105 protein-coding genes, 1 tRNA gene and 1 other RNA gene (1 of these 107 running past the window's edge) are annotated in these 115,343 nt (G+C 36.4%); 62 read left to right on the forward strand and 45 right to left on the reverse strand.

Features of this window, described 5'->3' with window-relative positions:
* Nucleotides 1-236: 236 nt before the first annotated feature.
* The 9 genes from B0I22_RS11995 to B0I22_RS12035 all read left to right on the forward strand — a co-directional run bounded on the left by B0I22_RS11995 (nucleotide 237) and on the right by B0I22_RS12035 (nucleotide 14,963).
* The gene (locus B0I22_RS11995; RefSeq protein WP_133945202.1) at nucleotides 237-1,730 is read left to right on the forward strand and encodes a tetratricopeptide repeat protein; all 1,494 of its coding nucleotides are present in this window, start codon (nucleotides 237-239) and stop codon (nucleotides 1,728-1,730) included.
* Nucleotides 1,731-2,269: 539 nt separating this feature from the next.
* The gene (locus tag B0I22_RS12000) at nucleotides 2,270-4,093 is read left to right on the forward strand and encodes a T9SS type A sorting domain-containing protein (protein ID WP_133945204.1); all 1,824 of its coding nucleotides are present in this window, start codon (nucleotides 2,270-2,272) and stop codon (nucleotides 4,091-4,093) included.
* Nucleotides 4,094-4,206: 113 nt separating this feature from the next.
* Entirely contained in the window at nucleotides 4,207-5,754 is a 1,548-nt protein-coding gene (locus B0I22_RS12005) for a T9SS type A sorting domain-containing protein (RefSeq protein WP_133945206.1), read from the forward strand.
* 195 nt (nucleotides 5,755-5,949) lie between these two features.
* Nucleotides 5,950-6,687 carry a DNA-binding domain-containing protein gene (locus tag B0I22_RS12010; protein WP_133945208.1) on the forward strand — a complete coding sequence of 246 codons (738 nt, stop codon included), beginning with the start codon at nucleotides 5,950-5,952 and terminating at the stop codon, nucleotides 6,685-6,687.
* Nucleotides 6,688-8,747: 2,060 nt separating this feature from the next.
* Nucleotides 8,748-12,560 (forward strand): thrombospondin type 3 repeat-containing protein, encoded by a 3,813-nt coding sequence (locus B0I22_RS12015; protein ID WP_166668232.1) that lies wholly within the window; start codon nucleotides 8,748-8,750, stop codon nucleotides 12,558-12,560.
* 43 nt (nucleotides 12,561-12,603) lie between these two features.
* The gene (locus B0I22_RS12020) at nucleotides 12,604-13,179 is read left to right on the forward strand and encodes a hypothetical protein (RefSeq protein WP_133945212.1); all 576 of its coding nucleotides are present in this window, start codon (nucleotides 12,604-12,606) and stop codon (nucleotides 13,177-13,179) included.
* 722 nt (nucleotides 13,180-13,901) lie between these two features.
* Nucleotides 13,902-14,324: a transposase gene (locus B0I22_RS12025; protein WP_133945214.1), complete on the forward strand. Its 423-nt coding sequence runs from the start codon at nucleotides 13,902-13,904 to the stop codon at nucleotides 14,322-14,324.
* Entirely contained in the window at nucleotides 14,300-14,653 is a 354-nt protein-coding gene (locus B0I22_RS12030; protein ID WP_133945216.1) for a hypothetical protein, read from the forward strand. Before B0I22_RS12025 ends, B0I22_RS12030 begins: the two co-directional genes overlap by 25 nt.
* Nucleotides 14,601-14,963 (forward strand): helix-turn-helix domain-containing protein, encoded by a 363-nt coding sequence (locus B0I22_RS12035; RefSeq protein ID WP_133945218.1) that lies wholly within the window; start codon nucleotides 14,601-14,603, stop codon nucleotides 14,961-14,963. The genes B0I22_RS12030 and B0I22_RS12035 overlap by 53 nt, the downstream gene beginning before the upstream one ends.
* Nucleotides 14,964-14,978: 15 nt before the next feature.
* On the opposite strand, the gene rnpB is transcribed toward B0I22_RS12035, so the two are convergent.
* Nucleotides 14,979-15,273: RNase P RNA component class A (rnpB, locus tag B0I22_RS12040), an RNA gene on the reverse strand.
* A gap of 228 nt (nucleotides 15,274-15,501) precedes the next feature.
* Between rnpB and B0I22_RS12045 the strand changes: the two genes are divergently transcribed.
* The 5 genes from B0I22_RS12045 to yajC all read left to right on the forward strand — a co-directional run bounded on the left by B0I22_RS12045 (nucleotide 15,502) and on the right by yajC (nucleotide 18,542).
* On the forward strand, nucleotides 15,502-15,996 hold the full coding sequence (locus tag B0I22_RS12045; protein WP_133945220.1) for an RNA polymerase sigma factor: 495 nt from the start codon (nucleotides 15,502-15,504) through the stop codon (nucleotides 15,994-15,996).
* Nucleotides 15,989-16,687 carry a beta-carotene 15,15'-monooxygenase gene (locus B0I22_RS12050; protein ID WP_133945222.1) on the forward strand — a complete coding sequence of 233 codons (699 nt, stop codon included), beginning with the start codon at nucleotides 15,989-15,991 and terminating at the stop codon, nucleotides 16,685-16,687. Before B0I22_RS12045 ends, B0I22_RS12050 begins: the two co-directional genes overlap by 8 nt.
* Nucleotides 16,688-16,762: 75 nt before the next feature.
* Nucleotides 16,763-17,668 (forward strand): transcription antitermination factor NusB, encoded by a 906-nt coding sequence (nusB, locus tag B0I22_RS12055; protein WP_133945224.1) that lies wholly within the window; start codon nucleotides 16,763-16,765, stop codon nucleotides 17,666-17,668.
* A gap of 21 nt (nucleotides 17,669-17,689) precedes the next feature.
* Nucleotides 17,690-18,199 carry a DUF1573 domain-containing protein gene (locus B0I22_RS12060; protein ID WP_133945226.1) on the forward strand — a complete coding sequence of 170 codons (510 nt, stop codon included), beginning with the start codon at nucleotides 17,690-17,692 and terminating at the stop codon, nucleotides 18,197-18,199.
* Between the two features lie 10 nt (nucleotides 18,200-18,209).
* Nucleotides 18,210-18,542: a preprotein translocase subunit YajC gene (yajC, locus tag B0I22_RS12065; protein WP_133945228.1), complete on the forward strand. Its 333-nt coding sequence runs from the start codon at nucleotides 18,210-18,212 to the stop codon at nucleotides 18,540-18,542.
* 108 nt (nucleotides 18,543-18,650) lie between these two features.
* Here yajC and B0I22_RS12070 read toward each other — a convergent pair whose 3' ends face one another.
* The 3 genes from B0I22_RS12070 to aroC form a co-directional block, all read right to left on the reverse strand.
* Complete coding sequence (locus B0I22_RS12070; protein WP_342772857.1) at nucleotides 18,651-19,208, reverse strand: TlpA family protein disulfide reductase; 558 nt, start codon at nucleotides 19,206-19,208, stop codon at nucleotides 18,651-18,653.
* A gap of 155 nt (nucleotides 19,209-19,363) precedes the next feature.
* Nucleotides 19,364-19,930: a thioredoxin family protein gene (locus tag B0I22_RS12075; RefSeq protein WP_133945230.1), complete on the reverse strand. Its 567-nt coding sequence runs from the start codon at nucleotides 19,928-19,930 to the stop codon at nucleotides 19,364-19,366.
* A complete protein-coding gene (aroC, locus tag B0I22_RS12080; RefSeq protein ID WP_133945231.1) occupies nucleotides 19,930-20,991 on the reverse strand; it encodes a chorismate synthase in 1,062 nt (353 codons plus the stop codon). The genes B0I22_RS12075 and aroC overlap by 1 nt, the downstream gene beginning before the upstream one ends.
* A gap of 148 nt (nucleotides 20,992-21,139) precedes the next feature.
* Here aroC and B0I22_RS12085 point away from each other — a divergent pair, with 148 nt between their 5' ends.
* Complete coding sequence (locus tag B0I22_RS12085) at nucleotides 21,140-21,868, forward strand: SDR family NAD(P)-dependent oxidoreductase (RefSeq protein ID WP_133945233.1); 729 nt, start codon at nucleotides 21,140-21,142, stop codon at nucleotides 21,866-21,868.
* A 50-nt stretch (nucleotides 21,869-21,918) separates the two neighbouring features.
* Here the strand turns inward: B0I22_RS12085 and B0I22_RS12090 are convergent, their stop codons facing one another.
* From B0I22_RS12090 to B0I22_RS12105, 4 genes are all read right to left on the reverse strand, one after another.
* Nucleotides 21,919-23,229 (reverse strand): T9SS-dependent choice-of-anchor J family protein, encoded by a 1,311-nt coding sequence (locus B0I22_RS12090; RefSeq protein WP_133945235.1) that lies wholly within the window; start codon nucleotides 23,227-23,229, stop codon nucleotides 21,919-21,921.
* A 161-nt stretch (nucleotides 23,230-23,390) separates the two neighbouring features.
* Nucleotides 23,391-25,565 carry a DNA helicase RecQ gene (recQ, locus tag B0I22_RS12095; RefSeq protein ID WP_133945237.1) on the reverse strand — a complete coding sequence of 725 codons (2,175 nt, stop codon included), beginning with the start codon at nucleotides 25,563-25,565 and terminating at the stop codon, nucleotides 23,391-23,393.
* Between the two features lie 179 nt (nucleotides 25,566-25,744).
* Nucleotides 25,745-26,038, reverse strand: a complete 294-nt coding sequence (locus B0I22_RS12100; RefSeq protein WP_133945239.1) for a type II toxin-antitoxin system RelE/ParE family toxin — start codon at nucleotides 26,036-26,038, stop codon at nucleotides 25,745-25,747.
* The gene (locus B0I22_RS12105; RefSeq protein ID WP_133945241.1) at nucleotides 26,038-26,286 is read right to left on the reverse strand and encodes a type II toxin-antitoxin system ParD family antitoxin; all 249 of its coding nucleotides are present in this window, start codon (nucleotides 26,284-26,286) and stop codon (nucleotides 26,038-26,040) included. The genes B0I22_RS12100 and B0I22_RS12105 overlap by 1 nt, the downstream gene beginning before the upstream one ends.
* 170 nt (nucleotides 26,287-26,456) lie before the next feature.
* Here B0I22_RS12105 and B0I22_RS16355 point away from each other — a divergent pair, with 170 nt between their 5' ends.
* The 4 genes from B0I22_RS16355 to B0I22_RS12120 all read left to right on the forward strand — a co-directional run bounded on the left by B0I22_RS16355 (nucleotide 26,457) and on the right by B0I22_RS12120 (nucleotide 29,117).
* Nucleotides 26,457-26,651: a hypothetical protein gene (locus B0I22_RS16355; RefSeq protein WP_246022228.1), complete on the forward strand. Its 195-nt coding sequence runs from the start codon at nucleotides 26,457-26,459 to the stop codon at nucleotides 26,649-26,651.
* Between the two features lie 133 nt (nucleotides 26,652-26,784).
* Nucleotides 26,785-27,189: a CPBP family glutamic-type intramembrane protease gene (locus B0I22_RS16360; protein ID WP_246022229.1), complete on the forward strand. Its 405-nt coding sequence runs from the start codon at nucleotides 26,785-26,787 to the stop codon at nucleotides 27,187-27,189.
* A gap of 144 nt (nucleotides 27,190-27,333) precedes the next feature.
* Nucleotides 27,334-28,413, forward strand: coding sequence for a sensor histidine kinase (locus B0I22_RS12115; RefSeq protein WP_246022230.1), 1,080 nt, complete (start codon nucleotides 27,334-27,336; stop codon nucleotides 28,411-28,413).
* Complete coding sequence (locus B0I22_RS12120; RefSeq protein WP_133945243.1) at nucleotides 28,413-29,117, forward strand: LytR/AlgR family response regulator transcription factor; 705 nt, start codon at nucleotides 28,413-28,415, stop codon at nucleotides 29,115-29,117. Before B0I22_RS12115 ends, B0I22_RS12120 begins: the two co-directional genes overlap by 1 nt.
* Nucleotides 29,118-29,160: 43 nt before the next feature.
* Here B0I22_RS12120 and aspS read toward each other — a convergent pair whose 3' ends face one another.
* Nucleotides 29,161-30,915, reverse strand: coding sequence for an aspartate--tRNA ligase (gene aspS / locus B0I22_RS12125; protein WP_133945245.1), 1,755 nt, complete (start codon nucleotides 30,913-30,915; stop codon nucleotides 29,161-29,163).
* Nucleotides 30,916-31,125: 210 nt separating this feature from the next.
* On the opposite strand from aspS, the gene B0I22_RS16445 reads away from it, so the two are divergent.
* Complete coding sequence (locus tag B0I22_RS16445; RefSeq protein WP_342772858.1) at nucleotides 31,126-31,452, forward strand: 30S ribosomal protein THX; 327 nt, start codon at nucleotides 31,126-31,128, stop codon at nucleotides 31,450-31,452.
* 50 nt (nucleotides 31,453-31,502) lie between these two features.
* Here B0I22_RS16445 and B0I22_RS12135 read toward each other — a convergent pair whose 3' ends face one another.
* The 3 genes from B0I22_RS12135 to B0I22_RS12145 form a co-directional block, all read right to left on the reverse strand.
* A complete protein-coding gene (locus tag B0I22_RS12135) occupies nucleotides 31,503-32,156 on the reverse strand; it encodes a DUF937 domain-containing protein (RefSeq protein WP_133945246.1) in 654 nt (217 codons plus the stop codon).
* Nucleotides 32,157-32,232: 76 nt separating this feature from the next.
* Nucleotides 32,233-33,492 carry a protein O-mannosyl-transferase family gene (locus B0I22_RS12140; protein WP_166668233.1) on the reverse strand — a complete coding sequence of 420 codons (1,260 nt, stop codon included), beginning with the start codon at nucleotides 33,490-33,492 and terminating at the stop codon, nucleotides 32,233-32,235.
* 7 nt (nucleotides 33,493-33,499) lie between these two features.
* Nucleotides 33,500-34,009 (reverse strand): DUF2480 family protein, encoded by a 510-nt coding sequence (locus B0I22_RS12145; RefSeq protein WP_133945250.1) that lies wholly within the window; start codon nucleotides 34,007-34,009, stop codon nucleotides 33,500-33,502.
* Nucleotides 34,010-34,273: 264 nt separating this feature from the next.
* Between B0I22_RS12145 and lpxB the strand changes: the two genes are divergently transcribed.
* The 5 genes from lpxB to B0I22_RS12170 all read left to right on the forward strand — a co-directional run bounded on the left by lpxB (nucleotide 34,274) and on the right by B0I22_RS12170 (nucleotide 39,925).
* A complete protein-coding gene (gene lpxB, locus B0I22_RS12150; RefSeq protein ID WP_133945252.1) occupies nucleotides 34,274-35,380 on the forward strand; it encodes a lipid-A-disaccharide synthase in 1,107 nt (368 codons plus the stop codon).
* Nucleotides 35,380-35,835, forward strand: a complete 456-nt coding sequence (locus B0I22_RS12155; RefSeq protein WP_133945254.1) for a DUF1569 domain-containing protein — start codon at nucleotides 35,380-35,382, stop codon at nucleotides 35,833-35,835. Before lpxB ends, B0I22_RS12155 begins: the two co-directional genes overlap by 1 nt.
* A gap of 165 nt (nucleotides 35,836-36,000) precedes the next feature.
* Nucleotides 36,001-37,722 (forward strand): ComEC/Rec2 family competence protein, encoded by a 1,722-nt coding sequence (locus B0I22_RS12160; RefSeq protein ID WP_166668234.1) that lies wholly within the window; start codon nucleotides 36,001-36,003, stop codon nucleotides 37,720-37,722.
* 70 nt (nucleotides 37,723-37,792) lie between these two features.
* Nucleotides 37,793-38,359 (forward strand): NfeD family protein, encoded by a 567-nt coding sequence (locus tag B0I22_RS12165; protein WP_133945258.1) that lies wholly within the window; start codon nucleotides 37,793-37,795, stop codon nucleotides 38,357-38,359.
* A gap of 15 nt (nucleotides 38,360-38,374) precedes the next feature.
* Nucleotides 38,375-39,925, forward strand: coding sequence for a flotillin family protein (locus B0I22_RS12170; protein WP_425459602.1), 1,551 nt, complete (start codon nucleotides 38,375-38,377; stop codon nucleotides 39,923-39,925).
* Between the two features lie 232 nt (nucleotides 39,926-40,157).
* Here the strand turns inward: B0I22_RS12170 and B0I22_RS12175 are convergent, their stop codons facing one another.
* The 3 genes from B0I22_RS12175 to ppk1 all read right to left on the reverse strand — a co-directional run bounded on the left by B0I22_RS12175 (nucleotide 40,158) and on the right by ppk1 (nucleotide 44,264).
* Nucleotides 40,158-41,177, reverse strand: a complete 1,020-nt coding sequence (locus B0I22_RS12175; protein WP_133945262.1) for an LLM class flavin-dependent oxidoreductase — start codon at nucleotides 41,175-41,177, stop codon at nucleotides 40,158-40,160.
* Nucleotides 41,178-41,275: 98 nt separating this feature from the next.
* Nucleotides 41,276-42,154 carry a Ppx/GppA phosphatase family protein gene (locus B0I22_RS12180; RefSeq protein ID WP_133945264.1) on the reverse strand — a complete coding sequence of 293 codons (879 nt, stop codon included), beginning with the start codon at nucleotides 42,152-42,154 and terminating at the stop codon, nucleotides 41,276-41,278.
* A gap of 40 nt (nucleotides 42,155-42,194) precedes the next feature.
* Nucleotides 42,195-44,264, reverse strand: coding sequence for a polyphosphate kinase 1 (gene ppk1, locus B0I22_RS12185; RefSeq protein ID WP_133945266.1), 2,070 nt, complete (start codon nucleotides 44,262-44,264; stop codon nucleotides 42,195-42,197).
* Nucleotides 44,265-44,499: 235 nt separating this feature from the next.
* On the opposite strand from ppk1, the gene B0I22_RS12190 reads away from it, so the two are divergent.
* The 5 genes from B0I22_RS12190 to B0I22_RS12210 all read left to right on the forward strand — a co-directional run bounded on the left by B0I22_RS12190 (nucleotide 44,500) and on the right by B0I22_RS12210 (nucleotide 51,064).
* Nucleotides 44,500-45,762 carry a zinc-dependent metalloprotease gene (locus B0I22_RS12190; RefSeq protein WP_133945268.1) on the forward strand — a complete coding sequence of 421 codons (1,263 nt, stop codon included), beginning with the start codon at nucleotides 44,500-44,502 and terminating at the stop codon, nucleotides 45,760-45,762.
* A 150-nt stretch (nucleotides 45,763-45,912) separates the two neighbouring features.
* Entirely contained in the window at nucleotides 45,913-47,802 is a 1,890-nt protein-coding gene (gene dnaK / locus B0I22_RS12195; RefSeq protein ID WP_133945269.1) for a molecular chaperone DnaK, read from the forward strand.
* A 587-nt stretch (nucleotides 47,803-48,389) separates the two neighbouring features.
* Entirely contained in the window at nucleotides 48,390-49,736 is a 1,347-nt protein-coding gene (locus B0I22_RS12200; protein ID WP_425459603.1) for an RCC1 domain-containing protein, read from the forward strand.
* A gap of 239 nt (nucleotides 49,737-49,975) precedes the next feature.
* Nucleotides 49,976-50,479, forward strand: coding sequence for an SgcJ/EcaC family oxidoreductase (locus tag B0I22_RS12205; RefSeq protein WP_133945273.1), 504 nt, complete (start codon nucleotides 49,976-49,978; stop codon nucleotides 50,477-50,479).
* 105 nt (nucleotides 50,480-50,584) lie between these two features.
* Nucleotides 50,585-51,064 (forward strand): cupin domain-containing protein, encoded by a 480-nt coding sequence (locus B0I22_RS12210; RefSeq protein WP_221411235.1) that lies wholly within the window; start codon nucleotides 50,585-50,587, stop codon nucleotides 51,062-51,064.
* Between the two features lie 66 nt (nucleotides 51,065-51,130).
* On the opposite strand, the gene B0I22_RS12215 is transcribed toward B0I22_RS12210, so the two are convergent.
* Nucleotides 51,131-52,432, reverse strand: a complete 1,302-nt coding sequence (locus B0I22_RS12215; protein WP_133945275.1) for a T9SS type A sorting domain-containing protein — start codon at nucleotides 52,430-52,432, stop codon at nucleotides 51,131-51,133.
* A 141-nt stretch (nucleotides 52,433-52,573) separates the two neighbouring features.
* Between B0I22_RS12215 and B0I22_RS12220 the strand changes: the two genes are divergently transcribed.
* The 6 genes from B0I22_RS12220 to B0I22_RS12245 all read left to right on the forward strand — a co-directional run bounded on the left by B0I22_RS12220 (nucleotide 52,574) and on the right by B0I22_RS12245 (nucleotide 59,543).
* Nucleotides 52,574-53,242 carry a response regulator transcription factor gene (locus B0I22_RS12220; protein ID WP_133945277.1) on the forward strand — a complete coding sequence of 223 codons (669 nt, stop codon included), beginning with the start codon at nucleotides 52,574-52,576 and terminating at the stop codon, nucleotides 53,240-53,242.
* Nucleotides 53,243-53,296: 54 nt separating this feature from the next.
* Entirely contained in the window at nucleotides 53,297-54,325 is a 1,029-nt protein-coding gene (locus tag B0I22_RS12225; RefSeq protein WP_133945279.1) for a nucleoid-associated protein, read from the forward strand.
* Between the two features lie 51 nt (nucleotides 54,326-54,376).
* Nucleotides 54,377-54,736: a hypothetical protein gene (locus B0I22_RS12230; protein WP_133945281.1), complete on the forward strand. Its 360-nt coding sequence runs from the start codon at nucleotides 54,377-54,379 to the stop codon at nucleotides 54,734-54,736.
* Nucleotides 54,737-55,079: 343 nt separating this feature from the next.
* The gene (locus B0I22_RS12235) at nucleotides 55,080-57,461 is read left to right on the forward strand and encodes a TonB-dependent receptor (RefSeq protein WP_185145346.1); all 2,382 of its coding nucleotides are present in this window, start codon (nucleotides 55,080-55,082) and stop codon (nucleotides 57,459-57,461) included.
* Between the two features lie 27 nt (nucleotides 57,462-57,488).
* On the forward strand, nucleotides 57,489-58,049 hold the full coding sequence (locus tag B0I22_RS12240; RefSeq protein WP_133945283.1) for a hypothetical protein: 561 nt from the start codon (nucleotides 57,489-57,491) through the stop codon (nucleotides 58,047-58,049).
* Nucleotides 58,050-58,208: 159 nt separating this feature from the next.
* Nucleotides 58,209-59,543, forward strand: coding sequence for a trigger factor (locus tag B0I22_RS12245; RefSeq protein ID WP_133945285.1), 1,335 nt, complete (start codon nucleotides 58,209-58,211; stop codon nucleotides 59,541-59,543).
* A 53-nt stretch (nucleotides 59,544-59,596) separates the two neighbouring features.
* On the opposite strand, the gene B0I22_RS12250 is transcribed toward B0I22_RS12245, so the two are convergent.
* Nucleotides 59,597-60,112, reverse strand: a complete 516-nt coding sequence (locus B0I22_RS12250) for a DUF4269 domain-containing protein (RefSeq protein ID WP_133945286.1) — start codon at nucleotides 60,110-60,112, stop codon at nucleotides 59,597-59,599.
* 83 nt (nucleotides 60,113-60,195) lie between these two features.
* Nucleotides 60,196-61,083 carry a M23 family metallopeptidase gene (locus B0I22_RS12255; RefSeq protein WP_133945287.1) on the reverse strand — a complete coding sequence of 296 codons (888 nt, stop codon included), beginning with the start codon at nucleotides 61,081-61,083 and terminating at the stop codon, nucleotides 60,196-60,198.
* A gap of 211 nt (nucleotides 61,084-61,294) precedes the next feature.
* On the opposite strand from B0I22_RS12255, the gene B0I22_RS12260 reads away from it, so the two are divergent.
* Entirely contained in the window at nucleotides 61,295-62,311 is a 1,017-nt protein-coding gene (locus tag B0I22_RS12260) for an NAD(P)H-dependent glycerol-3-phosphate dehydrogenase (protein ID WP_133945289.1), read from the forward strand.
* Between the two features lie 94 nt (nucleotides 62,312-62,405).
* Nucleotides 62,406-62,747, forward strand: a complete 342-nt coding sequence (locus B0I22_RS12265; protein WP_133945291.1) for a YkvA family protein — start codon at nucleotides 62,406-62,408, stop codon at nucleotides 62,745-62,747.
* Nucleotides 62,748-62,784: 37 nt separating this feature from the next.
* On the opposite strand, the gene B0I22_RS12270 is transcribed toward B0I22_RS12265, so the two are convergent.
* The 4 genes from B0I22_RS12270 to B0I22_RS12285 all read right to left on the reverse strand — a co-directional run bounded on the left by B0I22_RS12270 (nucleotide 62,785) and on the right by B0I22_RS12285 (nucleotide 67,511).
* Nucleotides 62,785-63,033, reverse strand: a complete 249-nt coding sequence (locus B0I22_RS12270) for a NifU family protein (RefSeq protein WP_133945293.1) — start codon at nucleotides 63,031-63,033, stop codon at nucleotides 62,785-62,787.
* A 4-nt stretch (nucleotides 63,034-63,037) separates the two neighbouring features.
* Nucleotides 63,038-64,147 (reverse strand): Mrp/NBP35 family ATP-binding protein, encoded by a 1,110-nt coding sequence (locus tag B0I22_RS12275; RefSeq protein ID WP_133945295.1) that lies wholly within the window; start codon nucleotides 64,145-64,147, stop codon nucleotides 63,038-63,040.
* Between the two features lie 538 nt (nucleotides 64,148-64,685).
* Nucleotides 64,686-66,134 carry a serine hydrolase gene (locus B0I22_RS12280; RefSeq protein WP_133945297.1) on the reverse strand — a complete coding sequence of 483 codons (1,449 nt, stop codon included), beginning with the start codon at nucleotides 66,132-66,134 and terminating at the stop codon, nucleotides 64,686-64,688.
* Between the two features lie 141 nt (nucleotides 66,135-66,275).
* Nucleotides 66,276-67,511: a dicarboxylate/amino acid:cation symporter gene (locus B0I22_RS12285; RefSeq protein WP_133945299.1), complete on the reverse strand. Its 1,236-nt coding sequence runs from the start codon at nucleotides 67,509-67,511 to the stop codon at nucleotides 66,276-66,278.
* Between the two features lie 399 nt (nucleotides 67,512-67,910).
* On the opposite strand from B0I22_RS12285, the gene B0I22_RS12290 reads away from it, so the two are divergent.
* Nucleotides 67,911-68,735 (forward strand): UDP-2,3-diacylglucosamine diphosphatase, encoded by an 825-nt coding sequence (locus tag B0I22_RS12290; RefSeq protein WP_133945301.1) that lies wholly within the window; start codon nucleotides 67,911-67,913, stop codon nucleotides 68,733-68,735.
* Between the two features lie 11 nt (nucleotides 68,736-68,746).
* Nucleotides 68,747-69,715: a glycosyltransferase family protein gene (locus tag B0I22_RS12295; RefSeq protein ID WP_133945303.1), complete on the forward strand. Its 969-nt coding sequence runs from the start codon at nucleotides 68,747-68,749 to the stop codon at nucleotides 69,713-69,715.
* On the opposite strand, the gene B0I22_RS12300 is transcribed toward B0I22_RS12295, so the two are convergent.
* From B0I22_RS12300 to pncB, 5 genes are all read right to left on the reverse strand, one after another.
* Complete coding sequence (locus B0I22_RS12300; RefSeq protein WP_133945305.1) at nucleotides 69,712-72,366, reverse strand: outer membrane beta-barrel protein; 2,655 nt, start codon at nucleotides 72,364-72,366, stop codon at nucleotides 69,712-69,714. The genes B0I22_RS12295 and B0I22_RS12300 overlap by 4 nt on opposite strands.
* Before the next feature lie 84 nt (nucleotides 72,367-72,450).
* Nucleotides 72,451-72,867 carry an SH3 domain-containing protein gene (locus B0I22_RS12305; RefSeq protein ID WP_133945307.1) on the reverse strand — a complete coding sequence of 139 codons (417 nt, stop codon included), beginning with the start codon at nucleotides 72,865-72,867 and terminating at the stop codon, nucleotides 72,451-72,453.
* 6 nt (nucleotides 72,868-72,873) lie between these two features.
* A complete protein-coding gene (locus B0I22_RS12310; RefSeq protein ID WP_133945309.1) occupies nucleotides 72,874-73,353 on the reverse strand; it encodes a BON domain-containing protein in 480 nt (159 codons plus the stop codon).
* 329 nt (nucleotides 73,354-73,682) lie between these two features.
* Nucleotides 73,683-74,693: a phosphotransferase gene (locus tag B0I22_RS12315; RefSeq protein WP_133945311.1), complete on the reverse strand. Its 1,011-nt coding sequence runs from the start codon at nucleotides 74,691-74,693 to the stop codon at nucleotides 73,683-73,685.
* A gap of 32 nt (nucleotides 74,694-74,725) precedes the next feature.
* Nucleotides 74,726-75,901, reverse strand: a complete 1,176-nt coding sequence (gene pncB, locus B0I22_RS12320) for a nicotinate phosphoribosyltransferase (protein WP_133945313.1) — start codon at nucleotides 75,899-75,901, stop codon at nucleotides 74,726-74,728.
* A 249-nt stretch (nucleotides 75,902-76,150) separates the two neighbouring features.
* Between pncB and B0I22_RS12325 the strand changes: the two genes are divergently transcribed.
* Nucleotides 76,151-76,483: a hypothetical protein gene (locus tag B0I22_RS12325; RefSeq protein WP_133945315.1), complete on the forward strand. Its 333-nt coding sequence runs from the start codon at nucleotides 76,151-76,153 to the stop codon at nucleotides 76,481-76,483.
* A 98-nt stretch (nucleotides 76,484-76,581) separates the two neighbouring features.
* Here B0I22_RS12325 and B0I22_RS12330 read toward each other — a convergent pair whose 3' ends face one another.
* A complete protein-coding gene (locus B0I22_RS12330; protein ID WP_133945317.1) occupies nucleotides 76,582-77,628 on the reverse strand; it encodes a DUF3667 domain-containing protein in 1,047 nt (348 codons plus the stop codon).
* Between the two features lie 214 nt (nucleotides 77,629-77,842).
* On the opposite strand from B0I22_RS12330, the gene rplM reads away from it, so the two are divergent.
* From rplM to rpsB, 3 genes are all read left to right on the forward strand, one after another.
* Nucleotides 77,843-78,298, forward strand: a complete 456-nt coding sequence (rplM, locus tag B0I22_RS12335) for a 50S ribosomal protein L13 (RefSeq protein WP_133945319.1) — start codon at nucleotides 77,843-77,845, stop codon at nucleotides 78,296-78,298.
* Between the two features lie 5 nt (nucleotides 78,299-78,303).
* On the forward strand, nucleotides 78,304-78,690 hold the full coding sequence (rpsI, locus tag B0I22_RS12340) for a 30S ribosomal protein S9 (protein WP_133945321.1): 387 nt from the start codon (nucleotides 78,304-78,306) through the stop codon (nucleotides 78,688-78,690).
* Between the two features lie 206 nt (nucleotides 78,691-78,896).
* The gene (gene rpsB, locus B0I22_RS12345; protein WP_028121230.1) at nucleotides 78,897-79,658 is read left to right on the forward strand and encodes a 30S ribosomal protein S2; all 762 of its coding nucleotides are present in this window, start codon (nucleotides 78,897-78,899) and stop codon (nucleotides 79,656-79,658) included.
* Nucleotides 79,659-80,045: 387 nt separating this feature from the next.
* On the opposite strand, the gene B0I22_RS12350 is transcribed toward rpsB, so the two are convergent.
* Together B0I22_RS12350 and gltX are read right to left on the reverse strand one after the other, a co-directional pair.
* Entirely contained in the window at nucleotides 80,046-81,002 is a 957-nt protein-coding gene (locus B0I22_RS12350; protein WP_133945323.1) for an acetyl-CoA carboxylase carboxyltransferase subunit alpha, read from the reverse strand.
* Nucleotides 81,003-81,230: 228 nt separating this feature from the next.
* Complete coding sequence (gltX, locus tag B0I22_RS12355; RefSeq protein ID WP_133945325.1) at nucleotides 81,231-82,739, reverse strand: glutamate--tRNA ligase; 1,509 nt, start codon at nucleotides 82,737-82,739, stop codon at nucleotides 81,231-81,233.
* Between the two features lie 181 nt (nucleotides 82,740-82,920).
* Between gltX and B0I22_RS12360 the strand changes: the two genes are divergently transcribed.
* Nucleotides 82,921-83,265 (forward strand): phosphomannose isomerase type II C-terminal cupin domain, encoded by a 345-nt coding sequence (locus B0I22_RS12360; protein WP_133945327.1) that lies wholly within the window; start codon nucleotides 82,921-82,923, stop codon nucleotides 83,263-83,265.
* Between the two features lie 6 nt (nucleotides 83,266-83,271).
* Here B0I22_RS12360 and B0I22_RS12365 read toward each other — a convergent pair whose 3' ends face one another.
* The 3 genes from B0I22_RS12365 to B0I22_RS12375 are packed head-to-tail and all read right to left on the reverse strand — an operon-like array spanning nucleotide 83,272 to nucleotide 86,747.
* The gene (locus tag B0I22_RS12365) at nucleotides 83,272-84,417 is read right to left on the reverse strand and encodes a glycosyltransferase (protein WP_133945329.1); all 1,146 of its coding nucleotides are present in this window, start codon (nucleotides 84,415-84,417) and stop codon (nucleotides 83,272-83,274) included.
* 12 nt (nucleotides 84,418-84,429) lie between these two features.
* Nucleotides 84,430-85,719 carry a glycosyltransferase gene (locus B0I22_RS12370; RefSeq protein ID WP_133945331.1) on the reverse strand — a complete coding sequence of 430 codons (1,290 nt, stop codon included), beginning with the start codon at nucleotides 85,717-85,719 and terminating at the stop codon, nucleotides 84,430-84,432.
* Nucleotides 85,720-85,721: 2 nt separating this feature from the next.
* On the reverse strand, nucleotides 85,722-86,747 hold the full coding sequence (locus B0I22_RS12375; protein ID WP_133945333.1) for a WaaS/CpsH family glycosyltransferase: 1,026 nt from the start codon (nucleotides 86,745-86,747) through the stop codon (nucleotides 85,722-85,724).
* 22 nt (nucleotides 86,748-86,769) lie between these two features.
* Here B0I22_RS12375 and B0I22_RS12380 point away from each other — a divergent pair, with 22 nt between their 5' ends.
* Complete coding sequence (locus tag B0I22_RS12380) at nucleotides 86,770-87,843, forward strand: glycosyltransferase family 4 protein (protein ID WP_133945335.1); 1,074 nt, start codon at nucleotides 86,770-86,772, stop codon at nucleotides 87,841-87,843.
* On the opposite strand, the gene rocD is transcribed toward B0I22_RS12380, so the two are convergent.
* The 6 genes from rocD to pdxA form a co-directional block, all read right to left on the reverse strand.
* Nucleotides 87,840-89,090: an ornithine--oxo-acid transaminase gene (gene rocD, locus B0I22_RS12385; RefSeq protein ID WP_133945336.1), complete on the reverse strand. Its 1,251-nt coding sequence runs from the start codon at nucleotides 89,088-89,090 to the stop codon at nucleotides 87,840-87,842. The genes B0I22_RS12380 and rocD overlap by 4 nt on opposite strands.
* A 103-nt stretch (nucleotides 89,091-89,193) precedes the next feature.
* Nucleotides 89,194-90,552, reverse strand: coding sequence for an acetyl-CoA carboxylase biotin carboxylase subunit (gene accC, locus B0I22_RS12390; RefSeq protein ID WP_133945338.1), 1,359 nt, complete (start codon nucleotides 90,550-90,552; stop codon nucleotides 89,194-89,196).
* 80 nt (nucleotides 90,553-90,632) lie between these two features.
* Nucleotides 90,633-91,106, reverse strand: a complete 474-nt coding sequence (gene accB, locus B0I22_RS12395) for an acetyl-CoA carboxylase biotin carboxyl carrier protein (RefSeq protein WP_133945340.1) — start codon at nucleotides 91,104-91,106, stop codon at nucleotides 90,633-90,635.
* 103 nt (nucleotides 91,107-91,209) lie between these two features.
* Nucleotides 91,210-91,413, reverse strand: a complete 204-nt coding sequence (gene rpmF, locus B0I22_RS12400) for a 50S ribosomal protein L32 (RefSeq protein ID WP_133945342.1) — start codon at nucleotides 91,411-91,413, stop codon at nucleotides 91,210-91,212.
* A gap of 48 nt (nucleotides 91,414-91,461) precedes the next feature.
* The gene (locus B0I22_RS12405) at nucleotides 91,462-91,989 is read right to left on the reverse strand and encodes a YceD family protein (protein WP_133945343.1); all 528 of its coding nucleotides are present in this window, start codon (nucleotides 91,987-91,989) and stop codon (nucleotides 91,462-91,464) included.
* A gap of 122 nt (nucleotides 91,990-92,111) precedes the next feature.
* Nucleotides 92,112-93,197 (reverse strand): 4-hydroxythreonine-4-phosphate dehydrogenase PdxA, encoded by a 1,086-nt coding sequence (pdxA, locus tag B0I22_RS12410; protein WP_133945345.1) that lies wholly within the window; start codon nucleotides 93,195-93,197, stop codon nucleotides 92,112-92,114.
* A gap of 346 nt (nucleotides 93,198-93,543) precedes the next feature.
* Here pdxA and B0I22_RS12415 point away from each other — a divergent pair, with 346 nt between their 5' ends.
* The 3 genes from B0I22_RS12415 to B0I22_RS12425 are packed head-to-tail and all read left to right on the forward strand — an operon-like array spanning nucleotide 93,544 to nucleotide 96,468.
* Nucleotides 93,544-94,158 carry a riboflavin synthase gene (locus tag B0I22_RS12415; protein WP_133945347.1) on the forward strand — a complete coding sequence of 205 codons (615 nt, stop codon included), beginning with the start codon at nucleotides 93,544-93,546 and terminating at the stop codon, nucleotides 94,156-94,158.
* Nucleotides 94,159-94,212: 54 nt separating this feature from the next.
* Nucleotides 94,213-95,667 (forward strand): sensor histidine kinase, encoded by a 1,455-nt coding sequence (locus tag B0I22_RS12420; protein WP_133945349.1) that lies wholly within the window; start codon nucleotides 94,213-94,215, stop codon nucleotides 95,665-95,667.
* 42 nt (nucleotides 95,668-95,709) lie between these two features.
* The gene (locus B0I22_RS12425; RefSeq protein ID WP_281276594.1) at nucleotides 95,710-96,468 is read left to right on the forward strand and encodes a tRNA1(Val) (adenine(37)-N6)-methyltransferase; all 759 of its coding nucleotides are present in this window, start codon (nucleotides 95,710-95,712) and stop codon (nucleotides 96,466-96,468) included.
* A gap of 94 nt (nucleotides 96,469-96,562) precedes the next feature.
* Here B0I22_RS12425 and B0I22_RS12430 read toward each other — a convergent pair whose 3' ends face one another.
* Entirely contained in the window at nucleotides 96,563-97,273 is a 711-nt protein-coding gene (locus B0I22_RS12430; RefSeq protein WP_028121213.1) for a cell division ATP-binding protein FtsE, read from the reverse strand.
* Between the two features lie 165 nt (nucleotides 97,274-97,438).
* Nucleotides 97,439-97,597, reverse strand: coding sequence for a 50S ribosomal protein L34 (gene rpmH, locus B0I22_RS12435; RefSeq protein WP_007843334.1), 159 nt, complete (start codon nucleotides 97,595-97,597; stop codon nucleotides 97,439-97,441).
* A 409-nt stretch (nucleotides 97,598-98,006) separates the two neighbouring features.
* On the opposite strand from rpmH, the gene B0I22_RS12440 reads away from it, so the two are divergent.
* On the forward strand, nucleotides 98,007-99,266 hold the full coding sequence (locus B0I22_RS12440) for a 3-deoxy-D-manno-octulosonic acid transferase (RefSeq protein WP_133945353.1): 1,260 nt from the start codon (nucleotides 98,007-98,009) through the stop codon (nucleotides 99,264-99,266).
* A 105-nt stretch (nucleotides 99,267-99,371) separates the two neighbouring features.
* Here the strand turns inward: B0I22_RS12440 and B0I22_RS12445 are convergent, their stop codons facing one another.
* Complete coding sequence (locus tag B0I22_RS12445) at nucleotides 99,372-99,998, reverse strand: deoxyuridine 5'-triphosphate nucleotidohydrolase (RefSeq protein ID WP_133945355.1); 627 nt, start codon at nucleotides 99,996-99,998, stop codon at nucleotides 99,372-99,374.
* Nucleotides 99,998-100,750, reverse strand: coding sequence for a glycosyltransferase family 2 protein (locus B0I22_RS12450; protein WP_133945357.1), 753 nt, complete (start codon nucleotides 100,748-100,750; stop codon nucleotides 99,998-100,000). The genes B0I22_RS12445 and B0I22_RS12450 overlap by 1 nt, the downstream gene beginning before the upstream one ends.
* 132 nt (nucleotides 100,751-100,882) lie before the next feature.
* Here B0I22_RS12450 and B0I22_RS12455 point away from each other — a divergent pair, with 132 nt between their 5' ends.
* The 11 genes from B0I22_RS12455 to B0I22_RS12505 all read left to right on the forward strand — a co-directional run bounded on the left by B0I22_RS12455 (nucleotide 100,883) and on the right by B0I22_RS12505 (nucleotide 111,562).
* Nucleotides 100,883-101,323, forward strand: coding sequence for a lipocalin-like domain-containing protein (locus tag B0I22_RS12455; RefSeq protein ID WP_166668235.1), 441 nt, complete (start codon nucleotides 100,883-100,885; stop codon nucleotides 101,321-101,323).
* Nucleotides 101,324-101,436: 113 nt separating this feature from the next.
* Nucleotides 101,437-104,472, forward strand: coding sequence for a leucine--tRNA ligase (locus B0I22_RS12460; protein WP_133945361.1), 3,036 nt, complete (start codon nucleotides 101,437-101,439; stop codon nucleotides 104,470-104,472).
* A 293-nt stretch (nucleotides 104,473-104,765) separates the two neighbouring features.
* Nucleotides 104,766-105,635, forward strand: coding sequence for a MotA/TolQ/ExbB proton channel family protein (locus B0I22_RS12465; RefSeq protein ID WP_133945362.1), 870 nt, complete (start codon nucleotides 104,766-104,768; stop codon nucleotides 105,633-105,635).
* A 78-nt stretch (nucleotides 105,636-105,713) separates the two neighbouring features.
* Nucleotides 105,714-106,316 carry an ExbD/TolR family protein gene (locus B0I22_RS12470; RefSeq protein WP_133945364.1) on the forward strand — a complete coding sequence of 201 codons (603 nt, stop codon included), beginning with the start codon at nucleotides 105,714-105,716 and terminating at the stop codon, nucleotides 106,314-106,316.
* A gap of 7 nt (nucleotides 106,317-106,323) precedes the next feature.
* Nucleotides 106,324-106,866, forward strand: coding sequence for an ExbD/TolR family protein (locus B0I22_RS12475; protein ID WP_133945366.1), 543 nt, complete (start codon nucleotides 106,324-106,326; stop codon nucleotides 106,864-106,866).
* A 36-nt stretch (nucleotides 106,867-106,902) separates the two neighbouring features.
* Nucleotides 106,903-107,733 (forward strand): energy transducer TonB, encoded by an 831-nt coding sequence (locus B0I22_RS12480; protein ID WP_133945368.1) that lies wholly within the window; start codon nucleotides 106,903-106,905, stop codon nucleotides 107,731-107,733.
* Between the two features lie 70 nt (nucleotides 107,734-107,803).
* A complete protein-coding gene (locus tag B0I22_RS12485; protein WP_133945370.1) occupies nucleotides 107,804-107,989 on the forward strand; it encodes a C4-dicarboxylate ABC transporter in 186 nt (61 codons plus the stop codon).
* Nucleotides 107,990-107,991: 2 nt separating this feature from the next.
* Nucleotides 107,992-108,864 (forward strand): PstS family phosphate ABC transporter substrate-binding protein, encoded by an 873-nt coding sequence (locus tag B0I22_RS12490; protein ID WP_133945372.1) that lies wholly within the window; start codon nucleotides 107,992-107,994, stop codon nucleotides 108,862-108,864.
* 100 nt (nucleotides 108,865-108,964) lie between these two features.
* Nucleotides 108,965-110,617, forward strand: coding sequence for a tetratricopeptide repeat protein (locus tag B0I22_RS12495; protein ID WP_133945374.1), 1,653 nt, complete (start codon nucleotides 108,965-108,967; stop codon nucleotides 110,615-110,617).
* 110 nt (nucleotides 110,618-110,727) lie between these two features.
* The gene (gene bshB1 / locus B0I22_RS12500) at nucleotides 110,728-111,453 is read left to right on the forward strand and encodes a bacillithiol biosynthesis deacetylase BshB1 (RefSeq protein WP_133945376.1); all 726 of its coding nucleotides are present in this window, start codon (nucleotides 110,728-110,730) and stop codon (nucleotides 111,451-111,453) included.
* A 33-nt stretch (nucleotides 111,454-111,486) separates the two neighbouring features.
* Nucleotides 111,487-111,562 (forward strand) — tRNA-His (locus B0I22_RS12505).
* A gap of 107 nt (nucleotides 111,563-111,669) precedes the next feature.
* Here B0I22_RS12505 and B0I22_RS12510 read toward each other — a convergent pair.
* Nucleotides 111,670-112,005, reverse strand: a complete 336-nt coding sequence (locus tag B0I22_RS12510) for a DUF3276 family protein (RefSeq protein ID WP_063971170.1) — start codon at nucleotides 112,003-112,005, stop codon at nucleotides 111,670-111,672.
* Nucleotides 112,006-112,143: 138 nt separating this feature from the next.
* Nucleotides 112,144-113,832, reverse strand: coding sequence for an ABC transporter ATP-binding protein (locus tag B0I22_RS12515; protein ID WP_133945378.1), 1,689 nt, complete (start codon nucleotides 113,830-113,832; stop codon nucleotides 112,144-112,146).
* 167 nt (nucleotides 113,833-113,999) lie between these two features.
* Between B0I22_RS12515 and mqo the strand changes: the two genes are divergently transcribed.
* Nucleotides 114,000-115,343: the 5' portion of a malate dehydrogenase (quinone) gene (gene mqo, locus B0I22_RS12520; RefSeq protein WP_133945380.1), read on the forward strand. It continues 138 nt past the right edge of the window; the window shows 1,344 of its 1,482 coding nt (coding positions 1-1,344); it begins with the start codon at nucleotides 114,000-114,002; its stop codon lies off the right edge, out of view.

The following is a 115,343-nucleotide window of genomic DNA, read 5'->3' on the forward strand; positions in this document are numbered from 1 at the left end:
AAGCCCTCTAGCGCCGATGGTACTGCGAAAGCGGGAGAGTAGGTCGCCGCCAGTTTTTTTAAACGCTCATCATTCACTTGATGAGCGTTTTTTTTTTGGTATATACTCTCAACAAGGAAAGTCCTAGAAATAGCTAAAATTATCTTTGTTTTTTATTGGTATAAATTAAAATATTTTGAAGTTGAAATGGTTAAAATTGAGAATGTTTATGTAATTTAGTTTAAAATCACAATTCAATGAAAATCAACCTTCTTCTGATATTCATATTCATTTTATGTAGCAATATTTGCTGTTCACAAAATACAGCTAAACAACAAAAAACTATTGATAGCTTATGGACCGTGGCAACTGATAAGAATGCTTATTTATCCAAAGGATCAAAAGAAATGCTTCGTTTGTGTACTGAAGTGTATTATCAGTCTAAAAGTATAAATTATGAAAAGGGTGAATTGAGAGCGCTTGTAAAAATGGCTGAAATATATACAAATGAGCAAAATTATGAAGAAGGACTGAGCAAAATATCAGAAGGTCTAATTCTGGCTGAAAAAAGTAGTAATTACATAACTTGGTCGGATTTGCTGAGATTACAATGTGCGAACTATTTGGAATTGGGGTATTATGAGATGGCGAACCAAAGTATCCGTAAAGCGTTGGTCATTGCTGATAACATTGTAGAAAAGGATAGAAAACATTTTGCAAAGTCCACAGCTTTTAAAAAGATCGGTGATATTATTAAGATAGAGAATATTTCGAAAAATAAGTATGACTCTATTCAATTTTATTATTACAAAGCCTATGTTGAGTCTAAAAACATTAGTGCCAGTTTTCCGAGAAAAAATATGCATATTGCTAAGAATGCTAAAGCTCTGGCATCTGTACTTTTTAATCAAAATAAAATTCCTGAAGCTGAACAATACATCGCTTGGTATGAAGAGTTAACAAAAGATGTAGCAAAGAATCCAGACTATATTGCGCTTTATATTCTGAAAGGTAAAATAGAAAATAAAAAAGAGAATTACACTAAAGCAATAGAATATTTTAATAAATCTTTATTGCTAGGAAATGAGTATAAAATCCTACCTTCCGAACTTACGGAAAGTTATTCGGGGATTGCAGAATCTTATAAGGCTCTTAAGGATTATAAAAATCAGGCAATTCATCTCGATAAGGCTGAGAAAATAGAAGATAGCCTATCTATAATAGAAAAAAGGAGTATAGAAAACGTTATCAAACCAGCGAAAACGGAAATCAACGATAAAGAAAATTCAAATCTATTCATTATAATCCTTAGTCTGGCATTTCTGGCAATAGTAGCCATTTTCTTTTTCATCCAAAGAAAAAAAATAGTTGTTCCAGTTGAAGAAAGTATTCCGCAAATTTCTGAGGATATAGATGACAGGCTTGACCTACCAGAAAAACAACAAGAAAGCACCAATCCACAAGAATTAAGTCATATTATAGAACTTGCCCGAAATAATGACCCTTCTTTCAATCTGAAATTTTCTGAACTATTTCCTTCATTTAATCAAAACCTTTTGAAAATCTCTCCTCAACTGACACTTTCAGATTTGGAATATTGCGCTTTAATGAAACTCAATTTTGATACAAAGCAGATCGCAACTTTCAAAAAAACGTCCATAACCTCTGTGGAAAGTAGAAAATATAGAATAAGAAAGAAACTTAGTATTGGTAATTCTGAGAATATCTATACTTGGTTGATGAAAATTTAGAAATTTAAAACGCTTATAATCAAAGTAATAGTGAAGCCTGTCAGATTCTGACAGGTTTTGTCATAAATTGCCAGTTCATATATTCCATACTTTGTAGTAGGGTACAATAGTTTTGCCTCCATAAACAGAAATGAATTATGGAAAAAAACTGCTGCTCTATATTCTTTGTAGGTTGCAACATTTTAATTTTCTCGCAGGTTGGGATTAACACAATAATTCCTATCGCAACCCTAGATATTATAAGTGGAGAAAAAACAAATTCTACATTTATTGATGTTATAAATACAGATGCTTGTATTTCTAATTCCTCCTAGTCAACTACTTTCCATAGTTCCTTTATGTTTCGAAGACCTTTCTCTTACAAATGTTAAGATAACAGATATTGCAAGTCCGATTCTTTCAACATCTATGCAGACAATTACTGAGATGATATTTCTAGGTAATTCTTCTTATCAATTGAACCCAGCATATCCTCACTTATGCTTAAGCAATTCCCTTGAAATGAAAAATAATAATCTAATCACTAAAATAAATTTAATATGAAGAATCATTATCCTTTCTTAAAATCGACATTTTTATGCATTGGCATTTCATTATCTTCGACTATGGTCGCGCAAATGCAGTTCAGGCTATTCACAGATTTTGCAACTAATCTCACAGATGTGAACGATTCTGGAACAGCAATCACCTCTAGTAAATATTACAATTTACCCACTAATTCCTGGACTCCTATAGAGCAGGAAGCAATACAGATGGCATCCATAACCAATGATGGCAATGTGGCAGGAGCTATGTTTTATGACGAAGAAAATTACATTTTTCAGCCTGCATACAAAAAAGATGGCGTATGGAATCCTGTGGGCTGGTTGCCGGATTCAAATCCTTCTGATTCTTCATTTACCACTTATAAAATGTCAAACAACGGAAAATATGTAGTGGGTCAAATGTCAAAAGGCTGCTGTACATTCGGGAGTTTTTATTACGATACAGTAACACACGAGATGAAGGAAATATTTGATGATGCTTATGTAGCAATCACTGCGTATTCTGTAAATAATGAGGGTATTATTGCGGGGTGGGCGGATGATCAAAAGTTTGGAAGTACAAGAAGAATTCCTGTATATATTACGCCAGACAAGCAGATTCATTTCATTATTAATCCAAATGATGTTGGAACAATTTCAGCAGCGTCAGGTGCTCACGACATAAGCGATTCTGGAATTATTGTAGGTAATTACCAGCTTAACGCTTTTGTTTATAATATGAGTACTGGAACATACAAGGAATTAGAGCCACTTCCCGGATATAAGAATGCAGATTTAGTAAGTGTTTCAGAAAATGGACTAGCGGTAGGATATGTGCAGTATTTAGACGATTGGGGAAGTCCAGTACGTGATGCAGTGGTTTATCATCCATCATTGGGAGACAAACTAATTTTGGTAAAGGATATATTGGCAGAAAAAGAAATTAACATAGATACTGCTGATGGGCTGCTGGGAACAGCATATGCGGTTTCACCAAACGGAAAATACTTGGGAGGCTGGGTTGGTTCTCCAATATTCGGAAACGGATGGATGGCTTACTTGGATGATTATATTAAAACCGAAACCAGCTGCTCACAAGGAGATGCAAGCATCGTATTAGAAGATGGAAATGACATTACAGGTACGCTCCAAGTTGCTGATGATTTTGTAGTAGCAGCGGGTAAAAAAATGACTATTAACCAAGTGAAAATCAAAACGGTCCACCTTGGTGGTAACCTAAATACGATAGCATTCAATTTTTATAAAGATAATGCCGGACTTCCCGGAGCAGTTGAAAGCACGGTAAGTGCAATGACTCCTACATCAATGACACAAGTCGAAACTTATTATGGATATCCTGTGTATGAAGTGGTAGCAAATCTACCATCTCCTGTTGTTTTAACCGAAGGAACTTATTGGTTACAGCCAGTTGGCACAGGTTCCAAAGTATATTTTGGAACAGTTTCTACCAATACAGGTGGTTCCAAAACTGCCCTCAAGAATGGTTCAAGTGCTTGGAATTATAGTTCTTTACCTGCTGCGTATTCTCTGTTTGAGGTTTCAGGAACTTGTGAAGATGCCCCGACGATGGGTATTACAGACATTAAATCTTCCAATTTTTCATACTATCCTAATCCGATAAATGATGTATTGAATATTACTTCTGACAAAAAAGTCAAAAATGTATCTGTTTACAACACTTCGGGACAATTAGTTTTAGTAACAGATAAAATAACAAACGGGCAGATGAGTGTGTCTTCATTGGTTTCAGGAGTGTACATCTTCTCTGCCACTTTGGAAGACGGGCAGATTGAGACATTCCGAATCATCAAAAAATAAAAACCTTGAATATTTCAAATCCTTTCTTCAATATTTCAACTAAGAAAGGCTTTGAAGATTCAATTTACTTTATCAATAGAATATGACTTTTCAGCAGTCTAAAATTATTAATTATGATAAAAAAAATATTAGTTCTTTCTGGTTTTGTGTTAGCTATTAACAGCTATCAAGCCCAAACTGCACCAGTTATCGAATGGCAAAAGTCTTTTGGCGGCAGTAAGGAAGATTTTGCCTACGACATAAAACAGACTGCAGACGGAGGTTACATTGTTGCAGGAGATACTAACTCAACAAATGGGGATGTAGTTGGCAACCACGGCTCCAATGATGGCTGGGTTGTAAAATTAAATACATCAGGAATTGTGGAATGGCAAAAAACTCTAGGAGGAAGTAGCTATGATACTATCAGTTCTATTTTGCAAGATACAGATGGAAATTATGTTGCGAGTGGTTATTCATATTCTCCAGCTGGTGGTAGAGATTATTGGGTTGTAAAATTAAACCAATCTGGGAATATCATTTGGGAAAAGCTTTTTGGAGGGAGTAGTGTAGATACCGCAAATTCAATTTGTCAATCCACAGATGGAGGTTACATCATTGGAGGATATACCAATTCTAACGATGGGTTTGTGGCAGGTAATCACGGAGGTACGGATTTCTGGATTGTAAAATTAGATACCTCAGGTAATCTTGTTTGGCAAAAGACCTTAGGTGGTAGTGATACTGATGTTGCTTTTTCCATCAGCGCAACTACGGATGGCGGTTGCGTCGCAGCAGGACGTTCTATGTCAAATGATGGTGATGTAACTGGTAACCACGGCTCTTATCAAGGCGGTGATCGCAGTGATTACTGGGTTGTAAAGCTAGATCCCTTGGGCAATCTCCAATGGCAAAAATCACTAGGCGGTACAGGTCAGGATATAGCGACTTCTGTTAAACAAATTGCTGAAGGTGGATACATTGTTGTTGGGTACACTTGGTCTGGTAATGATGGAGATGTAACTCAGAATAAAGGTAATACAGATTATTGGGTGGTAAAACTAAACCCAAGTGGTAATATCGAATGGCAAAAATCATTGGGAGGAACCCTGGAAGACCACGCCTATTCTGTTTGGCAAACTACAGATGGTGGTTATGTTGTAGCTGGAGAAACATACTCTCCCAATACAGGCGATGTAACTGATAATCATGGCAGTTTTGATGCGTGGCTTGTAAAACTTAATCCAACAGGAAATATTCTTTGGAAAAAATCTTATGGTGGGATAGATGCCGATATGCCAAACGCTGTTCAACAAACTGCAGACGGAGGTTTCGTTTTTGCGGCTATTAGTGATTCCAAAGATGGAGATGCTACAGGCTCGGGTAATCACGGGAGCTATGACTATTGGGTAGTAAAGTTGGCTCCAGAGGAAGTATTGGCAGTAGAGGATACAGACAGTAGAAATATTAGTTTCTATCCAAATCCTGTTATCAATACACTGAATTTACAAAGCAAAGAAAAGATACAGGATGTAACCATATATAATATAGATGGGAAACTTCTTAATTCTGTAAACATAAACTCCACCAATGCAAAAATAGATATGTCTGCCTACACACCAGGTACTTACATCATCCAGACCAATGGAGGCAAAAGGCAGACTAAAATTATAAAGAAATAGTAATAGGCAGAAACATAAATGATAAAAAACACTTATGAATTTTAACAATTTTTAATATTCCTAGTATTTTTTTTATTCTCAGATAAATTATCTTTTTAATTTATCTGTGCTCCAGTAGCATATTTTTTCAATAAGTGTTTTTGTTACATCTACTGGAGCCTTTCTTAATTAATAATGTACTAAACATATACACAAATGGCAAACATCCTACACAAAATCAAAGCTTATCTTTATGAGAATCTTTTAACAAAAGATAATCCTAATGATTACATAGCACGCACCGTAAGTGAACGTTCCTTATCAGTAAAACAAATCTGTGAAGCAGCGGTAAACCGTGGCGGTGCAGATGTATCATCTGCTGCTATGGAGCACGCTACGGAGCTATTTCTGAAAGAGATGGCATACCAGCTCTGTGACGGTTATTCTATCAATACGGGATATTTTACCGCATCTACCCAAATACGTGGCGTGTTTGACAGTCCTACGGAAACCTTCAGTTCCAATAAGCACAATATCCTTTTTCAATTTAATCAAGGAGAAAAGCTTAGGTCCGAGATTCCTAACATAGAGATTAGTATTCTGGGAGTAGCAGATGCTTCAGCTGTGATTTTGCAAGTAAAAGATGTGAAAAGCGGAACCATCAATGACGTGCTGACACCTAAGCGCAATCTGAGAATCTCCGGAAACAAGATAAAAATTGCAGGAGATAATCCTGCTAATGGTATTTTCTTTATTGATACCACTACACAAACGCGAAGACAGGTAGAAGCTAGCGATGTTGTTATCAATAATCCATCGGAACTCATCGTTATCATTCCTCAACTCTCTCCATCTACATACACATTGGAAGTAGTAACACAATACTCTGGTGGAACCACTACACTAAAAGAACCAAGAACTGCAGTGTTTGATAAACCATTGACGGTTATTTGATAGCATAGAATAATGGAGCATATACACTCGTCCCAATGATAGTATCAAGCTCGCTCGAGTGATGGGCACACATCCGCACGAGTGTAATGCCACCACGTTAAAATAAAACACACAAAACAATAATAAAAACAAACAAATTGCAGTGTCAGCAGAAGATAAGATGCATCAAGAAAAGTACGAATTGGGATCAAAAGCGGACTTCTGCATATTGGCCATACAAACTTTCTTGATTGTAGTCAATGTTTTCCAGTTTTTGGCTTTACAGCAATAGAATAAGATATGTTTACTCTAAGTCTTTTTAATTTCCATCATAGGTAGTTTCTGTCTTTTTTTATTGATTGAATCTATTGTAAAAACTTAAAAACACAAAAAAAATGATTATGATGAAAAAAAAATCACTCTTTATAGCTTTATTGCTAACAATATTTAGTATATATATTCATGCACAATGTACGAATACAGGTGTTCGCCCGGGTGATTCTTATACAGCTGTCGGTTGGAAACCTGTCTGTAATGGAGGGACAGACGGTTTTATTAGAATTGGCGCGATAACCAGTAATGCAGGTAATAATGTAAATAGATATTATTCTGCCAGGATATTAACAGCAATTGGAGGAACGATGGTTTCCACACACCCGATACCGGGCAATGCCACATCCTTTGACATAACTGGACTTCCGGCAGGAAATTATGTTGTCGATATAATTGACCAGTGTGGGAATACAAGTGCCGACAAAGCTGTTACTATACCTGTTACTCCAGTTAAAACCATTAATTGGACGGGTAGCTATTTATTAGTTGATAAAAAAACAGTAACAACTTGTGGAGATACTTATACCTACAGATTTTCTTATGATGATTTAATTGGTAACGGTGAAACTTTTACATTTACTATTACTAACAATTTGGGAGCTACAATATTATTACCAATAAATTCCACAAGAATTCCAGGAATTGGATATGGTACTAATTGGGCGAGTGTAGATATTCCACATTCCTTTTTTAATGGTGCTGATATTACCGTAAGTTTATCTGGTAATCTATGTTCAACACCAGTCGTAAATAAAATAATTTCTCCACCAACAGGTCCATTTAAAATGAAACCTGGTGGCGGTGGAGTCGGGATCCAGAATGTGAATTCGGCAACAAACCAGTGTGTTTATGGGTATAATCTTTTTAGAAAAAGACAATTAGGAACTAATCTTATAACAGCAACAATTGTAGAAACGGTAGGTGGTTTGCCAGCCTACAATATTGAAGGAAACCTTATTCCTACTTTTAACGGCAATGTAACTTATGAGAATATAGGAAGTACAGAAACTTTAATTTTTAGTAAATTAAAATATAATACTTCTTATACTATAACCTATACCGATGCTTGTGGTTTAGTAGATACAGAAGTTATAAATTATGCTCAGCCGCCATTTGCTACTGTGCAACCAGCTTCTTGTTTAAAGTTTGGAAGTGGCGGAAATCTAAGTACTTTTTTAGATAATGCAGGTACTTTAAGAGTGAATGTTTCCGATGCAGATATATTGGTTCCACCGCTTACCTTTACTATAAACAGCGGTCCAGCTACTTGGACAAGTGCCTTAGGACTTAATCCGGTTACTACAAATATTGTTTATCCTATAACAGCAGTTACAAATACAGTTAATACATTCGATACATATCAATTGCCAGCATTTAATGACCCTTTTAAACAAGGATTGTTGCCTCCTGGAACTTATAATGTTACCTATACCGACGCTTGCGGACATACCAGTACTACAAATGCAACAATTACTGCAGCATGCTCGCCGCAAATGAGTATGATAAAGACTTTAGATTATTGCTCTCAAAATAATGGTACTGTTAATTTAAATTATTATATATCACCTTTAGGTGCTTATGATGATGTTAGGATAGTTTTGTTTAATTCTTCAAACGCAATTATTGCATCGGATTTACAAATCAATTCAAGTGGTGTTAATTTTAATGGTTTAGCGCCTGGCACTTACAAAGTACGTTTTGGTGGAGTTAAATATGATAACCATAATGAAATCGTTGATTATATTGGGATGCCAAATATGCCTCGTTTGCCTGGTGGTTTTATTTATGAAGAAACCATAGTTATTTCTCCATTAGCACCTTTAAGTTTTTCTTCTATTGCAACCTGTAATGGAACAACCACTGGTGTTGCTATTGGAGGAACAGCCCCATATACTTATACCTTGTATGATGCATCTGGTACTACAGTTGTACAACCAACACAGCCAACAGGCTCATTCAGTGGATTAACAGTTGGAGCGACATACCAAATGCGAGCAACAGATACTTGTGGTCGCACTTTTAATCAATCATTTGTTGTAGCAGCTAGTGTATTGGCTCCAACTATAGGAATTGTGGTGCAACAATCATGTACTGCTCCAGTGAGTAGTGTACAATTATCTGACCTGCCAGATGGTGACTGGATTATCACAGACAGCCTTGGTGGAGTGACTTTTAACGGCACAGGCTCAACTACTACATTGAACAATTTGCCAGCCGGAGTACATACTTTTACAGTCACTTCGGGAACTTGTACATCAAGTGCATCAGCTTCAGTTACTATGTCTCCAGCTACAATATCGGGTATGGACTCTGATAATGATGGAGTGGATAATGCTTGTGACTTAGATGATGACAATGATGGGATTTTGGACATCGATGAGCAAACGTGTTTATCTTCTATTTCTATAGGAGTGAACCCCAATCCAGTTGCCAGTGAATCTTATGGTGAAACTATAGCCACTTATACAGAAGTATCAGGATCTGTTAGGCCGATTACTTTTGGAGGCTACAACGGATTTGAACCCTCTTATCCTTCAAAAGTGCGAATCGATTACTCAAAAAACTTCATAAATTATGCTTTTAGAGTAGCCGATATGGATAATCTGGAAAAAGTGAGACTGTATGTGTATGACAAAACGGGAGCTTTGATAACCAACCTATTACCTTATGTAACTTATAAAGGTTCAGGTATAAATGCCACCACTGGTACAGGATACAGCTTAACTATTGAAGCTACAAGTGATGCGGGTGGTGTAAGTAATTCATTTGATCCTGCGAATTACATTGATTTCAAGATACCAATTGAAATCTCCAGAATAGATTTTGAATATTTTGATAGGTCTGCAGTTAGTGGTGCAAGTATGACACCAGAATATTATTTCTTAAGCGGATGTGTTGCTAAAGATACAGATGGAGACGGTATCCCGGATTATCTCGATTTGGATTCTGACAACGATGGTTGTTTAGACGCTATCGAAGGCGGTGCAAATATCACTGCTTCTCAACTTACCACTGCTACAGGAACCGTAATTGTAGGTACTGGCTCTACAGCATCCAACCAAAACCTTGGCAATACTGTAGGCAATACAGCTACAACGATGGGAGTCCCAACAATTGTAGGTACAGGACAAAGCGTAGGACAATCTCAGTCTTTTGCTAAAAATGATTGTTTGGATAGTGATGGCGATGGCATCCCGGACTGGGATGATGTGGATGATGATAATGATGGTATTTTGGATACGGCAGAATGTAGCAATACAATTACCGATTTGGCAAATGCCTACTCAGGAGGCGCATTGAAAAATATTGCACCTTCAGATTTTGGCTTAGCTTTAAATGTAAAACATCAGAACGTCACCAAAGATTTAAGTTCAAAATTTGGATATCCAGCCAATTCGGGTGCCGTAATCATTTCAATCAAAAACGCTTCTGTACATCCAACAGCAGATGCCTGGTGGACAAAGAATGGCGAGCAACCTTCTGTTTGGAATGTTACGGGGACTATGAGTGCATTTGTTCTGATGGCCCAAAATACAGAGTATTATGGTAATGACAGCAAGACAATCCATATTTATGACAGCACACCGGTAATCCCTATCACATTACCTGGATTGGAAAACCAAACACCTGTTGCAGGTCAATGGAGCATTGTGGATACACCAACACAAAAAACACTGAATGACCTTAATACCGATACCTCTTACCAAGAGTATGGAAACTGGAGATATGCCAATATGAATTTTGGAGCTAAATCTTTTGGATTCTCTACCACTACAGCATTTGCTGAACCTACCTATGCCGTAATGATGTATTTGGAGTGTGATGCGGATATGGATGGCGTACCAAATCGTTTAGACTTAGATTCCGACGCAGACGGCTGTTCCGATGCTATGGAAGGTGGTGCAAGTATTACAGAATCTCAACTGGTAACAGCTGGCGGAACTGTAAATGGAGGAAGTACAGCTGTAAATCAGAACTTGTGTGCAAGCTCAACCTGTGTAAGTACCAGCGGAAGCAACATAGGTTTGCCACAGCTCTCTCCATTATCTTCAGGATATAGTAACAATACAGGGCAAACTGTTGGCGATTCTCAAAATGCATTGGTAAATAGTTGTCCAAGCCCTTGTGCGATTACAGCAACCAATCCAGATTCAGATGGAGATGGTATTAGTGATGCTTGCGACCTGGATAGTGACAATGATGGAATTCTGGATACCAACGAAGGGCGATGCTCCATTCCTACAAAAACCACAACTTGGACTACATCAGCCGGTGGTTCTGCATCTGTCACAGTAACCTCTACGGCTACTGTACCAGGTATTAAGTTTACTTCTGCTCCGCAAGTATTAGGAGCAGCAAATAATACAAGTGCCATAAGTTTTGCAAATCATACGTTTAACCCTACTAACTTTTGGTACACTCCGGGGATCGCTGGTAGTCCATCCTTACAGTTTGACCAGTTTTGGGATATTAACCAAGAAGATGCTGACACTGCTGCTAGTTATGATGCAGGAAAAAGAACAATTACCATCGTTTTTCCATCACCTATTAACAAGTTATTGTTTAATATAGACCGCCTAGGAGGAAATGGTACCATAAATCCAGGTGTTAGTACACGCTACACTAACTCAACAGAGTTTACTATGATATCACTGAATTTTATGATGACAAAGTTGGCTGGTAATCCGCAATTTATTGTTACAGCAGATAAATTCTACAGAGAACCTTATGTAGATATAGGAATTGTAAGCCCGGGTGGTGAAGCAACTCCAGCATCAGGATTGCCAGCAAGTTATGGTACTGCCGCGGGAACAGTAGAAATCAAAAAAACAGATGGCTCCTCTTTTACAACTGTAGTTTTCTCTACAACGGGTATTGGTGCAGAAGGATTAGGAGATGATGCGATGGAAGTTATATTAGAAGGCTGTACAGACAGAGATACGGATTTGGACGGCACCCCAGATTACCTAGACTTAGATTCTGATAATGACGGCTGCTCAGATGCCTTAGAAGGAGGTGCAAGCATAACGGAATATCAGCTTGTAACCGCTGGCGGAACTGTAACCGGAGGAACCAGCACAGTAAACCAAAACTTATGCGCAAGCTCAGCTTGTGTTAGTGCAAGCGGAAGCAACATAGGATTGCCACAAATTTTACCATTGCCTACAGGCTACAGCAACACCACAGGACAAACAGTTGGTAATTCTATAAATGCGTTAGTGAATGATTGTCTTTGTTATGAATCTCCCGAAGATGTGAGTGCAATAGTTCCAGTAAATCACGGCATCTCTGCACTAGGAAGAGCGGGCGCAGAAAATGGTAACTGGCCAATGCTTAGAAATTCTGCATACACAGCACTAGAGGCTAAGACCAAAGGTTTTGTGGTAACCAGAACTACCAGCCCGGAAACTACAATTGCAATTCCTGTAGTCGGGATGATGGTTTTTGATACAGATGAAGACGCTGGCAAAGGTTGTTTGAAAATCTACACCGGTTCTGGCGTGGGAGAAGGATGGAAATGTTTCACAACACAAGGCTGTCCGCCACCTCCAGGTAAGTAGATTTCCAGATAGACCAATCATTAATTTAAAATTTATAAAAAAGATGAACAAGATATTTTCAATGGTACTAATAAGTGTCTCCATCACAACCTTTTCTCAGGTAAGAATAGGAAAGTCAGATGCAACTTCTCTTAGCAGTACTTCTGTTTTGGTGGAGTTTGGAGATACAAAAGATAAAGGAATTGTATTGCCCTATATAGAAACCTTACCTGCCGAAGGTACTGCAACAGCCACAGGTGGTGCTATCATTTTTGATGTTTCTGCTAACGCCGAATATAAGATAAAAGTCAAAAACCAAAATGTTGGCTGGCGAGACCTCAGCATTCAATCCGGGTTTTCCTCCGCTGTAGAAAGCGTGGTAAAACCAGCACAGACAGCGCCATTGGCGGATAACACCAATGCAAAAGCAATCATAGGAGCAGCGACTTCTACTGCAGATGGTATCTTGGTCTTGGAGTCTGCAGACAAAGCAATGGTTCTCCCCATTGTAGATGATTATAAAGCAATTAAAAATCCTTCTCCTGGTATGCTGGCATTCTTGAGAGGACTTACAGCGGATGAGCATCGCTTGATAGTTTTCAACGGACAGAAATGGACATTTTGGAGACCAAAGAAATAATGCTGAAAAAGTCAATCCGTAACAACGCCAGAAAATTAAAATCTGATAAACTTCAATCATTTAAAAAAAACTAATAACCTCAATATTACTTACAATTAAAGTTTTTTCTTTAGTTAAAAGTTGTTTTTTACTCCGGGAGTTCTTTTTTCTCCCAAGTTATCTGTAATGTTCTTCCGGAGTTTTTTTGAAATAAAACTAATATCCTAAAAATAGTTAGTCTTTAGATATTCCCATATGTTCTGACTATTTTATCTTCGGTTGGGATGTTTTTTTTGGAGATTAAACCATCCTGCCGGAGTTTTTAAAATAAACAATAGTAAAATTACTAATCTAAAAAAATAACCACTCATAAATAGTTTGAAGGCTAGATTTTAAAAAGGTCACAAAACTATTTTGCTCCGATTGGGATGCTTAGTTTCATTTGTGTAATCCCATCGGAGATTTTTTAATAATATACTAACCTAACAATAGCCGTTTTTCATTTTATGAAATTGTTAATACTTAAAATCTTCAGCTATCTTACTCCAGATAGGAAGTTTTGCGAGTACTATCATCCTGCTATAGATTGAACAAAAAACACATATATAAAAGACTTAGATGTAGAGTTTCTAAGTTTTCTCTCTCTGCATGGGGTGCTGTTTTTCGTGTCAGCCTCTCACCGGAGATTTTAGTTCAAAAATGTTAAGATTGAGCCTTGATATTCATAGATAATATATACAAAGATGAGTTTTAAAAACATCCATATTGGTAAACTACTGGAGAAGAGGGTTGAAGAATGCGATATAGAAATCGACAGAATTTGTAACTTTTTGAATTGCTCCGAAGAAGAGGTTCAAAAGATGTATGAATGCAAAAGCCTTGACACAGAGCTACTCCTAAGATGGAGCAAACTTCTTGAGTATGACTTTTTCAGACTCTATACACAACATTTGATTTTGTTCGCACCACAATCTGCTTCTCAAAAGATAAAAAACCTTGAAAAGTCTCCACTACCCCAATTTAGAAAAAACATCTACACGAAGGAAGTTATAGATTTTATTCTGGAAGAGATCACGACAGGGAACAAAACAAAATTACAGATTGTAGAAGAATATAAAATTCCAAAAACCACCCTCTATAAATGGATAAGCAAATACAAAAATTAGCATTGCTGGTAAAAATGTATCTCAATGAGTCTAAAGAGCAATTGCTTGAAGATTTAGGCTCACCCAACAAGTATTCTAACAAACATATATGGTTTTACACCAATTATAGATTTTTGATATTTCAAGATGAAATTGCATTTATTTTTGAGAGAGATAGGGTTGTAGATATTGTTATAACAGAGTATGTTCTTTGGAGGAAAGTGAGTAATATATTTTTCTACGAAGGGCAAATTCCGGAGTATAAAGTGAACCGATTATCCAAAAAAATTAGAAAATATGGGAACTCTACAACCAGATTACAAACGAATCTATACAGATATTCTGAATAAAAAATATCCTGAAAAGAAAATGAGATGCGAGTCTATATTAATGAAAGAGAAAATCTCAGTCTTGGACGTTATACAATTGAATAAAGAAATATTTGGAGTACCCGATGCGGAAACAGCACGTTTCAACCAGAAACACCGCTCTTACAATCCGTCTGATATCATTGAAATTCTAGAGTATCAGAAGAAAAACAAATTGAATAATATACAGCTGGCATTGCGTTTTAAACTAAGCAGAAATACTGTAGCAAAATGGAAGAAAATGAACATTGTTAAGTCCGGTAAAGGAGAATGTACAGAAAAGAAACATTAGCATTGTAATCTTGAGAAAAAGAGAAGCGCTGTAAGCCGGATTCTGTCGAGACTTGTTATTTATCTGCGTTTTACATTGCTGCAAAACTTTTGCTGCTTACCCCTCATCAATGCCCGAGCCGAACTTAACTGATGATATACTTAGCATTGCACCGCATAGAGTTTACCTGGTTTCACTACAGCCGAACTGTACTTGCTTTCTGTTGCACTTGTCCTACTCTCGCAAGTGACGGATGTTATCCGCTATGCTGCCCTATGGTGTCCGGACTTTCCTACCCAAAATAATCTGGATCAACAAGTCACGCTTCTCTGAGCTGCAAAAGTACAAATTATTGTTTGAGTTTCTAATGGAATGCAAATGTTCTTTCTTGCGAAGCGCATCCCGGATGGAACGGCATGTTTGAGCTCATCCTGAAAATAGCTTGGAATGAGCGTTTGGCTTTTCAGGATAGCGAGTAGTGAGAGCCGGATAAGATGCCCAAATAATTGACGAGATAATTTTAAATTAATTTCGTAAAATCCTTATCTTCGTTTCCGGAATGGAGAACAAACAGAAAGCTTTTTCTAAATTAATAAAGGATAACCAAGGACTTATCATCAAAGTCTCACGCCTTTATACCCATTCTTTGGAGGATCAAGAAGATCTTTTTCAGGAGATTGTGTTACAACTTTGGAAATCTTACGACTCATTCCAAGGTAATTCTAAAATTTCAACGTGGATGTATCGTGTGGCACTTAACACAGCAATTACATTATTCCGAAAGAAAACGAGGCAACCACAGACCGACGAACTTCAGGATTTCCACAGCAAAGATTATCTTGAAGATAATGATGAAAAACAGCAGCAAATCTCTTTACTTTACAAGGTCATCAAACTTCTACCAGATGTGGAAAGAGCGATCGTAATGATGTATCTGGACGATGAGCCTTATAAAGAAATTGCTGAAACGCTGGGTATCACAGAGGTGAATGCCCGTGTGAAAATGAACAGACTAAAGAAAGTATTAAAAGAATTAATGATAAAGCATGCCTAACTCAGACGATTTTGATATCGATTCGCTAAAGAAAACGTGGCAGGAGCAAGAGATTGCGGAAGACTACAATCAAAGCGAAATCGAATCTATGCTTAATAGAAAGTCCAGAAACTATGTGAAATATATTCTGTGGATCAGTGTGGCCGAATTTATCATTTTTGGGCTTGTGAATTTTTTGGCTTTGTTTTCGAAAGATTTCCATACAGATTTTACGAGTATTCTGAATAGACTTCAAATCAGGGATCAAAACGAAATCGAGTTTTCGCTGGATCGGATCTACTATTGGATGAAGATTTTAAGTTTGATCATAACGGGTATTTTTGTAGTGATTTTCTACAGAAATTATAATAGAATCAAAGTAGAATCTAATCTTAAAAAATTTATACAGCATATTTTTACTTTTAAGAAAACGGTTAATCTTTTCATTTTCAGCAATATATTTTTGTTGGTTCTTTTCATTGGAAGTTTTATAAGCTTTATTGTCTTTACGGTGAAGAGCCAAAATGTCCATATAGATAATCCGACTTTCTGGGGATTGATTACCGGGGTAGTCTTCAGTTTGCTGATTTGCATTCTCCTAATTTTACTTTATTACAAATTGGCTTATGGGATTTTGCTAAACAGGCTTTCTGTGAATCTGAAACAGCTGGAGAAAATTGATTCCGAAAGAGAAGATTCTGAGCTTTTGTAGAACATTGTTAATCAATTAGATTAAGACTTTGCTACATTTTCCCTATCTTTGCACCCATAAAAAAAGTTCTTTGAAATGCTGGGAAGACGACAAATCCGTGAAAAAGTTGTAGAATCGCTCTATTCTTATTATCAAAACCCAATCAGGTTTGAAATGGTTGAGAAAAATTTGTTTTCTCAAATCAACAAAATTTATAATCTGTACATCTACACTATCAACTTTATGGTTGGTCTCAAATCTCTGACGGAAGATCAAATCGAAATTGGTAAAAATAAGTACATCAAAACGGATGAAAACGAAAATCCAAATCAAAAATTCGTAAGAAATCAAATTCTGATTCAGTTAGAAAACAACGAAGAAAGAAGAAGTTTCACAGACAAGAATAAATATCTGCTTTGGGATCGTAATGATGAGATTTTGGTAAAAACCTTTCAACGCATCAAAGCCGGAAAGCGCTATCAGGATTATATGCAGGATGAGGAAATCTCTTTTGTAGACGATCAGAAATTCATCGGAAAACTATTCCTAAGATATGTGGCAGAAAACACAGATTTGCACGATAGATTCGAGGAGAAAGAAATGTCTTGGGCAGATGATTTTCACATTGCCAATTCGATGATTCAGAAAACGATTGGTTTTATGAAGGAGGATGAAGCTTCTCACACTCTTATCAAAATGCTGAAGGATGACGAAGACGAGGATTTTGCAAGAAAACTTTTGAGATCTGCTCTTAATAATTGGGAACAATCTGAGAAAAAATTGCAGGAACGTCTTGTAAACTGGGAGCTAGACAGAATTTCTCTTATCGACAGAATAGTTCTGATTGCTGCCATCACAGAATTGGATAACTTCCCGCTGACAGCTTCCCGAATTATCATTAACGAATATATCGACATTTCAAAAGTGTATGGAACCGAGAAATCTCATATCTTCATCAATGGCGTTTTGGACAAATATACCAAAGATACGAACCGAGTATAATTTCAAATAAAATATATAAAAATGAAATCAATCAAAATATTAGCAGTTGCTGCACTTTGCACGCTTGCTTTTTCTTGTAACAAAAAAGAAGAGAACAAAGTTGACCAAACTCAAGGCTTAGATTATGCTCAAGCGAGTGCAATTTCAGATTCTCTTGCTACTCAGGAAGCCGTAAATCCGGACGATGCCGCTTTGGTAAAAGAAGCGCAAAGCAAACCTTTGACGACAATCGCTTTTAGCGAGACAGATCATTCTTTTGGAGACATCAAAAAAGGTGAAAAAGTTGAGCATATCTACGAAGTAACAAACACAGGAACCAATCCTTTGATTATTTCCAATGTAAAACCAGGTTGTGGATGTACAGTTCCAGATTACACAAAAGAGCCTATCTTGCCGGGAAAAAAAGGGAAAATCACTTTGCATTTCGATTCTACCAACTTTGACGGAACCGTGCACAAAGCGGCAGACGTTTTCGTAAACGTAGAAAAAGCACCAGTTAAATTGACTTTCTCAGCAAACGTACTTCCTTAAAACAAAATCTATGTTAACAATATTTTTACAAGCCGCTGCGCCACAACAATCGATGACTCCTACTTTGGTAATGATTGGATTGATGGTTGTTGGATTTTATTTTCTAATGATCCGTCCGCAGATGAAAAAACAAAAGCAGGAAAAGAACTTCCAAGAAGCTTTGAAACCAGGTGCAAAAGTGGTAACAACTTCTGGAATGCACGGGACTATATTTTCTATTACAGAAGATGGCGTAATCCTAGAAACACTTAGCGGAAAATTGAAATTCGAAAAAGCAGCAATTTCAAAAGACTTTACAGCAGCAAGATTCCCCGAAACTTTCGGAGAGGTTAAAAAGAAATAATTAAGTTTATCAAATAAAAAAAAGGCTCGAAATTATTGAATTCCGAGCCTTTTTTTTATTTATACTTTCAGAGCAAAAAGCCAATAGCCAATAGCCAATCGCCACCTGCTACTTCGTTACATTATCAATAAACTCCAAAATCGAATCCTTGCTCCAATCCATCGAGCTATCTTCTTTTTTCAGGATTCTCCCATCTTTCCCAATCAAATAAGTTGTAGGAAATGCCGAAGGCAAAATCTTCGGATCCAAAGGACTTTCCGCAATATAAACCGGAACCGTGTAATTGTTTTCTTTCAAGAATTTTTTCACATCTTCCTCCTTGTCCTGCATCGCAATCAGCGCAAATTCCACCTTGCCTTTTTTTAAATCGTAAAGCTTCTGGATTGTCGGCCACTCCGTTCTGCAAGGCGGACACCAAGTTCCCCAGAAATTGAGCAACAACACTTTCCCGCGCAGGTTTTTCAGATTCGTACTCGTCGTATTTATGCCTTTCAAATCGATGTTCAAAACATCGTCAGAAAGCATCGTTTCATTGTTGATTTTCTCCACAGTCGGGCTCATTGCCATCTGTTCCGAGACAAAATCCCGAAGCGGTTTTATCATAGCAAATGCGGATAAAACCACAATTAACACAACATATATCCAATTCTTTTTCAAAAATTCCATAACTAAATACTTTAAAAATTTGGGCGTATCCCTCGCCAATACCAAGGCCATCGCTCGGGTCGGGCTATCCACTACTATCTTCTCCTTGCCTGGCAAGGCAAGCAGAAGGATATCCGTTTCTATCCCTTACGCAGGATTATCCTTCAATAGAAGATTTACAACAAGTTTAGAAGTTCCTCTATGGTATCGAAACCTCTATTTTTAGCATAATAAGTCTGCAATTCAACATAAAATTGATCTTTCGTGAATTCCTCTGGATTTGCTTTATGCTTTTCCAAAAGTTCAGTTCCGTGTTGTGGTCTCGGTCCCCAATGCGCAATCTCGTTGAAGTTTTCATCAAGGAAAATTACAATCGGAATCGATTTTCCACCATTCACCAAATAACCATCAATCAAACTTGGTTCCTGATCACGATAAGAAATTCTGATTTCAAATTGTTCAAAAAACTTCACAACAACCGGAATCACTTGACTTGCATCACCACACCAAGATTCAGAAATAATCAATATTTTCCCATTGAAATTCTTATTAGCCAAAGTCGCCACCTGCTCAGAGTTTGGAAGATATTTTTCCGACATTCTGTTCATTCTTTGGATTCCTAATCGGTAATATTCAGCGTATTCTGCTTCTTGCGTGTCTTTTGGATTTCCTAATCTTTCTCCAGCATCACGGAGATATTCGGTGTAAGAAACAGCGTTGTCCCAAAATGATTTGATGTTCATTATAGTTTTCTGGTTTTATTAATTAAATACATATCTGCCAAAACAAACGAGGCAAGACTTTCCACAATCGGAACAGCTCTTGGAACCACACAAGGATCGTGTCTTCCTTTGCCTTCCACAGTCACAGATTCGCCATCTTTGTTGATGCTTTCCTGCGGACGAAGAATCGTAGCAACTGGTTTGAAAGCCGCACGGAAATAAATATCCATTCCATTCGAAATTCCACCTTGGATTCCGCCAGAAAGATTACTTTTTGTTGTTCCATCTTGATTGAATAGGTCGTTGTGTTCGCTTCCCGTCATTTTTGCACCACAAAATCCGCTTCCATATTCAAAACCTTTGCAGGCATTGATGTTTAGCATTGCTTTTCCCAATTCGGCGTGAAGTTTATTGAAAATCGGTTCGCCCAATCCAACCGGAACATTTTTGATGACACAAGTCACAGTTCCGCCAATCGTGTTGCCTTCTTTCTTGATTTCTTTGATTCTTTCAATCATTTTATCGGCAGTTTCTTCATCTGGACAACGAACGATATTGCTTTCAGTTTTAGAAAAATCCAAAGCTTGATAAGGTTTCTCACAGAATATTTCGCCAACCGAAGAAACGTAAGCATTGATTTCAATCTCGGGAAGAAGTTGTTTTGCTAATGCGCCAGCAACAACCCAATTCAAAGTTTCACGCGCAGAAGATTTTCCGCCACCACGATAATCTCGGATGCCGTATTTTTGGTCATAAGTATAATCGGCGTGACTTGGACGATAAGCCTGAGCGATGTGGTCGTAATCTTTGGAACGTTGGTTTTCATTTTCAACAATAAATCCGATGGGCGTTCCGGTAGATTTTCCATCAAAAATACCTGATAAAAATCGAACTTTGTCACCTTCTTTTCTTTGTGTGACAATAGCGGATTGTCCGGGCTTTCTACGCTCAAGTTCCAATTGAACTTTCTCAATATCGATTTCCAGACCGGCGGGAAAATTGGTGATAATTCCGCCGTATGCTTCCCCGTGACTTTCTCCGAACGAAGAAAGCGTTAAAAAGTTTCCTAAAACATTAAACATAAATAGAAGTTAGATGTGAGAAATTAGAGGTTAGATTTTAGACCAACTATATTTTCTAATTTCTCTGTTTTCTTTAATAACAACAAATTTACGGATTTTAAAATGTACTGATATGTAAAATCTGACTTCTAATCTCTATTTTTACCATATGAATTCCAATAAAACTGTTCTGATTCTTGGTGCCAATTCCGATGTGGCAAAACAATGTATTTTGCAATATTTAGCGAAAGGATTTTCCATCATCGCATCTTCAAGAAATCTTACTTCTTTGGAGAATTTCATTAATGAAAATCAATTAAATCAATCAAAAATTGAAATCAAATATTTTGATGCGACAGATTTTAATTCTCATCAAAAGTTTTATGATGAATTATCCATCAAACCAAATATTGTTGTTTATTCAGCCGGATTTTTAGTAGAAAATCAAGAGGCTTTAAAAAATTTCGAAGGCACTTTTGAAATGATAAAGACGAATTATGTTGGTGCAGTTTCTATTTTAAATATTATTGCAACTGATATTAGTAATAAAAATCTTGAAAGAATCATCGGGCTTTCTTCACTTTCCGGCGTTCGTGGTCGGAAAAGTAATTTCGTTTATGGAAGTACAAAATCTGCGTTTACTCAATATTTAGCGGGTCTTCGACAAGAACTTAATTCAAGGAAAATTACGGTTAATGTTTTGGTTAGCGGTTACATTAATACTAAAATCAATGCAGGTCTGGATTTAAACAAATCATTATTAATGGAACCTGATTATGTGGCAAAATATATTGTAAATGCGGGAAATTCTTTCACCATCGTTCCAAATTGGAAATGGAAAATCATCTATTGGATTTTGAAATTGTCACCAGAATTTCTTGTTGCGAAATTGCCATAAAAAAAAACGCCAGAAAATTCTGACGTTTTTTATTTTTATTGATGTGAAGTTTATTTCTTAATCAATTTCACAGTTTGTTTGTTTCCGTTTGCAGATTCGATAATGCCGATGTAGCTTCCAGAAGAAATCCCCGAAAGATTGATTGTCGTTTCTTTGCTGTTGACTTTTTTGTCGCGGATCAATTTTCCGTCTAAACTATAAACAGAAATTTTTGAAATTTCAGAATCATTCTTCAAGTTCAAAACATCTTTCACAGGATTTGGATAGATGCTAAGGTTTTCTTTTTTAGTTTGATTTACAGCTAACATTGCTTCGTCAACTCTAACATTATCAATGAAAACATACATCTGATTCGCATCAGAATAGGCATTAAAACCTAAATAATGAACGCCATCTTCTGTTGGTGTAAACTCGATGATTCCAGTTTCCCAAGCTGTATTCGTGATGTTGGATTGTCCATTATTATCCCAAATGATATTGGTAAGATTCGCCGCATTTTTATTTTTTCCGATCGCTACTTTCAGTTTTTCGATGCCATTGAAACCTCCAGTTCTATAATCAAATTTGATAGTTATTGGTAAATCTTTCGTCAACAGGATTCCTCTGGAAACATACCACGAATTTGCAGCATTGCTTGAGCTAAATCTGTAACGGGCATTTTTTGTGCCTTCAGAAGCGGCGTAAAAAGAATTAGTTTCTTCAACAGTCCATGTATTTCCGCTACCCAGATTTTCTGTTTTCCAGCCATCTTCCGCTTCAAAGCCGTATTGATAAGGCAAAGTGGCCGCAGGAGTTTCCGATGATTGTCCAGATAATTTTACATCATCCACAAACCAAGAATTCCCATTGTCATTGGTCATTACAAAAGCGATATAAACTTTTTGTCCTGCAAACGCGCTTAAGTCCACAATCTTTTTTTCATAGACATTGTAAACTGCTGTCAATTGTTCCTCTGTCCAAACTTGAGCGTCGGTAAAAGTGCTACGATCGGTTTGTGAAGTTGTAGAAACTTTGATGTAATATGTACTTTTATTCGAAGTTTGATTAGCATTTAATTTTCTGGTAAAAAATGAAAGTTCCGCCTGAGAAGCAGTTGCCAAATCGATTTGCGAAGTCACCATCCAGTCTTCTGCGAGACCGCCGGTTACATTTTGATATTGAACATAAGCCGCTTTTGTCCCGGAGTTTACGAATTGGGTTTCTAGTTTCCAGTTCTGGGAAGTGCCTAAACCATTTGTTCCGATAAAAGTTGTCCAGCCAGTTGGCGGAAAAGTTGCGCCTTCAAAGCCTTCTTCAAGTAGAGTTTGTGCATTGGATTGAGATAAAATTAATCCAAATGCAAGTAGTAAAATTTTCTTCATTATAATTTAAAATTGAGGACGCTAATTTACTTTTTTCTTTAATCTTAAAAATAAACGAATGTTAATTTTAAGAATCAAAAAAAGCGAAGAAAAATTTCCGTGCTTTTGATTTTTTTGAATTCCTTAAAACCTCTTTTCTCATTGTGAATTTTTAAAGATTTTTACTGTTGAGATTTATGATAAGCAATCGCAATATGAATTTCAAAATAAGAAAAACCGTCTCCTAATTCATCTTTTATAGCTTTTAAAGATGGGATTTTTTGAGCTTCTGCAATTTCAATAATTGGTTCTATTTTGCTCATATCCATTAATTCGCTGGCTTCAATTTTTCCAGTTGCAACAAAATTTGCTAAATGATTTTGAATCGTATTAACCGACAAACTTCTCATTTTTGCAATTTCTTCCACGCTAAAATTCTGTTTGTACATTTCAAAAGTGGTTGCAAAAGTTCCCGATGTAGTCTTCGTTGCTTTCTTTGGTTCTCGTTGTTTTTTCGGTTTTTTCTCTGAAATTTTACTTCTCAAATTATGATTTTTACAAAATTCAATAATTGCAGGAAGAAATATTTCCCCATATTTTTCGATTTTAAAAGCTCCGAAACCGCTTATTTCATTCAGTTCTTCTTTTGAATTTGGGAGATAAGCTGATAACTCCATCAAAGTTGCATCAGAAAAAATGACATAAGGCGGAACATTTTCGCGTTCGGCAATTTCCCGTCTTAAAGTTCTGAGTTCGGCAAATAATTCTTCGTTTCCTTCAATAATTGGAGCGGAATAATGGGTTTCAATTTCAGCGACAGTCACGGCTTTGGCTTGTTCTTTTACTTTTCGCAGACTTACTTTTTTGCCTTTAAATAAAACCTGATTGCTTTCTTCATTTAATTTTAAAACAGAAAATTCGCTATCAGATTCACTCAAAAAACCATTGATGATTAATTGTCTCAGAAGATTTTGCCAATAATTTTTATCTTGATTATTTCCAACGCCGTAAGTCGGCAAACTGCGCATTGAATCTGAGATTTTTACACTTTTTGAACCTCTTAGAAAATCGATAATTAAATTTTTTCCGTAACGTTCTTTCAATCTGTAAACTGCGCTCAATAATTTTTGGGCATCCACGGTTGCATCAAAAGTTTCGAAATCGCTGAGACAAAAATCGCAGGAATTGCAATTGCCATCGTGCTTTTGGCCGAAATATTCCATTAAATATTGTCTTCGGCATTTTTGCATTTCGGCAAAGTCAGACATTTGTTTCAGCTTTTGCAACATCAAGTCAGATTGCTCTTCATTGCCTTCTATCATTGCAAATCTCCTTAGTTTTATAACATCAGCAAATGAATAAAACAAAATCGCTTCACTCGGCAAACCATCTCTCCCAGCTCTTCCGGTTTCTTGGTAGTAACTTTCGATGTTCTTGGGCAAATCTGCGTGCATCACAAAACGGACATTACTCTTGTCGATTCCCATTCCAAAAGCAATCGTAGCAACCATTACGCGGGTTTTGTCCTTCAAAAAATCTTCCTGAACTTTCGCTCTTTCCATTGAAGAAAGTCCGGCGTGATAAAAAGCTGAGTTGATGCCATTTTCTCTCAGATTATTAGACATTTCTTCCGTTCCTTTCCTTGATAAACAGTAGATAATTCCCGAATCATTTGGATGTTCATTGAGATATTGAATGATGTTTTGAAGCACGGATTGTTTTGGCTGAACGAAATATTTGATATTGGCTCTGTCAAACGAAGAAATCAAAACCAAAGGCTCTTGGAGATTCAATTGTTTGATGATGTCTTTCCGCGTAATTTCGTCTGCACTCGCTGTCAAAGCGATAATTGGTGTTTTTGGAAACTGTCTTTTCAAACCATTTAAAAACAAATAATCCGGACGGAAATCGTGACCCCAATGTGAAACACAATGCGCTTCATCTACCGCAAACAGGGAAATATTGACGTCATTCAGCAACTTTAAAAATGCACCATTATCTGCACTCAATTTTTCGGGCGCAACATATAAAAGTTTAAGCTGACCATTTTTTAATTGTTTTAAAGTCTCATTTTGCTCAAAAGAAGACATCGAAGAATTGATGTACGAAGCGGAAATTCCGTTGACACGCAAAGCATCAACTTGGTCTTTCATCAAAGCAATCAACGGAGAAATGACGATGGCTGTTCCTTCCAAGACCAACGCCGGAACTTGATAACAAAGAGATTTTCCACCACCAGTGGGCATCAAAACAAACGTGTCTTTTTTCGAAATTACATTTTCAACAGCGTTCGCTTGTTCAAGGCGGAAATTGTCGTAACCGAAATATTGTTGGAGTATTTCTAATGGAGATTTCATAGAATTTGTGTTTTAGTAAAAATAATAAATTCTAATTATTTTAAGTTTGATTTTTAAAGAAAGAAAAACCCCATAATTTGTGAAACTATGAGGTTTATTATAAATTATTTGAACTATTTTTTTTCATTTAATGTAAATACAGCTCTATTATTTACATCCAAAATTATGGTTAAATATCATTAAAGATGCGAATCAATATCCATTTGTTGATGAAGAATTCTGATAATTTCTATTTTTTCTTCCTTTAAATTGATTCTGTAAAAAATAAAATGAGATTTAATTCTAGAGCGAAAATATCCTTTTCTCGCGCTGTTGTAATCTTTTCCAGATTTGGGATTTTCAGAAATATATTCAATTTCGTCCATCAATAAATCAAAATAATAATCGGCTTGTTCCAGCGACCATTCTTCAAAAGTATAGAGCCAAATGTTTTCTAAATCAATTTCAGCTTGTTTACTGATTTTGTAATTCATTATTCGGCAGAATATTTTTGATGCAGATTTTTTTTGAAATCTTCACGATTAAAATCTAATGAAAATCCTGATTTTTCTCCTTTTTCAAGTTCTTTAATTAATTCAGATTTCTTAATTTCTTCGTATTCAAACGTTCGTAAAGCAGCTCTCACAACTTCACTTGCAGAGGAATATTTCCCTGTTTTTATTTGTGAATTGATAAAATTGTCGAAATAATCGCCCAATAAAATCGAAGTATTTTTAGCCATAATTTTACAGTTTAATTTCTAAAATCAAATATACCAAGTTTTGGTATTTTATACAAATTTGTTTTTACTGTTCATCTTTTCAACATCTTCGTCGGCAAAAAGAGTGTTTCTATCGGTAAAGTTTTCAAAGCGTAGCAACGTACGATAATTTTGACAAAAAATTAAAATATATGTCACTATTTACACCACTTATTTGGATTCTCATTGTCGTTCCATTCATTGTTTTAGCCGTTTTCAGGTCAGAAAAGGTCAATCTAAAATATTTAGGATTGTTCGTTCTCTATTTTCTAACAGATTCTTACATCCAGCATTTGTCGAAACTTTATTTTGATTTGGAGTGGATTGAAATTCGCTTGGATTGGTAAAATTTTGAGTTTATGTTTTGCTTTGATTGTTATTTTTTCTGTTTCAAAAAAAGATAGGGAAGAAATTGGCTTTACAACAAAAACAAATTCAAAAAGTCAGTTAAAATCTGGAATTTTAATTTTTCTGGGGTTTTTGACTTTCGATTTTATCTTCAAACTAATTTTGTTTCCGAAAGGCGGTGACTTCGATTTAGAAACTTTTGCTTTTCAAATGACAATGCCTGGTTTGACGGAAGAATTGGTTTTCAGAGGGATTTTATTTTGGCTCTTGGACAAGGCTTTCGCACCGAAATGGAATTTTAAAGGCATCAAATTCGGTTGGGGATTTGTCATTATCACGATACTTTTTGCGGAAGCTCACGGCGTGATGCTTACGGAAAATTATGAATTCAAGTTTGACATCATCACCATTCTTTATTTAACAATCATTTCTTCCCTCAGTGTCGGGATTTTGCGTAAACTTTCAGGGAATCTTATTTTTCCAATTCTCGGACATAATATGATTAATACGATAAACGCCATCATAAGAATTTTGTAGAAACCACCAATCAAACAGCTTCAAAAAACTATCTTTGGAGCTGTTTTTCAATTAAAAATTATGCAAAAAATATCGTCAAATTATTTTACCCAACGCATTGGTGAATTTGATTTTGAAAAATTTTACACCCAACAAAAAAGAGTGATGTTCCATTCTTTAATGTGGCTGAGTTTTGCTTTTTTATTATTTTTAAGTTACAGATTAGCGTATCAACTCACGTATTTCAATAGTTTCATCCTGACACTGCGGATGTGCGTTGTCAATATGATTGTTTTCTATATTTTCTTCTATCTGCTTCTGCCAAAAGTTTTAAAATTATCATTCGGATTAGCAATATTTTATTTAATAATTAGTTTGCCTGTTCTTATAATTTTTTGGTTGCTATCAACTTATTTCTTTTCTATTACTTATCACTATTTAGGATTTGAAATTTTAGAAGGAGAATTGAAAGGTGCGATTACGGCAAGTGCAAACCAAACTTTTTGGGAAGCAATTTCTTTCAGTAGAATAATTTCTCAAGCGATTATCTTCATTTCGCTTTTATCACCGTTCTTTTTTGTTAAAATTTTGTTTGAAATTTCTAAACTTTACAGCCGAACCATTAAGATTCAAAATCAAAAAAATCTGCTCGAAATCCAAAACATCAATATTGAAAAAGATTTTTTGAAATCCCAGCTTAATCCTCATTTTCTATTTAATACTTTGAATAATTTATACAGTTTAAGCCTTAAAAAAGACAACACGGTTCCCGAAGTGATTCTCAATCTTTCCGACACGATGAGTTATACTTTGTACGAATCGAACAGCGAAAAACTAGAATTATGGAAAGAAATAGCATTTGTCAAAAACTATTTCGAGCTCGAAAAAATGCGTTATTCTGTAGATAAAAAAATTCATTGTGAATTTCCTGCTGAAACAGATTGTAAAGGTTTAAAAATTGCGCCACTATTGACCTTCACGTTCATAGAAAATGCTTTTAAGTATGGTTTAAAATCAAAAGAGTCAGCTTTTTTGAATCTTAAAATAAAAATTGAAAGCGGGAATTTTATTTTTTTAATAGAGAATGATTTTGAAGCAATTAAAAACGAAAATAGTCACGGTGGAATCGGAATTGAAAATGTGAAAAAACGACTCCAGCTCATCTATCCGAACAATTTTGATTTAGAAATTCTTAGCTCGCAGAATATTTTTAAAGTGAAGTTAACCATCAATTTAATCAAATAATGGAAAAAATAAATTGCATCATTATCGATGACGAACCACTTGGAAGAGACCTCGTAGAATCTTTTGCCAAAGAAGTTTCTTATCTCAACATTCTCAGCATTTTTGAAAACCCTGTGACAGCTTTATCTTTTCTGGAAGAAAATCCGGTAGACCTTGTTTTCAGCGATATTGAAATGCCAAAAATTAATGGTTTGGATTTCTTGCGGACATTAGATAATCCGCCAGTTTTTATTTTTATTACAGCTTATCGGGAGTTCGCTTTAGATGGTTTTGATACAGGCGCAACTGATTATTTGGTAAAACCGGTTCGTTTTGATAGGTTTCTAAAAGCGGTGCAAAAAGCTAAAAATCATATCGATTTAAAGAGAAATTCTACTAACTCACAAAATGAAAATGACAAAATTTTTATAAAATCTGAAGGGAAAATTATCAAAATCTTGTTGTCAGAGATTTTATACATCGAAGCTCAAGGCGATTATTTGAATGTGATGACGACATCGGAAATCTATTCGACTCAAATGACACTCACTTCGATGGAAGAGAGTTTGCTAAACAAAAAATTCTTTAGAGTTCAGCGTTCTTTTATCTTGAATCTCGACTTTGTGAGAAGTATCCACGGCAATATGGTGGAATTGCTGAACGGAAAATCTATTTCTGTTTCTGTGAATAAAAAAGAAGAACTTTACAGATTGTTGGGAATGTGATTTCTTAAAATAAAAAAAGCGAGAAATAATTCTCGCTTCTAATTTATGATTTTAAATCCAATTTAAGTTCCAGTTCATTGAGCTGTTCATCAGCAATCGAAGCCGGCGCATCAATCATCACATCTCGCCCAGAATTGTTTTTCGGGAAGGCGATGTAATCTCTGATTACTTCGTTTCCATCCAAAATGGCAACCAATCTGTCAAATCCGAAAGCCAAACCTCCGTGAGGCGGAGCGCCATATTTGAAGGCGTTCATTAAGAATCCGAACTGTGCTTCTGCTTCTTCTTTCGAGAATCCTAAAAGGTCAAACATTCTTGACTGCAAATCTTTATCAAAAATTCTGATAGAACCGCCACCAATTTCGTTTCCGTTCAAAACCAAATCGTAAGCGTTGGCTCTTGCTTTACCAGGGTCAGTTTCCAAAAGGTGGAAATCTTCGGTCTTCGGAGACGTGAAAGGGTGGTGCATTGCGTGGTAACGTCCGCTTTCTTCGTCAAATTCCAGCAACGGGAAATCTACCACCCAAAGCGGTGCGAATTCGTTTCCTTTTCTCAAGCCAAGACGGTTTCCGAGTTCCATTCTCAAAGCGGAAAGTTGCGTTCTCACTTTGTCTGCATTTCCGGACATTACGAAAATCAAGTCACCAGCTTTTGCGCCGAATTCTTCAGTGATTTTCTTTAAGTCTTCTTCAGAATAGAATTTATTGACAGACGAAGTTATAACGCCATCATTCTGGAATTTAATCCAAACCAAGCCTGTTGCGCCGATTTGAGGGCGTTTTACCCAATCTACCAATTCGTCGATTTGTTTTCTGGTGTAATCTGCAATGCCTTCAACATTAATTCCGACAACCAATTCTGCATCATCGAATATTTTAAAATCTTTTCCTTTTGTTAAGTCATTCAGTTCGTGAAATTCCATTCCGAAACGAATGTCCGGTTTGTCGTTTCCGTATTTTTGCATCGCATCGGCGAAGGTCATTCTTGGGAAATCTCCGAATTCATTTCCTGTGATGTCTTTCAAAAGAACTTTTGTCATTCCTTCGAAAACATTCATAATGTCTTCTTGTTCTACAAACGCCATTTCGCAATCGATTTGCGTAAATTCCGGCTGTCTGTCGGCTCTCAAATCCTCATCACGGAAACATTTAACGATTTGGAAATATCTGTCCATTCCACCCACCATCAACAATTGTTTGAAAGTTTGAGGCGATTGTGGCAAAGCATAAAACTGTCCTGGATTCATTCTGCTCGGAACCACGAAATCTCTCGCACCTTCCGGAGTTGATTTGATTAAAACAGGCGTTTCAACCTCGATGAAACCTTCTTCGGAAAGATAATTTCTGACTTTCTGCGCCATTTTGTGACGGAAAATCAATTTGTCTTTCACAGGATTTCTTCTGATGTCCAAATATCTGTATTTCATTCTCAATTCCTCGCCGCCGTCGGTTTCGTCTTCGATAGTGAATGGTGGAAGTTGAGATTCATTTAGGATGATTAGGTTTTCAATTAAGATTTCTACGTCGCCTGTTGCAATCTTTGGGTTTTTGGAAGTTCTTTCGATAACAGTTCCTTCAACTTTGATGACAAACTCACGGCCTAATTTCTTAGCGCTTTCCAAAATTTCTTTGGAAGTTCTGTCCTCGTCCAAAACCAATTGTGTGATGCCGTAACGGTCTCGCAAATCGATCCAAATCATAAAACCTTTGTCGCGGATGGTTTGCACCCAGCCGGAAAGTGTTACTTTTTCATTCAGATTTTTCAGCGTCAGTTCGCCGTTTGTGTGTGTACGGAACATAAAAATTTAGTTTAAAGTTTAGAGATTCAAGGTTTAAGGTTCAACGATATCAACTTTGAATTGTTGAACTTAGAACTTTGAATTTTCGAGTGCAAAGATAATGTTTTGATGGGAATTAATTTGATTGATATGGAAAGCTTTTTTTGATTGAGAAATCTTCAATCCTGGCGAAGCGCGTGAGGGATAGTAGTGGATATCCTTTTTTGGCGGATGGAATTAGCGGATGGAAAAAAGATAGTAACGGATAGCCCGGCCCGAGCGGTGGGAAAAGCTTTGGCAAGGGACACGCCCAAATTGTTGGTAGTTTCGGAAAGTTTTTGTAATTTAGTGGAAATCAAATACTTATTTATTATGGGAAAAGGTGATAAAAAATCTACCAGAGGAAAAAGAATTAGTGGTAGCTACGGCAAGACAAGACCCAGAAAAGCTTCGAAATCTGTGACCGTTACAGAAAAAATTGAAAAACCTAAAGCGGAAGCAAAGCCAAAAGTCGCAAAACCGAAGGCTGAAAAGGTGAAAAAATCTGTAGAGGAATAAAAAAAAGCCGGCTCAAATATTGAGTCGGCTTTCGTATTTTTAAATGGAAATTATTTTCCGAAAATGCTTCCTAATAATCCACCAAGACCGCCTTGCTGAGATTGTTGCTGTTGGTTTCCACCGCCAAGAACGCTTCCTAGAATGTCGCCCAATCCACCTCCAGAAGATTGCGTTGCGCTACCAAGTACGCTTCCTAAGATGTTGCTCAAAGGATCGTTAGAAGCTTGCGCTTGTTGAGAAGAACTTCCCAAAATTCCGCCAAGTAAATCTCCTAATCCACCGCCAGAAGTGACGTTGCTGGCTTGTTTTTGTTGACCGATGTAACCCATAATTACTGGGGCAAGCATTGCCAAAACTGGTCCGATTTTGTCCATAGAAATTCCTGTGTTTTGAGACAATTGATTTTCTACGTTTGCTTTGTTTCCTCCGAAAATATGGTCGAGAATAGAGTTTCCTTCTGATTCTCTTTCAAGTGCTTGAGCTGGATTGTTTAGAATGCTTCCGTCGTGGTGTTTGTCTAGAGTTGCATTCAGTTTTTCTGCTTCGTCAGCGTTTTCTGATTTCTTTTTCAAATAACTGATTACCAATGGCGCTGCTACAACTAGCAATGCAATGATTTGATTTTTGCTGATTCCGAATTTGTTTTCGGCTTGTGTTGCAACTTGGTTGCCTGTGCTACCTGTGATTAGGTCTAATAGACTCATAATTTATTTATGTTTTTAGTTGAAAGTCAAAGATAAAAATTATTACAGATATTTTTCATGAATAAAATTTATTTTTTTAAAGTTCTCGGATTTCTTCAAGAGACTGATATCTTTTTCTCAATTTTATAAATTCCTGAGATGTTTCTTTCAGAGCTTCTACATTATCTTCTGTTTTTCCATCGTTCAATGTAAATTCTAAACAGCCAATATTATCCGTAAGCCAAGGCAACATATAATAATTCAGTCCTCCTTTATATAATTTTTTCGTGTGAAACTCTTTTCCTTGAGGAATTATTAAGGCGATATAAAAACTAAAAACATAAAATAGAGGTATCATTATGGGTAACAACTGGAATTTTTTCAGAGCCAATTTTTCACTTAATTTTTTGATTCCAGACGCTATAAAAATTGTGAAAATCAGATAGAATGGAATGAAGTAAACATAATTGTCAGAAACCGCATAGATTGTTGCAAAACCCAATGTAAACAATGCAGCAACAAATAGGAAAAGAAACTCCTTTTTGAAATTTTTATATAAATAAAAAATGCCACTGAAACAGAATACAATAAAGATATTGAAATTGTAAATCAAAAAGGCTATTGCTTTTACCACATTCTTTACAAGGTCAAGAAAAGTTTGGTCAAAAGTGTTTTGAACCCACGGTCCTTTTTTGGAAGTAAAGACGTATTTAAATTCGATACCATTAAGCTGATTTACAACGAACATCACACCGAAAATTGAAATAAAGAAAATGAATGAAGTTAAAACTTTTTGTCTTTCAGATTTTGAATAATAAAGCAGTAGAAAGTAAGCTGGAATGAGCATAATATTCTGAATGTGAACCCACAAACTTAATCCCAGAACAATGCCAGCGGTCACAATGTATTTTTTTGACTGATGCTTCAATGCTTTGACAGCAAAGAGTAAAAAAAGAACAACCCAAAAAGCATTTAATGTATAAACTTCTACAGTCTCGGCACTTCGCCAAAAAGAAAAACTAAAACCAAAGACAATCGTAGAGGCAATTGCAATCCAATTTTCTTCCAAAAACTCTTTGATTAAAACATAGACCAATCCAACCGTAAGAGCAGCTGGGACAATAGAAAGCATTCGCATTACAAAAATGCTGTCCATGTTTAGAACAGAGGTAAAAAATATACCTGTATTGATGTAAAGAAAATGGACAAGCGGTGTAAAATTCGTAATAAACTCACGTTTTTCAGCATCTACCACAAAACCAATACAGTCACCAAAGGATATTTTGGAAAAACTTCCAGCGTAATAAATCAGAAAAAAAACTGCAGAAATTAAAAAAGTTATAGTTTTTTTGGACATATATTTTCTAATTTTTGAAAATCGGAACATTGCTGCATGCTTCCCCAAACATCAAGGATTTTACCAGCGGTTTCAGTTGTTCCACCAATTCCACGTAAGCATTGTTCGGAATCGATTCGTCGCTACAACCCTTTACCAGAACACGTTTGTCTCTTAGTTCCGAGAAATCATAAGTTTGAATCGCGTTGTGCATCAGCAAAACTTCCAAATCCTCACGGTTTCCAAAAATCACTTTTTTCGCAGCATCCGTAATTTTGGAAGTGATCAGGAAATAGGCCCAAAGCGGAATGATCACATCTTCCGAACAGTAGATGTAAACATAAGCGTCATTGTAAAGTTCAGCATCAATATTGGCAATCTTTTCACGGAAGTCTTTCTCTTTCAAAATCATTCCTTCCCAGAGAAAATCCTTAATGTCAATCCCCATTCTTTTGCCTTTTGGATACAAGTCGGTAATATCAAAATTTACCAATCCGCTATTTGCAACCTTATTTTTAATTTCAAATTCTTCTGACATTTTTTTAAATTTAATAATTTTTAGGAGCTGTTTCCCGCTATCCGCTATATCTTTTTTTGCCAAAGCTTTTCCCGAAGCAAAAAAAGGATGTCGCTACTATCGGGGCTATGGGTTTTGTCATCCAATCAAATTTTGTCAACAATTCCACTTTCCTAATCCTAATAAACCAAAATGATTTATTTTTGTTCAAAGTTAAGAATTTCACAGAAAAAACTTAATTTTAAAAATCTATCATCCAATCTCTATTAATCTAAAATCTAACCCTTGAAATATTACATTATTGCAGGCGAAGCTTCCGGCGATTTGCACGCTTCCAACCTAATGAAGTCCATCAAACTAAAAGACCCAAATGCAGACTTCCGTTTTTGGGGTGGCGATTTGATGCAAAAGCAAGGTGGAACTATGGTCAAACATTACCGAGACCTTGCGTTTATGGGTTTTCTGGAAGTGGTTCAAAATCTGGGGACTATTCTTAACAATATCAAAATTTGCAAAAAAGACATCAAGGAATATCAACCCGATATGTTGATTTTGGTAGATTATCCGGGATTCAATTTGCGGATTGCGAAGTTTGCTAAAGAATTGGGAATCAAAGTGGTTTATTATATTTCTCCACAACTTTGGGCTTGGAAAGAAGGACGTGTAGAAACCATCAAGAAATACGTGGACGAAATGCTTGTCATTCTCCCATTCGAGAAAGATTTTTACAAGAAACACGACATCGATGCACACTTCGTTGGTCATCCTTTGCTTGATGCAATAGAAGGTTTGCAACCGGTTGATATTCAAAAATTTAAGTCAGGTAATAATCTGAATGAAAAGGAAATTATCGCCCTTTTGCCAGGTTCACGAAAACAAGAAGTCACAAAAATGCTGGAATTGATGTTGTCTGTAAGAAGTCATTTCACTGATTATCAATTCGTAATAGCTGGCGCGCCAAGCTTGGAGAAGGATTTTTACGAGCAGTTTGTAGATGATGATGTTCATTTCGTTTCCAACAAAACTTACGATTTGTTGAGATGTTCCAAAGGTGCTTTGGTAACCTCTGGAACTGCCACTTTGGAAACCGCCTTGCTCAATATTCCGGAAGTCGTTTGCTACCGAGGAAGCAGAATTTCCTACGAAATTGGAAAACGATTGATTAAAAATATCAAATATATTTCGCTCGTCAACTTAATTATGGACAAAGAAGTCGTAACAGAATTGATTCAAAATGAGTTGAATACTAAAAATCTAGTTGAAGAACTTAATAAAATTCTCAACACAGAAAAACGTGAACAAGTTCTCAATGATTACGAAATTCTACGCTCAAAATTGGGAGGAAGTGGCGCGAGCAATAACGCTTCCGAAATCATTGTAAACCTTAAATAATGGATAAAATCGAAATACAACTTCAAAATATAGAATCACTTTTATCCAAAATTGATGTGACAAATGAGAAGGTTTCCAAAGCTTCTATTGGTTGGCATTTGGAACATTCTTTACTTATTTTAAATAGCAGTTTGAAAGGTTTGACAATGACAAATCCGAAAGATTACAATCCAAAATTTAGTCTTAAAAAATTTATTTTCCTGAATTTTGGAATGATTCCGAGAGGGAAAATACGAGCGCCAAAACAATTCATTCCATTAGAAGTTCCAACTCAGGAAAGTATTTTGAAACTGATTAATCTGGCAAAGGAAAGATTGAAAGCTGTGGAAGATCTTCCGGAAAAATCTTTTATCATACATCCATTTTTAGGTGATTTTGATAAGAAAACGACGCTTAGATTTTTGTGGCTTCACAGCAATCATCATTTGAAAATTGTGGATGATATTTTGAAATAAATTTTATTTCGCTGTTAGGTTTGTGTGAAATTTCACAGAAATTAAACTTTTTTATAAATTTAATTTGTAGATTTATAAAAACACAAATCACAGATGAACAAACAACCTTTGCTCATTTTAGTAATCTGTCTCATACTTGGGATACTGTTTCAAGAGTATTTGATTTTGAGCGAATTAACTATTTTTTATTTATTGGTTTTTTCGGGAATTTCTTTAATTTCAATCCTCATCAAATCTCCATTTTTCCAGAAGGCAAAATATTATTTTTTAGGTTTTTTCTTTTTCTCAATTGGAATTTTTCTACATTCTCAAAATTCTGATAAACCAGAAATTCCAACTTTAAAAGAGAAAGAAAACATCGTTTTTCAGCTCAGCAAAAAACTGAATTCAAATGAGAAAAACAGAAGATATTTTGTTGAAATCTTAGCAATTCCTTCAAACGACATAAAAGATTTCTCGCCAATCAAAACGGTTCTCAGCATTCCAAAACATCAAGAACCATTAGACTTCAATCATTTTTATAATGCAGAAGTTTATATTCATCAGCCAGAAAAAATTAATAATGATTTTCAGTTTGATTATGAAAAATATCTGGCAAGACAAGACGTTTTTCTGCAAGCTTATTTACCAAATGACATTCTGAAAACTGAAAAAACTGAAGTTTCATTTTACGACCAGATTAGACAAAAACGTCTTCAGATTCTCAACAAAATCAATCAAACACCACTTTCTCCCAAGATTCAGGAGTTTTTGAAGGGCATTATTTTGTCGGACAGAACCGAAATGGATTCCGAAACCGTCCAAGATTTCAATCAAACTGGACTGACGCATCTTTTGGCAATTTCCGGTTCGCATATGGTGATTATTTTCTGGATGACTTTGTTTGTTTTTAATCAAATTATCCCGATCAAATTTCGAAAACTTTCTATCATTTTGAGTTTGGTTTTGATTTGGATTTTTGCCGTTTTTATAGATTATGGAAGCTCTGTGATGCGGAGTTGTTTGATGATTACGTGTTATTACGTGATGGTTTTGTTGCAACGGAAATCAGATTTGTTGCATTCTTTGGCATTGTCCGCTTTCATGCTTTTGATTTTCGATTCCAAACAGTTTTTCGATGTCGGATTTCAATTGAGCTATGTGGCGGTTGTAGGAATTTGGTGGTTGTCTGGGCCAATTAAAAAACTATTTCGAAAACCCAAATATTGGTTGGAAGATTTTGTTTATAGCATCACGGCGATGACTTTTTCTGCACAGATTGCAACTTTGCCATTGGCGATTTATTATTTCCATCAATTTTCATTTGTCTCCATTTTTGCCAACTTGCTCATCATTCCGCTTTCGGAAATCATTATTATTTCATCTTTATTAATGGTAATTGCAATAGCTTTTGGAATGAAATATCTCTTAGTTTTCCAAATTTTCGATGTGTTTATTCTTTATGTTTTGAAAGTCATTCATTGGCTTTCCAGCTTCGATACGTTGATGAATAAGAATCTTTCTTTAGGTTTATTAGAATTAAGTGCTTTGTTTTTGATGATTTATTTTCTGAAATTCATTATCAAAGATATTTTCAATCTCAAATATTTGTTGCGTTTTAGTTTTTGTCTTCTGTTATTTTTCGGATTGAGAATCGGTTTTAATTATTATAATTTTGAGAAAGAAGAAGTTCTTGTGCATCATTTTTATAAAGACAAAATCATCTGCGTCAAAAAGAAAAATCAGCTTGTTTTTTGGCTTAAGGAAAATAAGAATGAAGAGAAAATTATAGATTTTGTTATCAATCCTTATTTGGTTTCACGACGACTTTCTGATTTCGAAATCAATTACTATCCAGAAGATTCTGAATCATTTGTGTACGGAGGAAAACAATATAAATTGAAATAATTATAGTTTTTATAAATAAAGTTTTGTGTTTTTAATAAGAATTATGTATTTTTAAGCAAAACAAAAAACTATGATGGATTTCTTCGTTGGGATGAGCACTTTGCAGCAATCCTTCTGGTGGGTGGCAATCATCGCCAGTTTTATTTTTCTGATTCAACTTATTTTTACCATTATTGGAACAGACTTGTCCGATGGTCTGGGGGCGGATTTCGATGGTGATTTGGATGCTGTTCACGGCCCTTTCCAATTGTTTTCTTTTCGGAATTTGATTAATTTTTTAATGGGATTTGGCTGGACAGGTGTGGCGTTTTATCACAGTTTTCAAAACCAAATGTTCCTGGTGATTTTGGCGGCAATAGTTGGAAGTCTTTTCGTCGTCGTCTTCTTTCTTGTCATCAAGCAAATCATGAAATTGACGGAAGACAACACTTTCAATATCGATAAATTGGTTGGGAAAACCGCCGAAGTCTATCTCAGAATTCCCGAAGCAAAATCGGGGAAAGGTAAAATACAGGTTTCGCTAAATGGCACAAACCACGAATTATTGGCTGTAACAGAAGCCCAAGAAATTCCATCTGGAACTATGGTGAAAATTATTCGTGTGGAAGAAAAAATACTTATTGTTGAAAAAATTTAATAACACTATATGGAAATGATTAACGGAAGTTTTATTCTGATTCTAGTCGGAGTATTCGTATTATTTGTAACATTCTTGGCGCTGATCTCGCGCTACAAACGTTGTCCGTCCGACAAGATTTTGGTAATCTATGGGAAAACCGGAGGCAGTTCTGCCAAATGTATTCACGGTGGTGGAGCCTTTGTTTGGCCGGTGATTCAGGATTTCGCTTACTTGGATTTGAAACCAATTTCGATCGAAGCCAATTTGACCAACGCACTTTCCCGTCAAAACATTCGTGTGGATGTGCCTTGTAGATTTACCATTGCGATTTCTACAGAGCCAGACACGATGGGAAATGCAGCAGAACGTCTTTTGGGTCTTTCGCAAGAGCAGATTCAGGAACTTTCTAAGGATATTTTGTTTGGTCAGCTTCGTTTGGTAATCGCAACGATGACGATTGAAGAAATCAACACAGACAGAGATAAGTTCTTGGACAATATTTCCAAAAATGTTGATACAGAATTGAAGAAAATTGGTCTGAAATTAATCAACGTCAACGTAACCGATATTCGCGATGAGTCTGGTTATATCGAAGCTTTGGGTAAAGAAGCTGCGGCAAAAGCGATTAACGAAGCCATCATTTCTGTGGCAGAGCAAACCAAAATCGGGGAAACAGGAAAAGCTGTTGCAGACAGAGAAAAAGACACACAGATTGCAGAAACACAAAGAGATCGCGATGTGAAAATTGCGATTACCAATAAGGATCGTGAGGTTAGCATTGCATCCGCAGGAAAAGATGAAGCAATTGGAAAAGCAGAAGCTGAAAAAGAATCCAGAATTGCAACGTCCGAAGCCAATTCACTAGCTGTAAAAGGTGAGAATGAGGCCAAAATTACCATCGCTAATTCCGATGCAGAAAGAAGAGAGAAAGAAGCAGAAGCTTTGAGAATTGCAACTGCAGCTGAGAAAGTTCAGGCGGCTAAAGCTTTGGAAGAGTCTTACCTTGCCGAGCAAAAAGCGGAAACTGCCAGAGCAGAAAGAGAACGTTCCACGCAACAGGCAAACATCGTAGTTCCGGCAGAAATTGCTAAGCAAAAAGCCATCATAGATGCTCAAGCAGAAGCGGAAAAAATCAGATTGCAAGCAAAAGGAGAAGCCGACGCCATCTTTGCCAAAATGGAAGCCGAAGCAAAAGGTCTTTATGAAATCCTGACCAAACAAGCGGAAGGTTATGACCAAATTGTGAAAGCGGCAGGTGGCGATACCAACAGCGCCTTCCAATTATTATTAATAGAAAAACTTCCAGAATTGGTGAAAACTCAAGTGGAGGCGGTGAAGAATATTAAGATTGATAAAGTAACCGTCTGGGACAGCGGAAACAATCAGGACGGCAATACCTCAACGGCTAATTTCGTTTCCGGAATGATGAAAACCGTTCCACCTCTCAATGATTTGTTCAATATGGCTGGACTTGATTTACCTTCTTATCTGAAAGGTAAAGATGAAAAGCAAATTGTGGAAGTAAAAGAAGTTAAAAAAACCGAAACGCCACCGAAAACGGATGATGGCGCGGGGCATTCCTAAGCAGAAACTTTAAAGAATAATTTAATATTATTTATAAACGTCCGTATCTTTCTTTGAAAAGATGCGGACGTTTTGTTTAAAACATCGAGACCTTTTTACGAAACATCAGGACTTTTTTTCATGATCTCAGCAAACGCTCTATCAATCGGATTTACCAAAGGTCAAAAATTTCATTTAAAAACAATAAAAAAACCCCTTCAGAGTTTCAAACTCTGTAAAATATTGATTGTTCTTATCTTACTTCTGGAGCCACTTTCTCCCCGAACAATTCGATAGATTTCATCATCACATCGTGTGCAGGATCGCCCACATCCATATGTCCGATGAATCTTGTTAAACCAAACAATTCCTTCATTTCAGCTATTTTATCAGAAACCTGATTGGCACTTCCGATGAAAAGTGCGCCATCTTCGCTTCTTCCGCCTTCATACTGCTCTTTGGTGTATGGTGCCCAGCCACGGCTTTTCCCGATTCTGTCCATCTGAGATTTGTAGTTGAAGAAATATTGGTCAATATCTTTTTGATCATCACTTACAAAGGTGTGAGAATGGATGGCAATCTGCATCTTGCTTTCATCGTGTCCGGCTCTCAGATATTCTTGTTTGTAAAAATCGATGAGGTTTTTGAACTGTCTCGGCATTCCTCCAATGATAGCGACAATCAATGGTAATCCCAATTTTGCTGCTCTCAAAACAGATTCCGGAGTTCCGCCCACTGCAATCCAGATGGGCAATTTACCTTCGTTGTAAGCTCTTGGATAGACGGTTTGGTTTTCCATTGGCCTTCTTAAGATTCCGCTCCAGCTTACATTTTCTTCGTTGTTGATTTTCAATAATAAATCCAGTTTCTCTTCGAAAAGCTGGTTGTAATCTGACAAATCATAACCAAACAACGGGAAAGACTCGATGAAGCTTCCTCTTCCCACGAAGATTTCTGCTCTGCCTTTCGAAATCAAATCGATGGTAGAAAAGTTTTGATACACTTTCACAGGTTCGGATGAACTTAGAACAGTGACGCCACTTGCCAATTTGATGTTTTTTGTAATGCTTGCGGCGGAAGCCAACAAGATTTCGGGTGAAGATACAGCATAATCTTCTCTATGGTGCTCACCCATTGCGAAAACGTCCAAACCAACTTCATCCATCAGTTTTACCTGATCCAGAATTTCGTTTAGTTTTACGCTTGCGTCTCTATATTTTCCGGTTTTGGTGTCGAAAGAAACATCTCCGAACATCCCGATTCCTAATTCCATAATAGTCTCATTTTTATAGAAACAAAATTAAGACTTACGAATTTGTCTGACGTTGATGTAGGATAATTATGAAAGTTGAATTGTTTAAGCTATCATCTTTACTTCTTCAAATTGTAATAAATGCTTTTCACCAATCCATCTGCCACAGAAATTTTCGGCACATAGATCTGTTTGATTTCCGCCCAGGTCATCACGTTGTTATAGATTTGTAAAGCCGGAACAATGACATCAGCACGATCTTCGCGGAACTGGTAAAGTTGCATTCTCTCTTCTACAGAAAGTTTTTCCATCTCTTTCAGGTATTTTTTGATGATAGAAACAGACATTGGTTTGCCGTCTTTGGTTTTGCTGAGAGAGAATATTTTATTAATGTTCCCTCCAGAACCGATTGCAACCACAGGTTTTTTGCTCTTGATTTTATCTTTGATTTCGTCCTTCATCTCGTCCCAAATATTCGGCGTTACCAAACCGTTGAGTAGTCTGATGGTTCCAATATTGAAGGAATGCTCGTATTTCATCTTGTTGTTTTCGTAGAATGTGAGCTCTGTGGAACCGCCTCCAACATCTACGTACAGATAGGCGAACTCTTTGTCAAGTCCTTCTGCGACGTGGTTTTCATAGATTAAGGTGGCTTCCTCGTCGCCAGTGATGATTTCGATATTAATGTCCGCTTGCTCTTTTACGATATCGATGATTTCCTGTCCGTTTTTTGCATCACGCATCGCGCTGGTGGCGCAAGCACGGTAATGTTCCACTTTGTAGATCTCCATCATCTCGCGGAAAATAATCATTGTTTTGATGACCATTTGTTTCCTGTCTTCTCCTATTTCGCCATTGCTGAAGACGTCAAAACCCAGTCTCAAAGGGATTCTCAGGAGATTCAGTTTGGTGAATTCTGGTTTGCCCTTGGTTTCTTTTACTTCATTGATGAGGAGTCTTGCGGCATTGCTTCCGATGTCTATAGCAGCGATTATCATGGATTGGACGGATTAAAAAAATAAATATAGAATATTTTTTTTAGTATTTCTGATTTTTCAAATAATTGTAAGTCTCGATTTGTGATCTTTTTTGCAATTGTTTGCCGTCTTCCACATATTCGTTTCTCATATTCTTGTCCAGTATTCTGGATTTCACATTGTCTTCCAATTGAATATCTAGGAGTGTTTTCAATTCTTTTTTTAGATTTTTTTGTAGGATTGGCGTCGCGGCTTCTATCCTGTAATCCAAATTTCTCGTCATCCAATCGGCAGAAGAGATGTACATATTTTCTGCACCTTTGTTGTAGAAATACATCACTCTGGCGTGTTCCAAATATTCATCCACGATGCTTATTCCGTAGATTTTTTTCTTGAATTCTTTCTGATTCACAGCACAATAGATGCCGCGAACAATCATTTTCACCGTCACGCCAGCGTTTGCAGCTTCGTAAAGTTTTAAGATTAAGGTTTTATCACTCAGAGAATTAACTTTGATAATCATTTCTGCTCTGCGCCCCGATTTGGCTTCTTCTATTTCTTTGTCGATATGAGCGATGATTTTTTCTCGCATAAAAATTGGACAAACCATCAGCGTTTTACAACTTTTCAGTGTGACAGAAGGATCAACTCTTGGTTTGCTGAGTGCTAAAAATATTTTATTAATATCTGCCATCACAGCTCTGTTGGAAGTCATTACAAGATGATCGCCATAGATTTTTGCGGTCTTTTCGTTAAAGTTTCCTGTGCTGACAAATCCGTATTGAATAGTTCTGTTGTTCACTCTTTTTTTGATGACGCACAACTTGGCGTGTACTTTTCTATTGGGAATGCCCAGAAGAACTTTTACGCCTTCCAGTTCAAACTTGTCTTTCCACCAAAGATTGGATTCTTCATCGAATCTTGCACGCAGCTCCAGCATTACTGTCACATCTTTTCCATTTCGGACGGCATTAATCAAAGCATTCGCAATCTTAGAGCTCGATGCCAATCTGTACGCTGTGATTTGGATCGATTTTACATCAGGATCCATCGCCGCTTCTCTCAAAAGGTCAATAACAGAATCGTAAGAATGATAAGGAAATGTCAGCAGAACATCTTTTTTGATAATGACATCCGTCACTCTTTGTTTATTAGCAAATTCCGGATGGATAAAAGTGGTTCTTTCGACAGGCTTTTGATACGCTTTGAACACATCAGGAAAATCCATAAAATGTCTGAAATTATGAATCTTCTGTCCCGGAATGATGCTGTCTTTTTTTGTTAAATTTAATTTTTTGATGAGGAATTCCAACAAGGCTTTGTCCATCTCTTTATCAAAAACAAAACGGGTTGGTTTCCCTTTTCGTCGGCTTTTGACACCTTTCTCGATTTTGTCTGCCAAGGTTGTTTTGATGTCATTATCAAGATCAAATTCTGCATCTTTTGTCACTTTGAAACAATGTGCTGTGAAATCGTCATATCCAAAATAAGAAAAAATATGTGGAAGATTGTAAATGATAACATCTTCCAAAAGCATCACGTCCTTTTGCGTAGGATCTTCTGTTGGCAACAAAACAAAACGTCCGTTGGCGGTTACAGGAAGCTCTATGATGGCGTATTGACTTTCGTACTGCCATTCTTTTCTGCGCATCGCAATGCCAATGAAAAGACTTTTCTCACGCAAATATGGCATCGGTTTGTTGTCGTGCAGAAGGATCGGAATCACATTGCTTTCCACTTCTTCATCAAAATATTTGACAACAAATTCTTTTTGAGCTTCAGTAAGATGTTTATGATCTTTAATGAAAACATTTTCCTTCGCCATTTCACGCTGAACATCCTTCCAGGTTTTGTCAAAATCTTCTTGTTGATGGATGACCAGCTTATTTATTTTTTGTAAAATTTTGGAAGGCGCATCATAGAAAGATTCGGCAAGAACCTTTTGTTTGAAATCCATGGCACGTTTCAATCCGGCAACTCTTACCCGGAAAAACTCATCCAGATTATTAGAGAAAATTCCAAGAAAACGAATTCTGAGATGGATGGGAACACTCTTGTCCATCGCTTCCTGCAGCACTCTGGCGTTGAAGCCGAGCCAGGTGATATCGCGTGGATTAAATTCTTGTGGCATTAGTGTAGTTTTGTTTATCTCAAAAGTAGTAAAATTCATTGTATTATTTTGGCTTCGCAAACTACAATCTTCTTTGGCAAAGCTATGTTTCGGTACTGTAAACTAATTTTTAAATAAATAAGGAATGTGGTTTCGTTGAGGATTTTATAGTTGATGTTAAAATATTTAATAAAATTTATAAAATATATCTAAAAATAATATAGATTTGCAACCCTTTTAATTGATTATAAAAAAAATGAAGAAATTTTTACTATTAGTGTCAAGTGCGTTTTTTTTGAGCGCTTATGGACAAAAAACTTGCGGGACGGATAAGAAGATGGCGGAGTTTTTCGCTAGCAATCCTGAAGCAAAAGCAAACAAGCAAGCGCTAAGAGACTTTCTTGTAAACAATAATTACACTGCGAATAAAGGAACAAAGGCTGTTGTCACAATTCCAGTAGTTGTACATGTTTTGTATAAAAACGGAGCACAAAATGTTTCTGATGCACAGATTGCATCTCAACTCAAAGTTTTGAATGATGATTTTAGAAAACTAAATGCTGATTTTAATACCGTTGTTCCAGCTGCTTTCAAGCCTGTTGGAGCGGATCTTGAGCTGGCATTTTGTCTTGCAACCAAAAAACCAGATGGTTCTGCAACATCAGGGATAGAAAGAAAAGCAGTTTCCAATTCCTTTGTTTTTGGAAATAGTTACTATAAATCCAGCGGTCTACCTGCTTGGAATCCAACAAAATATCTTAATATTTGGGTAGGGAAATTTGACGGTTTTGATGAGTTTGGTGAACCTTGGGAAGGGACATTGGGTTTTGCTTATCTTCCTGATGCTGCAGGACTTTCTTATGATGGACTTTGTATTGGTTATGATGTTTTTGGAACGACTGGAACAGCAGAAGCTCCATTTAATAAGGGTAGAACAGGAACTCATGAGATTGGACATTACTTTGGTCTAAATCACATTTGGGGAGACGAAGAAGATTCTTGTGGAACTTCTGCAGGGAGCGATGGCTGTGCAGATACGCCAGCGACTAAGCAGCCATATTATGGAGAAGATAATCCAGTCTTCCCAGACAATCAATTTACTTGTTCCAGCAGTACAAATGGCGCAATGTTTATGAATTATATGGATTATGTTTATGATGCACAAATGGCCATGTTTACAAACAACCAAAAAACGATTACTCAGAATACAATGGCGGGACCAAGAGCTAGTTTGCTAAACTCTAACGCTTGCTCACTTCTAGCTGTTGATGATGTAGAAAAATCAAACTCTATCAATGTTTTCCCGAATCCTGCTGTTAACTATATTTCTATCGCTTCACCCTTGGTTAAAATCAATGAAGTTGAAATTTTTGCAAGTGATGGGAAATTGGTCAAAAAAGCGAATGTGCAAAATGAAACTGACAAAATTGATGTTAAAAATCTTCCAAGTGGAACTTATTATGTGAGAACCTACAACGGAAGTGGTTTTGTGAAATCATTGAAGTTTATTAAGAACTAAATTATTCTAACTACAACTAACTCCACGAACTCTGCTGAAAGGCGGAGTTTTTTTTTATTAATGACAATTTGTCATAATTTATGACGTGGTACAAATATTGAGAATTGCAGATTGTAATAATTTATATAACAAAAAATAACATATAAAAAAATGAGTAAAATAATCGGAATTGACTTAGGTACAACCAACTCTTGCGTTGCAGTAATGGAGGGTAAAGATGCTGTAGTTATCCCTAATGCAGAAGGAAAAAGAACGACGCCTTCTATCGTAGCGTTTACAGAAGACGGAGAAAGAAAAGTAGGAGATCCTGCAAAAAGACAAGCGGTGACAAACCCTACAAAAACTGTTTATTCTATCAAGAGATTCATCGGAACACATTTCAAAGATGATTCTGCTGAGATCTCTAGAGTACCATACAAAGTGGTAAGCGGACCAAACGATACTGTAAAAGTAAAAATCGACGACAGAGAATATACACCACAGGAGATTTCTGCAATGACGCTTCAGAAAATGAAGAAGACTGCTGAAGATTATCTTGGACAAGAAGTAACAAGAGCGGTAATCACTGTTCCGGCTTACTTCAACGATGCGCAAAGACAAGCTACTAAAGAAGCAGGAGAAATCGCAGGTCTTAAAGTAGAAAGAATTATCAACGAGCCTACGGCAGCAGCTTTGGCTTATGGAATGGACAAGTCTCACAAAGACCAAAAAATCGCAGTTTACGATTTAGGTGGTGGTACTTTTGACGTTTCTATTCTTGATTTAGGAGACGGCGTTTTCGAAGTATTGTCTACAAACGGAGACACGCACTTAGGTGGTGACGATTTTGATGATGTGATCATCAACTGGATGGCAGACGAATTCAAAGCTGAAGAAGGTGTAGATCTTAAAGGTGATGCAATCGCTTTACAAAGATTGAAAGAAGCCGCTGAAAAAGCAAAAATCGAATTGTCTTCTTCTCCTCAGACTGAAATCAACCTTCCTTATATCACAGCTACAGCTACAGGTCCTAAACACTTGGTTAAGACTTTGACTAAAGCTAAATTCGAGCAATTATCTGCTGACTTGGTAAGACGTTCTATGGAGCCTTGTAAAAAAGCGCTTTCTGATGCTGGTCTTTCTATCAGCGATATCGACGAAGTGATCTTGGTAGGTGGTTCTACAAGAATCCCAATTATCCAAGAGGAAGTTGAGAAATTCTTCGGTAAAAAACCTTCAAAAGGAGTTAATCCAGATGAGGTTGTTGCAATCGGTGCTGCAATCCAAGGTGGAGTTTTAACCGGAGATGTGACAGACGTACTTTTGCTAGATGTTACGCCACTTTCTTTAGGAATCGAAACTATGGGTTCTGTTTTCACTAAATTAATTGAAGCGAACACTACAATTCCAACTAAAAAATCTGAAGTATTCTCTACAGCGTCTGACAATCAGCCTGCAGTAAGCATCAGAGTAGGACAAGGTGAAAGACCAATGTTCAACGATAACAAAGAGATTGGTAGATTTGATTTGACAGATATTCCACCAGCACAAAGAGGTGTTCCTCAGATTGAGGTTACTTTCGATATTGATGCAAACGGAATCTTGAGTGTTTCTGCTAAAGATAAAGGAACTGGAAAAGAGCAGTCTATTAAAATTCAGGCATCTTCTGGTCTTTCTGACGAGGAAATCGAAAGAATGAAAAAAGAAGCTCAGGAAAACTCTGCAGCGGATGCGAAGAGAAAAGAAGAGGTTGAAGTTTTCAACAAAGCTGACGGATTGATCTTCCAAACTGAAAAGCAATTGAAAGAATTTGGTGATAAATTGTCTGCGGACAAAAAAGCAGCCATCGAAACTGCTCACGCAGAATTGAAAACCGCTTTCGAAGCTAAAAACGGTGACGATGTAAAAGCTAAAACCGAAGCTCTAGATGCAGCTTGGATGGCGGCTTCAGAAGAAATGTATGCTCAAGGTCAGGGAGCTGATGCAGGAGCTCAACAATCTCAAGGTCAGGCAAACGGAGCAGAAGATGTTCAGGATGCAGACTTCGAAGAAGTGAAATAAGACTTTAAAGTCAATCAATATTATAAAATCTCCGAGCGAAAGCTTGGGGATTTTTTTTTTGTGAATTAGATAAAATCTTCATGTTTGAAACCAGAGATTTTAATCAAAGTGATGATGTTTGGAATTGAATAAAATTAAAGAATATATCATTATTTATGCGTTTGAGATATTTCGTTTCTTGAACAACCACGACTTTTTTGAAATATATTTTTCTAGAATATTACTCTTTTGGTTTTTCCTTTATTTACGGGAGTTAATTTAGCACTTTATTGAAAATTAAATTTAAAAACTATAAATTAATGTACTTCGAGCTAAGTTTTTGCGGCATTGTAATGATTGTTTTTTATTTCTATTTTTCTTACGAATTAATTATCTGTATATGTTTGTTTATCATAGGTATATGGGGGTTTTTAGCAACGAATGATTTCCGAATTCATTCAACAAATTAATTGTCCATAGCATAGTTAGTATTGTAATATTGTATCGTTAATCAATAAAAATAAAAGATTATGTTACAAATTTTATCAATTCTAAAAAGCCAGAAAAAAGCTGCTATTAGCTCGCTTGCTATTTTGGCTAGTTTGAGTATGAATGCTCAATGTTCTTTAACAGGATACAAAAATCTTTCTCAAGGAGAGAGTTTTACTGTGGCTCTTAAGGATGATGGCTCATTGTGGCTGTGGGGTTATAACAATTTCGGTCTTTCTGGAAACGGCACAGGTCAGTATACACAAATACAACACCCTTGGGAAATGTCTGAAGTAGGTGGCGGATGGACAGAGGTGCAGGCAGGTGAGAACTATATTGTAGCGCTTAAGGCTAATGGTGACTTATATGGCTGGGGAGGTAATAATTACGGTCAGTTGGGGTTAGGAAATAACACCAATCAAGTTTCTCCGAAGCTTATTATGCAAAATGTTAAAACATATTCTGTAGGTCTTCTTCATACTGTGGTTATTAAGAATGATGGAACTATGTGGGGCACAGGTTACAATGACTGGGGCGGTCTAGGTATAGGTACATCCGTTGGCTATGTGAATGTGTGGACGCAGGAATCTACCAATTCCACTAACTGGAAGTCGTTAGGAACAGGCCTTTATAACACATACGGTGTAAAAACAGATGGAACTTTATGGGCAACAGGCGCCAATCTCTATGGACAAACCGGCTTGCCGCAAGCATCAGGAAATGAAGTAGATGATTTCACGAAAATCGGTACAGATACCAACTGGTCTGTGGTATATGGTGGGGAATTCCACGCTATTGGACTTAAAACAAACGGCGAATTATATGCATGGGGAGGAAACCCATACGGGCAAGTCGGTTTGGGTACTACAGGAACCACTTATTACACTCCTCAAAAGATGAGTGGCTCCAACTGGTCAGCCATATCAGCAGGAAAGCTTTCATCATTTGCTACAAGAACCGATGGAACACTTTGGGGCTGGGGAGACAACAACAATGGTAAAATAGGAGCTGGATCAACAGATGCTAGGATTAACACCCCTACTCAGGTGGGTACTGCAACATGGAAAACTATCCCATACAGAGCAGGATATTATTCCAGTGCTGCAATTGATAATGTAGGGAGCATTTACACTTGGGGATGGGATGCATACTGGCAGCTGGGGAATGATGACGGAACACAAACCAATAGCAATGTTCCTACTAAAGTAACTTGTTCAGATTTGGGTGTTAATGATATTGCTTCTCAAAACAAAGTTGCTTTATATCCTAACCCAGCTAAAGATATTGTAGTATTACAGTCTTCAAAAGCTATTTCAGAGGTCAAAATCTACAACGTTGCAGGATCATTAGTAAAATCTATTTCCAAAGTATCTGATAACAAAATCAATGTTGCGGATCTACCAGCTGGTGTATATGTTGTTAAAATCAACGATGCGGCAGAAGGTGTGAAATTGATCAAAAAATAATTACTTAACTAATTAGAAAAAAACAAAAAAAGGTTCAATCTGTTTTTTGTTTTTTTTAATTGAGATAATATTATAAAAATTTAGTTAGTTGTCTAAATTTTTAATTCGGTATCAATGATTGTGATTCTGAATTTTAAATTAAGAAGTGAAATCCCCGAGCGAAAGCTTGGGGATTTTTGTTTAATAACTTCGTAATAATTTGATTAGCTTTGATTTATCAAACATAAAATCTAATTAAAATGAAAAATCTTAAAATTGTTTTCAGTTTTTTATTATTAATGACAAGCGTTGTTTGTTTTTCTCAAACCGATGAAAAAGCAATTCAAGCGCAGGTTACCCAAATGGTTTCCGACTGGAACACCCACGAGTTCAAAAATATGGATTCCTATATGACAGAAGATGTGGAATGGGTGAACATCGTAGGAATGTGGTGGAAAGGAAGAGCAGAAGTGAAGGCTGCGCATCAAGGTAACTTCGGAGCGTTCTTCAAAGGTGTTCCTTTCAAGCAGAAAAGTTTGAAAACCAGATTTCTGACAAAAGATGTAGCTGTTGCAACTTTAATTTCCAGTGTAGGTGAGTTCTTCCCACCAGACGGCATCGACCACGGAAACAACAAGATGCCTGCGAGCGACGATATTTTAACTTTGGTTTTTGTAAAACAGAACGAGAAGTGGCTAATTGCTTCCGGACAAAACACAGTGGTTGATGCAAGAGCAGCGAATAATAATCCTTCTAAAAAATAAAAGTATTCCCGAACTTAGGTTTGGGATTTTTTCTGTCTAAGTTTTTAAAATCAAAATCCATAAATTGCAGTTGCACCAATTCAAATATTCAAAATAAAGTTAAAAATGAAGAAAGCAAACGCAGTAATTTTAGGATTAATAGGAATTTTAATATGTTCTTGTCAGGAAAGCAAAGTCGAAAGTTCTGAGATTGCAAGTTCTGAAAAATCAGAAATGTTATTCGAAAAAGGGCACAAAGTTCCGAATGACAAATTTGTAGGCAATGTTTACCAAGCCATTTTAAGTGATGAGGGAACTCGAGTAAGCAACGTCACTTTCGAGCCGAACGGTCGTACGAATTGGCACAATCATCCCGGCGGACAAACGCTTTTGGTGACCGATGGCGTTGGCTATCATCAGGAAGAAGGAAAACCTGTCCAAATCATCAAAAAAGGCGATGTCATCAAAATTGGAAAGAACGTAAAACACTGGCACGGCGGAACAGCAGACCAAGCGATGACGCACATTGCAGTAAGCATCGACCACGAGAAAAATCCGTCGCAATGGTTTGAACCTGTTAGTGAGGAAGAATATAAAGTTAAGTAATTATGAAAAATCCCCGAGCGAAAGCTTGGGGATTTTTTTGTAGTGAGTTTTCGGTGGATTTTAAAATTATTTTTTAATGATTTTCTGGCTAAATTTTTCTCCTGATTTTGCTTTGCCAGAAACTGTATAATTTCCAATCGGTAGTTTGGATATATCTATTTTTTCAGTCGCATGATCCACGGACTTTACAATTCTCCCATTAATATCAAAGATTTTAAAGGAATTGATTTCCTCAGAAAAATGAATAACATCAGAACTCGGATTTGGGTAGATTTTCATTGTCTGTTTTTCCGTTTCTTCTGTTCCAAGTGTGGTGGTGACAAACGTAATGTTTCTCCAGGATGCCGTATTGCAACTTGCTTTCACAAAGACTTTATAATTCGTATTTGCCAGTAAAGTGCTAAGATTATGACTGGTTCCGGAAATATTATTGATTCTTGTTCCGTTGCCAACTGTAAAATTCCCAACGCCATACTCCAAATCATACAAATCGGCATCGCCCGTCCACGCAATTTGGGCACTCGTAAGGGTTGGGGTTGCGGTCATATTATCAACTGTATTTAGGAAATCTAGTTTTACCCATTCTCCCGGGGTTCCATTGTTGGACCTTATATATGCTGTGTATTGACAGTAGTTTTCGGGTATTGTAAAACTTGTGCCAGGGAGTCCTGTTACCAACGTTCCGCCGGCTCTTCCTGTAGTGGTTCCCAGTGGGCCGTAGTAAATATCATAAGTTCCAGTAAATCCGCTCACGGGATACCATTGGATTAGATTTTTATCAAGATCGCTGAAGGATGTAATGGGTTGTCCTGAGATGTTTGCTCTGATCAATGCTGCAAAAGAAGTCTTGGTTTCGGTTTTTGTTGCATTGCTGGTGTAACGGATTGCGATTTTCACATTGGGTTTTCCCGCTCCGCAATAAGGTGTTAGATTGATGCTCCACATTCTGTCATACAGAAAATCCCCATCAAATTCTTCAGTGTTTAGGTTTTGAGAATTCCACATTTCAAACCAATTGGCCCCATCTGTAGAGATGTAAACCATTGCTTTACAAGATTTGTTTACAGCAAAGCTTTTCTTGTTGTACATCCAAAGCGAAAAATTAAAAAACATAGTAGAATAGCTTTGTAGATTCTGCTCTGGAAGATAGAGCCATTCCTCTTGTGGCGTGGTAGAACTTTCATAAACCTCAACATCATCATAAAGATCATAAAAAGTCCATTGCTCGTCGGGATTTGTTGCTGTAGAACTTATGCTCCAGCCTGTAGGTAGGCTTGTGCCAGTAAAAGTTTCGTCCATCAAAGTTTGAGATTTTGTAGTGCAAATGGTCAGCATCAAAATCATCGAAAAGATAATTTTTGTTTTCATATTCTTTGTTTTTTCAATTGATTAGTTATTGGAATCGAAGTTAGAGTGATATATCTTAATAGACAATACCACTTTTGGGGTATTTTTTTATTAAAATTAAAATAGAATGATTAATTTAATGGCTGAAACTCAATACAACCAATGAACAATCAACATCTCAAATTCGCAGAGCTTGTCCAAACAATTGATGCCGTTTTTAATCAAATCGAAATGAACAATTTCTTGGAAGTCGATAATGTCATTAATCCAGATTTCACCAATTTCTTCAATGCTTTTGATTCGTACATCACGCTACACGATTTGCAAAAACTGAAACCGATTTTCATTAATGATAAAATGAAAAACTATTATGGTTTTGAGAAAAATACGTTTCAGGACATTGATTATTTTTACTATTTCACTACCATCCATCCTTCTTCTTATCACACGCTTTTGGATTCTGTGGTTCATTTCAAAAAAGGCGGAGAAGGCTATCTGAAACTGGAGTACAAACTGAAAAACAATGCTGGAAAATTTGAACAGTTTCTGGGCGTTACCAAAAGTATTTTTATTAATGAAAAACCCGTTTTCGCACTGTCATTACTCCAGAAAAAAGAAGATTCTAGCAGAGAAAATAATCAAAACGACCTTACAAAAAGAGAACTGGAAATTATTCTGTTGATCTGCAAAGGCAAAAAACAAAACGAGATTTCCGACCGATTGTCGATTTCTGTAGAAACCACCAAAGTTCATATCAGAAACATTTACCGGAAATTGGAAATCAACAGCAGTCAGGAATTAATGATCTTGTACAAAGATTATTTGGAATAAAATAGAGTCCATAATTAATACAATGAATATCTTTGCAAACTCAAAAGATAAAAAATGTTTTCAAAAATCACAGTTCACAGAGTCGGGAATAAAATCAATGGAGAATCTTTAACGCTTTCTCAGCAGGAGCTTCAGCTGGATGAGGATATGACAGAATTGCTGGGGAATTACTTCATCAATGCCTTCAAATCTGAGGAGCAGTTTCAGTTTTATAGCGATTCTTATTTGGTCAATAATCCCGTTTACAGTTCTGTTTCCGAGATTTTTGAGGACAAAGCAAAGTTTCAGTGGGAATCTGAAAACATCGCCAAACATCTTTACGAAGCAGCAGAAAATCCGAGAGTTCAAGCGGGCGAGTTGTTTGTGGTTTATTTTGAAGGCGAAGTTTTTGAATCCGCAGATGGCAAAAGTGAGAAGACAGATTCTATCGGAATTTTCAAAACCGAAAAAAGAGAAGGTTTCCTGAAAATAAATCCTCAAGACGAATCTTTTGAAATCGAAAGAGACTTCGGAATCAGCTTGTCGAAAATTGATAAAGCGGCTTTGATCTACAACAGCGAGAAAGAAAGTGGCTACGTTTTATCTGTTATAGATAACAACAAAAACGGCGACATCTATTATTGGTTCGAAGATTTCTTGAAAGTGAAACAACGCGACAACGAGTACTTCCACACGCAGGAAACTTTGTCCGTTTACAAAGATTTTATCACGCAAAAGTTGCCAGAAGAATTTGAAGTTTCAAAAGCAGACCAAGCGGATTTTTTGAATAAGTCTATCAATTTTTTCAAAGAAAAAGAAGAGTTCAAATATGATGATTTTGTGAAAGAAGTTTTGGTTGATGATAGTGTCATAGAAAGTTTTTCGAACTTTAAATCTGATTATGAGAACGATATGCAAGTTTCCATCTCAGAAGATTTTCCAATTAACAATCAAGCGGTTAAGAAGCAACAAAGACATTTCAAATCGATCATTAAGCTCGATAAAAATTTCCACATCTACATCCACGGCGACCGAGACAAACTGGAAACCGGACAAGACGACAAAGGGAAATATTACAGATTGTATTTCGAAGAAGAAAAATAATTTTGATTTAACATAATAATTAAAATACGAAAAAGTTCTACCTTTGTAGCTATGTTGAACAGGAGAAATAAAACTTTCAATAATTTCATTTCGGTATTTTTTGCCGGGATGTATCTTTTTGTGGCATTATTTTCCTCCCAATTGCATAGCCACGAAGGCGAATCGTTCTTCAGAGATTCTAGTTTCAAAAAGACGGAGAAAACCTTTTCATCCGACATTTCTAAAGGTCAAACTGGCGATTGTTTGGCTTGTCATTTCTTGGTAACGGGCAATTCTTTGGTTCCGGAGCAGTTTTCTTTCCATTTTGAAAACCACACACACGACACACAACAAACTTTTTCTTTACAGGAAAAAATATGGTCAGCAACCAAATTCACCTTCCAACTCCGCGGTCCACCCGCACTTTCCTAAATTTTATTTTTCTCAATCATCCATTGAGAATCTTCTTTGAATTAATTTATCAAACCATTTTTGGCAAGAGACGAAGTCTCGGAATATCGGTAGCATAAATATCAACCATTTTAAAAAGAGACGAAGTCTCGACATATTGGTAGATATGAACCGAGAATTATTTGGGCAGCTTATCCGCGCTCCGTTCCCGCTATTTTTTGCCAAGGCTAAGTCCACCGCAAAAAATGAGCTCCACTCAGCTCGGGCTGCAGATTGCCAATTCTCAAGATGGTTTCCAATTTAATTTCAAAGATTTCCATCCTACTTTTTACATTGTACAAAGTACATTATACCATTTAAAAAAATGAAAAACATTATAAATCTGATGTTGGTCTTTTTCGGGCTTGCATTGGTGTCTGCGCAGAAGCATTCCGTAGAAGGAACGGTTCAGGATTTTCACGATAAGACAATGCTGGAAAACGCCGTTGTCAAAATCGGAGAATTCACGGCGAAAACAGATAAAAAAGGGAAATTTTCTTTCCGAGACATTCCTGCAGGTTCATACCAACTCGTTGCAAAGCATCCTCTCTGCGATGATTATACTGAAAATGTAAAAGTTGACAGAGATGTGCATTTGGCAATCACGCTGGAACATCATACTAATGAAATTCAAAATGTTACAATCCACGGAAGTCACAAGACAAAGGGTTCTGTGATTATGAGAACGCTGGACAAAACAGAACTCGAGAGAAATTCCACAGAAAATCTTGGAAATCTTCTTTCTCGAATTGCTGGCGTTACAGCTTTGAAAACAGGTAACAATATTTCAAAACCTGTCATCCGTGGTTTGTACGGAAGCCGAATTTCCATCTTAAACAACGGCGTGAAAATGGCAGAGCAAGAATGGGGCGTAGAACACGCACCCAATGTGGATGTCAACGATTTCGAACACATCGATGTTGTGAAAGGCGCTTCCGCTTTGAAGTACGGGAATGAGGGCGTTGGTGGCGTTGTAGTTTTGGAACCTGCCATTTTGCCAAAGAAAGATACGATAATGGGAAGTGTGAAACTTTCCGGAATTTCCAATGGTATAGGAGGCGAGCTTGGTGCAAACGTAGCAAAAGTTTGGGAAAACCAATGGTTTGTAAAAGCCGGCGGAAGTTACAAGAAAACCGGTGACCAGTACATTCCGCATCACACGTTGCAAAACACGGGAATGGAATTCAATTCTTTCAATTTCTCATTTGGGAAACATAGTTTTTTGCAAGGTTTTGATGTGTCTTATAGCGGAATCAATCAGGAATTTGGGATTTACAGAGGTGCGCATTTGGCGAGTCCGGAGGATTTTTACAATGCGGTCAACTTTGGACAGCCTTTTTATCTTGATAATTTCACTTACAATATTGATAATCCGAAACAGGAAGTAGGTCATCACATTGCAAAACTGTCGGCTTACAGACGTTTTGCTGATTTTGGGAAGCTGACTTTTCAATATAGTTTTCAATTAAACCGCAGAAAAGAATACGACATCAGACGAGGCGAATTGAGCAATATTCCATCAATGGATTTGAGATTGATAACACATTCGGCGAGTTTGGTTCATTTGATAGAACGTTCCGACTGGAGTTTGGAAAGTGGAATTTCTGGAAGTTTTCAAGACAATTTCCCAAATCCTGCCACCAAAGCGAGACGTTTGATTCCAGATTATTATCGATATGATGCGGGCGCGTTTTCGGTTTTCAAATATCGATTCAATTCGAAGTTGAATGCAGAAGCGGCGGTGAGATATGACTTCAGCAGATATGATGCGTACAAATATTATGATGCTGATAAATGGAATGCCAATTACGCAGACATTTTCCCAGAGTTTTTTGTGAATGAATCTGGAAGCAGGATTTTGACAAGACCAATTCTGGATTATCATAATTTCTCCGCGAATGTAGGATTGGATTACAAACCAACTCAGAATTTGGAATTCAAACTAAATCTTTCCAGAGCAGACAGAACGCCAAATGCTGCAGAACTTTTCTCGGACGGATTGCACCATTCTGCGGCGATAATGGAAGAAGGAAATCTGAACATCAAAAAAGAAACGGTTTACAACGTGAATCTATCTTTGGCAGCTCATTTCAATGTGATGAAAGGTCTTCATTTCGAGGCAAATCCTTATTTGATGATTTCTGATAATTTCGTAAATCAAATTCCGACAAGTGTTCTGAACACGAATCGAGGCGTTTTTCCGGTTTGGACTTATCAGCAGATCAAAGCGAGAATTTATGGTGTGGATGCAGATGCGGAACTTTCGATTTTGCATAATTTGAAATGGAAATCGGGTTTCAGTATTTTGAGAGGCGACGATCTTTCGAATAATGAACCTTTGATTTTGATGATGCCAGCAAAACTTCGAAATTCAATTGAGCTTAATCTTTACAAACCCAAAAATTTCTACATCAGTCTTGAGAACGAAAATACATTCAAACAAAATCGTTTTCCAATCAGAAATCTTCCGGTGACTTTTATCAAAAATGGCGTGGAGAGAAGTGAGATTGTGGATTTCAGTTCTACGCCGGCTTCGTTTACCTTATTTCACGCTTCTATTGGAGCAGACTTATTCAAAAATCTGAATTTTAATTTCAGAATCAACAACCTATTTAACACAGAGTACAGAGAATATTTGAACAGACTCAGATATTATATGTTCGAGCCAGGAAGGAATTTCGTGGTGACTCTGAAGTACAATTTTTAATTAATAAAACTTAAAATTTAAATCAAAATGAAAAAATTCATCAATATTACATTAGTTCTTTTAGTATCATTTTTCATCTTCTCTTGTAGAAATGATGACGATGCAGTTCCAGAAGATGTTCACGAGCACGACGAAATCGGGAAAGTTGTTTTGACGCTTACGAATAAAGCAGACGCAACGGATGTTCATACAGTTAGCGTGATTGGTGGAAAAGCGGATAAGCATTTGCATTTGCACGCTGGTGACACTTACTTGGCAGAACTTGATTTCCAAATTGCACACGACGATCATTATCATTCTTCTGACGAGATCGAGGAAGAGAAAGACCACCATTTCATCACTTTCGCTCCAGCAAATGCAGATATTACAGTTCTTAGATCTGCGAACGACATCGTAAGAACAGACGGACAAAAATTGGGATTGAGAACAGAATGGAAAATCAATTCTTTGCAATCAACAGGAAAAATGAACATCAAATTGGTTCACGGTCCAGCGACTGTAAATCAAAATTATCCTTCTGCAACTAATCAATTAGGGCAAACGACAGGTGGAGAAACCGATGTTGATATTACGGTTGATGCTCATTAATCTAAATATTCAATCAATATTTTGAAATAAAGATGTCTTTTTGAAAGGCATCTTTATTTTTTGTTGAAATTTTATGATTTTTTTATAAATATGAAGTCTGTATTTAATTTTGAACTTCCTTATAATTTGCCTACTTTTGCAACCTAAAAATTTCAATTAATGAACGTTACAGCTACAAACCATGACGATGTAAGTGCATTGCTTACGGTAACATTGGAAAAATCTGATTATAAAGAAAAAGTTGAAAAAAAACTGATCAACTATGCAAAAAATGCACAAGTTCCTGGATTCAGAAAAGGAAAAGTGCCATTGAGCATGGTGAGAAAACAATATGAAGCAGGAATTGCATTTGAAGAAATCAACAAACAAGTTTCTGAAGCGTTGAACGGATATGTTGCGGAGAACAAACTAAGATTAGTTGGTCAGCCAGTTCCTCAGCCAGTAAACGATTTCAATCACAATGCAGAATCTCTGTCTGTAGCATTTGAAGTTGGATATGAGCCAGAATTCACTGTTGATCTAGCTAAATACGAAGCGCCTCACTACAAAGTAGAAGCTTCTGAAAAAGAAATCAACACGAGCGTAGAAAATATGCAAAAGCGTTTCGCTGAGAGATTACCAGAAGAAAAAATTGGTAAAGATTCTTACGTTGCATTGGAAATTGCACAAGTTGTAGAAGCAGATGCAGAAGGTGAGCACAACCACGCTCCAAAAAACGTAACCATTTCTAAAGATCAGAAAGAAGCTTACGATTTGGTGAAAAAATTGAAAAAAGACGAGTCTGTAAAAGTTTCTAAAGAAGATCTTGCTTCTAAAGAAGAATTGGCAAAACAATTAGGTTTCTCTAAAGAAGAAGCAGAACACCTTCACCACAACGAGGTAGAAGTGACTGTGAAAGACATCTACGGATTGAACTTGGCAGAACTTAACCAAGAATTGTTCGACAAAGTTTACGGTAAAGACGTGATCACGACTGAGGAAGAATTGAAAGCAAGAGTGAAAACTGAATTGGACGAATATTTCCAACAAAATGCTGATGTTCACTTCGTAAACAAAGTTCTAGAGCAAGTAAACGAGAAAGAAGAAATCAAATTACCTGAGGCATTCTTGATCAAATGGTTGTTGTTCTCAAACCAAAACATCACTTCTGAAGAGCAAGCAAAAGAAATCCTTGAAAACGAAAGAAACATTATCAAAGGTCAAATTCTAGAAGGAAAATTGATGAACGATAACGAAATCAATTTGGATTATGCTGAGGTTCTTGGACAAGCTGAGCAATTGGTAAGAAACCAATTAGCAATCTACGGAATCCACCACTTGGGTGACGATGAGGTTCAGAAATACGCTGCAGAAATGTTGAAAGACGAAAACCAAGTAAGACAAATCTCTTCTGAAGTTGCTATGGCAAAATTGAAAGATGTAATCTTGGAGAAATCTAAAAAAGTAGAAACTACAATCTCTCACGATGAGTTTCTTGAAGTATTGAAGAAGTAATTTTCCTCAAAATATATTGAAAAACGCTCCAGATTTCTGGAGCGTTTTTTTGGCTAATATTTTAAAATTTCAAGGTATGGATCACCACATAATCCTAATAATTGGGCGAAGGCAGGTTCGGTTTTCAAACCAAGTTCTTTGAGTTCAATAATCTTTCTTCGAAATTCCTCACCTTCTTTTTCCAAAACCTCAAACTCCTTTATCATATGCAGATAAGCGTTTTGACGATGAGTAGGTTTGTTCTGGGCAAATACCTCAATAGGAAATTCATCTAGTTGAAATTGGCAGATCAGAGATTCTACTTCCTTGATTTGAATTAGATTGAGGCTGAATTGTTTTTGATCCTTAAATTCATTGATTAATAATTTTTTCAAAGTTTCAAAATCATCTGTTTCCAAAATAATATCAAGATCACTTCCCTCAGTATTAATTCCAATGGGAAATGTTCCCGCAAGAATCGGTTTGTATGCCTTCAGTTTTTGAAAAATTTGATGGTTTTCCAAAACTGTAAAAATTCTCTTCTGGATTTCAGAACCGTTTTTCAAGTAGTCTAAATTCAGAAAATTCATTGATGCTAATTTTTTATTTATCAGTCTGAGGCTCTCAAAGACTTCCCAAGTTGTCAGTCTAAGGCTCTCGAAGTCATACTAAGTTAAAAATTTAAAAACAACCTCGGATTGATCGGCTGATTGTTTTTATGAACCTCGTAATGAAGATGAGGTCCCGTAGAACGGCCACTGTTCCCCGATTTTGCGATGATTTGATTCACCTTCACTCTGTCATTCGCCTCCACCAGAAGCTCGGAAAGATGCGCGTACAAAGTTACCAGACCATTGCCGTGTTCTATCATCACACAATTCCCGTATCCGCCTCTCACGCCAGAGAAAATGACTTTTCCTGCGGCCGCACTTTTCACCGGACTTCCATAAGCTACAGCTACATCCAAGCCTTTGTGGAACTGCATTTGATCTTTTTCAGCGGGAGCATTGCTGGATGCATTTTTATCTTCTTTTACGATTGCTTGTCTTTTGATGACATTTCCAAGACTGTCTTTTTCCTCAGCAATGTGCGATGGATTCTCTATTTTTGAAGGGTCAACTTTCGGTGGAATTGGATTTTTTCTGACACCAAAATTGGAAGAGATGTAACCGTCTGCAGGAATGCCAAGCGGAACTTGCTGTAATCTCTGTTCTAGGTCAACCAAATATTGGCTGTATCTATTACTCACTTTTGCAAGGTAAACTTCATTTTGGAGACTGTCTTTTGCGAGATTTTCAATTCTTAGGTCTGAGACGTTTTTAGATTTTAAAAATCCATCGATGCTTCTGATGCTTTGATCTACGATGGCAAGATCGGTTTTTAGTTGGAGGTGATCTATGCTGTCTTTCTCATTATTGATTTTCACAATGTTCACTTCATAGACTTTGTCATCTATTCCATTGTACAATTTTGCAATCACCAAAGCCTGAATAAAACAAACCGTCAAAAGCAAAATGAGAACTATATTTTTTTTCTTTTTTGATTTTAGAAATTGAACCATCAATACATTTTTAAAATGGATTGCAAAAATAAGGAAATTTTATTTTTATCAGTGTTAATAATATTCTCAAGCATCTTTCTAATTAATAAAAGTTAATTATTCTTAAAATATTGTAAAAACGAGATTAGATTTAGGTAGATTCATAATTTGCATTAGATTTGTAATTCCAGAAAAGGGATAGATATTTATTAAATGAAAATGCAGATAAAGTATGAGTAAGAAATTGACTAAATCATCTAAAAATGTGAATGTCGGCGTTTTAGGAAGTGGAAGTTTTGCCACAGCCATTGTGAAAATGCTTGCAGAAAACTGTAAAACAGTACATTGGTGTGTCCGAAATGAATTCGTAAAAGGTGCTATTGAGCAACGTGGGCACAATCCGAGTTATCTTACAACAGTTTCTTTCAACTTAAAAAAACTACAAATCACAACAGATATCAACGAGTTGGTTTCCAATTGTGATGTGATAATTCTAGCGGTTCCGTCCATTTATTTGGCAGAATCTATGGAAAAACTGACGTGTGATTACCAAAACAAACTATTCTGTTCCGCCATCAAAGGGATTGTTCCTAAACATAATGACATCGTTGCGCATTACTTGAAAGACCAATTCAAAATTGGCTTCAAAAATCAGGCGGTGATTGCTGGTCCTTGTCACGCAGAGGAAGTTGCGATGGAACGATTGTCTTATTTGACGGTCGCGGTTGCAGGGCAAGAGGATGCGGAAGTGTTGCAAAGCATTTTGTCCTCTTATTATATTAAGGTCAATACAAGTTGTGATATTCTCGGAAACGAATATTCAGCAATTTTGAAAAATATCTATGCGATAGGAGCGGGGATTGCAAGTGGTTTGGGTTATGGAGACAACTTCATTGCCGTATATGTTTCCAATGCCATTCGCGAAATGGAAATTTTCTTGGAAGCGATTTATCCTGAAAAAAGAGATGTGAATGAAAGTGCTTATCTCGGCGATTTGATTGTAACAGCATATTCCTTATTCTCAAGAAACAGAAATCTTGGAAACTTGATTGGAAAAGGTTACACCGTGAAATCTGCAATCCAATCGATGAGTATGGTGGCAGAAGGTTATTACGCAACGAAAGGAATTTACTCAATCTGCGAGGAGAAAAAATTGAAATTGCCGATTATCAACGCTGTTTACGACATTCTTTATGAAGGAAAAAATGCGGAGAAACAATTTGCAAAGCTGACCGACAGATTGACTTAGTAATTAATTAACAAAACATTACGATTTTCTATGATTTGATTGGAATAGAATTTGCGAAATTTGATTCGTTAAAAAAACAAACACAAAAACAAAAATGAAATATTCAAAATTAAAACTGGCTCAGGAGGCCATCAAACACAAAGGTTTTCTCCAGAAGATTCCTTCCGTGTACCGAATGTTCAAATTATGGTACAGAGGCGAATATAAAATGAAATTCACCGATGTCTTGATTCCCGCTTTGGCATTGATCTATGTCATTTCGCCAATCGATATCATTCCGGATTTTGTGCCTGTTGTAGGCGCTTTGGATGATTTGGCAATCTTAGCTTTGGCCATTCCAATGCTGATGAAAGAAGTGGATAAATTCTTGCTTTGGGAAAGCCAACTAAGAAAAGGAAATAAAGAAATTCAGGATGCTGAAATAGTAGAAAAATAAAAATCCCGATTCAAATTTTGAATCGGGATTTTTATTTTTAAACGCTGATAACTTCTTGTATCTCCGGCGCAAATTGCTTGATGGTGTTTTCCACACCCAGTTTCATCGTAGAAGCGCTGATACCACAGCTAGAACAGTTTCCAAGCAGTTTTACAAAAACTTTGTCATCCTGCACATCTACTAGCTCAATATCGCCACCATCTTTTTGCAAAAACGGACGAATGCTGTCCAAAGCGTCCATCACTTTGGTTACCAGTTCTTCTTGAATTTGATTAATATTATTCATTTTATTATTTTTTCTTAGGCGAGCAACCTGCCATAGTTGTGATTTTCACAGCCTCGGTCGGTGGCAAATTTGTGTTTCTTTCTACAAGGCTTTCCACCATATTCTGAGCAGTCTTGATGTAGATTTCAGATATTTTAGAATCCTTTTGTAGCGCCGCTGGTCTTCCAACGTCACCCGCTTCTCTAATGCTTTGAATCAATGGAATCTCTCCCAAAACTGGAATTCCCAAATCCTCTGCCATAAACTGAGCACCTTGTTTTCCAAAGATATAATATTTATTGTCTGGTAGCTCTTCTGGCGTGAAATAAGCCATATTTTCTATCAATCCCAAAACCGGAATGTTGATACTTTCCATATTGAACATTGCGATTCCCTTTCTCACATCTGCCAAAGCAACGTGTTGAGGTGTACTCACAATCACGGCGCCAGTAACAGGAACTTCCTGAATGATAGACAAATGAATATCACCAGTTCCCGGAGGAAGGTCAACCAAAAGGAAATCCAATTCGCCCCAATCAGCATCACGAATCATTTGATTCAATGCTTTGGAAGCCATTGGCCCTCTCCAGACAACCGCTTGATTTGCTCCTGAAAAATATCCGATTGACAGCATTTTCACACCATAATTTTCGATTGGCTTCATCAGGTTTCTGCCGTTCACTTCTACAGAGATTGGCTTGTGTCCTTCCGTGTCAAGCATTGTTGGTACAGACGGTCCGTAGATATCAGCATCCAGCAATCCAACTTTGAATCCCATTTTTGCCAATGTCACCGCAAGATTTGCCGCAACAGTAGATTTCCCAACGCCACCTTTTCCGGAAGCAATTGCGATGATATTTTGAATTCCAGCAATTTGCTTTCCTTTGATTTCGTTTGTCACAGGAGTGGCAGGCAATTCAGGGGAAGTTATTTTCAATTTCAAGTTGATGTGTTCGCCAAATTCCGAAGCAAAAGCTTGTTTCATAGCAACTTCCAATTTCTTTTTCTCGTGCATTGCAGGCGAGTGCGAGGTCATATCGATATACACATCATCACCCATCACTTGGAAATTACTCACAAGGTCATCCACTTCTATCTCTTTCAGAAAATCCTGAACTTTTGATTTCGTTAGCATAAAATTTATTATTCTTTGTGACTACAAATTTACGGATTTTAAAATTAATTTAGAATCAATACGATTTGTGATTTTGTCTATCTGGATGATTTTTGGCAGGTTAGGTTGGTTAGGAGAGTTTGAGCGTTCGAGCGAAAAGTACCAATTAAAAACTCTCAAACTCTCCCACACTCCAACTCAATCAGGAGCCGGGAACCTGCTGTCCGTTGCGATCTTTTTTGCATTACGTTTTGTCAGGCTGAGGTTCTCGAAGCCCACGCAAAAAAGGATTTCCACTACCATCAGGGCTAGGGAGTTTGTACATCAATTTGAACTTATGTCAATAAACACAATTTTGTCATTCTGAAAGAATCTCAACAGTTTAGATTGACTTCATCTAACTACTTTGTTAGTTTTCCTCCGGAATGACAATTATTACAGATTATCTTTTAGTAAATTTCATTTGAAGAGCCACGAAGTGTCTCAATATCAGTAGCGTCGGGTGAAACCCGATGTCAATCAGATGCCACGATGAAAAAGCCCTGAAGGGGCGAAATGTTTACTCAACCTTAATGGTCAAATTATTATCATTAGGATTTCCATTGTTGTTAAGTGCACTGTAAGGTGTCGTAAACCAACCATTCTTATTCATCACAAATCGGAATTCATAAATCTTTCCTTTCTCGAATTGAGATTTTGGCAAAACCAATTCAAACCTGTTTTTGTCCTTTAAAACCATTTGATAAGCTGTATTCCCAGGATTCCAATCATTGAATGAACCAGCAACAGATATTTTATCTATAGCTTCAGCATTTAAATCTTTAGGGATTTTGTAAGTGAAAATCACTTTATCATTCTCAATTCTATAACCATAGATTTCTTTTTTGATATGAGGCTTATTAATAATTTCAGAAGCAACCGATTCTTCTCTTGACCAATAAGGATTCTCTAAATGTTTATCAATCAATCCTGCAATATGGTTGACTATAAAATAAAGAGGTGGAAAAGAATTGTATTTGTAACCGTTCGACATAAAAATGATTGATAAATCATTATCAGGAAAAATACTGTAAGCGCTCACGTTTCCGCCGGAAAAACCATAAGACGTTACATTTCCAGTTTTGGTAATTTCCCAGCCGTGCGCAAAAACATCTTGTTTATTGGTATAATCAAAAGGTTTCCACATCAACGTTTTTGTTTCGTCTTTTAGGAATTTGTTGGAGTCTAGGTTGATGTTCCATTGTAAAAAATCTGGAAGGGAAATTGCCAGTCCATTAGCAGGATGCGCTCTCAAACCACCAACGTGCGTAGATTTTTTAAACTGTTTCAGAGAATCATTATATCTGTAAAACTGAATACGATTCGGAATTTTTTCAAAAGAATTGGAATTGAATATGATTCTATTCTTAGCATCAGAAAACTGATTTTTCAAAACAAAATCCTCAAATTTTTGTCCGGTTATTTTTTCTGTAATCATTGCCAACATCATATAATTAGTCTGATTATAACTGTATTGATTACCAGTTTCGAATTCCATTTTTTCTTTAGACAGTCGTTCAAAAACTTCAGAGTTGGAAATGTTTGTAGGTAAATTATGGCGTTCAAAATCAGGAATGCCAGATGAATGCGACAACAGATTTTTTATTTTCACATCTTGCCATTCTTTCGGAAGATTGTCAACATACTTCGAAATTTTATCTTCAAGAGAAAGTTGTCCTTTTTCAATCAATTGGAAAACAGCAATATTGGTAATCAATTTCGTCGTAGAGTAAACCCTGAAAAGCGAATTAGAATCCACTTTTTTATCAGACTCCAAATTTTCTCTGCCGTAATATTTTTGAAAAATTATTTTATCATTCTTTACAACGCCAACTGCCAAACCCGGAATATCGTAAGTTTTCATCACTTCGGCCAGGTAATTGTCGATTGATTTTGTTTGCTCTGTTTTTTGACAAAATCCTAAAAATGAAAGATTTAAAAAGAATAAGATTAAAAAGGCTTGTTTCATTGGTTATCGGTTTACGACATTAGGACAATTCTAAGCTTTGATTTGTTACATCACTAAAACGCAATTTTGTCATTCTGAAAGAATCTCAACAGTTTAGATTCCTCCGGAATGACAAAATTATATATATAGTAAAATAAATATCTAACTCTCCAATTGCCCTTCCCACTTACTCACAGCAGAAGTAGCCAAGGCATTGCCCAAAACATTCGTCATACTTCTTCCCATATCGCAGAAATGGTCAATTGGTAGAATCAAAGCAATACCTTCAACTGGAATATCAAACATTCCACACGCGGCCACGATGATTACCAAACTTGCTCTTGGAACGCCGGCGATTCCTTTACTCGTTAGCATCAAAACCAAAAGCATTATGATTTGTTGCCCCAATGGCATATCAATACCATAAATCTGAGCAATGAAAATTGAGGCAAACGTCATATACATCATACTTCCGTCTAGATTGAAGGAATATCCCAATGGCAAAATGAACGAAACAATACGGCTGTTGCAACCAAATCTTTCCAATTCTTCTACCAATTTCGGGAAAACAGCTTCGGAACTTGTGGTGGAAAATGCAATCAACAAAGGTTCTTTGATTCTTCTCAACAATTCGAAAAGTCTTTTGCCCAGAATCATATAGCCAACCAAAAGCAAAACTGCCCAGAGAACCGCCAAAGCAAAAAAGAAATCGCGCAAATAGATGGCGTAAACTTTGAAAATCTCAAAACCATTCGTGGCAACCACCGCAGAAATCGCTCCGAATACGCCTAATGGAGCAACCCACATTATGTAGCCAACCATTTTCAAAATCGCGTGGGCAATCACGTCCAGTCCTTTGATGACAGGCTTTACGTAATCTTCACCCATCGCAGACAATGCAATCCCGAACATCACGGAGAAGACAACGATTTGAAGTACTTCATTGGTAGCAAATGCTTCGAATAAACTTTTAGGGATGATATGTTTCACAAAGTCTTCCATCGAGAATCCTTTGCTGTTGCTCACGATTTCGGAAGCGGAAGAAGTATCTGTGATTGGAAGTTGTGTCACGTGACCAGGCTCCAACCAATTTACCAAAACCAATCCGATTGTCAATGAAACCAAAGATGCTGTGATAAACCAAAGCATCGCCTTCGTCCCAACACGTCCAACCATTTTGATGTCACCCATTTTTGCAATTCCCACAACCAAAGTCGAAAAAACCAACGGTGCAATAATCATCTGAATCAGACGGATAAAAATAGTTCCCAGCAACTTGATGTTTTTGGCAAATTCTTCTTTAGAATCGGGATAAGTTGTGTGGACAATTCCTCCTAAGACAACGCCCAAAATCAATGCGAAAATAATGGCGAAAAACAGTTTATTCTGACCTTTCATATGTAACTTTTATTATAAATTCTAATTTTTTTAAACGCAAAGATTTCTTTTTTGCGACTTCATATTTTAGAGAGCAAAGGAACGAATGAATCCGTTTCTAAGCACTCGCTTCATCATTTGCTTTAGCAAAATCTTTGCTCACTAAAATGTTTTCAGCAATCAAAAATCTTTGCGTTAAAATCACAGCAAAGCATTTCAAAATGTGCAATGTAAATTGTAACTGAACAAAACTAATATTTTTGAGAGAATAACCACTTATTTTTTAAATTAATATTAAGACAATCAGGAAATTCATCCGTTTCGCATCATCAAATATAAAATACGATTCACGCACAGTTCAAATTAGAATTCGTTCTTTGTATAAATCTGATTGTGAATGAAATCGCCCTTAATCAACGAATGAAAAGAGATGTTGAAATTGTCATTATTTCCGATGTGCATCTTGGAACTTACGGTTGCAAGGCGAAGGAATTGTTGCGCTATCTCAATTCCATTCGGCCAAAAACTTTGATTCTGAATGGTGACATCATTGATATTTGGCAATTCAAGAAATCTTATTTTCCGAAATCTCATTTGAAAGTGGTCAAAAAATTAATCTCATTTGCAACAAAGGAATCGGAGGTTTTTTACATCACGGGCAATCACGATGAAGCGTTCCGAAATTTCACAGATTTCGAATTGGGAAAACTGAAGTTGTGCAACAAACACGTTCTGAAACTTGGTGACAAAAAAGCCTGGATTTTTCACGGTGACGTTTTTGATGCGTCGGTTCAACATTCCAAATGGATTGCGAAATTGGGCGGACAAGGTTATGATTTGCTGATTGCGATTAACAATCTCGTGAATTGGTTTTTGGAGAAAATCGGAAGGGAGAAATATTCATTCTCGAAAAAAATTAAAAATAATGTCAAGAAAGCGGTGAAATACATCGGCGATTTTGAATTGACAGCTTCGGAATTGGCGATAGAAAATAACTTTGATTACGTGATTTGTGGACACATTCACCAACCTCAAATCCGTGAAGTGATTGGCAAAAAAGGAAAATGCACTTACTTGAATTCCGGAGATTGGGTGGAAAATCTCTCCGCTTTGGAATATCAAAATGACGAATGGAAACTCTTCGTCTATGAAGATGAAAAGCACACTTTAATTGACGATGAACCTGAAGAATTAAAAGAAATGAATAGTGAGGAACTAATGAAAATCGTGACTCAAATAATATAAAAACACAAATAATGAAAATATTATACGCCTTCCAAGGCACAGGAAACGGACATCTCGCCAGAGCTCAGGAAATCATCCCGATTCTCAAAAAACACGCATTGGTGGACACTTTGATTAGCGGACATCAAACGCAATTGAAATCGGATTTTGATATTGATTTTCGGTTCAAAGGTGTGTCTTTGCTTTACAACAAAACCGGCGGATTGTCTTACAAAAAAACCTTTCTTGAGAATAATTTTTGCAAGGCGATGAAAGTGATAAAGGATTTGGATTTGTCTGCTTATGATTTGATTATCAATGATTTTGAGCCGTTGACAGGTTGGGCTTCCAAACTTCGAGGTTTGCCAATCATCGAGCTGAGTCATCAGGCTTCTTTGACTTTTAAGGAAACGCCAAAACCGGAAAAGAAAGATTGGCTGGGAAGTTTGATTCTCAATAATTATGTGCCTTGCAAGAAGAAAATCGGGTTTCATTTTGATAATTACAATTCAAGTATTAAAAAACCAGTTATTCGTCAGAAAATTAGGAAATTAGAGCCGAATAATCAAGGTCATTATCTGGTTTATCTTCCAAGTTTTTCGGATGAGGTGATTACCAATTTTTTGACGAGAATCGATGTTCAGTGGAAGGTTTTTTCCAAATATGCAAAGCAACATCAGAAATTCAACAATGTGGAGATTTTCCCGATTGATGAAAAAAAATACCTCGAACTTTTCGAATCTTGTGAAGGAATTCTTTGTAATGCTGGTTTCGAAACGCCTGCAGAAGCTTTGTTTATGAACAAAAAACTATTCGTAATCCCAATTGAAAATCAATACGAACAAGAATGCAACGCCTTTGCTTTGAGTAAAATGGGAATTTCGACTTGCGAAAAATTGGATCCAATAAAAATCCGTGAATGGATTAATTCTGAAAATCTAATTGATGTGGATTATCCGGATAACATCGAAAGTATTTTGACGAAAGAAGTTTTGTATTAACTTTTCTTCCCTCCAAATTGACTCAGATTCATCATTATTGATAACATAAAATAACGTCTAAGCACAAGATCTTCTCTATCTTCGATGTAATTGTCACCAATGTTTCGGATGGCATTTTGACGTTGGTTCAGAACATCATTGATATTAAATCTCACAGTCATTTGCTTTTTGTAGAACTTGTAATTCACGCTTGCATTCCAAAAATAAGACGTTCGATTGAAGCCTGCAGAAATATTATTATTCTTAGTAACGTTGAGGTCATTAGTAAAAAAAAGATTCGATTTCAAAAAATAATTGACGATTCCGAATGCGTAATTCTGTTGCGCAGAACGCGTTTTATCAACCCGATAATTGGTGTAGTTGGAAAAATTATAATTGAGACTTGCAGAACTTGTCACATCCAGAATCTCTTTCAAATTCAATCTCAAATTAATTCGAGGAGAAAAATTATAAATCGTATTCGTGAATTGCACGCCATCTACAAAGCCTTTTCTATGCGCATAACTTGAGAAAAATGTGGGCGAAATCCGAAGCTGATTTTTGTTCCATTTGTAAGTTTTTGAAAAGCGAGCATCCCAACTTAAATTTTTATTTCCGCTGATGTTGGCGTAAGTTCGAAACTGTCGTCCAGTATCGTCGTAGAAAGAGAAGTCTGAAATTTGATTATCAGTATAATCGAATTTTAATTTCGCAGAATACGTGATGTTTTTCGGAAGATTTCTGTTGACAAAATAGATGGAGCTCGTGTTTTTCCAAGTGCTTTTCAAATCAGGATTTCCTTGTGTGGTAACCAGCGGATTGGAAATATCTGTGAAAGGATTGAGCGCAGTCATCGTCGGAGCTGTGAAGTTGCTTTGGTTGTACAATTCCAAAGAATTGCTGTTGGAAAAATTATAGGTGAACCTTGTTTCGTAATTTGGAAACACAAAATTTCTTTTAAAATTGATATTCTCACTATTGAAAATGCTTTGAAAATCATTCGCATTGAAATCCAAATGAGCATTGAAGAAAAACCGGAATTTGGTCTTATTCAAATCATAGCCAACAACGGCATTTAGGGAATTGATGTCTTGATTAATCGTATTGGAAAGCAATGAATTGTAGATGGAAAATTCTTCCGATTCAGTATCGAAATCGTTAACTTTTCTGTCATTTCTCAAGGACAAAGATTTGTAAGTCAATTCTGTGGAAACGATTGCCGAGTCAGAAATAGGCTCGTCATATTTCATATTAAACGAAAAATCTGTGTTTTGCCTTTTGGAAATCGAACGCTGATTTCGATAATCATTTTCTTCGGGAGATTGATGGAAAATCGTTGTCATCAAATTGTAATCTGTTCCGCTGTTTTCTGTAAAATTACCATCAACCGAGGCTGAAAAAGTTCGTCTTTCTTTCTTGAATTTCTTTGTGATTCCCAACGATTGAGAAAACCCATTGTTGATGGATTTTTGCTTCACAGAACCCGAGCTGGAGTTCAGCAAAATGTCGTCTCGCAAAGTGGAAGATTGATTATTGGCATCGCTTTCCGTGATATTGTTGTTAAAACCGGCAGAGAAAATCAAGTTGGTGAATTGGTCCAACTTAAGAACCGCATTGGAACTAAATCCCAATCTTTGATAACTTCGGTTGTCAGAACGTTCTGTGTTTCTATCCAATTTGTAGTCTGGTAAAAACGTTGTCCGCGCGGTTTTGGAATAAGTTTCCGTATTTCTTTCATAAAAATTGGCATTCAAACGTTCCAAATCTAGATTGTCAAATTTGTCTGAATAAGTAACATTTACCACCGAAGTTCGAAAAATTCCTGTTCCAGAACCAGTTTTGCCGGATAATCCTGCATTGATATTATTAGAGCCTGCAGAAATTGCCAGCCGTGAATCTTGTTTAGTTTTGGTGAAAAATAGCGCGCCGTCATAACGGTTGTTGGAACCATAACCAAGTCTGAGATTGGTTAGAGTTCCTTGGCGATGCTTTTTGTCCATTTCAAAATTAACCGTCAAACTATCTGTAATGGGCGCTCTGCCAGTCAATTCTTGTTCTTTGGTTTTGGAAGTAGTAACCTGAATTTTTTTGATAATGTCTGCCGGAATGGTTTCCAGTTCGGTTTTTCCGTTTTTGTCGAACAGTGGTTTTCCGTTGATGTGGATTTTGCTCACAGATTTTCCGTTGACCGTGATTTTTCCATCGCTATCGATTTCTGCTCCGGGAATTTCTTTTATTAGTTCATCAATTTTTGAATCCGGTTTTACCTTGAGAAAAGAAGCATTATATTCAATCGTATCTTTTTTGATTTTTACAGGAGAAACAGTGATTTGTACTTCCTCGATGTTGGTAATCAGTTCTTTATTAAGTTTAATTACCCCAAGATTTTCATTTTGATAAATCGATTCGAATTTCCGTGTGAAAGTTTTCAATTTATCGCCCGAAATCTGAAGAAAGGAAGCTTCTTTCTGCTCAGGAATTTTTAAACTGAAGCTTCCACTTTTGCTCGTCCCGATGAAATTGATAATAGAGGAATCTTTTTGCTTCATCAATGAAACAGAAACATTTTCCAAAGGATTGTTGTTTTCATCAAAGACTTTTCCATTTACGCTGTACGTTTGAGCATTCAGCTTCAAAAAAGTAAAAATGAAAACAAGCCAGAATTTTTTCATCAAGTATTTTTAGTTTTTAGCTTTCAAAAATAGAAAAAACCCCTGAAAGATCAGAGGTTTCATTATTATTAAGTTGTTTTGAAATTAAGCTTTCAAATATCTTGCGTAAGCATAACCTTCCTCGCCATCAGCCGTTTTGATTTTCCACCAGTCGTCAGAAGATTGTTCTACCAAAGTTACAGTTTCTCCTTTTGCAGCTTTACCCACAATTGCTCCTTCTGTAGAAGGCTCTTGACGGATGTTTAGGTTAGATTCATCTGTTGCAACAGTCAAAGATGCGCCAGCTGCCAATCCGGAAACTTGTACATCTACATTGATGTCGGTTGCAGTATAAGAAGGGTCGATTGCACCCAATGCGTTCCAAACGCTGTCTTTTGCTGCGCTGTTTGTTGCTTTTCCAGTCACGTACAAAACGCCATCTTGCTCTTGTACAGAAAGGTCAGAAAGTCCAGCAGATTGTGCTGCAGAAACTACACTTGCATATTTATCTTGTAAACTCATTTGTGATTATTTTACGGTGATTTTGTTATCGTATTTACCAATTTTAAGAGCATCTACAGACTCTTTTACTTTTCTTGCGTTAGCAGAAGTTGTAGAACCTGTCAATGTCAAAGTTCCTGCAACATCTTCAGCTTTCACGCCCGGGATGTCTTTCAGCGCATCATTTACTCTTTGTAAAACAGCTGCGTCAACAACGTTCACTTCTACCGGCGCAGCTACAGGAGCTACAGTTGCCATATCGTGAACATCTTTTACGCCTTCTACTTTTTTCAAAGCTTCGATAGCGGCAAGTTTGTCGGCCTCTGTTGCGAAAACGCCACTCAGGTGCGCTTGTCCTTCTTTCACTTCCACAGAAGTTCCAGGATAAGACGTGATTACTGTTGTAGCTTGTGATGTCAAATCTGCATCAGAAACTTTCTTTTTACAAGAAACGGCTGTCATAGAAACCATCAAGGCAAGAGCAGCGATTTTAAATGTTTTTCTCATAGTATAAAAATAATTTTTAAGTTGTGCTTTTACAAGAATGAAAATTGATGCCAAAGAGTTAGATTTTTATAAATTCTTGAACATTTTTTCAAACTTTCACTAATTGTAAAATTAATTTATTTTTTTGTTCCATCAATAATATTTAATTAAAATTAATAGAATTGATGTTCAGTATTTTATATTAAGAAAAAACATATTTAGCAATAAGAAATATGAATTTTGATTATTGTTAGTTTAATAATCTTTTATGAGTGTATTTGAAGTGGAAAATTGGGTTTAAAATTATTTTATTCTCAAGAAATAGTTTCTCAATCCAAAAAACTTTTGGCTTATTTAAACTTCGTATTAGAAATTGTAGCTTCTTTGTTTTTATAATAATCTATCCAATTCTTTATTCTTCCAACAAACATTTTTAGATAGTTTTCAGTAAAAAATATATTAGACCAATCAAATCTCTGAGCCTGGACGCCTAAGTAAAAAATAAAAATCGAAGCGCCTGAATCTGCAATTAATTTTAGTTCAATTTCTGATAAATATCTTTCTTTTCTATAACCATCTAGAAAACTTTCAACCTTCGATTCGTAGATTTTTTTATCAGATTCTATGAAGAAAAGCTGTTTGCAGAAATACCCAATATCCATAATCAGCCACCCATTTCCACAATTGTCAAAGTCGAAAATGGTAATTTCGTTTTCATTATTCACGCTCAGATTATCGTACCAAATATCCAGATGAACTATGCCTTTCTGATTGTCGGATAAATTAACTTTTTGAAAGTTGTTGGATATTTTGGTACTTATTTCTTTAAGATATTTCATTTCATACAAATCTTCAGAAAAATAAGTAGTTAGGTAATCATAAGGTTGATTCAGCAAAACATCAGAATTATAATTTATCCTATCGATTTTTTTATTTGCTGTAATGTTGTGGATTTTCGCCAATAGAGAACCTATTGCAGAGCAGGTTTCATTGGTCATAAATCTCATTTTATCTCCTTTGGCAAATGAGAAAACGACAGCGTATCGAAGTCCTTCCGGCGCGTTTATTTCCTGAATGTAATTTCCGTCTTTGTCAGGAATTGGAAATGAAATCGAAAGATTGTGGCTTTGAAGTAATTTTAATAATTCTAATTCTTCTTGAATTTCGATTTTAGTTCTCCATTGATGACAGTAAACTCGGACAACAAATTTCGTGCTCGTGTCTGACAAAAAGTAAGTGTGATTGACGCCAGTTCTAAATAACTTACAATCGAAATTTTGATTTAATTGATATTTTTCTTTGATGAAATTTCCTAATTCTGTTTCAGATAATGTGGAAGCTGTTACTGGAAAAGTGGTCATTTTTAACTTCTATAATTTTAGCGATTTACTTTTTATTTAATCCTTAAAAACTCCTTCGCCAACTCAATCATTTTCGGGTCGCCCGTATATTTTCCTTTTTCGTCGGATAATTTCACAGTCGGAATCCATTCATTATTAATGCCTTTTACGCTGATGAGTTTCATTACGATATTCATTGGTTTGAGTCCGACATCATTTGTCAAATTAGTCCCAATTCCAAAAGAAATCCCGATTCTACCTTTGCAGTAATTTGTAATTTCTTCTACTTTTTCAAGATTTAATCCGTCTGAGAAAATAATGTATTTGAATAATGGATTGATGCCTTGCTTCTGATAATGTGCAATCGTTTTGTCCGCAAATTCCAAAGGGTCTCCGCTGTCGTGACGAACGCCGTCAAACAACTTCGCAAATTTCTTATCAAATTGCTGGAAGAAAACTTCCGTCGTATAAGTGTCGGAAAGTGCAACTCCAAGATCGCCACGGTAAACATCCACCCAATTTTCCAATGCGATAGAATTCGCCATCTTGAAACCAAATTCCGCCGCGTGAAACATAAACCATTCGTGCGCGTGGGTGCCAATTGGTTTTACGTTGTAAAGCATCGCCAAATGAACATTGGAAGTTCCTGTGAAAGTGGACTTCTTGTCCTGAATCAAAGCGTCCATTACCAATCTGTGAACTTTATAAGAATGTCTTCTTCGAGTCCCAAACTCCGCAAACGGAACACCGAGTTCTGTCAAATGAACAGCCTTTTCTACGGTTTTATCAATGACTTCTTCGTTGGTTTGTCTTTCCAGATGATTCATTTCATAATGAAGTTCACTGATAAGAGCGAGCAAAGGAACCTCCCAAAGAATCGTTCTGTACCAAAGTCCTTCTACAGAAACTTTAAGCTCTGTTCCACTTTGTTCAATTTTTACTTCAGATGGGTCGTAATGAAAACCTTCCAGAAAATCAAGATAGGGAAGTGCTAGATATGGACAAGTAACTTTCAGATATTTTTTTTCGTCTTTGGTCAGCTTCAGTTCTGCCATTGCATTGACAGATTTTCTGAGTTCGTCAGCAAAACCTTCCGGAAACTCGTGTTTTCCTCGATTGATGAATTCGTATTTTACAATTTCGTTGGTAAATAATTTCACGACTGCATTTTGCATTGTGATTTTGTAAAAGTCATTATCCAGAATAGAATTCAGCCGAACTTCGCGCATAAAAATATCGTTTACACAAATCTAAGGAATTTTGTTGAGGAGATTTTGGTTGTTTTAATTTTAAACCACAAAAGTCACACAAGCAGTATTATTTTTAGCTTTCCAAAGTTCAAAAAAGAAGAATGAAACTTAACTCTTTCCTTTTTTGCTCTTTTGAAAATGTTTTTAATTAGATTTTCTTTTGTGACTTTTGTGGTTTCGAAAACATCATAAAATTTACAATTCTTACTTTTGCAAAAATGATTTGAAATGGTAAAAGCGCTGATGTATTTTGTAGTCGGAACGTTAATTAGTTTTTTCTTGAGACGTTTTATGGGAGAGCCTGTAGGTTTTTGGGTAGAGCTTTATGTGGCTTCAGCTTTCGGAATCGGTTGGGGATTGGCTTATTTCGTTGACCATCCAGATTGGGCTTTGCCAAAAAAAATGGTAATTTCTTTTATTGGAATTGTTGCTTTGGTAATTGTCGGGCTGATATTTTTCGATTTCGAAACTGCAGTTCCTTCTATTATCAAATTCTCTACAGTTTTCGTAGCTTATTATATGATTGCAAGTTTCCGGGAAAGCAAATCGTTGAGATATTAGTTAGCTGATAGCATTTGGCTTTTGGCAATTTGCTTTCAATTTGATACTTATAATTTATAAAAAAGCCAGACTTCTTAGGAAATCTGGCTTTTGCTTTTTTAGTGAATCATCAAGAAACTTATGAATGCTAATCCTATTACTAAAAATAAAAACGCAAAATAATTAATCCAAAGCGTTATAAATCCGATGATTAAGCTTACTCTTTTTTGAGTTTGGTAAACCCGTTTGTGAGCTATGAAAAAATAGATGACGTCGTAAATGAAAATACAAGCAATTCCTAAGTATAAAAACTTGTTGATTGCTGGTATGCTAGAATATTCTGTGATTTTATATAATAACAATGAAAATAATAAAGAGAGCAACAGAAAGGAAAAGTAATGTAGTGTGAAAATACCGTGATCAAAATACCACCATCTCTTTTTGTTATGAAACAGCCATAAAATAAAAGCGAAAATCGGAAGGTAAATGAAAAGTGCTTTTGGAAGATTATGAATAGTTGTTTCTATAAATCCAGTTAAAATCTCACTTTTTTTGTAACCTTTCTTCTGTAGTTCAGCTAGTTTATTTGATATAGGTCGGTTGACGAAATTGTTGTCCGAAATGGTGACTTCATTATCCTGCAGTTTCTGGTCCAGATCCAAAGTTCTTTCAATTTGATTGATTTTTGAAGAGTCTGTAAGAGCAGAGTTGAGTTTCGCAATATACATACTATCTTCTTTCGTTAGCTTTTCTTTGGTCTTAGTGTCATTAATGGCTTTTTGTATTTCTGATATTTTGTCCTTTTGTGAAAATAACTTTGTCTTTCCTTTTCCTTCAAAATTAATATCAAAAGGTGGAAACACCGCAAACAGAAAAAATGTAATAAAACTGACGAAAATATAAAGCTTGACCGGTGGAACAAATTGCTGTCTTTTTCCTTCCAGATAAGTGGATGTCAATTTTCCAGGTTTGAAGAACAAGTTTTTCATCGTTCCCCAAAATTGCCCATCGTAATGCGTGAAGTCCTCTATGAAATGAGTGATGAGGAAATGGAAAGGTTGTTTAGTGTGGATGTTATGCTGACCACAGTTGGGGCAATATTTTTCCTCGACAATATGTTCGCAGTTTAAGCAGTCTTTTTCTTCTCTCAGTTTTCCGTGGCTCATTTTCAGAATTTTCACCAAAAATATAAAAAAGCAACCTTATATAAGAAGTCGGATATTAATTAATTTTTAAAATGCGGATGAGGATTTATTTCAATAACTCATTAATAATTAGAAATTTAAAATCTTTTTTGCGGATAAGTTTTTCATCCGAGAAAATTTTGCTACCTTTGCACACCCGTAAGGGAAAATTATGTTTAATCGTAAACGATAAATTGTGAATACATTAAGTTACAAAACAGTATCGGCAAACAAGGCTACAGCAAATAAAGAATGGGTTGTTGTAGATGCTGCTGAGCAACCGTTGGGAAGATTAGCTTCTACCGTTGCAAAGATTTTGAGAGGTAAGCACAAAACGAATTACACACCACACGTAGATTGTGGAGACAATGTAATCGTTTTGAACGCTGGGAAAGTTACACTTTCCGGAAACAAGTGGGCAGATAAAACTTACATCTGGCATACAGGATATCCTGGTGGTCAGAAGTTTATGACTGCTGAGGAGCTTAAGAAAAAAGATGCTCTTAAAGTATTAGAAAGATCTGTAAAGGGAATGCTTCCTAAAAACAGATTAGGTTCTGCTTTATTCAAAAACCTTTATTTATATGAAGGAACTGAGCACAAACACGAAGCGCAGCAGCCAAAAGTAATCAATGTTAACGAATTCAAATAATTAATATGTCTACAGTACACAAAATCGGAAGAAGAAAAACTTCTGTTGCAAGAGTGTTTGTTAAGCCAGGAACTGGTAACATCACGATAAACGGTAAAGATGCTAAGACTTATTTCTGTACAGATGTTTTGGTTTACAAAGTGAATCAGCCATTTTTGTTGACAGAAACACTTGAGCAATACGACCTTAAAGTTAATGTTTTTGGTGGAGGAATCACTGGTCAAGCTGAGGCTATCAGACTAGGAGTTTCTAGAGCATTGTGTGAAATTAACGAAGAATTCAGATTACTTCTTAAACCTCACGGATTGTTGACCAGAGACGCAAGAATGGTAGAGAGAAAGAAACCAGGTCAGAAAAAAGCGAGAAAGAGATTCCAATTCTCAAAACGTTAAGACTTGCTGTTGGCAAATGGCTTCTGGCTGTTGGCTACAGATTTTTTCAAATCATTTATTAAAGTTAATCCGGCGAAAAGCCAATTGCTATTAGCAAAAAGCCAAACGCCTATTGCCCGTTACGTTTAGCATCCAAACTTTACTCCCATCTAAAGTAAAGTTGATTGCAGAAAAGCGGAAAGTAAACTAACAAAAAACAAGAAAACATGGCAAAAGCAAATGTAAAAGACCTTTTAGAGGCTGGCGTACACTTCGGTCACATGACTAGAAAGTGGAATCCAAATATGGCTCCATACATTTTCATGGAGAAAAACGGTATTCACATCGTAGATTTACATAAAACAGCTGTTAAATTGGACGAGGCTTGTGTAGCTTTGGAAAAATTAACTTCTGCAGGTAAAAAAGTTCTTTTCGTAGCAACTAAAAAGCAAGCGAAAGAAGTAGTAGCAAAACACGCTGCTGAACTTAACATGCCTTATATTACAGAAAGATGGCCAGGTGGTATGCTTACAAACTTTGTAACTATCAGAAAAGCTGTGAAGAAAATGAACTCTATCGATAAAATGAAGAAAGACGGTACTTTCGAAACTTTATCTAAAAAAGAAAGATTACAAGTTGATCGTCAAAGAGCAAATCTTGAGAAAAACTTAGGATCTATCTCAGACATGGTTCGTCTTCCTTCAGCTATTTTCGTAGTTGACATTATGAGAGAGCACATCGCAGTAACTGAAGCTAAAAAATTGGGTATCCCAGTTTTCGGTATCGTAGATACTAACTCAGATCCAAGAAAAGTGGATTTCGTAATCCCAGGAAATGATGATGCTTCAAAATCTATTGATATGTTGTTGAGCGTAGTTTCAGAATCTATCAAAGAAGGTTTATCTCAAAGAAAAGCAGACAAAGAAAAATCTAAAGAAGAAGGCGAAAAAGTTTCTGCAGACGCAGATGCTGATTTCGATGCTGAATAATCAGATTTTATCTAAAATAGAAAAGCGGTTCAATTTATTTGAATCGCTTTTTTTGTAATATTATTTGAACAATAATTGATTTTGAAATTATTTTGGGCAGCTATTTGACATTCGTCGAAATCAATCTATTGATTTTTTATGGCAGCTTTTCCGCCTTCCGTTCCCGCTTTTTTTGCCAAGGCTTTTCCCAATCCAAAAAAGAGCTCCACTCAAGTCGGGCTGCAGCTTCGCAAGATTGGACATTTGGTTATAAATTCACGATTTGAATTTTATTGAAACTTAGACAAACAAAAAACCCTTCCAAAGTTTCAAACTCTGAAAGGGTTATATTTTATTAGGTTTAAAGGTGTTAAGCTAAAAGCAAAAAGCGAATTGCCAAAAGCCAAATTACCCTTTGAATTCTCCCATCGCAATGAATTTCTCCTGACGGTCGTTTACCAATTTCTCAGGCGCTTGCTTGGATAGTGATTTAATGTCTTTTAACAATACTTTCTTCACGTTCTCAAAAGTAGTCGCAGAATCATAATGTGCGCCTCCTAACGGTTCTGGAATAATGCCGTCAATTAATTCCTGTTTTAGCATATCATCAGAAGTCAGCTTCATCGTTGTTGCTGCAGTTTCTTTGTATTCCCAGCTTCTCCAAAGGATTGCCGAACAGTTTTCCGGAGAGATTACAGAATACCAAGTATTCTCCATCATATAAACTTTATTCCCAACACCAATTCCCAATGCGCCACCACTTGCACCTTCACCGATGATGATGGTGATAATTGGCACTTTTAGAGAGCACATTTCAAAGATGTTTCTAGCAATCGCCTCACCTTGTCCACGTTCCTCAGCTTCAAGACCTGGATAAGCGCCTGGTGTATCAATCAAAGTTACTACAGGAATGTTGAATTTCTCTGCCAATTTCATCAAACGCAAAGCCTTTCTGTAACCTTCAGGATTCGACATTCCGAAACGTCTGTGCTGACGTTCCTTTGTTGTTCTTCCTTTTTGAGTTCCTATCAACATTACCGTGTTTCCGCTGATGCTGGCAATTCCGCCAATCATCGCAGGATCATCACCAAAGTTTCTGTCACCGTGAAGTTCTACAAAACTTCCAGCGTCCGCCAAACCGTTGATGTAATCAAGCGTGTAAGGTCTGTCCGGATGTCTCGATAGCTGAACTTTTTGCCAAGGCGTCAGATTTCCGTATATTTTTTTCTTAGTTTCTTCTATTTTGGTTTTGATCTTTTTGCAGGATTCATCTACATCAATGCCGCTTTCTGTACCCAGTTGCACACATTTTTCGTACTGATCTATCAATTCCTTTACAGGTTGTTCAAATTCTAAATATTCCATGTTTTGTTTGGATTAAACCCTCAAAAATAATGTTTTTTTTTGAATTGGATTTTATTTAATCGCAAAGGTTTAGTTTTAATTCCGATTATTTAGGGAGCAAAGTTTTTATCAATTAAAATTGACTTGAGGAAGCTTGAATTTTAACTCAGATCCTTCTTCATCGACAAGGTAGAAATCTTTGCTCACTTGAAAAATCAGTTTCTTCTTTAAATCTTTGCGTTTAAAATATTAATTTATACTTATAGCTTTTTCTAGTCTTGCAAGCGTTTCTTCTTTCCCGATAATGTTCATAATGTCTGGAACATCGGGACCTTTCAGTTCGCCTACTAATGCAAGACGAAGTGGCATCATCACTTTTCCCATTCCCAAAGAATGCTCTTCTGCAAAATGATGAATCGCCTCTTTCAAAGTTTCAGAATCAAATTCTGAAGTTTCTAATTTCCCTGCGAAATCCTTCAAAATCGCTGAAGTTGTATCGTTCCAAGCTTTTTTCAATGCTTTTTCGTCGTAAGAAGTTGGCGCTTCGAAGAAGAATTTTCCATCGTTGTAAATATCAATCACAAAAGTTGCTCTTTCTTTCATCAATGAAACGATTTTCAATAATTTGTCATCAGAAAGATTTAAAGCTTTCACTTCCTCAACCTCTTTTAATAATTCTAAAACTTCTTCATTCGATTTTAGTTTCAAATATTCTTGATTAAACCATTTTGCTTTCTGAGGGTCAAATCTTGCGCCTGCTTTATGAACTTTGTGAAGATCAAATTCTGCAATCATTTCGTCCATAGAAACAATTTCTCTGTCGTTTGCTGGTGTCCAACCCAACAAAGCTGTCATATTAATAAAAGCTTCTGGAAAATAACCAGATTCTTTGTAACCTTTCCAGATCTCATCACTTTCAGGATCTTTGAAGTTCATTGGGAAAACCGGAAATCCGAATTTGGCGCCGTCTCTTTTGCTTAATTTTCCTTTGCCTTCTGGTTTTAATATTAATGATAAATGAGCGAATTCCGGAGCTTCCCAATTCATCGCTTCATAAAGCAAAACGTGCAATGGCATAGATGGCAACCATTCTTCACCACGGATCACGTGAGAAATTTTCATTTCGAAATCATCAACCACATTAGCGAAATGGTAAGTTGGCATTCCGTCATTTTTAATCAAAACCTTGTCGTCCAAAGTATTTGTATTCACAGAAAAATTACCTCTAATGATGTCCTGAAGATTCAACGTTCTATCAACCGGCATTTTGAAACGAACGACGTAAGGAACTTTTGCATCCAACAATTTCTGAACTTCGTCTTGAGAAAGAGAAATACTATTTTTAAGTTGTTGTCTTGTCTGATGATTGTAAGAGAAAACATCGCCTTTGGCCTCGAAGTCTTTTCGGATCGCATCCAATTCTTCTGGTGTATCAAAAGCTAAATAAGCATACTCTGTTTTCAGGATTTGCTCTTTGTATCTGTCGTAGATGTCGCGTCTTTCAGATTGTCTGTAAGGCGCGTAAGGCCCGCCAACTCTTGGGCTTTCGTCTGGAATGATACCGCACCATTCGAGAGAATTCATAATGTAATCTTCCGCACCTTCAACATATCTTGCCGTGTCTGTATCTTCGATTCTAAGGACAAACTCGCCACCTTGGTTTTTTGCGAAAAGGTAGTCATATAAAGCAGTTCGAACACCGCCTAAGTGTAAAGCTCCTGTTGGACTTGGCGCAAAACGCACTCTTACTTTTTTCATAATCAAATATTTGTTTTTTCAGAAGTCATAAAAGATTATTATTGATAAATGATAAAATCTGCTTTATAACATTCTGATGTCTAAAAAATGTGGTGCAAAATTAAGAAATTCTGAGCGTTTTGCCTTTTGAATTTGGTTAATCTTTTCCGAAATAGTACTTTTGCTTATTAAAATAAGAGTTATGTTAGAAATTGGCGAAAGACCTTGGGGAACTTATTTTGTTTTGGCAGATGAACCTCATTACAAGCTGAAGAGAATTATCGTGAATCCAGGTGGGAAATTGTCTTACCAGTTTCACCATCACCGTCAGGAGTTCTGGACAATTGTAGAAGGAAACGCTGTTGTGATTTTGGACGAAAAGGAAATTCAACTTGCTTACGGCGAAAGTATCTTCATCCCGCAAGGCGCGAAACACAGAATCATGAATCTTACAGACAAGCCTGTTGTTTTTGTAGAAGTACAGACTGGGACTTACTTTGGTGAGGATGATATTGTGAGATTGGATGATGAATATGATAGAGAGTAAATTTTATCACATTAATATTGATTTCCAAGATTGCGCTATTTTATCTTCCATAAAATGTTCTTTAAAATAGGTTTTGCTTTGATTTTTTATTAAATCATAAAATTCTTGATTCGATAATACTATTTCAATATTTGATGCAAATTCTAGAGGGTTATCTGCCGTTATACATCCATTAGCATTTTTATCAAGAAAACCATCTACTGTTTTAGTCGTTCCAATCACAGGTAAACCATAGGATAAAGCCTCTACAACTTTAATTTTGATACCTGTACCTTCTAGCATAGGGCAAAGAGCAACTTTTGAATTGTAATATAAGCCATCAAGATCTTCAGCATAAATAATTTTATCAAGATTTTCAAAATCTGGGATGTGATTACAAATCCTACCTATCACACAAATTTTTGTTTTAATTTTAATCAATGGAAACACTGTCTCAAAAAACCATTTTAGTGCTTTGATATTGAATGGGTTATCGGAGCCAACGAATATAAGGTCATACTTTTTCTCGGAAAACTTTAAAGTTTCATTTTCTGTTTTGTCTGGAAAGCCCGGCGGGATATTAATAACTTTTTTTCCAAGAAAACTTTTAAAAATAAAATATTCATCAATGGAAATGGTAACAATGTGATTAAAAAATGATAAGTTTTTAATTTCCTCGCCAAATTTTTCGCCTATATCTATTTTGGGATTATTGTAGAAGTTGTTAAGCGTCATCCAATCGTGAGTATCTATAATAAGCTTGGATTGTTTTGCTATTGTATTATGGACGAGTGGAGCCCAAGTTTCGTAATTAACAAAAATTAGATCATATTTTTTTTGTGAAAGAATTTTCTCAAAAGAATCGATAGTATAACTACTGAGGAAACCATTGTATTTAAATGGTTTATTAATTTTTTTTTTGAATTTATATTTCAAATAAACTAGGATATTTTTCTTATTCGGTTTTTTTGAAATTAAAAATAATGTATTCACAACATTTTTATCAAAATATTCCTTGTCCGACATTTCTTGGTAAACATCCTTAGAACCTACCAGGTCAATTTCATAACCTATTTTTTTTAGGATGTTAAGCGTGGAAAATGCTCTTTTGACATTGCCCGCCCTGTTTGAGAAGGGATTTTCGGGGAAGAAGAATATTGCTTTTTTTATCATTTGCTTCGTAGTTTATTCCCAAAAATACTTCCTGTTTTTTCCTGTAATTTTGTTTTGGAAATTTTTAAAACCTTCTTTCAGTTTTATTGATGACAGACTTCGGAGTTTATCAATTTTCTTTTGAAGGATTTCATTTTCAAATTGCATAAGTTGTACTTCTTGAGAAGCAGAACTTGATTTGAATGGTAAAATTTCCTTATGAATTACATGTAATCTTTTCTTTATTTGATTTCCAATTTTTTCTGGACTCAATTCTTTGCGTACGTCAGCTTTACCGCGTTCGGCAATTATTTCAGAACTTTTGGGATTTTCAAAAATGTATTTCATCAGTTCCGATGCATGAGCAATGTCAGGATCAGCCCACAGATTTTTATCATTGCTTCCATAGTAAATCTCACCAGTAGAGATGAGATTGTACTTTACAAGAAAACTATTGTTAATATTCATAAACTCCGCATTTGCAGAGAATGCCGTTGCAACTACTGGTTTTCCAAAAAACATAGCTTCCGCCATAGTGAGTCCAAATCCTTCTGAGCGGTGGAGCGAGACAAAACAGTCACAAATATTGATTAATCCTTGAAGTTTTTTAGTTTCTAGAATTTCTTCAATTAGGATGATGCTTTTATTATCAGCAATTCGTGAAAGTAGTTTTGATTTTTCGGTTGGAAACTTTGTTGATATTGAGGTTTTAATGACCAACAGGGTTTTAGTATCGTTTTTTCCAAACGCTTTTTCGTATGCTTCAATCGTTGCAAATGGATTTTTTCTTTCGATATTACTGTGATAATCAAACATTGTTAGAAAAACAAATTTCTCCTCCGATAAGTCAAATTCCGAACGTCTAAACTCCGATTCTTCCATCGCAATAGAATGCATCACTTTCAAAGTAGGGAGCGTAGAATCCTTGGAGATTGCCTCAGCGCAGAAATTACTTGGTACCCAGATTTCATCAAGGATTTTGAAAAACGGTTTTGCTTCCTCAGGCAAAGAATCCAGCTCCCAAGCCCAGAAACCAATGTTGTACTTCCCTTCGAAATAAGATTTGTTTTTATCACTAAAGAAATTATTAAGATTGTCAAAATTAACCTGAATTAAATTAACATTGTAAGGGTTTTCCTCAGTAAGATTGGCTATGTGATGATTGCCAGATTTTATTTCCTTCAGCAAAGAAAAATTGACATCATTTACAACAAAAGGAATATTGGCCGTTTTTACAGCATTTATATTAGCCCGAACTGCCACACCAAGTCCAAAGTCTTTGTTAATGTAACCGGAAATATTGATTCCAAATTTTTCTTCCATAATTATTTTGGTAACTTTATTTCTTCAAAAGGAGGAATGTCTAAGACATAATTCAACCAGTTGGTGAAAGAATATTTTTGTTTTAATTTCTCATTTACTTTAGAATAAGGCTTTTTCATAAAATCTAAAAGTTCATCTGTAGTAGAAGATGTTGTATCCCAAATGAATATATTTTCCGGTTTATAGAAGTCATATTTTTTGATTTCGGAATTTGTAGTAATTAGTTTTTTGTCATAGTATAAAGCTTCAAACGTTCTAAAAGATAATCCTTTATGAGCAGTGTTTAAGAAATCAACCACAATTTTGCTCTGCTTTAAAAAACTAATGTTTTCTTCATAGGACAGATGCTTGAAAATATATTCTACATCATCATTTGGAAATTCTTTTGCCAAATGTACTGGTTGGCAGTAAATCATAATCTTGGGGACAAAATGATGAGCGGTTAAAAAATTAGTAAAATCAATAATACTTTGCATTCTTTTTCTTACGAAACTACCTACAAAATAGACATCATAAATTTCTTCATTTTGTGACGCGTCTTTGTCATAATCAAAATAAAAATTAGTCAGGGGAAGAAGAACTTTATCTTTCGATGAAATGTCGTTCTCATCAAAAACAAAAAATCGGTCGAAGTATTTTATTGTTGCGTGTACAGCTGGAAAACGATGCAAACCATCCCACTGATATCCCACCAGTTTATTAGATTTTTTTTTAATTTTTTTGATAACCTCAATAGGATAAATATCTGGGCGAATCAACAAAGCATAATCCGCTTTTTCAATACTATTCAGCTTTGAATTGATTTCAGAGGCATATTTTTTAAATTTTAGTCTCGTTTTGTATCCCTTGTCGTTCAAAAATGTTTTTCTGAGAAAGTTATAAAATTTGTCAAAAAAACTCGGATATTTGAAGTCGTGATCTACATAGCTGATATCAACAACAGTAAAACCAAGTTGCGTAAGATTTTTTTCCAGATTCTTGTAGAAACTGAAACTCTTTGGAAGACCTATAATGATGGTTTTACTCATAGATAAATGAAATAACAAAAGTATGAAAAATAATATTCTCATTGATGCGGAACGGACGAGATATCTTTCTGGCATTTCTGTGGTTTGCAGAAATCTCCTTAAAGGTCTCAGTGAAATACCCGAAAGAAAATTCAACTTTACCATTTATGCAGATATCAAGAAGTTTGGGTCACAAAAAAGAATGATTTTTAAACCGTGGAAATTTTGGCACAAGCTTTTCCACAGCAATTTAAACTCTTTTGACATCGTTCACATTTTTCATCAATCTAGTGATTACTTTCCTACAAAATTCAATGGTAAGAAAATTCTCACTGTTCATGATCTTAATTTTTTGCATGAAAATATTTCAGAATCAAAGAAGAACAGGATTTTAAAAAAAGTCACTAATAATCTTAAAGAAACAGATCACATCGTCTGTATTTCCAATTTTGTGAAGCAAGATTTTGAAAAGAATCAACATCTATTTGATCTGAAAAAACTGAAATCTATCGAAGTCATTCATAATGGAATCAGCTTTCCAGAGGATAAAGATTATAATTTGAACAGTTTCCCATTTCTGGATCAAAAAAAATATCTGATTAATATTGGCGTTTTATTTCCCAAAAAAAATCAACTGACATTAATTAAAATGCTGATTTTTACAGAATTGCATTTGGTGCTTGTAACATCCGAAAGTAAAAGCGATTACGAAGAGCAAATTCTTTCTGAGATCAAAGATTTGAATTTAGAAGATAGAGTTCATATTTTGAAATGCATTTCTGATAACGATAAATATGCGCTTCTTAAAAACTGTGAAGGTCTTTGCCAGCCGTCCTTGGCAGAGGGTTTTGGTATTCCGCCAATTGAAGCGATGTATTTTGGTAAACCCGTTTTTTTATCAACTTTTACCAGTCTTCCAGAAGTAGGAGGGAAGTATGCTTTTTACTTTCAAAACTTTGAAGCAAAAGAAATGGCGCAAACCGTCATCAGTGGTTTGGAAAAATATAAAACCCAACCAGAACTGAAAAATCAGTTGACAGATTGGGCTTTACAATTCGATTATAAAGTGATGGCAAATCAATACCACAACTTGTATCAAAGGATTTTGAATGATTAATTAGAGTATTCCAAAACCGTTTTTTCAATTATTTTTACACATTCCAAAAGCTGTTCCTCGGTGATTACCAAAGGCGGCGCCAATCGGATGATATTTCCATGTGTAGGTTTTGCAAGTAGTCCGTTTTCTTTTAGATTAACGCAAAGATTCCAAGCCGTTTTGCTGTCCGGAGTATCGTTGATCAAGATGGCATTCAGCAAACCTTTTCCTCTCACTTTGGTGATGAGATCAGATTTTTCTATTAATTTCTCAATTTCCGAACGGAATAGTTTTCCTAATTCTTCAGCTCTTTCGGATAACTTTTCATCTGCCACAACATCCAAAGCAGCCACCGCAACAGCGCAAGCGATCGGATTTCCACCGAAAGTCGAACCGTGTTGTCCTGGTTTGATGACATTCATAATTTCGTCGTTCGCTAAAACTGCAGAGACTGGATACATTCCTCCAGACAAAGCTTTTCCAAGAATTAAAATATCTGGCTGAACATTTTCGTGATGACAAGCAATCAATCTTCCCGTTCTTGCAATTCCGGTTTGGACTTCGTCTGCTATGAAAAGAACATTGTATTTTTTACAAAGCTCAGAAGCACTTTTCAAAAAGCCTTCATCAGGAACATAAACACCAGCTTCACCTTGAATTGGCTCTGCTAAAAATGCGGCGATATTTTGAGAATCTTGTTTTAAGATTTCTTCCAAAGCATTCAAATCATTGTAAGGGATTTTCTCAAAACCTGGCGTAAAAGGACCATAATTTTGATTCGCATCCGGATCATTAGAAAAAGAAACAATGGTTGTAGTTCTACCGTGGAAGTTATTTTCACAAACGATAATCTTCGCAGCATTTTCAGCAATGCCTTTGACTTCGTAGCTCCATTTTCTGGCTAATTTCACAGCAGTTTCAACCGCTTCAGCTCCGGAATTCATTGGAAGAACTTTATCAAAACCGAAAAGCGTTGTGATTTTTCTCTCGTATTCTCCAAGATTTGAATTGTAAAAAGCTCTCGATGTTAAAGCCAATTTCTTAGCTTGATTGACCAACGCTTCTACAATTTTTGGATGAGAATGCCCTTGATTGACAGCAGAATAAGCGGAAAGAAAATCGTAATATTTTTTGCCTTCTACATCCCAAACAAAAACGCCTTCACCTTTTTCCAAAACCACAGGAAGCGGATGGTAATTATGAGCACCATATTGATTTTCGAGGTCGATGAAATACTGCGATTTTTTTTCTTGAACTGCTGTTGACATAACTTTTAATTTTTGTAAAAATAATAAATTTGGAATCAATAAGACCTAATAAAAATGCCCAACTTTTAAAGTCAGGCATTTTTATCTATAAGGATGATAATCTTTAGATATGATTATCAAAACTTTTATCCATTACAAAATCTTCCATAAACTTGGTCGTGTAATTTCCCGCCAGGAAATCCTCATTTTCCAATAGTTGTCTGTGGAAAGGAATAGTCGTTTTTACACCTTCGATATAGAACTCTTCCAAAGCACGTTTCATTTTTGCAATCGCTTCATCTCTTGTTTGAGCTGTTACGATTAATTTCGCAATCATCGAATCGTAGTTGGATGGAATTGTGTAGCCAGAATAAACGTGCGTATCAACTCTCACACCGTGTCCACCAGGAATATTAAGTTCTTTAATTTTTCCCGGAGAAGGACGGAAATCTGCGTAAGGATCTTCTGCGTTGATTCTGCACTCGATGGCGTGCATTTTTGGATAGTAATTTTTACCACTGATTGGTGATCCTGATGCCAATAAAATCTGCTCACGAATCAAGTCATAATCTACAACTTGCTCAGTAATTGGATGTTCTACCTGGATTCTCGTATTCATTTCCATGAAGTAGAAATTCCTGTGTTTGTCTACCAAAAATTCTATTGTTCCAACACCTTCGTAAGCAATGTATTCTGCTGCTTTTACAGCCGCAGCACCCATTTTTTCACGAAGTTCATCCGTCATAAAAGGAGAAGGTGTTTCCTCTATCAGTTTTTGATTTCTTCTTTGGATAGAACAGTCTCTTTCAGAAAGGTGACAAGCTTTACCAAATTGATCTCCAGCAATTTGGATTTCAATATGTCTTGGTTCTTCGATCAATTTTTCCATGTACATTCCGCCGTTTCCAAAAGCTGCAACAGCTTCCTGGATTGCAGAATCCCAATGTTCTTTCAGATCTTCTTCTTTCCAAACGGCTCTCATTCCTTTTCCACCACCACCGGCAGTTGCTTTGATCATCACAGGATAACCAACTACTTTTGCGGTAGCCTTTGCGTCTTCATAGGAATCTATCAAACCTTCGGAACCGGGAACACAAGGGATTCCAGCTTCTTTCATAGTCGCTTTAGCCGTAGCTTTGTCGCCCATTTTTTCAATTTGTTCCGGAGTTGCTCCGATGAATTTGATTCCATTTTTTGCACAGATTCTAGAGAAATTTGCATTCTCAGAAAGAAAACCGTACCCAGGGTGGATGGCGTCTGCATTGGTAATCTCTGCAGCAGCAATGATATTTGGAATTTTAAGATAAGAGTCTTTGCTCATTGGCGGACCAATACAAACTGCCTCATCCGCAAAACGAACGTGGAGACTGTCTTTGTCTGCTGTAGAATAAACAGCAACAGTTTTGATCCCCATTTCTTTAGCCGTACGAAGGATTCGCATTGCAATCTCGCCACGGTTTGCGATTAATATTTTTTTGAACATCTTAATGTAATTTGAAATTTGAAATTTTTAATTTGAAATTGATTTATTATCAATTATCAATCATCATTAATCAATTATAATTAAGACGGATCTACCAAAAATAATGGTTGATCATATTCTACCGGAGAAGCGTCATCAACTAAGATTTTTACAATTTTTCCGCTAACTTCGGACTCTATCTGGTTGAAAAGTTTCATTGCTTCAATCACACACACCGTTTTTCCTTCTGTTACAGAATCGCCTACATTGACGAAAACATCTTTGTCTGGAGATGGTTTTCTGTAGAAAGTTCCAATCATTGGAGATTTGATTGTGATATATTTGCTGTCATCTGCAGAGCTAGCTGCTTCAGAACCTGCAGCCGGAGCTACTGGGCTGGCAGCTGGAGCAGAAACTGGAGTCTGATATGCAACTTGAGGAGTGACATAGCTTACAGGCTCACCTCCAAGTGGTGTTTTGATGTAGATTTCGAAGTCTTTATTTTTATATTTTACTTCGGAAACTCCTGCTTTTGCTACAAATCTTACAAGATTCTGAATGTCTTTAATATCCATAAAATTTTAATTGTTTTGAATGCCAAATATAATAAAAAACCACTCAAATTAATAAAATCCGAGTGGTTTTTTATGCTAAGTATAAGATTATCAAAGATAATTCTTAGTTTTCTTCTATAGTTTCTACGTTTTTCTCTACTACAACTTTTCCTCTGTAGTATAGTTTTCCTTCGTGCCAGTGCGCTCTGTGGTATAAGTGCATTTCGCCAGACGTTGCGTCTTTAGCCAATTGAGGAACTACAGCTTTGTAGTGTGTTCTTCTTTTATCTCTTCTTGTAGACGACTGTCTTCTTTTAGGATGTGCCATTGTTAGTACTTTTTAAAAAATTCTTTCGAATTATATTGTTGTTATTTCTTAATTATTGTCTTTTAATTTCTTCAAAGCTTCCCATCTCGGGTCAACTTGTTCCTCTTCTTCCTCGATTATTTTTGGACTGTATTTGTCTAAAAGATTCTGATATTCCTCATTGTCTTTTACAGAAGGTGCTACTTTCTTCATTGGGATTGATAAAACCACCGTTTCGTAGATAAGGTTTGCAATGTTGAAATCGCTGTCTTTTCTGTTGATGGTGATTACATCCTCGTTGCTGTCATCGTATTCTTCTCCAAATTTCACAAGAACTTTCAAATCGTTTTCTATGTTTTCGGAAAATTCATCATTGCTAATGTCGCAAATCAATTGAACGGTTCCCGAAACTTCGAATATGAATTCCAAAAATGTCGTGTGCTTGTCCAAAAGAACATTTACATTAATATTTGGGTTGAAAAACTCCTGTTCAGTCTCAAATAAATCAAAGAACTCCTGATTGATCTCATAATTGAAATCGTGCTTTCCTGGTTTTAAGCCTACAAAAGCAATGTCGTAGTTTCTAAATCTGTCCATAAAAATGGTTTGCAAAAATAATTTAATTTTTTCAAATAACAAAATATTTTTTGGAAATACTTGAATTGCAAAAAATTAGTCCTCCAAAAACTTATTTTAATGTCTCAATTTTGAAGAAAGTTTTATCTTTCTTTTGGTAAATCCTCGTCTGGTCCGCTGTGTGCGTGTGTCGCTTTCGGACGGAGACGGTGCGCTCTCAATTCCTGATATTCGTCTCGGCTTTTAAAAATATCGATGGCTGTAAAAATAGCTTCGGAAAATGAAGTTTCGTCCGCAATATTTTTCCCCGCAATATCGTAGGCAACGCCGTGGTCTGGCGAAGTTCTGATAAAAGGTAATCCCGCAGTGTAGTTCACGCCTTCTTCATAAGCAATCGTTTTGAACGGTGCCAAACCTTGGTCGTGGTACATTGCTAAAACGGCGTCGAACGCTTTATATTTCTCCGGTTGGAAGAAACTATCCGCTGGATAAGGACCGAAAGCCATAATTCCCTCATTAAACAAATCCTGAATCGCAGGTTGAATGATTTCGATTTCTTCTTTTCCGATAACGCCACCGTCGCCAGCGTGAGGATTGAGTCCGAGAACGGCAATTTTCGGCTTTTCTACGCAGAAATCTTCTTTAAGTGTTGCAACCAATTGCTTGACTTGTTTTTTTAAATTTTCTTTGGTAATGTTGCTTGCAATCTCAGCAACCGGAATGTGATGTGTGGAAACTGCTACTTTCAAAGCTTCTGTTACCATAAACATCACGGCTTTTTTGCCTGCTTTTTCTTCGAAATAACCGGTGTGGCCAGCGTGAGCAAAACCATATTTCATCATTTCGTCTTTGTTGATGGGCGCCGTTACAAGAACGTCGATTTCTTTGTTTAATAATGCTTCTGTTGCGGAGTTCAAAGAGTCGATGGCCATTTTTGTGGATTCTTCCGTTGGGACACCAAATTCTATATTGCTGTTTTCCTTGGTCAGATTCACCATATTGATTTTACCTGACTGAGCTTCTTTCGCTTCGTTGATGTAATTGAAATTGGTCTGAAGTTTAAAAACATTTTTCTGATAAGTGAACAGTTTTCCTGAACCAAAGATGACGGGCGTAAAAAAGTCTGTGATGGATTTATCTTTCAGAGATTTGAGAATGATTTCCGGACCGATTCCGTTGAAATCGCCGATTGAAATTCCTACTCTGATTTTATGGTGTTTGGAGCTCATTTGTTTATCTTTGACATTTATAAAGAATTTACAAAATTACAATTTTTTAGGTAGTTTTTCTTATGAAACGGATGCTAATATTTTTTATAACAATTTTCTTTGCCCCAACCCTAAAGGGGGGAAATAGTTTCAAAATTTTATCAAAATTACACCCTTTAGGGTTGGAAAATTAATTTTGATGAAATTTAAGTGTTATTAAATTTGCAAAGTTTCTAAGGATGACAAAGCCCATAGCCCCGATTGCAACGGCATCCTTTTTCTGCAGTGGCTTGAAAAAAGCGAGGGCGAAAAAGATATAGTGGAAAGCGGGATTAAGCTCCTAAAAATTTAAAAATATTAAGAAAGAATGTTCACAGGAATTATTGAAGCTACGGGAAAAGTAGAGAAAATTGACAGAAACGAAAGTAATATAGATTTTACGCTGAGCGGACCTTTCACTCAGGAATTGAAAATCGACCAAAGTCTGGCTCACAACGGCTGTTGTCTGACGGTGGTCGAGATTACCGAGAATACTTATAAAGTGACGGCGATCAACGAAACGCTGGAAAAAACCAATCTTAATTTTTGGAATGTCGGGACGGAAGTCAATTTGGAACGTTGTTTGCGATTCGAAGGAAGACTGGACGGACACATCGTGCAAGGTCACGTGGACAAAACGGGAACGGTGGAAAGTATCGAAAATCAGGACGGAAGTTATTTCATCACCATCAATTACGACGAATCTGCTGAATATACAACTGTTCCGCAAGGCTCGATAACGGTGAATGGAATCAGCTTGACGGTTGCTGAGAGCGGAGACGGGAAGTTTTCTGTGGCGATAATTCCGTACACTTGGGAGTTCACGAATATGAAAAACTTGCAGAAAGGCGATGTGGTAAATCTGGAATTCGATATTATCGGAAAGTATGTTGCTAAACTATTGAAATCGCAAAGGTCAAACTTAATAGAAAAACATCAGTAGGACAGGGTTTTGCGTAGCAATTTTAAACATAAAACAACAAATGAAAAAAACAAAATGCCATTAAGTGATTATAAAGGTTACAGGCTGAGAAATCGTGTGTTCGTCGGTTTTTTGGCTATTTGTATCTTGAGTGTGATAACTTCGGCGGTTTTGTCGTTTGTAATCTTGAGGGACAATGCAAAGATGCAGAGCAAAACCGATATGCAGAACAAGTCGCAGGCACTTTTGGCGTCGTTGGATTATGCACTCAGCCATTCTCAGGTTAAGACTTATGATATTCCGAAAGTTCTGGAAAATAAGATTTATGAGATTGCGGATATCAACAAGCACGACATTGTAATCTATGATTTGAAGGGCAATTATTTGATTTCGAATAAGGAATTGAATCTGGTGCAACAAAAGCGAATGCCGGCGGAAATCATCAATTCCATCCATAAAAATGGGAAGCAATATGATGAAACCTCGTATGATGAAAAGTTAGGCGCAAGCATTGTTTCGTCTTATATGGTTTTGAAAAACAATATGTTGGAAGATATTGCCTATATCTATTTCCCATATTATCACAACGAAAGTGCTTATATGCAGGTTTTTAAGCATTATTTTGCTTACATCATCGGCGTTAATATTCTGATTATCCTTTTTAGTATTTGGTTGAGTTGGATTATTTCTAATAATTTGACCGAGGCGATTATCCGTTTTACATCGATGATTAGCAAGATTAATCTGTTTGATAAAAATCTGCGTCCCATCAAATATTATAAAAATGATGAGCTGAATGCCTTGGTAAAAGCTTACAATAAAATGATTGCCGAGATTGCCGACCAACGCGAGCGGTTGAGTTACATTGAGAAACAATCTGCTTGGCAAGAAATGGCGAAACAAGTGGCGCACGAAGTCAAAAATCCATTGACGCCGATGAAGCTGATGATGCAAAACTTCGAAAGGAAATTTGACCCAAATGACCCAAACAATGCTACGAAAGTTAAAAATCTGAGCGATGTTATCATTGGGCAAATTGACGTTATCAGTAGAGTAGCAGGCGCTTTTTCAGAATTTGCGCAGTTGCCGAAGAAAAATGATGAGGAGATTTCGCTTATTAAAGAAGTTAAAAATACACTTTTGATTTTTAGTGATGAGAATGTTTTTGTACACGCCAATCACGACGAGATTCTGATGAAAATTGACAAAGATTACCTCACCAGAATCATCACTAATCTCGTAACAAACGCCAGTCAAGCAAAATCAGACGATAGAAAATCTGTCATCAATGTAGATTTGGAAAAAATCGAAAAACGAATCAAAATCACTGTTCAGGACAATGGTGTAGGGATTCCGGAGGATAAACTGGATCGGATTTTTGACCCAAATTTCACTTCCAAAAACAGCGGAATGGGAATTGGATTGACGATGGTAAAACGAATGGTGGAAGATTACAACGGAACAATCACCGTAGTTTCCGAAGTTGATAAAGGCGCAACTTTCACGATTTCTATGCCTTCCAATTTATAAGTCGAAGTTTAAACGGCGAAGCCGTGATATGTTTGTAGAAAAATAGAAGCTACAGAAACGGAGCTCCGAAGGAGCGAAATGTCGGTTTCAGCATTATATATGAAAGAATTCAAATTTCAACAATTTTCAATTCAGCAAGATAAATTGGTTTTTCGAGTGGGGACAGATGCAGTTTTGCTCGGCGCTTTGGCTAACGTTTCCGATGCTAAAAATGTTTTAGAAGTTGGAACTGGAACCGGAATTATTTCATTAATGATTGCTCAAAGAAATCCAGATGCGAAGATTTTAGCAATCGATATTAATTCTGAAGCCGTCAATATTTCTCAAACCAATTTTTCCAATTCTCCTTTTTCAAATAGAATCAAAAGTCAACTTCAAGATTTGAAAAACTTTGAAACCGACGAAAAGTTTGATTTAATCATTTCGAATCCACCTTATTTTGAAATCAATAATTCCGAGAAAGATATTTTGGCAAGACAAAGGTTAGAATTGAATTTCTCAGATTTAATCAAAAAATCAAGTCAGTTGCTATCAAAAAACGGACTTTTCTCAGTCATTATTCCAATCGATTCTGAAAAGGAATTCACTGAGATTTGTTTTAAAAATAAATTATTCCTCCATCGAAAAGTCGTCATCAAAGGAATAAAAACCTCAGAACCGAAACGTTTAGTTTTAGAATATTCATTGATTGAAAAAGAAATTAAAGTAGAAAACTTCGTCATAGAAAAATCCCCAAGAGTCTATTCCGATGAATATCTTGAACTGACAAAAGACTTTCATCAATTCAATAAAAAAGCCTAACGAAAAACCCCTTCAGAGTTTCAAACTCTGAAGGGGTTGTATTCTTATAAATGAAATTCGACTCCCTTTAGGGTTGGGGCAAAACGAATTTATTCTATTCAAAAAGTTCCGCAGTATCCAAAACAGAAACCTGTCCATTTTCGCAACGAATCGCTTCGCCCGGATAATTCTGAATCATATGGTAATCGTGCGTCGCCATCACCACTGCACAATGGTTTTCTTCCGCAAGATTCTTTAGAAGCGTCATAATGTCGTTAGACGTCTCTGGGTCAAGATTTCCAGTCGGCTCATCTGCAAGAATCAATTCTGGATGATTTAACAAAGCTCTTGCAATCGCAGCACGCTGTTGCTCACCTCCGGAAAGTTGGTGAGGCATTTTATGCTTTTTGGTTTTCATTCCAACGCTGGATAGAACTTCATCAATTCTGGTTTCCATTTTCAATTTGTCTTTCCAACCAGTCGCTTGCAAAACAAATAGAAGATTTTTCTCAATATTTCTGTCTGGTAAAAGCTGAAAATCCTGGAAAACAATTCCTAATTTCCTTCTCAAATTTGGAACTTCAGACTGCTTCAGTTTTTTCAAATCGAAACCGGCAACCTGTCCGCTTCCGCCTTGCAAAGGCAATTGTCCGTAAAGAACTTTCAAAAGAGAACTCTTTCCAGAACCGGTTTTTCCAATAAGGTAGCAGAATTTTCCTTTCTTGATATGAAGGTCAACATCATTCAGGACTGTGAAGTTTTTCTGAACAATCTTTGCGTTGCTCAAATCTATAATATCTACTCCCGGGTCGTTTCTATGCGGCATAATTGCGATAATTGATAAGTTATGATTGATAAATGATTCAACAAATCATCAATTCAAAAGTAATAAAAACATCTTGTAATGCTTCTACTTTTGGGAAATTTTAACAACAAAAAATGTCTGAAACAATGTCCAGACACTTTTTGTATATGATAATTTTTGAAGAAATTATCTCTTAGCGCGAGATGCACTAACAGTTAAGCTCTTTCTGCCTTTCGCTCTTCTAGCTGCCAACACTCTTCTTCCGTTTGGTGTAGACATTCTTTCACGGAAACCGTGTTTGTTTCTTCTTTTTCTCTCAGATGGTTGGAATGTTCTTTTACTCATCACTAATATATTTAGTTCGTAATTACTATTAAATTTTCAGATTGCAAATATACAGCTTTTATTTTGCGCCGCAAGTATTTGAAAACTTTTTTACAATAATTTTCAATAACTTATAATTTGATTTATTTGGGCAGCTTTTGACGTTCGTCGAATAGCTAGTTGTTATTTTTTTTATGGTAGCTATTTCCGCCTTCCGTTCCTGCTTTTTTTGCCAAGCTATTCCCAATCCAAAAAAGAGCTCCACTCAAGTCGGGCTGCAGATTCCAGCTTCGAATCAACATTTGTCATCCGTAGGAAATCTAGCGAAGCCGTTCGACGAAGTTAATCTAGTCTGTTGAGATTCTTTCAGAATGACGGAATTACAGTTTAATAATTTCTAATCCTTAGATTTGCAGTAGAAAAATAAAAGATGAAATCTCTATACAATCTCTTCGTTCACTTGATGATTTTCGGGATGAAGGTCTTTTCGCTCTTCGATTCCAAAACCAAAAAAGGAGTCCGAGGCAGAAAACAGTCTTTGGAAATTGTAAGAAATGCTTTTTCTCCAGAAGATAAAGTCTTGTGGATGCACGCCTCCAGCTTAGGTGAGTACGAACAAGGTTTGCCAGTTCTCGAAAAATTAAAAGAGCAATTCCAAGATTATAAAGTCTTAATCACCTTTTTTTCGCCGTCAGGTTATGAAAATGTGAAGAAGAAAAAACACATTGCAGATGCGATTTGCTATTTGCCTTTTGATAAAAAGAAAGACGTTCAGGAATTCGTTTACAGCTTTGATTGTCAGATTTTCTTTACTGTAAAATATGATTATTGGTACAATCTTTTAAACGAACTGAAAAATCGAGGAACTAAGATTTATGTGATTTCTGCCTTGTTTTATGAGCATCAGACTTTTTTCGAAACCTATGGGAAATGGTTTGTAAAACAACTCAAGAACAACATCGATTGGTTTTTCCATCAGACCACCAAATCTTCTGCTTTGGCAAAGAGTGTCGGTTTGATTAATTCGTCCGTTTCCGGTGATACAAGATTTGACAGAGTGAAACAATTTCTAGACAGAGATAATCATTTGGAGTTTATTGAAGAGTTCAAAGGCAATCAGAAGTTGGTTGTTTTTGGTAGCAGTTGGCACGCCGAAGAAGATATTGCACAGGTTTTGGTAAAGAAGCTTCCCGATACCAAATTTGCCATCGCACCTCACGATTTACAACGCGTTCCACATCTCTTGAAACTATTTCCAAACGCCATTCTTTACAGTTCACTTTCCAACGCTCCAACTCTCGAACTCTCGAACTCTCAAATTCTCATCATCGATAGCATCGGGAAACTTTCCAAATTGTATTCTTACGCAGATTTGGCGGTAGTTGGTGGCGGATTTCATTCGGCGGGATTACATAATATTTTGGAAGCTGCGGTTTATGGTGTTCCTGTTATTTTCGGGAATCATTATCAGAAAAATCCTGAGGCAGATAATTTAATTCTTGCAAAAGGAGGAAAAAGTTTCGACGATTTTGTGACAGCCGCAGCTTTCATCGAGGAAGTGATGAAAAAAGATTTGACGACCGAAGAAGGCGAAGTTTCTTACCTCAAAGAAATGGCAAAAAACGCAGGCGATTTTGTAGAGTCGCAACCAGATTCTACGGAGATTATTTTGAGGAAAATTATACCTTAACCACAATGTTCACAAAGTTTTTGCACAAGGCTCACTATTTTTTAGTTCTTCAAAAAGATTAATTGTGTTCTTTGTGTAGAGCTTGGTGTCTTTGTGGTTAAAATATTACCTCAAAAATCCCTCACTCTTAATTCCTTTCACAATCAATTCAAAATGGTCGGGAATGTTTTCGCATTTCAGCCAGTTGAAATCTAAACCATTGTTGATGCATAATTTCTGTAAGTAAAGATTGTTGTCAATTTTTTCATAAAGTTTGTCGAGAAATTCATCAATTTCCATCCAGTAATCTTCGTCCAGTTTTTTGGTTAAAGTCAAGGCTTTGAAGATTTTGTTGATGAGATAGATGTAAAGTTTGTAAACGTTGTCAAATCTTTGCGTTCCAAGTTTTTCGTTGTATTCTAAGATTTCATTGATTAAAAATAAATTCAAAGAAACGTCTCCGAATTTGTCCGTCGTAATTTTCACGTGTTCTGTAATTTCCGCACTTATTTTTCTGATGAGAACAAGGAAATATTTTTGATTCGCAATGTATTTTGAAGCCAACGCAACTTTCTCACGGATGTTTTCTTCCATCGCATCTCGCTTGTCATCAACCGTTTCTAGGTCAATTAATTCGAAATATAGTTTCTTGGAAAGCAATTTGTCTTTCTTCAACAATCGGAAAATCAATTTGTCTTTTTCTGACGGAGAAAATTCGCTCAAAGCCTGCTTGAATTCTTTTGAATATTCCATTAATTGAAGATTTTAGAATATTTGATAAAACCGTTGAATGCCCAATTCGCTGTGTAATACAGAGATCTCAAAGTGGAAAATTTCATATAATCTTTGTACACCAAATATTGGTCTTTCATAATATTCGTTTTTTTTCTGGAAACGCTGTTGGGCAACATTCGGTATTTTGATAAAGTCTTTTTCAAAGGTTTTCCCTGAGGGATTTTCTTCAGAAGTTCCAGCCACATTACGTGGTCTTCGCGTTTTGTGCCTTCCGGAAAATAGAATTTTCCAACTCGTTTCGAATCATACATTGATGAAAGTAAAGATAATCTACAAGTTTTCAGTAGATTATTAAAGTTAACAATTGTGTCCGCTTCGAAATCGCCAATTGTAGGATTTAGATTTTCATCGCAACGGGAATAGGTGGAGTAGGCCAATTCAGCATTTTCAGATTTCATAAAGGTGATCATTTCTTCGAGGAAATTCGTTTCCCAAAAATCGTCAGCGTCTAGAAATGTGATAAATCTTCCAGTCGCGTTTTCCAAAGAAATATTCCTTGCGTGTCCTGCACCTCCATTTTTCTTCGCTTTGAAAACTTTAATTCGTGGGTCGTTTTGTTTTTCTAGGATTTCTACTGAATTGTCTGTCGAACAATCATCGGTAATCAGCCATTCCCAATCCTGAAAAGTTTGATTGAGGACAGAATTGATGGTTTCATTCAAATATTTTGAAGAATTGTAACTCGGTGTGATGATTGAGATTTCCGGCATATTAACTGCAAATTTAAAAATAATTACAATTCAGAACGTTATTTACGGCATAAGAGTTGGAGTGTAATATCAATAACAAAAAAAATGCACATTATGAAAAAGTTATTTTTAATGCCCTTGTTTTTTTTATTTATGTTAATTTCCGTTTTTTCTTGTAAAAATGATGATGACGATAATATGGAAAAAGCCAACCTCATTGGGAAATGGCAGCCATACAAATTGTCTCAATCGGCAACATTGTCTACAGGCCCGTTCAATAACACAACGGATTTAAATGAATGCCAACAAAGGTCTAGAATTCTTTTTAATTCGGATAATTCCGGACGATCCACGCTCTATTCAGAAGAAAACGGAACTTGTAGTTTGCAAGCCGATTCCAACTTTACCTACACCTTCAATCCGGACAACAATGATTTGACTGTGAAAAGCCCCGATGGTTCTACACACTCTGGAACGGTGGAGTCTATTTCATCTACCAATTTGGTTTATAAATTAGTAGGAGAATATGATTTTGAAGGGGAAGATAATGTGCGGGTAACGACGATAATTTCGGCTAGGAAGACCACGAACTAGAGATGTGCTGGTGATTACAGCAATTAAAATTTTAATAATTAGTCCTTACTTTTCCGAAGTAAGGATTTTTTCATTTCAAAATCCTAAATTTGTGACTGATTTAAAATTATAAAATGTTTTACGACCATCAGCAGATAGAAAAAAAGTGGCAAAAATACTGGGAAGACAATCAAACTTACAAGACTTCCAACTCAACCGATAAACCGAAATTCTACGTCCTCGATATGTTTCCGTACCCTTCCGGAGCAGGACTTCACGTGGGTCATCCGCTGGGATACATCGCGTCGGACATCTATGCGAGATTCAAAAGGCATCAGGGTTTCAATGTTTTGCATCCTGTTGGTTATGACAGTTTTGGACTTCCTGCTGAGCAATATGCTATACAAACCGGAACGCATCCTGCGATTACAACGGAACAAAATATCACGAGATACGAGGAGCAATTAAGAAAAATTGGGTTTTCATTTGACTGGAGCAGGGAAGTGAGAACTTCGGACGCTTCTTATTATAAATGGACGCAATGGATTTTCATTCAGTTGTTTCATTCGTGGTATAATAAAGATACGGACAAGGCGGAATCTATCGAAACCTTAATCCAACATTTTGAGGCAAAAGGAACGGAAGGTTTGAACGCCAATCAAAATGAGGAATTAAATTTCACTTCAGAAGAATGGAAATCTTATTCTGATATTAAGAAAGAAGAAATATTATTGAATTATCGTCTGGCCTTCCGTGCGGAAACTACCGTGAATTGGTGTCCGGCTCTCGGAACTGTTTTGGCAAACGACGAAATAAAAGACGGAAAATCCGAAAGAGGCGGTTACCCTGTTTTCCAGAAGAAAATGATGCAGTGGAGTATGAGGATTTCTGCATACTCGGAAAGATTGTTGCAAGGTTTGAAAACTTTGGATTGGCCACAACCTTTGAAAGATGCTCAGGAATATTGGATTGGGAAATCTCAGGGCGCGCAAGTAAGATTTGCAACTGAAAACGGAGAAACAATTGAAGTTTTTACAACCCGTCCTGATACCATTTTTGGAGCTACCTTTATGGTTTTGGCACCGGAAAACCCTTTGGTTCAAAATTTAACAACTCCAGAACAAAAAGCTGAAGTTGACCAATATATAGAAGAAACTTCCAAAAAAACAGAACGTGATAGAATGGCTGACGTGAAAAACGTGAGTGGCGCTTTCACGGGAAGTTACGCCATCAATCCTTTTACTGGGAAGAATATTCCGGTTTATATTTCGGATTATGTGTTGATGGGTTACGGAACTGGTGCTGTGATGGCGGTTCCTGCTCACGACGAGCGCGACCATAGATTTGCGAAGAAATTTAATTTGGAAATCATCAAGGTTGTAGAATCTGATGTGGATGTTCAAGAAGAAGCCTATGATTCTAAGGATTCTGTTTGTGTGAATTCTGATTTCTTGAACGGCCTTAATTATAAGGATGCGAAATCCAAAATCATTGCTGAAATCGAAAACCGAGGAATTGGTCACGGAACGACGAATTACAGACAGCGTGATGCGATTTTCTCCAGACAAAGATATTGGGGCGAGCCGGTTCCTATCTATTATAAGGATGGAATGCCTTACACTTTGCCAAATTCCGCTTTGCCTTTGGAGCTTCCTGAGGTTGAAAAATATCTACCAACAGAAGACGGCGACCCACCATTAGGAAATGCGAAAACATTTGCGTGGGACGAGGCGAATCAGAAAGTGGTTGACACAGATTTGATTGATGATAAAACGGTTTTCCCATTAGAATTATCCACAATGCCAGGTTGGGCAGGAAGTTCGTGGTATTTCCTAAGATATATGGACCCGAACGACGACTCGGTTTTTGCTAAAAAAGAACTGACCAATTATTGGGGACAAGTTGATTTGTACATCGGGGGAAGCGAGCACGCCACCGGGCATTTATTGTATTCTCGTTTTTGGAATATGTTCTTGAAGGACAGAGGTTTCATTGAACAAAATGAGCCTTTCCAAAAGTTGATTAATCAAGGGATGATTTTGGGGATGAGTGCGTTTGTTTATAGATTGTTTGGTAGCTATACTCAAGAGCAAGTCAACGGAAAGCCCGATTATGAAAAACTAATTGAGCCTCAAAATATTTTTGTGTCTAGTAATTTTGCTAATATTTATGAGAAGTATCATTCTAAATTGGTAGAATATAATTTTAAGAAACAAATTGTTGATTTTGAAAAACCGAAGGAAGTAGAGTATTTGGAAGATTTATATTTTCAAGAATTACAAAAACTAAATTCTGGTTCAAATCAATTAGCAGGTTTAGGAATTAATAATCTAAAAATAGGACTTCAAAACATACACGTTGATATTTCGCTGTTAAAAGGAACAACAAACGAATTAGATACAGAAGCTTTCAAAACTTGGAGACCAGATTATGCTGATGCGGAATTTATTCTTGAAGACGGAAAATACATCACAGGTCGTGAAGTAGAAAAAATGTCCAAATCAAAATACAATGTTGTCAACCCAGATGATATTTGTAATGAATATGGCGCAGACGGTTTAAGATTGTACGAAATGTTCCTTGGGCCATTAGAACAATCTAAACCTTGGAACACGCAAGGTCTTAGTGGAGTTTATGGTTTCCTGAAGAAATTCTGGAACTTGTATTTCAACGGCGATACGTTTGAAGTTTCTGATGAAGAACCGACAAAAGCTGAATTCAAGATTCTTCATACTTTAATCAAGAAAGTGCTTTTTGATATTGAGAATTTTTCTTTCAATACTTCGGTGTCATCATTTATGATAGCAGTCAACGAGTTACAAAAATTGAAATGCAATAAGAGAGCGATTCTGGAGCCGTTAGCAATAATAATCTCGCCTTATGCGCCACACATCTGCGAAGAGGTATGGAATTTGCTGGGAAATAATGCTTCTATAGAATTTGAAGAATTTCCAACTCTTGACGAAAGCTATCTGATTGAAGATGAGATAGATTACCCTGTGAGCTTTAATGGGAAAATGAAATTTAAAATCAAACTTCCGGCAGACCTTACGAAGGACGATGTTGAGAAACTAATGATGCAAAATGAGGACGTGAAGAAGTTTTTAGGGGAAAAATCAGTTAAAAATTTCATTTTTGTTCCGAAGAAAATCATTAATATTGTCTCATAATTGACTATTAAACGATCGTTTTAAAATTTTAACAAAAATTTATTATATCCAACAAAGCATATTTTTTGAATTGTTTGCGATAAAAATAATGCCTGTTTTTTATAATTGTCTTGTGTGGTTTCTACAATTATATAATAAATTCATAAAATATGAGTTTAATTTTGAAAATAAGTTAATAGTCTCTTGACAACGATGATGAAAAAAACAAAAGTTCATATTTATTTAGTTTGCATTTTTAAATAAAATGACTTTATTTTACAGAATAAATTTAACAATTATAATTTAGTTTTAATATGGAAATGAATGTTTCAAACAACGAGGAGCAAGTAGTTGCTAAAAAAGTAGGTGGATTAAACCCTGCGCTAATAATTCCTATCCTTATTGTGATAGGTGTTGCAATTTATTTATTTGTATTGGGTAACCCAGGCAATTTCAAAGCAGATCCAAGAATCAATGGTCTGTCATCAGTAGCTTTTGCTGATATTGAATCTAAAGAACTTCACCCTGGTGACGGTTTTATGGGTATTATCTATATGGGTGGACCAATTGTACCAATCCTTATTTCTTTTATGATTATCGTAATCGTGTTCTCTATTGAAAGAGCTTTAGCATTATCAAAAGCGGCTGGTAAAGGAAACGTTGATGCTTTCGTATTGAAAGTAAGAAGCTTGCTAAACCAAAACAAAATTGACGAAGCAATTGAAGAGTGCGACAGACAACAAGGTTCTGTTGGAAACGTAGTGAGAGAAGGACTTACAACTTACAAAGTTTTAGCGACTGATTCTTCTATGAACAAAGAACAAAAAATGGTTGCGCTTAACAAATCAATCGAAGAAGCTACTACATTGGAAATGCCAATGCTAGAGAAAAATATGATGATTCTTTCAACTCTTGGTACAGTTGCAACTTTGGTAGCACTATTGGGAACTGTAATCGGGATGATCAAGGCATTTAGCGCATTAGGTTCAGGAGGAGGAACTCCAGATTCTGCAGCATTATCAATCGGTATCTCTGAGGCACTTATTAATACTGCGTTAGGTATTGGTACTTCTGCTGTTGCAATTATACTTTACAACTATTTTACTTCTAAGATTGACGGACTTACGTTCAAGATTGACGAGATCGCAATGTCAATCCAACAATCTTTCGCAGAATTCCACTAAGAATTCCGCTAGGATTGGAAATTGCTTCTGCGGAAGTGGATTTCAAAAACAAGAAGTTTAATAAATAAATAATTTATAATGGCGAGAGTCAAACCAAAAAGACATAATATAAGGGTAGATATGACGGCAATGACCGATGTATCATTTCTACTCCTTACATTCTTTATCCTCACGGCTCAGTTTGCAAAACCTGATATCGAGACGATTACGACGCCATCTTCTATCTCTCAAAAGCTTCTTCCAGATGCGAGTTTAATGACTATTTTGAGTACAACGGACGGAAAATTCTATTTCACTCCAGTTGAAAACGGAACGGAAAGAATCGCTCTGCTAGATAAAATGGGACAGAAGTACGGCATGACATTTACTGATAAAGAAAAAGTTAATTTTTCTAATGCTCAGTCAATTGGTGTACCGATGAGTCAACTAAAAGGCTTTCTAGCTTTGCCAGATGCAGATAGAAAAGCATATAAAAGCCCAACGGGAATCCCAATGGATAGTACGAAAAAAGAATTGATAGACTGGGTACAACAAAGTTTGGCAGTTAATCCTGATTACAAATTGGCAATCAAAGGAGATGTGCAAACCAAGTATCCAAAAGTTAAATCTTTGTTTGAAGGATTAAGAGATATTGATTTTCTTAAATTCTGGTTAATAACAAGTCAGGAAACGGCACAATAATAAAGAAATGGCAGAAGTACAAGTAAAAGACAGTAGCGGGAAAGGCGGGAAGGTGCGCTCCAAGAAGCAGGTGCCTCACGTAGATTTGACTCCGATGGTGGATTTGGCGTTTCTTTTGATCACATTCTTTATGTTAGTGACCACTTTTAACAAACCAAACGTTATGGACCTAGGTCTTCCGGCAAAACCGAAAGACAAGACACAACAACCTCAAGATATTGATATTAAGTTACAAAACTCTATTTCTATTATTATAGGAAAGGATAACAGAATTTTCTATCATCAGCAAGATCAAGCTGGTCTTAATGATCAGACACTTCTTGAAACCAATTTTGACAGAGAAGGAATTACGAAAGTAATTGAGCAAGCAAAAGCTAGTGCGATTGATAAAAACATTTTTACAGTAATTATCAAGCCTACAGACGATGCAGTATATAAGAATTTTGTAGATATGCTGGATGAAATGGCAATCACCAAGAATGAAAGATACGGTGTAACCGATATCAAACCTTGGGAAGAAGCTATTTATAAAAAGAAAGTTGGACAGTAATGCCTCGCTACAAATATCATATTTAATAATATAAAAATGGCAGAAGATAATTTAAAATACAGTCCAACTCTTGATGAGATTGTATTTGAAAATAGAAATAAAGAGTATGGTGCTTTTGATTTAAGAACGGCCTATCCAAAAATACTTACTAAGTCTTTTTTATTGGGTACTGCTTTATTTGTTTTTCTTGCAGTTTCTCCGCTTATCTATCTTAAGATTCAACAGATGACTGCTGAAGAGACGGTAGAAGTAGATGCAAATTTGGTTGAAATTTTAGAAGATCAACCAATCATAGAGCAACCTAAAGAAGAAGAACCGCCACCACCACCGCCACCTCCAAAAGAGGAAGAGAAGCAGGAAGTGATTCAAAACGTTGTGCCAGAACCAAAAAAGGCACCTAAGATTGAAACACCACCGCCACCAATTACAAAACAATTGGAAACAACAACAGGTCTTGTAAACCAAGAAGGTGTAGCTAAACCATCTTACACACCACCGCCACCACCACCATCAACTGGTAAAGGTGTTGTTGCAGAGGTGAAGGTGAATACAAACGAGGTTTACGACTCAGTAGATCAAAGTGCGGAATATCCTGGAGGTTTGAATGGTGTAAGAAAATACATCGCTGACAATGTTGACAGTTCTGGAATGGAAGGTGAAGGTCAGTTAACAGTAAAACTTAAATTTATTGTTGAGAGAGACGGAACAGTTTCTGATGTGAAAGCGACTTCGAAATCTGGAAACAGTGATTTTGATGCAGAAGCTATCAGAGTTGTAAAGAAACTTAAAAAGTGGGCTCCAGCTAAGAAAAATGGAGAAAACGTAAGATCTTATTACTCTATTCCAATTACAATGCAGTTCCAATAAGAACTTGATTGTAAGTTATTATACAAAAGAGAAGTTTTTATAACTTCTCTTTTTTTATTAGATTTGTGTTATGTTTAAATGGCTTTCTTTATTAGCAGGATTCATCTACATTGTTTTGGGAATCGTTGTTATCATCTACAAATTTTTCGGAGTCGTACTGGAACCCAATGTGGCATACGCTTTGGGCGCATTATTGATAGCTTACGGTATTTTCCGTCTTGTGCGAGCTGCAACATCAATCAAAAACAAGGATTAAAAATGAAAAAACTCTTTTTCCTTCTCATAGCAATATCTGCTATAGCTTTGTCTTGTTCCAAAGAGAAAAAGCCAGAAGTGGATATGCCCAACAAAGGCGAAATCACTATCACGACAGATGAGTCTTTCCAAAGTGTGACCGAGGCTTTGGTTGATAGATATATGGCACTTTATCCCAATACAAAAATCAACATTATAGTGAAGAAAGAAGATCTTGGTTTTTTGGATTTATTGGAAAAAAAAACAAGAGTCATTGTGATGTCCAGAGAATTGTCTGATAAAGAAAAAAAAGCATTTGACCAGAAAGTTGATCTTCCTTGGTTACCAGCGAAATTTGCCGCAGATGCTGTTCTTTTTGTCGTTCCAAAGGATTCTCCTCTTGAGTCTATTTCGATGGAAGATATTTACAAAGAACTCCAGTCAGATGACAAAAAAATCATCTTTGATGGAACCAATTCCAGCAATCTTAATTTCGTAGCTCAGACTTTTCAGAAAAATCCATCGGAATTAAAATTTTCTATCATCAATGGAAACGAAAATGTAGCAGAACAACTGAAAAATCATCCAGGGAAAATTGGTGTTATCAGTTACAACACCATCAGCAGACCATTTGGGAAAGAAGCAGAAAAACTCAGAAATGAACTGAAAGTCCTGAAAGTCATCAAAAATAATAAAGCATTTGAAGTGTCAAATGATAATCTGAAAAATATGTCTTATCCATTCACAAGAGTGCTCTATTTTCTTACCAATGAACCTTATTATGGTTTAGGAAATGGGCTTATCAGATTTTCTTGCCAACAGCTAGGTCAGATTGTGGTGGAGAAGGAAGGACTTCAGCCTTATCACATTTTCAACCGAGAAGTCCAAATGAGATAGGCTAAGTTTTAATATTTTTTTAACAGAAAAAACTTTTTTAATTAAAATAATGGTCTGAATATTGTGATTCAAACCATCGATTAATATTCTTAATAAAATAATGAAAACAGAAAATATAATGAATTTATCCAAGAAAGTTGTTCTTACAGCAGCAGTAGGTTTTTTTACAAGTTTTGGTTTTGCACAATCTTTACAAGACGGAATCAATTTTGTTGACAGCCAAAAATACGCTAAAGCAAAACAAAATTACACAGACCTTATCAACCAAAATCCTAAAGATGCGAATAATCATTTCTATTTAGGAAACACATATTTGACTCAGTTTGATCCTAATTTTGATTTGGCTCAGGAAAGTTTTAACAAAGGTCTTGCGGTAGATGCAAAAAGTTATTTGAACAAACTAGGATTAGCTTCTGTTAAGTTAGGAAAAGGAGACAAATCTGCGATCGCAGAGATCCAGCAGATTGTAAAAGATTCCAGAGAGAAAGATGCAGAAGTTCTTTTCAGAGCTGGTGAGGCATTGACTTTGTTTGAAAAATTCAGTGCGCCAGATTTGGCAATTACATTCTTGAACAAAGCTATAGAAAGAGCTGATAAAAAAGGAGTTCCTGCAAATTATTACTACTCATTGGGTGATGCTTACAGAATCAAAAAAGATCCGGGTAACGCAATGACAGCTTATGACAAAGCAGAAGCAGTAGCGAAAAACAAAGCTTCAGTTTTCACAAGAAAAGGAACACTTTGGATGGCCGCTCAACTATGGCAAAAAGCTAAAGAAAATATTGATAAAGCAATTGCAGTAGATCCAACTTATGCGCCGGCTTACAAAGCTTTGGCTGGCTATAACATCAAGTATCAGAAAAATGCAGAAGCAACTCAGAATTTGATTAATTATGCAAAATACGCAGATGAGGATGCTTATACGCAATTAGAAATTGCAAAACTTTACTTTACAAACGAAGATTTTGCCAATGCTAAATCTACTTTAGATTCAGTTTTTGATAAAGTGAATGATCCTATCAAACACAGATTGAGAGCATACATCCAATATGGAGATGGCGATTATGCAGGAGCTCAAAAAAGCATCGAGACATTCTTGTCAACAGCTGAGAAAAGCAGAATCCAACCATCTGATGACGGTTTGCAAGGTTTAATTGCTGCTGGAATGGCAAAAGATGAGAAGGATGCGGCTAAAAAAGCACAATTAGATGCTCTTGCAACTCAAAAAATTGGTATTGCAAAAGCAGCTAAAGACGAGACGATGAAATGGGACGAAGAATTGGCGAAAATAAAAGGCGGGATTAATACTGCTTCTGTAGATCAAGGTCCAACTTCACCAGCGATTGAAGCGCTTAAAAAGAAAGTTATAGAAAATCCTGCTGATACAGATTCTCTTTACAAATTGGCAACAGAATATCAGAATGTTCAGAACTGGAATGGTGCCATTTTAACTTGGAGCAAAATGTCTTCTGCATTGCCAGATTGGGCGCCAGCTTATTACAGCCAAGGTTATGCTTATCAACAAGCGGGTAACAATGAGATGGCAAAAGCTTCTTACGAGAAATTTATTACCCTTGTAAAACCTGCTGAGATAGAAGCTAGCAAACCAAGTTTGGGTTACGCATATTACTTTATTGCATTTTTGGAAAAAGATTCAAATCCAGAGAAAGCAAAACAATATGTAGCAAAATCTCTTGAGTATGAGCCAACTTACCAAGATGCAATTACACTTCAAACTGCATTGAACAAGTAATAATTTAATTGATTGACAATAAAAACTTCCTGATTCGAAAGATTGGGAAGTTTTGTTTTTAGTATTTTTGTACCAAACGTTATCATTAAAAACAAAATAAAAGTTACAATATGAAATGTGATATTCTGGCAATTGGCGCACATCCAGACGATGTAGAATTGGGATGTGGCGGAACAATCGCTAAACTTATTTCCGAAGGCAAAAAGATTGGAATCATAGATCTGACACAAGGCGAACTGGGAACCAGAGGCACCATAGAAACCCGCGCTCAAGAAGCAAGCGATGCCGCAAAGATATTAGGTATCAGCGCAAGGGAAAACTTAAAGCTGAAAGATGGCTTTCTCAATAATTCTGAGGAATATCAACTTAAGATTGCTGAAATGATCAGAAAATACCGACCGGAAATTGTTTTTGCCAATGCGATAGATGATCGTCATCCAGACCATGCAAAGGCAGCAAAACTCATTTCTGATGCTTGTTTTATCTCAGGATTGAGAAAAGTTGAGACTTATAATGATAAAGGCGATTTGCAAGAGGTTTGGAGGCCAAAACATATTTTCCATTACATCCAATGGAAAAATGTTGAACCAGATTTTGTAGTCGATATTTCGGGGTTTCTTGATAAAAAAATAGAATCTTGCTTGGCTTACAAAACCCAGTTTTATGATCCAAGTTCCACAGAACCAGTGACGCCGATTACAACCAAAGACTTTCTAGAGAGCTTGACTTACAGAGCACAAGATTTGGGAAGGCTTTCTGGCGTTGAGTTTGCAGAAGGTTTCACGACAGAAAAATTGATTGCAATCAAAAATTTCGATGGAATAGTTTGCAATTAAACGATAAAATGTTATATTTGCACACGCAAAAACGGTGATTGTAGCTCAGTTGGTTAGAGCGCCGGATTGTGGTTCCGGAGGTCGGGGGTTCGAGACCCCTCATTCACCCACAGATTAAAAGCATTTCATTTTATGAGATGCTTTTTTTATTTAGAATTTATCAATGAAAAAGCGCACTTCAGAAGAAATGCGCTTTTGCTTTGTTTTTAAAATGAATTAAACTTCGTCGTCAGATTCTATGGTGAAAGATTTGGACTTGAAGTCTTTATCGTGTCTTTCAGAGATGACATCTTCGCCTTTTTGCTGGATGATAAAGTCTGTAGATTCGTTAAATAATTCTTGGAAACTTTTGAAATCCTCTTTGTAAAGATAGATTTTGTGCTTTTCAAAAGTTGCTTCTCCATTTTCTCCGAAGTTCTTTTTGCTCTCGGTAATGGTTAAATAATAATCACCTGCTTTGGTCTCGCGCACATCAAAGAAATACGTTCTTCTGCCTGCTTTCAACACCTTAGTGAAAATCTCATTCTCATGTCGTTCTTTAAATTCACTCATCGTTAAATATTTTTTAGAAATCTCTGTTAACAAATATAACAGATTTCTCGGAATTTCAAAATTTTTTGTTAAAAAAAGCTTGTAAAACGCTAATTTTCTTAAATTTTTGATAAAATTCCGTCCAATTTATTATGAGAACTAATTTAAATACAAGATTTCATCTGCACGTTTTGCACTTGATTCTCTGTGTGTTATAATAATTGATGTGGTAGTTTTCAAATCCCTGTCAATATTCTGCAGAATGTTTTCTTCAGTTTCCGTATCTAGTGCGGAAAGGCAGTCATCGAAGATAAGAATATTAGGCTGTTTTATCATAGCTCGGGCAATGCAAATCCTCTGTTTCTGCCCACCAGAAAGCATTACGCCACGTTCGCCAACCATTGTTTGGTATTGTTCTTTGAATTCTTCTATATTTTTGTGAACGTCTGCTTTTTTCGCCATTTCTACGACCAAGCTAGGATTTGGTTTGTCAATCGCAAAGCCGATATTGTTCTCAATCGTATCAGAAAAAAGATAACTTTCCTGCGGCGTGTAGCCAATTTGATTTCTGTACAACTTCAGATTATGGGATTTCAGATTTTTTCCATCAATTAATATTTCGCCTTCATCCGGATCTATCATTCGGCAAAGCAGTTGCGCAATTGTTGATTTTCCGCTTCCAGTTTTCCCCATTATGGCGAGAGATTTTCCAGAACTTACTTTGAAACTTAGATTATCAATAGCTTTGATTCCTGTATTTGGATAGGTGTAGCTTACGTTTCGGAATTCGATTTCTCCGGAGATTGGATAGACTTCGTTATTGGTATTGATGATTTCGGATTCCATATCCAAAAACTCGTTGACACGTTGCATACTTGCTTCTGCTCTTTGGTTCACAGAGGTTACCCAACCCAGCATAGAGAAAGGAAAAATCAACATATTAATGTACATAAAGAAATCTGCAATCGTTCCTACGCTCATTTCGCCAGCAATATATTTTTGACCGCCAATCACCAAAATTGCGACATTTAAAAGCCCGATTACAAAGATGATAATGGTGAAAAAATAAGCTTCTGTCCTCGCCAGATCCAATGCTTTGTCCTGATAATCTTTGACTTTTACGCCATAATTTTTTTCAATATATCTTTCCTTGCTGAAGAATTTCACCACTCGGATTCCGGAAAAGCTATCCTGTACAAAAGTCGAAATCCCAGATTGACTTTTCTGCATCACCTTGGATTTCTTATTGATAATATCGCTCACCTTATAAATGCCGTAAGATAAAATTGGCAGCGGAATCAATGTCCAAAGCGTCATCTGCAGATCTGTCATAAACATATAGACACTTGTGATGATTAATAGAATTATCAAATTCACCACATACATTACACCGGGACCAAGGTACATTCGGATGGCTACAACATCTTCACTCAGTCTGTTCATCAGATCTCCAATGGTGGTTTTTTTATAATCTGTGACAGATAGTTCCTGATAATGACGGTAAATTTTGTTTTTCAGTTCATATTCGATTCTTCTGGAAGCTACAATGATGGTTTGGCGCATCATAAAAGTGAAAAATCCTGAAAGTAGAGAACATCCTATTAATATTCCAGAATTGATGAAAATTACCCTGAAGTACGCCCAATTGTTCTGAACGTTTTCTATAATTCCAGCCGTCTCGGATAGGTTGAGAGTGGAATAATTTTTTTCAATAATATTAATAGTCTGCCCAATGTACTGGATTTTATAAATCGCAAAAAAGTTACTCAGAATGATGAATAGAAATCCCCAAAAAAGTAAGACGCGGTGTTTCCAGAAATATGGATTGAGTGTTTTTAAAGCTTTCATTTCAAATGCTCCGATTTTCCGAAGCCGATTGCAAAATTAACGATTTAAAATTTCAGAATAAACTCCGAAGCCAGAATTGAGATTTACTTAACAAATGATAGGAATTCATAAAGTCGCCTGTATATTATAACATTAATCTGTAATTTTGCCTATTAATTATTCAGAAAATGAATCCAAAACCTAAATATGATGTCGCATTGGTAGGAGCTGGAATTATGAGCGCAACGCTTGCAACGATGCTTCACGAGCTGGATCCTACCTTGGAAATTGCCATTTTCGAAAGACTGGGAGAAGTAGCAAAAGAAAGTTCGTCTGCGTGGAACAATGCAGGAACAGGGCATTCTGCTTTTTGTGAATTGAATTACACCCCAGAAAAAGACGGAAAGATCGATATCACAAAAGCGGAATATATTGCAGAACAATTCGAAGTTTCCAAACAATTCTGGTCGTACCTTATTCATAAAGGTATTATTGATTCTCCAAAAGAATTCATTAATTCCTGTTCGCATATGAGTTTTGTATTCGGTGAAAAAGGTGTAGAATATCTCAAAAAAAGACACGAGGCTTTGCAGAAATCGCCATTGTTCCAAGGCATGGAATATTCGGACGATCACGAACAGCTATCGGAATGGATTCCGCTGATGATGCAAAAGCGAATGGCAACAGACCAACTTGCTGCCACCAAAATGGATCTGGGAACCGATGTGGATTTTGGAAATCTAACTTGCAAATTGATAGATCATCTCAAAACCACTGAATCTGTTGAAGTTTTCACGTATCACGAAATCAAAGAGATAGATGCCGACGGAAAAGGAAGCTGGAATCTGGAAGTGAATGACAGGAAGAATCTCCACAAGCAAACCGTAAATGCTGATTTTGTTTTCATTGGAGCCGGTGGATACGCATTGCCACTTCTAGAAAGTTCCGGAATAGAAGAGAGCGAAGGCTACGGCGGTTTTCCAGTAAGCGGACAGTGGCTGGTAACAACCAATCCGGAATTGGTGGAAAAACACCACGCCAAGGTTTACACGCAAGCAACTGTTGGCGCGCCACCGATGTCTGTTCCGCATCTTGACCTTAGAATTATTGAGGGGAAAAAAGCATTGCTGTTTGGTCCATTCGCAGGATTTTCTACCAAATTTTTAAAAGAAGGAAGTTATCTGGATTTGCCGGAAAGTGTCAATTTTAAAAATATCCGTTCATTATTCGGCGCTTGGTGGCACAATATGCCTTTGACGAGATATCTAATCCAACAAGTTACGATGAGCAAATCACAGAGAATGTCGCATTTGCGAGATTTTGTAAAAGATGCAAAAGATGAAGACTGGGAACTGAAACACGCTGGACAACGCGTTCAAATCATCAAAAAAGACAGATTCGAAGGAGGAAGATTGGAGTTTGGGACAGAAGTGGTGGTGAACAAAGAGAAAAATATTGCATCGCTTTTGGGAGCGTCACCAGGTGCTAGCACGAGTGCTTTTGCCATGATAATGGTTTTGGAAAATTGTTTC

It is taken from the genome of Epilithonimonas xixisoli, from assembly GCF_004365655.1.
In the GTDB taxonomy this organism is placed as follows: domain Bacteria; phylum Bacteroidota; class Bacteroidia; order Flavobacteriales; family Weeksellaceae; genus Epilithonimonas; species Epilithonimonas xixisoli.

Excerpts from the sequence above, each read along its gene's own strand:
- B0I22_RS12495 (WP_133945374.1), top strand. The coding sequence starts at position 108,965 with ATGAAAACAGAAAATATAATGAATTTATCCAAGAAAGTTGTTCTTACA.
- B0I22_RS12190 (WP_133945268.1), top strand. The coding sequence starts at position 44,500 with ATGAAGAAATTTTTACTATTAGTGTCAAGTGCGTTTTTTTTGAGCGCT.
- B0I22_RS12050 (WP_133945222.1), top strand. The coding sequence starts at position 15,989 with ATGCCTAACTCAGACGATTTTGATATCGATTCGCTAAAGAAAACGTGG.
- B0I22_RS12430 (WP_028121213.1), bottom strand. The coding sequence starts at position 97,273 with ATGCCGCATAGAAACGACCCGGGAGTAGATATTATAGATTTGAGCAAC.
- B0I22_RS12305 (WP_133945307.1), bottom strand. The coding sequence starts at position 72,867 with ATGAGTTTACAAGATAAATATGCAAGTGTAGTTTCTGCAGCACAATCT.
- B0I22_RS12240 (WP_133945283.1), top strand. The coding sequence starts at position 57,489 with ATGAAAAAATTCATCAATATTACATTAGTTCTTTTAGTATCATTTTTC.
- gltX (WP_133945325.1), bottom strand. The coding sequence starts at position 82,739 with ATGAAAAAAGTAAGAGTGCGTTTTGCGCCAAGTCCAACAGGAGCTTTA.
- aroC (WP_133945231.1), bottom strand. The coding sequence starts at position 20,991 with ATGTTTAATGTTTTAGGAAACTTTTTAACGCTTTCTTCGTTCGGAGAA.
- B0I22_RS12105 (WP_133945241.1), bottom strand. The coding sequence starts at position 26,286 with ATGGCTAAAAATACTTCGATTTTATTGGGCGATTATTTCGACAATTTT.
- B0I22_RS12265 (WP_133945291.1), top strand. The coding sequence starts at position 62,406 with ATGAAATATTCAAAATTAAAACTGGCTCAGGAGGCCATCAAACACAAA.
- B0I22_RS12290 (WP_133945301.1), top strand. The coding sequence starts at position 67,911 with ATGAAAAGAGATGTTGAAATTGTCATTATTTCCGATGTGCATCTTGGA.
- B0I22_RS12450 (WP_133945357.1), bottom strand. The coding sequence starts at position 100,750 with ATGCCGGAAATCTCAATCATCACACCGAGTTACAATTCTTCAAAATAT.
- B0I22_RS12415 (WP_133945347.1), top strand. The coding sequence starts at position 93,544 with ATGTTCACAGGAATTATTGAAGCTACGGGAAAAGTAGAGAAAATTGAC.
- rpsB (WP_028121230.1), top strand. The coding sequence starts at position 78,897 with ATGGCAAAAGCAAATGTAAAAGACCTTTTAGAGGCTGGCGTACACTTC.
- B0I22_RS12025 (WP_133945214.1), top strand. The coding sequence starts at position 13,902 with ATGAGTTTTAAAAACATCCATATTGGTAAACTACTGGAGAAGAGGGTT.
- ppk1 (WP_133945266.1), bottom strand. The coding sequence starts at position 44,264 with ATGCCACAAGAATTTAATCCACGCGATATCACCTGGCTCGGCTTCAAC.
- B0I22_RS12170 (WP_425459602.1), top strand. The coding sequence starts at position 38,375 with ATGATTAACGGAAGTTTTATTCTGATTCTAGTCGGAGTATTCGTATTA.
- B0I22_RS12460 (WP_133945361.1), top strand. The coding sequence starts at position 101,437 with ATGTTTTACGACCATCAGCAGATAGAAAAAAAGTGGCAAAAATACTGG.
- pncB (WP_133945313.1), bottom strand. The coding sequence starts at position 75,901 with ATGCGCGAAGTTCGGCTGAATTCTATTCTGGATAATGACTTTTACAAA.
- B0I22_RS12205 (WP_133945273.1), top strand. The coding sequence starts at position 49,976 with ATGAAAAATCTTAAAATTGTTTTCAGTTTTTTATTATTAATGACAAGC.
- rpmH (WP_007843334.1), bottom strand. The coding sequence starts at position 97,597 with ATGAGTAAAAGAACATTCCAACCATCTGAGAGAAAAAGAAGAAACAAA.
- B0I22_RS12475 (WP_133945366.1), top strand. The coding sequence starts at position 106,324 with ATGGCAGAAGTACAAGTAAAAGACAGTAGCGGGAAAGGCGGGAAGGTG.
- B0I22_RS12255 (WP_133945287.1), bottom strand. The coding sequence starts at position 61,083 with ATGGTTCAATTTCTAAAATCAAAAAAGAAAAAAAATATAGTTCTCATT.
- B0I22_RS12285 (WP_133945299.1), bottom strand. The coding sequence starts at position 67,511 with ATGAAAGGTCAGAATAAACTGTTTTTCGCCATTATTTTCGCATTGATT.
- B0I22_RS12420 (WP_133945349.1), top strand. The coding sequence starts at position 94,213 with ATGCCATTAAGTGATTATAAAGGTTACAGGCTGAGAAATCGTGTGTTC.
- B0I22_RS12075 (WP_133945230.1), bottom strand. The coding sequence starts at position 19,930 with ATGAACATCAAATCATTTTGGGACAACGCTGTTTCTTACACCGAATAT.
- B0I22_RS12015 (WP_166668232.1), top strand. The coding sequence starts at position 8,748 with ATGCCAAATATGCCTCGTTTGCCTGGTGGTTTTATTTATGAAGAAACC.
- aspS (WP_133945245.1), bottom strand. The coding sequence starts at position 30,915 with ATGTTCCGTACACACACAAACGGCGAACTGACGCTGAAAAATCTGAAT.
- B0I22_RS12180 (WP_133945264.1), bottom strand. The coding sequence starts at position 42,154 with ATGATAATCGCTGCTATAGACATCGGAAGCAATGCCGCAAGACTCCTC.
- B0I22_RS12115 (WP_246022230.1), top strand. The coding sequence starts at position 27,334 with ATGTTCCATTCTTTAATGTGGCTGAGTTTTGCTTTTTTATTATTTTTA.
- accB (WP_133945340.1), bottom strand. The coding sequence starts at position 91,106 with ATGGATATTAAAGACATTCAGAATCTTGTAAGATTTGTAGCAAAAGCA.
- rpmF (WP_133945342.1), bottom strand. The coding sequence starts at position 91,413 with ATGGCACATCCTAAAAGAAGACAGTCGTCTACAAGAAGAGATAAAAGA.
- B0I22_RS12485 (WP_133945370.1), top strand. The coding sequence starts at position 107,804 with ATGTTTAAATGGCTTTCTTTATTAGCAGGATTCATCTACATTGTTTTG.
- B0I22_RS12215 (WP_133945275.1), bottom strand. The coding sequence starts at position 52,432 with ATGAAAACAAAAATTATCTTTTCGATGATTTTGATGCTGACCATTTGC.
- B0I22_RS12325 (WP_133945315.1), top strand. The coding sequence starts at position 76,151 with ATGGTAAAAGCGCTGATGTATTTTGTAGTCGGAACGTTAATTAGTTTT.
- B0I22_RS12270 (WP_133945293.1), bottom strand. The coding sequence starts at position 63,033 with ATGAATAATATTAATCAAATTCAAGAAGAACTGGTAACCAAAGTGATG.
- B0I22_RS12440 (WP_133945353.1), top strand. The coding sequence starts at position 98,007 with ATGAAATCTCTATACAATCTCTTCGTTCACTTGATGATTTTCGGGATG.
- B0I22_RS12230 (WP_133945281.1), top strand. The coding sequence starts at position 54,377 with ATGTTGAACAGGAGAAATAAAACTTTCAATAATTTCATTTCGGTATTT.
- B0I22_RS12480 (WP_133945368.1), top strand. The coding sequence starts at position 106,903 with ATGGCAGAAGATAATTTAAAATACAGTCCAACTCTTGATGAGATTGTA.
- B0I22_RS12370 (WP_133945331.1), bottom strand. The coding sequence starts at position 85,719 with ATGGAAGAAAAATTTGGAATCAATATTTCCGGTTACATTAACAAAGAC.
- B0I22_RS12315 (WP_133945311.1), bottom strand. The coding sequence starts at position 74,693 with ATGACCACTTTTCCAGTAACAGCTTCCACATTATCTGAAACAGAATTA.
- recQ (WP_133945237.1), bottom strand. The coding sequence starts at position 25,565 with ATGAAATCTCCATTAGAAATACTCCAACAATATTTCGGTTACGACAAT.
- B0I22_RS12085 (WP_133945233.1), top strand. The coding sequence starts at position 21,140 with ATGAATTCCAATAAAACTGTTCTGATTCTTGGTGCCAATTCCGATGTG.
- B0I22_RS12250 (WP_133945286.1), bottom strand. The coding sequence starts at position 60,112 with ATGAATTTTCTGAATTTAGACTACTTGAAAAACGGTTCTGAAATCCAG.
- B0I22_RS12140 (WP_166668233.1), bottom strand. The coding sequence starts at position 33,492 with ATGTCCAAAAAAACTATAACTTTTTTAATTTCTGCAGTTTTTTTTCTG.
- B0I22_RS12405 (WP_133945343.1), bottom strand. The coding sequence starts at position 91,989 with ATGGACAGATTTAGAAACTACGACATTGCTTTTGTAGGCTTAAAACCA.
- pdxA (WP_133945345.1), bottom strand. The coding sequence starts at position 93,197 with ATGAGCTCCAAACACCATAAAATCAGAGTAGGAATTTCAATCGGCGAT.
- B0I22_RS12260 (WP_133945289.1), top strand. The coding sequence starts at position 61,295 with ATGAGTAAGAAATTGACTAAATCATCTAAAAATGTGAATGTCGGCGTT.
- B0I22_RS12300 (WP_133945305.1), bottom strand. The coding sequence starts at position 72,366 with ATGAAAAAATTCTGGCTTGTTTTCATTTTTACTTTTTTGAAGCTGAAT.
- B0I22_RS12375 (WP_133945333.1), bottom strand. The coding sequence starts at position 86,747 with ATGAGTAAAACCATCATTATAGGTCTTCCAAAGAGTTTCAGTTTCTAC.
- B0I22_RS12380 (WP_133945335.1), top strand. The coding sequence starts at position 86,770 with ATGAAAAATAATATTCTCATTGATGCGGAACGGACGAGATATCTTTCT.
- B0I22_RS12280 (WP_133945297.1), bottom strand. The coding sequence starts at position 66,134 with ATGAAACAAGCCTTTTTAATCTTATTCTTTTTAAATCTTTCATTTTTA.
- B0I22_RS16445 (WP_342772858.1), top strand. The coding sequence starts at position 31,126 with ATGGAATTAGCGGATGGAAAAAAGATAGTAACGGATAGCCCGGCCCGA.
- B0I22_RS12030 (WP_133945216.1), top strand. The coding sequence starts at position 14,300 with ATGGATAAGCAAATACAAAAATTAGCATTGCTGGTAAAAATGTATCTC.
- B0I22_RS12135 (WP_133945246.1), bottom strand. The coding sequence starts at position 32,156 with ATGAGTCTATTAGACCTAATCACAGGTAGCACAGGCAACCAAGTTGCA.
- rocD (WP_133945336.1), bottom strand. The coding sequence starts at position 89,090 with ATGTCAACAGCAGTTCAAGAAAAAAAATCGCAGTATTTCATCGACCTC.
- B0I22_RS12245 (WP_133945285.1), top strand. The coding sequence starts at position 58,209 with ATGAACGTTACAGCTACAAACCATGACGATGTAAGTGCATTGCTTACG.
- B0I22_RS12350 (WP_133945323.1), bottom strand. The coding sequence starts at position 81,002 with ATGGAATATTTAGAATTTGAACAACCTGTAAAGGAATTGATAGATCAG.
- B0I22_RS12020 (WP_133945212.1), top strand. The coding sequence starts at position 12,604 with ATGAACAAGATATTTTCAATGGTACTAATAAGTGTCTCCATCACAACC.
- B0I22_RS12455 (WP_166668235.1), top strand. The coding sequence starts at position 100,883 with ATGTTAATTTCCGTTTTTTCTTGTAAAAATGATGATGACGATAATATG.
- B0I22_RS12035 (WP_133945218.1), top strand. The coding sequence starts at position 14,601 with ATGGGAACTCTACAACCAGATTACAAACGAATCTATACAGATATTCTG.
- bshB1 (WP_133945376.1), top strand. The coding sequence starts at position 110,728 with ATGAAATGTGATATTCTGGCAATTGGCGCACATCCAGACGATGTAGAA.
- B0I22_RS12155 (WP_133945254.1), top strand. The coding sequence starts at position 35,380 with ATGGATAAAATCGAAATACAACTTCAAAATATAGAATCACTTTTATCC.
- B0I22_RS12515 (WP_133945378.1), bottom strand. The coding sequence starts at position 113,832 with ATGAAAGCTTTAAAAACACTCAATCCATATTTCTGGAAACACCGCGTC.
- B0I22_RS12010 (WP_133945208.1), top strand. The coding sequence starts at position 5,950 with ATGGCAAACATCCTACACAAAATCAAAGCTTATCTTTATGAGAATCTT.
- B0I22_RS12220 (WP_133945277.1), top strand. The coding sequence starts at position 52,574 with ATGAACAATCAACATCTCAAATTCGCAGAGCTTGTCCAAACAATTGAT.
- B0I22_RS11995 (WP_133945202.1), top strand. The coding sequence starts at position 237 with ATGAAAATCAACCTTCTTCTGATATTCATATTCATTTTATGTAGCAAT.
- B0I22_RS12490 (WP_133945372.1), top strand. The coding sequence starts at position 107,992 with ATGAAAAAACTCTTTTTCCTTCTCATAGCAATATCTGCTATAGCTTTG.
- B0I22_RS12365 (WP_133945329.1), bottom strand. The coding sequence starts at position 84,417 with ATGATAAAAAAAGCAATATTCTTCTTCCCCGAAAATCCCTTCTCAAAC.
- B0I22_RS12295 (WP_133945303.1), top strand. The coding sequence starts at position 68,747 with ATGAAAATATTATACGCCTTCCAAGGCACAGGAAACGGACATCTCGCC.
- dnaK (WP_133945269.1), top strand. The coding sequence starts at position 45,913 with ATGAGTAAAATAATCGGAATTGACTTAGGTACAACCAACTCTTGCGTT.
- B0I22_RS12225 (WP_133945279.1), top strand. The coding sequence starts at position 53,297 with ATGTTTTCAAAAATCACAGTTCACAGAGTCGGGAATAAAATCAATGGA.
- B0I22_RS12100 (WP_133945239.1), bottom strand. The coding sequence starts at position 26,038 with ATGAATTACAAAATCAGTAAACAAGCTGAAATTGATTTAGAAAACATT.
- B0I22_RS12275 (WP_133945295.1), bottom strand. The coding sequence starts at position 64,147 with ATGCTAACGAAATCAAAAGTTCAGGATTTTCTGAAAGAGATAGAAGTG.
- B0I22_RS12360 (WP_133945327.1), top strand. The coding sequence starts at position 82,921 with ATGTTAGAAATTGGCGAAAGACCTTGGGGAACTTATTTTGTTTTGGCA.
- B0I22_RS12165 (WP_133945258.1), top strand. The coding sequence starts at position 37,793 with ATGATGGATTTCTTCGTTGGGATGAGCACTTTGCAGCAATCCTTCTGG.
- B0I22_RS12005 (WP_133945206.1), top strand. The coding sequence starts at position 4,207 with ATGATAAAAAAAATATTAGTTCTTTCTGGTTTTGTGTTAGCTATTAAC.
- B0I22_RS12120 (WP_133945243.1), top strand. The coding sequence starts at position 28,413 with ATGGAAAAAATAAATTGCATCATTATCGATGACGAACCACTTGGAAGA.
- B0I22_RS12090 (WP_133945235.1), bottom strand. The coding sequence starts at position 23,229 with ATGAAGAAAATTTTACTACTTGCATTTGGATTAATTTTATCTCAATCC.
- B0I22_RS12060 (WP_133945226.1), top strand. The coding sequence starts at position 17,690 with ATGAAATCAATCAAAATATTAGCAGTTGCTGCACTTTGCACGCTTGCT.
- B0I22_RS12070 (WP_342772857.1), bottom strand. The coding sequence starts at position 19,208 with ATGGAATTTTTGAAAAAGAATTGGATATATGTTGTGTTAATTGTGGTT.
- B0I22_RS12310 (WP_133945309.1), bottom strand. The coding sequence starts at position 73,353 with ATGAGAAAAACATTTAAAATCGCTGCTCTTGCCTTGATGGTTTCTATG.
- B0I22_RS12000 (WP_133945204.1), top strand. The coding sequence starts at position 2,270 with ATGAAGAATCATTATCCTTTCTTAAAATCGACATTTTTATGCATTGGC.
- B0I22_RS12465 (WP_133945362.1), top strand. The coding sequence starts at position 104,766 with ATGGAAATGAATGTTTCAAACAACGAGGAGCAAGTAGTTGCTAAAAAA.
- B0I22_RS12510 (WP_063971170.1), bottom strand. The coding sequence starts at position 112,005 with ATGAGTGAATTTAAAGAACGACATGAGAATGAGATTTTCACTAAGGTG.
- nusB (WP_133945224.1), top strand. The coding sequence starts at position 16,763 with ATGCTGGGAAGACGACAAATCCGTGAAAAAGTTGTAGAATCGCTCTAT.
- rpsI (WP_133945321.1), top strand. The coding sequence starts at position 78,304 with ATGTCTACAGTACACAAAATCGGAAGAAGAAAAACTTCTGTTGCAAGA.
- B0I22_RS12470 (WP_133945364.1), top strand. The coding sequence starts at position 105,714 with ATGGCGAGAGTCAAACCAAAAAGACATAATATAAGGGTAGATATGACG.
- B0I22_RS12445 (WP_133945355.1), bottom strand. The coding sequence starts at position 99,998 with ATGGAATATTCAAAAGAATTCAAGCAGGCTTTGAGCGAATTTTCTCCG.
- B0I22_RS12210 (WP_221411235.1), top strand. The coding sequence starts at position 50,585 with ATGAAGAAAGCAAACGCAGTAATTTTAGGATTAATAGGAATTTTAATA.
- B0I22_RS16355 (WP_246022228.1), top strand. The coding sequence starts at position 26,457 with ATGTCACTATTTACACCACTTATTTGGATTCTCATTGTCGTTCCATTC.
- B0I22_RS12045 (WP_133945220.1), top strand. The coding sequence starts at position 15,502 with ATGGAGAACAAACAGAAAGCTTTTTCTAAATTAATAAAGGATAACCAA.
- B0I22_RS12235 (WP_185145346.1), top strand. The coding sequence starts at position 55,080 with ATGAAAAACATTATAAATCTGATGTTGGTCTTTTTCGGGCTTGCATTG.
- yajC (WP_133945228.1), top strand. The coding sequence starts at position 18,210 with ATGTTAACAATATTTTTACAAGCCGCTGCGCCACAACAATCGATGACT.
- B0I22_RS12145 (WP_133945250.1), bottom strand. The coding sequence starts at position 34,009 with ATGTCAGAAGAATTTGAAATTAAAAATAAGGTTGCAAATAGCGGATTG.
- B0I22_RS12200 (WP_425459603.1), top strand. The coding sequence starts at position 48,390 with ATGAATGCTCAATGTTCTTTAACAGGATACAAAAATCTTTCTCAAGGA.
- B0I22_RS12330 (WP_133945317.1), bottom strand. The coding sequence starts at position 77,628 with ATGAGCCACGGAAAACTGAGAGAAGAAAAAGACTGCTTAAACTGCGAA.
- accC (WP_133945338.1), bottom strand. The coding sequence starts at position 90,552 with ATGTTCAAAAAAATATTAATCGCAAACCGTGGCGAGATTGCAATGCGA.
- B0I22_RS12175 (WP_133945262.1), bottom strand. The coding sequence starts at position 41,177 with ATGGAATTAGGAATCGGGATGTTCGGAGATGTTTCTTTCGACACCAAA.